The sequence below is a fragment of the Bacillus sp. FJAT-29937 genome (assembly GCF_001509555.1).
Taxonomy (GTDB): Bacteria; Bacillota; Bacilli; order Bacillales; family Cytobacillaceae; genus Cytobacillus.
On sequence record NZ_LMAS01000007.1, the window covers coordinates 115344 to 225995 of the forward strand.

The following is a 110652-nucleotide window of genomic DNA, read 5'->3' on the forward strand; positions in this document are numbered from 1 at the left end:
TGTATTCTTTTTTTGCAAAAATTCTTTTCAATAAATTTCCACTGTTAGTACGTATGTATTGATTAAATCGTAAATAAGGTGTTTGTTTCCGATCCAAATCATCTGCCAATGGATTTTCCGATATAGGTGGGCGTGTACCATATACTTCCGATACTGAAGAAAAACTATATAAGTTACAAAAACAATCCAATAACGGTTTAGCATTTTCACCTGCTTTTTTTCCCGAAAAACAAAAATTAACAAAATGGTCTAGAAAAAATTCCGAATTTACTTGATATACACCTTCATATTTTTTTACTATTGCAGCCATTATTTTATCCCTTGTATGATCTCCCCAGTTATTAATATTATAATTTGCTTTTTCAAATACACCTAATTTGCTTAATTCAATTTCTTCATACTTATCCCAAATGTCTTTTGGAATATAAACAAAATGACCGTCAACTACACAGTATCCCATTTGGCCCTCCACCTTATAATTAAGCTATATTAATATCTTTGTTAATTTTATCATGTGAATTCAATTATTAGACCAGTCAGTTTTTCCACAATATGGCCCAACAATGCCTGTTTGCTAAACAAACTAAAGGCATCAACTATCTCTGTGTTTTTTTATCTCCAACATATTTCCACAAATGATAAATACCCCAAAACAAAATTGCATTTAAGAGTAAAAATATGGGGACCATTAAAGGTTTCTCTATAAAATAATTAGACGCAAAGACAGAAAAACCAACCAAGATAATTATGAATGGGAACAGAAGAATCCAATATCGCTTATCTTTAAATGTTTGAAAACTAAACATACAATCACCTCTATTCCATAGGGGATGTAAATGCAGTTAATAAGGGGAAGGTGGTAAGAGGATAGTTATACGAATTGTAGGAAAATCAACAAGTAAGCTATTAAGGAAATTATTTAAATAAAAAAACCAACAAACGGATATATTCTGAAAATGTTCTGTTTGTTGGCTAATAATGTTACTTTTCACATGCAATTTTATCTTTATCTCGATCCAGTTTCTTGTTAGCATCATACAATTCCTTTGAAACATATGGCTTATGCTTAGTTTTACCTCCTTTATTCTTTGTGTCCTTAGTTTCAGCTACTCCACCTTTATAATCCTTATTTAACTCCGTACAATTTTTGTATGATTTAACTGCTGCTTTAACAGCTGTTGCATAAGAAATGCTGAATAATAAGCCTAAAGAAAGAATAATTGAAGCAAACTTTTTCATCTAGACACACCTTCCTACTAACATTTGTATCTAGTATAGTGAAATATTACCAAGTATTCAATGAGAAAAGTTGTTTTCTGACATAGGATCCTTCCTATAATCATAATAAAAAATTAATTTATATTACATTCCCTACATGTGGTAAAATAATCCTATATTAGCTGTTAATGTTAATATAGCAAATTACTGCTTAAGAAAAATAGCAGGAGGATAGCAAATATGCAGGAACATTTTTTTTTGGATAACGATGATATTAAAATTAGCAGCACAAGGTTAGTCCTCGAAAATAAGACAATTGCAATGAGCTCAGTTTGCTCAGTAGAACTTGATCGAGAAGAATTAAAGAAACCTTGGATTGGTATGATAATAGCTCTAATCGGACTTGTATCAGCGTTCACATATAATGATTCTTCAATAGGATGGTTAGTTTCCTTCTTCGGTTTATTACTGGTGGTAATCATGTTATTCAGAAAAAGGAAAGAAGCTGTAATAATTGAATTAACTTCTGGTGAAAAAGAGTATTTAACTAATGAAGAAATTGAAGATTTAACTTCTGTGTTTAAGGCAGTTAATGATGTGATTATCTTTAGAGGATAGATAGCTAGATTTTAGTTTGAATAAGAAAATACTTGAACAAAATTCAGCTAACTATAAGAAATTATTTACTTGAGAAGGGTAAAGGTAAATCTGTAAATCAAATTTCAGCACACACTAAGTTGAGTAAAGAGCAGATTGCTAAAACGGTGTTAGAAATGGAATTTGAAGGAAAGTTATCCTAACTACTAGCCCAAGTGGGAAAAGATTAACGATGTTTCTTTAACGGATAAAGGATTAAGGGTCCAGATTGTTTATCAGGTAACTCTTTATAAGTGTAGATTTGGTTTAAGTCTATGTTGTTATAGTTGTAAGTCATTGAAAAACACTTCAAGAGTTAATATAGCATGATTTAAGACTCAACAAAAGTTTATTTTATTTTGAAGGGGTTATTTTGTGATTAAAATTAATTTCCAATCGAAGCTTTTTAATGAAGAGTCACATCAAAAAATAGCAGACGAATTGAATAACGAGATTTTGAAGCTAAATCTAAACTTAAATTCTCTTAATCAAATCAATATTACGGAAAATTTACTTAAATCAGTTTTAAAGTTTCAAGAACATTATAGTAAAAAAGAAAAAGGTGTGACACAAGGAGAAAATGGAGACGCAATCGCAAAAGTTATGGATTTTATAGATGAAAACGATCAATTTGCACAAGAAATATTTATAACTGACTGGGTAATTTTTAACCTTTTTCAAGAAGATAAAAATATTGCAGCTCGAAGTTTTCATATTCTACATCATGAGCTGGTTCACATTCATGATAAGTATCTTAAGAAAAGAATTTATACATTGGAAGGTAGACAAGCAATTAATAGAAATAGATTAGATCATATTTTAACGATTCATGCTGATATCGTTTGGTCGGAATTTATAGCAGAAAGACTTTCGTGGCATACACTTACTTTTGAAGATATTCCTTACAAGGTTGATCACGTAAAGTCTTTGTTGCAAAACGTCAAGAGTGAAATAGAAAAGCAAATTAAGGGCGAAGAAGACCATAATTATATTTTTAGAGTACTACAGGAAGAGACATCTTTATTGCTTAAAATAGTAGCAAATTTATTTGGAATGTTAGATGGATTAATAAGTAATGCTACTGAACATGAAAACATAAATTTATTCCAAAAATTATTGATTAATACATTTGAAAATTCTTGTATGGAAGATATTTGGGAAGATTTTTATAATAATCTTGTCTCTTTATTCAAAATTTATCCAGATTGGAATGATGTTAACGAACTATCTGACCTTTGTAAAACTATTAGAGCTTTTTGGGCATCGTTAGGTGTATACACAAATAAGAGTGATGATGAAAACAATTTTTATATTTATATACGATAAAAAATTACTTTTAAAGTAGTTTTATTATGATATTGATAATAATTGAATTACTTGCAGCCATAACATTAGCTGTCATTATTTCGAGCAAGTATCATTATAGAATACTTGAAGGTAAAGAACTTATGAGTAATTTCCGAGGGATAGTCCTTTTACTTATGGTTTTGCATATATGCGTTCAAGTCGCATATATCTTCACTAACGGGTTAAAATACGAGTTTCAATTATCTAGTCATTTACTTATAACCTAGCAATGTTCCTTTCTATGGTTTTGTTTATTGGGTACATTATTCTTATTGTTTTTTTGGATAAAATCGGAAAAGAAAGATGAATATTTGTTTTATATTCCCTATCATTTAAAAAGTGAGTGAGGACTATGATTAAAGAATTAATTGATTCTCTAAAAGGTATTGGGAGCTTTGTTGCAGCGTTTTTATTCCTTGGTTTAACAATTCTATTAGTCTCTAGTCCATTCCTAATAATAGGCTATATATTTGGTGATAACAAACCCAATGAATATGATCCTGCCGATTTCAATCAAGATGGAATTGTTACATCTGAAGAAGACGAGTATTATCACAGTGACCTTTCTGAACTTTATAACGGAAAATAAAAGAGATATTTCATTATCAAAAATGAGGGAGCTACTTTCAATGGATCATGTTATGAAGCTTGGTTTCACATTAGTAATATTGGTGATAGTATCTAGTTTTACTGAAAGTTGGGGAGTATTTTTAGGCGGCTTGACTGTCATGATTGCATTAATAGCATTATATCAAAATGAGTTTAATAGAAAATAATATAATGCAATTATTTATCCTCTCTAATGGCGGCTTCTTTCAAGAGGTTCCCTCTCATGGTATAATTGATTTAAGTAGTCGAGACGAGTTCTCGACTTTTTTCATGTGAAAGGCGGGAATATTTCATAGACAATCAGATTGATGTAAATATCATTTATGATTTTATTGAGTATCCAGACAAAAATAGTGGCCGTTGCGACAAATGCGATAAAGCGCATTTTCGAAGCTCTATAAGAGAAGGCAAATTAATAAGAGAGTGTAGTAATTGTGGGATGAAGAAGAGCATTTAGCTTCTTCTTCCTTCTATTTGGAAACATCAATTTTCCTTCTCAAGATTATAACTCTTTGCCCAACAATTCTTTCTAATCCATCAAATAACAAACTCCCAGTTTAACTTCATATGGCAGGATAAAATAAAAGAACCTTAACTGTAATAGTAAGGTTCTTTTATTGAAAGTATTCTTTTACTAATTTATTTAACTTATCTCCCGAACTTAAACGAACTCGTTCGCTTTCTTCATATTCGTTAACCATGTCTTTAAACTCTTTATAACTCAATTTATTTTTTCTCTCAGCCTTTAAATGAAGTTCATATGCTATATTGGTTAAATTGCCAACAGATAAAAGGAAATATTGACCATACTCATTAATGGTTTGATAGGTAGCATTATTCATTCTATTAAATTTATTCATTAGCATTGCCCTATCTAAACATTCTTCAAAAGAGATTAGTATACCTTGAGCCTTTTCGTATTGTACTTTCATATCAATTTTTTTCATGACAAAAGGAATGGGGATTTTTGCTCTTAAAGGTGGATTAAATAAAGCATTATGAACTTCAATATGTTCAGATAATAATTCATTCATTTGAATAAGTAATTCTTTTATTGCTTGCTTTTCTTGGTATAGATAAGTCATTTGTATCAGCCCTCCTTCATTGAATTATTCAATATAAAGAGGAAAAAAACCTTTATTCAAGAGCAAAACGCATTATTTTTTCATCCTAACCGAAATAGGAAGGCTTCTGATTTGCTCTCTCTTACCTGCTGTTCCAATTGAATGAAATGATAAAACATTGATCTATCATGATCTTTTGTTCTTCCACTTGATTTTTCAGCAATTAGAACCTTTCGCATTTTCAACTTGGTGAAGACTGTACTCGTAAAAAGCTAAGAATCTACCTTTTTAGTCTAAAAAAGTTTTAAAAATAAAAAATTAGGAAACCCATTTATTAAATGAAGGTATACGAAGCAGGCCCTTTTTAGTTAAATTACGGTACTTTACATCTAATTTAATTGCCTGCTTTAAATAAATCCATTGATCAGTTTCTTCTATAATATATTCCTTATAAATTGAACGAAGGTACTTTTTCTCTGCTGGCTGCATAAACTCCATAACTCCAGCATATTTCCCATCTAAAAAGGAAAGTGCTAACCCAAATTCCCCTTTTTTTATGCCCGTTAAATAGCACTGTTGGTACTGGTAATTGATAACCTTTAACCAATTATCGGAACGCTTATTTATATGGTATTTTGAATTAGCTTTCTTAGCGAGTATCTACATAAAATAAACGTACATAACTATTTAAATATTATCCAAATGGCTATAAACCAATGGTATCTTCCATAATAATCTGTTGTACAAAAAANAGTATCTACATAAAATAAACGTACATAACTATTTAAATATTATCCAAATGGCTATAAACCAATGGTATCTTCCATAATAATCTGTTGTACAAAAAAAGTTTATGAACATAATTGGCTAATATTTTGTACAGTCTATCCAGTTATTTTCTTTTTTAGTGTAGAAATGATGTTTAACAGTGAGGTGTTTTCTTGCGCAAAAAAGTCACTCATAGGACAATTCTTATTTGAAAGTCGATCTAAAACAAATGGAACATTATATTTTTCTACCTTTAATTTTTCATTAACTTCTTCCCAATAAAGTGGAGCCGCAACAGTTGCTTGTTCCTTCCCTCTTGTAGAATAGGGACATATAATCGTTTTTCCTTCTGCATGTTGGATATAGTCAATGTAAAGTCTACCTCCTCGATTTTTTTTCATCCTTTCAATTGTAAAATCATTTGGAAATTTTTCCACTAAATAATTTGCTATGAAAGACGTAAATATTCTTGTATCGTCGTAGCTTAAAGAACCTCTATTTATTGGTATATGGATCTGGAGACCTTTACTGCCTGAAAGTTTCGGGTAACTGATAATATCAAAGTTATCGAAAATTTTTTTCATTTCTTTTGCAGCTTTAATTGCTTGAGAAAAACTAGAACTATTTGGTGGATCTAAGTCGAAGACAATTTCAAGTGGTCTATCGGTCTCGATAGTTTGAAATGGAACATGATATTCAATTGCTAATTGATTGCCAAGCCAAAGTAAAGTTGATAAATCATTACAAACTATATAATTAATCCCATCTTTTTCTTTTGTCCTAATAAAACTTGGGGCGTAATCAGGACAATTCTTTTGGTAAAAGGATTCTCCGGGAATTCCATGAGGATAGCGAATAGTTGTTAATATCCTTTTTTCTAAAAAAGGAAGGATAAACGGTGAAATCTGTATTAAGTATGCAACAAACCTTTCTTTACTAATAAAAGGTTTTTCCCATATTATTTTATCTGGGTGTGTTATTTTTACTTCATATTGGACAAAGGCATTGTCCAAAACTAGCCTATCCCAAGTACATTGCTCCCAAGTCAGTTCCAGTTGAAAAGATTTAAAGTAAGGATTAATTAATTGATCATTATTTATGGATTGAAAGGATAATTCAATACATATTCCTGGTTTGACAAAGACTGTATTTTCTTTCATTTTCTTTTGATTACTCATTATTGCCTGAATTAAGGATTGTTTTTCATTTTGCTTTAGTCCTTCGGTAAATGAACCAATTTGAACAATATCGTTTTCTCTTTTAATACCAACTAAAAAATTTTCATTTTGGATATTCAATCCTAAGATAAAAAAGACACCTTTATATTTTGTTCCTCGTATAGAAAAAAAACTTTCCATATCCTTATACAATTTCATATGTATCTTCCTTTAATCTTCAAATTTACATTTTTGTGGATCATGGACTACAAACGCTTGAATACTTGGCTGTCTAAGTGAATGACCTTCAGGCCATTCAATATATTGAACTTTAACTGTTAATACTGGTCTAAGCCATTGAACTTTGTTCAATCTTTCTGGATGGTTAATAAATGGTTTATCAATAATTTTTAATGGTTCGATAGCCTTGGTTAATTCTTTCCATTCAGATCCTGTAAGTCTCCCAGTTCCAACATTTCCAATGTACCAAAACTGATCCTCATTATCATAAAGACCGATTAAAATAGAGTTTACTACTTCCGATCGATAAGTAACTCCACCTACTACTGCTATTAGATCCTTATAATTTTTTATTTTTTTCCAATCGGAATTTTTTCCGTTTATGATGTATTGACTATTGAGATTTTTGCAAATTATTCCTTCTAGATCATGTTCTTTAGTGACATCAAACAAAATATGTCCATCATTTTGTGTTGGAACGATTTGAATTTGCTCATTTGGTATTATAATTTCTGAGAGGAGGTTGAGTCTATCCATTAGAGAATAATTATTGACAAACTCACCGTTTAATAAAACTACATCAAAAATCATGTAATAAATAGGTACCAAATTTATTACATCTTTTACTCTATCCGTGCGCCTTATCCCATCACGCCTCATTACTTCATGAAAAGATGGTTTTCCATCTTTATCGAGGGCAATAACTTCACCATCCAAAATTACTGATTTGGCAGAGGTATAGGATTTTACATTCGTAAGCTCAGGAAAAATATTAGTTCGCTCATTTAGTTTTCTGTTAAATAGCCTTACCTCTTGTCCATCAAAATATGTTAGGACTCTAACTCCGTCCCATTTTATTTGTGATATCCATTCTGAACCCTTTGGTATTTCTTCTGAAGAAACGGGCTCAAAAGGTATAATAGGATTTAATTTCATTAATAGAACTCCTCTTTTTTCCTTAGCTTTTCACAAATTCAATAATTAAAGTCAAAAGTCAGATAAACTTAATTAAAATCTTTGACCTATACCTTAGTACATGGTTTATTTAGAAATGACGGACTATTGAAACATTAATTGAAAATTAGTAGTTAATCCAACACCTTCTCTTCTAAATACTAATTATCAATTATTACAAAATTATAAGTATTAAATATATTATTGGAAATAAATAAAGTGTTTTAAAGACAAAAATACGTTATGGAGATAATCATGAGAAATAAAGGTAAGCCAACAAGGGAAAATAGTTTAGCTAATTTAAATCCTACATTATCGAAAGAGTGGCATCCCACTATGAATGGGAAGTTGACTCCATTTGCTGTAGCTTCAAAAACACATCGAAAAGCGTGGTGGATTTGCGTTAAAGGGCACGAATGGGAGGCGAGTATTAGCAGTCGTTCAGGAGGCAATGGCTGTCCCTACTGTAGTAATAGAAGAGTAACAATAGAAAATTGTCTTGCAACCTTATATCCTGATTTAGCAAAAGAATGGCATTCTACTAAGAATGGCGATTTAACCCCTAATGATGTATTGTCCAAAACACATCGTAAGGCGTGGTGGATTTGCAATAAAGGACATGAATGGGAGGCAAAAATTAGCAACCGTTCAGCATTAGGTAGAGGCTGCCCATATTGTAGCAATACTATAGTTACAATAGAAAACTGTTTAGCAACTTTAAACGCTGAGTTGGCAAAGGAGTGGCACCCTTCTAAGAATGGCGATTTAACTCCATTTGAAGTAAATGTAAAAACAGGTCGTAAAGTTTGGTGGCAATGCAAAAATGGGCACGAGTGGGAAGCTAAAATTAGCAACAGAAGCAATGGGAATGACTGCCCCTACTGTAAAGGGAGGAAGGTTTGTGATGACAACTCCCTTAGAACACTTAACCCATTATTGGCTAAAGAATGGCATCCTATAAAAAACAGAGACCTGAAAGCTGATCAAGTCACTATTTCATCGAATAAGAAGGTCTGGTGGCAATGCAAAAATGGGCACGAATGGGCTGCGTCTATTAATAGTAGAAATTCTGGGAATGGTTGCCCAAACTGCAATATATCATCATCTTATCCCGAATCTTTTCTTTTATTTTGTCTACGACAAGTTTTCCCCGATGTAAAACATCGATATAAGATTCATAATATATACGAAATAGACATTTATTTACCTTCTATGAGTCTAGCGATTGAATATGATGGTGTATATTGGCACACAAAGAAAAAGAAAAGAGATATAGAAAAAAATAAGTATCTTTATGAAAATAATGTAAAATTGATTAGAATTCGGGAGAAAGGGCTTGATTTTATAACTGATTATGATGCCTATAATATACAAATAAGTGATACGCCATCTAATGAACAGTTGTCAAGTGTCTTTACTAAGATCATATCAATTATAAAAGAGATAGATAGTGAAAATTATAGTGGAAATAGTATAGATTACATAAATTTTGATATCGAAACAAAGGTTAGGGAATCTATATCTTTACGCCAAATTGAAAATTCATTAGTAAAAAAATTTCCCCATGTAGCAGGGGAATGGCACCCGAGTAAAAATGGAATTTTGAAACCAGAAAATTTTCAACCGCAATCTAGTATTAGAGTATGGTGGAAATGTGAAAAAGGACATGATTGGAATGCAGTAATATCTGCAAGAACAAGAAATGATGGATTAGAAGGAACAAACTGTCCTTATTGCTACGGGAGGTATGCGACACCTGAAAACTCATTGGCAGTGCTGCGACCTGATGTTGCAAAACAATGGCACGCATCAAAAAATGGAGAATTAACACCTAATGATGTAAAGTTAAAAAGCGAAAAATTAGTATGGTGGATGTGTAAGGAAGGACATGAATGGAAGGAACTAGTTAGGCAAAGAGTAGTCAGGAAAGGCTGTCCGTATTGTACAGGGAGGTATGTTACGAAAGACAATTGCTTGGCTACACTTTACCCTGATCTCGCAAGGGAGTGGCATTCTATTAAAAATGGTAACTTAACTCCGTACGATGTAAAACCAGGATCCAATAAAAAGATCTGGTGGCAATGTGGAAGTGGCCATGAATGGGAAACTATGGTTTCAACTCGAACAAGAGGAAATGGTTGTCGTGTCTGTGGAGCCAAAAGGAGATATTCTAACTTATTTAAGAACAAAGATAAGAATAAAATTCCTGAGAATGATAGATGATTGTTTATAGAATGTTTTTTACAAAAGAATGGTATAAAGTCGGATAAGAAATTAAAAAAATATTAAAATATTCTAAAAAGGACAGCTTTGAACCTATAGTCACCAGTGAAAAGAATTTTTTGAATAAAGACCTATTAAAACACTTTAGATTATCAAATCCTATATCAAAAAAAGTCATAAAAAATCAGGAGTGATACATAGTTGTAATGACCAATATGTATCACTTCTTTACTTCTTGTTCAACAATCGCGCCCGATTGTTGAAGAGCTTTATTGAACTAAAGCACCCGTTCGTAATATAAGGTTAGCCAAATTTTTCTGGTTGACCTTTTTTCATATGGTCTTATGATTACGGTAGTCGGGGTAGAACGTCGCACCCGTGGGATTCAATCCCGTTAGCTGAACTGTTCACCCCCTACTTGTATAAACATGTTTCAGGCTGGTTGGGACATAGATCCCGTTTACTTTAAGTACATCTCTTTAAACTCTTTTTCCTCCTATATAGCTTGTTTTCATTCCTATCAGCGATAGCATAGTAATTTTACTCAAACTTAAAAGTCTCAGATGAAATTCCATTTGCTTCTAAGTCACTATAAAGGTACCTAACGATAACTTCCTTAACTATTTCTTCCTTGCTATTTGTCCACTCATTCGGAAGAGAAGTAGGTGCATCCACATTCCAAGATACTATATATCCAGGAACTGATGAATCATCCCAAGACACAGTAATATCTACGGTCGCATTTGCAAGCTCAACATCATCATCACCATCTCCAAACCGGTTTACAACAATCTCATAATTATATGAAAAACGATAAGTATCATTTTTTTTTAATGAACGGACATAATCGTCTTCATTTTCATAGCCATTATACATAAATTTTCCCTCCCAAAATATATTTCGAATTATAAAAAAGCCTTCCATGTAATTGTAACATTTTGTAATTTTATGAGTATATATTTTTTTACTATCCTGCTCTGTTTGTTTAAGTACATTTATTCGCAATCTCACTTAAATATCCAGTTTTGTTTAAAGTCCTATTCCATAAAATGGCCCGATTGTAGAACCAAGAAAAATATGCATATCAACTCAGAATCTTTAATCAAACTTTTATTATTTGTTTTAAATGATCAATATTTTGTATAAAACTGCAGCTAGTGTAGATAATAAATGGGGATGCTAGTCAGCGTTCAAGATGTAATAATAAATATCATAATTAATTTATCCTAATTAGTATGGGGTCTACATATATACAAAGAGCAATTCATAATTATGGAATTGCTCTCTTCTGTACTAGTTTTCCAAAAGGTCATTATAAATTTTTATAATTGGAAGTCCTTCGTAATATTTTTTTATGTATGGTTCGAATTTAGAAAAATAGATTTCGGCTTCTATTTTACTCTGTAAAAGTACACTAATACAGAACTGCACTTCATAATTAGTAATATGTACTGCTCGAAGTTGTAAAAGAGTTGCATAGTCCTCTTGAGTCAGTTTTCCTAACTTTCGTATACGTGCCTGCATCACATTGATTGTGACAATTTGTTGATAATTAGGTATTTTAGATGAATCATATTTTTCGTAAATATATTCTACAAGACTTAACAATTCATAATTTCCACATAAATCAAAAGCAGATAAGCATTTTAGACAGAACTGATTGGTAAATTGACTTACTACTTCATTCTCAAAAGGTTTAATTTTATCGAAAGATTCTTTTATGATGTCAATGTTTAAATTAGCTGAATGTGCCAATGCTGATTTTGTTAAAAGAATATAAATCGAGTGTGGGTATCTGGTTGCCCCTTCGTCACTAGCGATGGCTATATCTTTCATAGCTACTTCTTCAGAAAATGCATTAAGAAGCTTGTTATCCACCTTTGGAACATACAACAATAATATATCTAATTCGCCAATACCGTAATTAACGAAACCCACTCCGTTAAGTTTTTCTAGACCAATTCCATCGTAATTATGGTAATAAAACACATCCACAAATTTGCATGCTTTTTTCATAACTTCTTCATAACCACTTTCAGTCTGTTCTGGCTGTAAAGGCCTATCTAGGCTTATTTTCATTTGTTCAAATATTCCTTTAAGTTTTTGAAGGTTTATATAGTTTTCTTTTAACCCTTCTATAAATCCTTGGAACTTTACCCAATCCTCTCCTAATTCCATCTCCCAGTCAATAGTACTAATTCCCTTAGCTGTTACAAAGTCTATAAAAAAAGGGATAACTTTCAGTTGAGCAGCTAATGAATGGAACCTCTTAAACTTAAAATCTAATTTATTCTTTTTAAGATGTATTCCAAAGTAAAGGGAATTTTCAATAATTAATTCATTTTTTATGACTCCTTCGGTTACTTTAGTGTTTAAAATGTATTTATTATTATTGATATTATAAGTTTCTTCAATTTGTGCAGAAAGTGCACTGATTCGAATGGTATCAAGTGGAATTTTAAGTTTGTCTTTAACACCATAAATATTAAATTCGTGCTCAAAGATGTTTCCTGTTTCTTCTTTTAACGGATTATAAGTTAAACTAGATACTTCGAGAGCATCGAAATCACTTGGTGTGAATGCTTTAATACTTTCAAGGATTTTAATTCTTTCATCATGAAAATCTTTACAAATTTTATATAAAGTTGACTCACTAAGGGGTCTAACTATAACAATTCTACTTTTTTGTTTTTTTTCTTTACATAATTTTATTATTTTTCTTAGCTCGTTTGGAAGCAACTGTTTATAGTATAATTGGGTTTCTCCGGATTCTAGGACTTCTCCAACTAATAGTAAAACACCACTATTACTATAATAATTTTCATAATGCTTTAATTCCAATGAATAAGACCATGGTCTGTTTGTAAACTTATTGACTCCCGTTCCCTTTACTTGAACAGGTACTTTACCAATCAAGGATTCTACAGTTGCAGTGTTGCTCTGTAGTACTTGTATTTCTCCATCAAACGAGATAGCCTTATCGCCTTCAGGAATATCTGCCAGAAGGTTGGAAAATGGTTTTAAAGCTTCCTTTTTTACTTCATTAACTGCCAATCTTTCCAATTGCCAATTTTGATACATATAATCAATCCCTCCTAATAAATAGGAATACATAAACTGCAGTAAAACGCAGCGAAAACAAACTTTTATGTAGTGTGTTCTATGAATGATACTAATTTTAAGAAGTAAATTAGAATCCCTGTACAATATACATCCACAGCAAATATTAATCGAGAAGATTGCCACAGTGGGCTTGGCAAAACCTATTCCTCCAAAGATTAGTGAGTTGAAACAAATTTGAGGATTGTTAAGATGAAGAATTTGTATAAAAAGTAAGGGTATGGTAATTCAAGGAGGAACTAAGGGGTATGTTTCAAGTCTATTTGGAGAAAGAGATTATAAAAAGAATCAAGTTGTTGATCTGATTGGAACCATAAAGAGAAGACTAGATTCGACCATATTTAATTAAGACAAACATATCTTTGGATCCTTGAGTTACAAAGCCTAAATAGCTACTTTATTTAATGGCTATCTAGGCTATACTAGCGTTTGTTTGCTTCATAAAGAAGTGGATGCAATTGTACTCCTACTCTCTATAAACTTTTGTATTAAAAACCATATATCTTTTTTATTTGCTTTCCTTATCATAGTCGTAAGTTTCAAAAATTTCTTTTGTTATTTTATAAACAAGTCTAGAATCATTTATGTTTCTTTCATTTAATAAATCCACTATTGAGTCAATGATTTGCTTTTTACTATAATAATCATCTGCAATTAAATTCTGAACACTAAATAATGCTTTTACATCTACTTCTAATCCATTTAATATTTTTTCTAAAGTTTCTAAGGTAATATTTCTTTCTCCCCTTTCTACCCCTGCCAAGAATGAGGTTTGAAAATCAGCCTTTTCAGATAATCCCTCTAATGTTAGTTCTTTCATTTTCCTTAGTTCACGAATATTTTTTCCAACCAATTTTGCTAAGTTTTCCATTTTATCACCTCTACTTAAGAGTAGGTGAGGCACTTAGCTAGAAACAGATACATATGAGTACATTTTCCATTGATTATTGTACTTATAAGTACTATTTTAGAATAGCCAACAAAAAATATGGAGAGGTGTATAATATGAGTGATTTTTTACCATCAAATATTGTAATTGAAAATGTACTCCAATTTAAAATGAGAGGTAGAGTAGCATACCAAGGGTATGTATCTTCTCAAATTGCCATTAATTTGTCATATTCAAAACCCTATAATCATCCATCTGGAAAAGGATATCAAAGGCCAATAAATAAAGTTCGGAGTAAAGATTTTGCCAACTATCTAACACAAGGAGAAGATTCCTTATATACACCTATTCTACTTAATGCTGCTGGAAATTGGGAATTTCAGGCTTATTCTAAAGACCGTCCACTGTTTGGTAGATTAGTTTCCAAGAAAAAAGCTTCCTTAATGGATGGTCAACATAGACTAGCTGGAATTGAAGAATATGTTAAGAAAACCGATACCACTCTAAATATTCCCTTCCTTGCATTTCATTATCTTGATGAAGATGAAGAAATTAAGCTATTTGATGTAATCAATACAAAAGCAAAAGGGATAGGAACTTCCCTAAGTCGATATCTAAACAGAAACAATGACGATATAAGCTGGGTCTCTACAAATCTAATTCTCAGACCTGAAAGTCCTTTTCATACTAAAGGAACACTTATTGGTAAAAGAACAAAAGAAAAACATATTACACTTCAAAATCTCTATAATATGGTTACTTTATTGATTAAAAAATCTGACTTAGAAGACCTTTCAAAAGAAAAAATATTGGGGCTCTCATTGTTTTACTTTAATGCAATAAAAGAAATACTTCCGGAGGAATGGGAAGATTTTAAATCTTATAGATTAACACATATCATCGCTTTAAATTCTTTAGCAATGGCCGGAAACGAAATTATCTCAAATAATTTCTTGCATAAGAGCCAACAACCTAATTCTAGTAAAATTTTATCGATGTTATGGAATCTGAAACAAATTGATTGGTCAATAAATGGAGATTTACAGTATCTAAAAGGAGTAAGTGGTTCAAGAATTTTATCCCAAGATATACTAAATTGCATAAGATAGGATAAACATATCAAGTTTGCTTAAATATAATATCTCCCACATATCTAATTTTGTGGGGAGATATTGGATCTCTTACTACCAAAATATGGGAAGAAAAAGGAATTAAGACTTTAAACTAAAATTTTTCGTAGAATCAAATATTTTGTAGGAAAATTTAAGGCTTTAAAAATGTTGTTTTAAAACTAGGTTGATTACAGCCATCCAAATGTACCACGTTTGACATAGTTTTTACCATCAAATGACATGAAACGTACCGAGGAATGATAGGACGTTTATCAGAACAATCCTAAAATAATATAAGGGTTATAAAGTCTAGTTTGGAGTATCAAAAATGTGAAAAATTGTTTGAATTTTAATAAGCCCAGCCTTACTCAAACTATGCTGATTAAGAGTAACCCTTTTATTACGTAGTAGACGTATACTGCGCAGTAAAAATCAGTTCTTTTGTGAAAGAATGTACTTAAAGTACAGAAGTTTATTTTTATGTGTTGATTTCCACAATCTGGCCAGATTGTGGAAAGTGGCTGGACACAACTAAATTATCCATTTCTAAAATCGAATAATAAACATAACTCAACATATGAAAAATAATAAAAACCGAACTATTCCGAAGCTCTATAGTAGAGTTTCAAATAATAGTTCGGTTTTTTCAATGGCTGAAAACCTTTTGTCCCAGCCTCATAAAATCTAAAACTGTCTTCTTTCCAGCACCATATCCTTCATATATACATAATACATAGATTACTATTTACGTTTCAAATTAATTGTTATATAGTTAGATTATGCCATTAGGTGGTGAACGGAAGCCATATAATTCGGATTCTAATTCGAAAATGGAGAACAAAGCTCACTCAAGCTAAGTTCTAAGTGAGAACTTATTTTTAATTATGGTTTGCGTGGAAAGTCTTATCTTTTAAAGGTAAGACTTTTTGTTTAGGAGGGGAAATGTTATGTTACTCGAAGAAATAGAATTTCATATTGAACAGATAGCAGAAAGAAAATCAAAAGAATTTCAAAAATACCACAATAACATTGAATTAATAAACCAAAGAGAACGCAGAAGAATTAAAAATCCAATTTTAAAAGAAGTAAGAACACCTGAAGAATGGGATGTTGATAAAAAATTCAATCCATTCTATGTTTTGAAGCATAAAAACCAAATTGCTAAATCAATTTTTAAAAAGTTAATCAACGGGACTTATCAACCTTTCACACCATATGTGAAGCAAATCCCTAAGAAAAATAGTACTAAAACGAGGCCTGTCCATGTTTATCAGATCCCTGACGAAGCTGTTTCTAACTATTTATACAATAGACTACTTAGCAAAAATAAACATAGGTTTAGCTCCTTTGCCTATGCTTATAGAAATGACAGAAATGTACATTATGCCATTCAGGATATTGCATTAGATATTAAAGGAAATCCTAGAATGTTTGTTGCTGAGTTTGATTTTAGAGATTTCTTTGGTTCAATTAACCATGAATATTTGTTATCACAATTTAATAAGAATGGATTTTTAATTAGTGATTTTGAATCAGATATAATTAAAAAGTTTCTTATTCATTTTCCAAAAGGTATTGCTCAAGGAACGTCAATCTCACTTTTTTTAGCAAATTTGGCATGCTGGTCATTAGATAAAAAACTAGAATTAGAGGGGCTTAGATTTGCAAGATACGCAGATGATACTGTTATATGGTCAGAAAGTTACCAAAAAATTTGCAAATCATTTGATATAATACAAGATTTCTCAAGAGAAACAGGGGTTGAAATAAATTTTGATAAATCTCATGGTATAAGTCTTTTGTCCAAGAAAGGTATGCCTTCAGAATTTCAATCTGATAAGAAATCTATTGAATTTCTAGGATATAAGCTTTCCGGTGATAACATTAGTATCAAGCCTAGTTCTGTAAATAAAATTAAAGAACACATAAGTTACTTACTATTTAAAAATCTTATTCAACCATTAAATACAAAACCACTTCAATCTGTAAAAATTCCTAGTAATAACAACGATAGTGACTTTGTTACCGCTATTATGCAAATACGAAGATATCTATACGGAAATTTGAATGAAAACATGTTAAAAAACTATTTGAATGGTTCATATAAACGTCTTAACTTTAAAGGTGTAATGAGCTTTTACCCTCTTATAGATGACGAAAAACAGATGAAGGAACTTGATAGGTGGTTACTATCAACAATTCTTAACACATTAAGAAAGAGAAACAAATTGTTGATTTGTCACGGGCATAAACGCTCAAATCAGTTTCCATTCAACCTAGATAAGAATAATTTGCTTAAAGAATGCAAGCGAAAAAGAATACATGGAAAAAAGGGACTAATTGAAATACCAAGTTTTACAAGAATATACCAGGCGATAAAAGAATCAGTTACGGTAAAGGGTATAGAAGCAACTATGCATCCAAAATCCAATGAGTATAGTTACTAAAGTTCATATAAATCCTTAAATATCACTTGAGTGGTCTTTTTTAAAATTATCACATTAGCAATTAATTTTAGTTGTAATACCAATTCAATAGTGCTATTACATCCATTCATGTTCTAAATTCTGAATGAGACCAACTACATTCCATATTAATGGACTAGCCAGAAAACAAACAGCAGTAGTATCACCTTCTATACGATTTTGTTCCACAATCGCGTACTTGAATAATGGCAAAAATAAAGTCATTTCCTCCATAGTACAACGATAAAGTTGAAAACTTTAGGAGACGATTACATTTATTAGGTAATCGTCTTTTTGCATTTGACTAAATACTGCGCAACAAAGAGCTAACATTCAGATGGCTTTGTGAAAGAATAAGCTAACGAAGCACTTTAGTTAAACAACAAATAGAAAAATTATCGGCCTTAAACACTTCCTTAACAGAAGTGTTTTTTTATATTAGGAGATAAACTTTTGGTATTACTGAATAGATTCCGTTTTCACATAACAGTTTCTTCTATCGTACAAGAAATGTTTGTTATTTTGAATGACCTAAGTGGTATGTTTAGGAAATATTAAAATAATTACGGAGGTATTCAGTCTAAACATGTCGAATTAAAGTGATTGTAAAAACAAGAGTATCAAAAAATCACTCAAGCAAAAATATCAAGAATATGTATGTAGAAACATAGAGGTATTTAAAAATTTTTAATTAAAGGAGAATAATATGAAAATTCCACAAAAATACAAAGGGAGATATTTTTACCATTTTACACATATTGATAATATCGAATCAATAGTGAAACATGGCCTATTATCCACCAACGAAAAAGAAAGAATAAGTGTTGAACATGTTGACTTGGCAAATGAAGATATTCAACTAAGGAGAAGTCAAATGGATGTTCCATGTGAACCTTACGGGAAAATTCATGATTATGTTCCTTTTTATTTTGCGACCGTAAATCCTATGTTATTAGGTGTACTTAATAGGAAAAATATTGATCAACCATTAGTAGTATTTATTGCTATATCAATAGAGAAATTATTGAATGGTAATGTGGTATTTACTGATGCATCTGCAAATACTTTGGTACATCCTAATTTTTACAGTAATCCTGAAGATTTAGACAATCTGAAATGGGATTTAATTGATAGTAATAAATGGAATCGTGGTACTGATAACGAGTTGCATTCTCGAATGGCCGAAGTTCTTATACACAAAAAAGTCCCGATTGAATGGATAGACAGCTATGTTGTTTTTAATAATATTTGCAAAAAAGAAATTAAGAAGGTTTATGAAGATTATGGACTACAAACACCCACTATTTCACACCAACCTTTTAATGATAGGTATTTCTTTTTTACAAAATTTTTTATGAAAGATAGGGAAAGAGAAACTTTAGTAACCGGTCCGATTTTTCTTAGAAACGAGTTTAAAGAGGTAATTAAAAATATTAAAGAAAAAAGGAAAAATGAAGAATCAAAACAAAGTGCTTTTCAGGACATAAATGATGCATTATTGAAAATTAAAAAGGATTTTTGTATTTTAAAAGAATTAGAAGATATTTTTGAATTAGAGACTGATAATAAAGTACATTCTGATAATGTTAGCGACCATACACTCCAGGTTGTCAGTAACTTAGAAGATAACAAGTATTATAGAAGTCTCTCTGAAAGTGATAAAAAGCTGGTTAAATTATCTGCTTATTTACATGACATTGGTAAAGGCCCTAAGTCAAAATGGAAAAAGGGTATTCAAGCTGCATATCCAGATCATCCAGCAGATTCAATTCCAATGTTAGAAAGAATTCTAGTTGAGGAATTTAAAACAATGTCAAAATATGAAATTCGGAAAATTTGCCTATTAGTCATCTACCATGACATAATTGGAGATATTCTTGCAAATGGCAGAAGTGAGAAAGAATTATTAAGCCTAAAAATTGATGAAAATGAATTAAATATGTTAATTGCCATCTCTATAGCAGATATTTCTGCAATTACCCCTTTTTGGACTCGTAATATCGAAGTAAAGCTACCGAGTTTCATTAAAAAAATAAGTAAGGAGATTTTAAATGATAAAATTCGTATCAGGTGATTTTTTTGATTATGATGCTGATATCCGAATAAATACTGTAAATTGTGTAGGCGTTATGGGTAAAGGGGTTGCTTTAATTTTTAAAAATAAGTTTCCAGATATGTTTATTGATTATTATAATGCATGCAAAAGAAATGAACTTAAACCAGGTAAACCCCATGTGTGGAAGGAAGAAAATTTGTTTTCTTCATGTACCATCATTAACTTTCCCACAAAAGTTCACTGGAGAAACCCCTCAAAATATGAGTATATAGAAGAAGGATTAATTTGGTTAAGGCAATTTCTCTTAGAAAAAGAGAATTCTACTGTAACTTTACCTGCTCTAGGTTGTGGACATGGCGGACTTGATTGGAATAAAGTAAAAATTATGATCAATAAATACTTAAGTGGTCTAAGTACACAAATCCTAGTATTCGAACCCAATAGTTCAACAAGAACATCTAATAATAAATCAGACGAAATACAATTAAGGGAGCAAAATATTCAGAGGTTTTTACCGGGGGATAAGCATTATCCACCTAAATTAATAGAACATTCTACACGCGAAATATATTGTAAGGGGAATACTGAATTATTACATAAAAAGAATATAGCTATTGTAGCAAATTATAAATCAAGTGATAGAGAAAAGAATGCTTTATTAAAGATTATAAATGAACTTCCAGTAGGTGAATTTGTCTTTACCCTTGGATGGGGAAGTAGCTATGAAAAAGATTTAGCAAAAGAAATACTTTCTAAAGGTTTTGATGTTATATTTGTTATTCCATTTGGAATATTACAATTAAAAGTTCGTAAAGATTTAGAGTCATTATGGAACTATGAAAAAATTGCTGTATTGTCAACGACAAGGCCAAATGAAGCATGGAAGAACTACGAAAATGTTAATTCACTTAAATTACGTATGAAACTTGGAAATTTAATTGTGTTTAACAGCCTTAATTTAGAATATATAGTGCAATATGCAAAAGAGATTGATGAATTTGATGGTGAATTTTTCTATATAAATTACTGGGATAGCGAAATTGATTTTTTTAAAAATATAGCAGCACAAAAAATTGGGATAAGCCCTGTAACAAAAAAACCCAATGTTCTACCACTGTTAAATTCATTAAAAGAAATATAAATATATATAATAGGACTAGATAATGTTATTTTGCTATCGTGTGCCTATATTAAAGAACATAATAAGAAACAAGTAAGTTGCTGCGTAGTACAACGATACTATGCAATAGAAGATGATAGCCTACAATCCCACGCGATTGAGAGAACCATAAGCCTAATTCCTCGGTAAAATTGGAGGATTAGGCTTTTTCAATTCAATAACTCTAAAGTTTTTCTATTGGTAAATACGTTGACTGCTAGTGGTAAATTCAGTGGTAATTGTTGGTGCAATCATTGACATAATATACCCTTTCTTTTCGTGAGGTAAATGAGCAAAATCAGTTTTATGATTTGAAAACTCCAAAACTGTTTCCTCATCCAGACCACTAATTAAACCAAATGTGTAAGGAGTTATTTTATAATCCTCAAGAACGATTTTTAAATAATCTCTCGGGTCTCCACTTTTTATATCCATTTTATTAAATACTTCCGAAAATATATGTTTATACTTCAATAGTTCAATACCAATTGTTTAAATTCCTTTTTTGGAGTAACCCTGCTCCTATAGTTTGAGTACAAGCCTTTTCAAATTTAAATATGTTATTCCAGAATCTGGCCTTTAATGGTATAAAGAAGGAAAAATTGTTTCCATCTGATGGCCTTCTAGAGACAAATTTGTAATATCACAAATTTGATTTACAGTCATAATTCATAAATGCTATCGGAATTGCAAAATCTTAATTTAATCCTCTTTAAATAAATCAGGAAACATCGTAGAAAGATCTTGAATAGAACTTTCGGTTGTTTCCTGGTTTACAGAAAACATTTTATTAAATTCTTTCTCTTCTAATGCCGTATCGTGGGAAGGATTGCTATTGAATTGTACTAAATTAACTTTAATTCCTTTTTCCTCACGAATATGTGAGAAGCTACTAGTAATGACTAAGGTTTTATATAACATTTCATAATGGCTAGCCTTTTGTTCAACGAATTTAATCTCTTCTTTCTGTTTTTCAACAATGTCAGTTAGCTCTTCTAAGGAAATCATTTTTTCCTTTAATGAGGATAATTCTTGATAATTTTGACGAAACATTTGTTCAAATAGGTATAATTCGTAGATGATTTTTGTCTTGTCATTATTATGGCGTTCAAAAATTTCTTCGATATTTGGAAAGTAAACATCATCCAGTGTAGCATTATTGGGAAGAATAATAGGCTTGTTCAGTTCATTAATATATTTCTCAATTCTGCGTTTCCAAGTTTGTCTTCCAATACCCGTTTCGTCTTGTAGAAATTGAAAGGTAATTTTTCTTCCACGGTTTTTTTGTTTAATTGCAAGAGCCATTTCTTTTAATTTTTCATCACTAATCTTTTTAGGACGCCCTGGTGTATTATTATTACTCATTCTTATACCTCCTAATCCATGCTTCAACGGTCGATCTCTGATCCATAAATCTTGTTAGTTGGGATGAAGCTGAATTTAACTTAGATTGTCCGGATTCCTGGTGCCTAAGATTCTGAAAATCATAAAACATATTTTTACTGAGAGAAAACATCATGTCGGTAACTTCCTGTATATTTCTTTGGATTGATTGGGAACAATCAGTTAACCACTTTAGCCCTTTCTCTAAATCATTAATAGCTGGTTTAAAAATATAGAATGGTTGACATACTCTACACTCTCCAGCACAATTATCTGGAAAATCAGGATTACTACAAAAACCAAAATCGACTTTTCTATATTTTTCAAGGTCTGTGTCTTCATAGATTAATCCCTTATCATATGTATATCTTGAGGTGCTTGTCATGTTTTTACCAATGTTAGTCTCAAGGTTTAGTTCAAGTTTTTTTTGGGCAAGTAAATATACTTGTGATTGTACAAAGTGGTCAACATGAGAATAATAGTTGAATTGCATTTCTAAATCTTCATGACCAGCCATTCGGGCAATCGAAAGCATATTGAAACCTTGCAAAAACATATTCATTACAGCAAAGTGTCTGGTGTCTCCTGAAGTAACTTTTTCTAAGAATTCATTTTGAATTACTTGGGTATAAAAATCATCGATTATGCGTTGTAAATATTTATCAATCAACCTATTCTTTTTTCCTTTTCTTTGACGAAGGCTCCCTTTTGGATTAGGTAAAAATCTGACGTATAAGTCATAAGGCAGTAAATAATCTGTTTCAATCCTATTGTCATCAATAATCTGAATGTACATTGAAATGATTTCGTAGATCTCCTGATTAATTTGAACTGTATCCGTAACATCAATTTTAAAAGGAGAGTCTGCTTTTTTCTTCTCTCTTGGAAGGGTGATCCAGTAGGTTCCATCATTTTTCTTTTCGATACAATTTTTCTTAAGTTTTAGAAATTCTATTACTCTCATTGGTAATACGTTTGTTAGTTTCCACCAAATTAAGATTGGATAAAACCGAATATGATCCTCTGAATTTATAGAATTAAAAAACGCTTCTAGAGATTCATTGAAAGCTATTACATCAGGAAAAAAGGGAAGTTCTCGATTATTTCTTTCTGGAGCCTTTATTTGGTTGCAAATATCAATAATTTCTAAGTTCAAAGGGTGTTCATAGAACGATAGAAATAATTTAATCGTTCCTGCCATATCGTAACCAACTAATGGAGTTTGCGAAGTTAAAAGAGCCTCTAGTCCCTTTAAATCTTCAAATCTATTTGTTTTTAAGATTACTTTTTTCAAGGTCGTAAGTATTCTATGACAAGAACCTATAGATGTTCCTGTCATTTTTTTAAGGAGAATATACCCTTTTAAAGCTTTATTTAATTCTTTGTACATCTCTATATCAAAGTTAAAGATAATATCCCGGTCTTTATTTTCGTCATACATAAACCAAACTGGATCATCAAAATATTCAGCATTAATTAAATTGTGTTCTTTCAAAAAAGAAAAGTACTTCCTTAACTCGTCTTCAGCAATTTTAGTATGAGTAACGGTCTCAACTGATTTTAATGTGATATTTTCTGAAAGTTTGCCAATGTCGATTTTCACTTCCATATTACTTGTCACGCCCTTTGGATTTATACTAATAATGGACTTAACTGCAGAATTCGTTTTCTAATACCAATTAGGTCAATAAAAGTTTCAATATATTTCTCTCCATAGACAGAAATTGCTTCATTAAGAAGTAATAAGTATATTTTTAGGAAGTAAGAATCTCTCTCTATAATCGTTGCATGTCTATTTGTCTCAATAGATGTCATTAGATGTTCAATCTCTTGCTTAATGTGAATGATTGTGTAGACTTGGGGAATAAAGTATTCACATGAATAGCATGACCGTAGATTGGGTTTTTTGCAGTCTGGGTATGTCAAACATGAACCGTGTTCATCACGAGAAGGCATTTTCCCACTAAAAATGGATCTTATCAGATCTTTAATTTGTTGATGATTTAATTCACTTAGTTTTTTTAATATAGGTTCCCGTTTTTTATCAAGTTTTTGGAGGAAAATTGCCCAATTCTCCAATTGCATAGGGCTAATTTCTTTTCTTAATTCCATTATGTAATGGGTTCTGACATCAATAGGTAAATGAATATTTTCATCTTCAAACATAAGCTTAATTAACGTATTATAAAGCCAACCAAAATGACCTCTATTGAACAAGTTTAAGGAAACATTACCTAGGGAACCATCAAAATTTGTTGCTTTAACGTAAACAGCTGTAGAATTTTCCCTTTCATGAGAACGCGTCTGCTGTGTATATGTTAAAGCTAATTCAGGATCGGGAGCATCATCAACGATACTATTAAAAAGATAAGTCATGGTTGAACGATTCATTACCAAACTCTTAAAGTCTTTTAAATTTGAATTAAATTTAAAGAAATTTAGGTGCTGATTATTTGGTGTACGAGCTTTTAGATCAATTGAAATTAGTGATTGAAGTAAGTATTCATCCTCAGCTTGACGCCGATGTAACTCACAAATTATAAATGCATTTCCGGCAGGTAAGATAAAATCCATGGGCACGAGAAAGGTGAGGAGTGAATTTGTCTTGGATGTGGTTAAGCCTCGCGTTTTATAATAGATTTGATTTATTACAATTTGGGCCTGTTCTGTTGTAACCTTGTTTGTCAAAAACCATTCAAAATCATGAATATTTACGGCTTCTAATTCAAGATCTAAAAGGCTATTTACAATATCTGTAGCTCTCCAGGTATCCATTAAATGCATAATAGTAAATAGCCACATGTTGGCATAATGCTGACTTCTTAAAGCTTCGGAAATATGTCTCTCAACATTTTTAGTGTAGGAGAGGTATTCTAGATAGATTTCAGGAGAATATATTTCTTTTCCATCATCTTTAGTGGATCGCGAAGGCGAAATAATAAAGTTCTTATTTTTTTCGATGCCCAAGACGCCAAACACATACTTAAAAAACCAATTTGCTAATGTCCTATGAGAAAGTGTATATGACTCATCTAAAAGGATGGACTGGATCTTTTCTTCACTTAATACAAAACATTCCTTTGGCAAATTTACGATAATTTTTTCAAAGCAATTTTTAGCCCGAGAACACTCTGACTTAATATAGCTTACATGACCATTTAATGACGAAATTCTAACGGATATATAATCAAGATAGTATTTTTTTGTTTTCTCAATATGCTTTGGAATTGGGAAGTTTTTGATATTATTAATCAAATTTCTCAGTAAATCAACTTTATTAAGTGTTTTATCTATTTTATTTTTTTCACTTTTTTTCTTTGGTGGTTTTGGTAAAGTTCCAAATTTCTTATATTCATCTAAAACGGTGAGAGGAATAAAGTAATCTCCCTTTTCCTTAAAAGCCTTGGGAAAATATCCTTCTTTTATATAACGGCTTACCGTGCTTGGGTGCAAATTTAAATAACGGGCTGCCTCATATGTTTTTAAACATTGTTTTAATTCTTCAGATTTTGAAATGTATAATGACAATGCATCTTGGGTGATTGAATTTACTCTATTTCCATTTTCAAAACATTTTAAAGGTACCCCTAATTCACCGTTCCTGATAAGTAAATCAGCTGACTTATAAGTAATCTTTAGTTTTTCTGCAACTTCCTTAGTGGTTAAATTCCCCTGGGGTTTTTGAACTTGAATTGTGCTGATATGGTTATTTGATCTCAATTGTTCAAAAAAATCGTCAGGAAGTGTTTTCAATTGTTCAGGGTCTAAATAAATCTTATCGTTTATTATTTTCACATTAAATAGTTTTAGATCTATACATTTTTGTATTGTATTGGGGGAGACACCTAATAATTCTGATGCTTTAGAACGTGAAATCAAATTTTTTTGAGATAAAAGTTCTTCAATTTTATTTATAGGGAGATACCAAGTATCTAGCCACCGAATTCCGCCTGAGATCTTTTGGCTATTTATCCAATTTACAATGGTGGAATGACTCACACTGAGTATATCCATTGCTTGATACGTCGTTATATAATTCTCATTTAGTTTACTAATGAATTCTTCATAATTTAGTACGGAGTATTCTGGGATAAGAAAGAAATTTGATGGACCTGAAGTTGATTTTCCCATTCTTTTAACATCTTTGAATCGGCCTTGATTAATCCACCGAACAATCTCTATCGGGTCAACTTTAAAGTGTTGGGCTAACATATTTGTACTATAGTATCCCTTTGGGATAGTTCCATCTTTATAATAAGCAAGCAGTGTACCATATTCTTTCAGGAAACCATCTAGAATATCTCTAGGTAATAAAAGCCTATTATCTTTAAAAGATTTTTGTAAGTTGTGTTTAAATAAATCACGGACTTTTTCTATTGAAATACCGAGCCTATCCGACATTTCCTTTACACTTAACATTTGTTCTTCTTGGTCCAACTTTTTCTTTATAGACATTACAGATGATTTAGATATGAATAAATCGCCTTTCCACTCTATGGTGTCGCTAAAGTAACCCCTGATTTTCCAGTTATACAGAGCACTTGTTGAAATGTTTAATATATTCGTTACATCTGTAGATTTTATATAATGCTCCTCTAGATTATCAAGTTGCTTCTCATACTCTAATACCGAAGTCTCAGGGATCAAATAATAATCAGGAGCTCCTAGAGGTACTCCTGATTTTTCAACATCTTTGAAAAGGTTTTGTCGTATCCATAAAGTAATAGTAGCTCTTTTAACTTTAAATCTTTGAGCTAACATATCTACGGTGTAATAACCTTTAGGAACACCATTTTTTAGAAATGAAAGCTCTTTTGAATTTGAGAGCTTGAAATCTTCTAAAATTGATTTGGCAATCATAATAGTCTTAAATTTGGAAGAGGGACAAGTCTCTAATCGTTTTGATTTTGTCCAAAAATAAACTTTCTCTTCAGAAACACCGAGGTACTTAGCAGCTTCTTTGATTGTGAACTTTTCCATTATTACACCTATTTATTAATACCTTTACTGTTTTCAATAAGTCGAGGAATATAACTACCGTGCATATGATTAAGTCGCTCCTCTAGTTTTTTCCTAAATCTAGTTGTTCCCTTTAGATACCTTAATGAAGAAAGAAGGGAGCTATCTCCGCGTGGCACTGCAATTTCATAAGGATTCTTAGCATATTCAGCCAACATATTACTGAAGATTCCTCTGCCGATATGAGTGGACCACTTTGACATATTAAGATGGTGAGCAAGTAACTTATCGTTAATGTTATTGCTGTTTTTTAAGCAGTATATAAAATATTTCTTTACCTTATCAAAGTATTGCCGATAACTTTTAGCTGACATCGCCTTTCCATCACGATTAACAAATAATGCGCTTGTTCCATCGCTACAAGTAAAAAGTTCCTGATGATCGTTATATAGTTGGTTAAACCAGTTTTGTAGAATAAGTACTGATTGTTTTCTTGGTTTCTTAACGTAATTTGCACCATCGGTGTCCTTTAGATCAGTACGGAGCATATTTTCCTTCAAATTTATAAGGACAGATTCTCCATTTAGCGTATGTTTAATAGAACTTCGCTTAACATTCACAACTTCGCCAACTCTTAATCCACCAAAAATCTGAAGGTATAACCCTAGGACGATAGGTTTTGCAATCAAGCAAGCAATTTCAAATAGTAAAGGTAAGTGTTCAATCGGAAAAGTGTGTTCGGTCTCTTTACTTGAGTAGCTTGGAAAAATAACGTTTTTAAATGGCGAGATATGGACTTTTTTACCGTTTGTATTAAAGTAACTCTCAAATGTTTTGGAGGGGACTTGGGGTAGGCATTCCTTTTTTGAGAGGTAATAATAAAATAAAGTTAAAGTTCTTTCTTGATCCTTAACAGTTTCTCTCGCTTTACCTTCTTCTGTTAAGGAATTAAGATATTTTTCCCCATGAGTTATGTCTAAATCATTTAGGGATTTTACTTTCAGCCTATGTTTTTTATCAATTATGTAATTTAAAAAGGATGATACATTTAATGCGTGTTTCCGTTGGGTGTTGTAAGAAGAAAACTTCCAGTTCGTAAAGATAAAATCAGTTATTGGATGAACTATTTCAGTTTGATCATCTTTGTTCTGAAGACATATAAATGCAATTTGCTTTTTTTCGAAACCACCACTGTTTGTTATCTTCCAGTCAATCCAAATCGTATCAGTTTTAAATTTATGTCTTGAACTATACAACTCAGATAAATTTGAACTCATTCAACCATCCACCTTCTGTTAAATAATCTATATATAATTAATGCATATTTCAGAATTTTTGTACAGAAGGATAATAAAATAATTTAGTTAGTTATGTAAGAATGCTATAATTTTACTGAAAATATTATGTACAGTGGATTACCTTTTAATTATTTGTTAATCCCTCTGACGTAAACAGTATACATCATGCATTATGTACATTTTATATTTTGTACATTTATATGTAGATACTNGATTACCTTTTAATTATTTGTTAATCCCTCTGACGTAAACAGTATACATCATGCATTATGTACATTTTATATTTTGTACATTTATATGTAGATACTCATAACGATACCTTCTAACTCATTTTGTTTAACTAGTTCGAAATATTGATCAGCTTTACCTATTAGCCATTGAGTAGGTAGAATATGTGGATGCTTAGGCAGAATGGAGGCAAGCAATTCCTTACGTTCTAAAAGCGGAAGATGCGTTACTTTCTCCCCCTTATAATAAATAATATCGAAAACACAATATTGAATGAAGTGAGGAGATTTTTTACTCATGAATCTTTCCATCATTGCTTCAAAGTCTGGCTTTCCACCTTCCCCTGGCACAATAATTTCTCCATCGAGTACGATGCCATTTGGAATATCGAGATTTAGAAGTTCTTTAAAAAGGCTAGTGACTTCATTATTATGGCGTGAATATAGCTTTATCTTGTTATCAAACTTAGATAGAAGGAGCCTAATTCCATCAAGTTTCAGCTCTGTTATATAACTATCATCATCATTAAAAGGGGTTGCTGATTTACCTAATAACATAGGGCTGACAAACATCTTCTTCACCTCTATCATTATTGTAGAGGATTTGTAAGTTTATTTCCTTGGATGTTAATGTTAATCAAGGATTATATTACAAATGAGTTAATTATTCAGGTTTTTACATTTACTAAACTAGTGAAAATTAATAAGACCTAGTGAATTCACTAGGTCAAAATGGCTTAATATCCATACGATTTAAAATCGAACTCTTTATAATTGCTATTTACATGCTCTCTTAAAAATTGATCTTTTCCTTCATCATCCCAATAGACTATATAATACATACCATCAAAAGGAGCTAAAATAAATATATTCATATAATCTCTATTCATCCATTCAACAATAAAAGCAAAATCCGGTCCGTATCTTTGTTCTAATTTTTTCCGAAGTGAATCATTTAGGGTGTCATGTGGTATTTCCTCAATAAGCAAACCATTAGCATCTCCTGCTTTTCTAATCCTTTCAGCTAACAGATTAAACACAGTATAAACGTCAAGACCAACATTGATATCTTCTTTCGTTAGCGTTTTAAAAGTCTCATAGTCATCCACCTGGGCTAATCGATATGCCTCATAGAGAGTATTTCTCCCATATTGTCTTATATAATTGTCTATCGTTGTACCTGATTTTTCTGTTACCGGCCCTTCAAAGAACGTAAATTTGTTACCTTGATCCATTACAGTATCCCGGCGAATAACTTTGTTTTCATTTTTTTGTTTATGGATTATCCATCCAACAGGTTCAATATCATTATTGAAAGACCACTCGGCTACGACTGCATAATTAATACCATATGATCCAAATTCATCCTCTAGTACTTTAAGATAAAATGGAGTTAATTCTTCCTTTTCTACCTCTTGAAGATTTGCTCTTACCTCTTCTAAGCCGCCTTTATATTCCAGCATTTCAGCTAGGTTGGATAAGAGTTCATCCGTTGTGAAATCCTTATCAAAATTTCCAGCAACTTTTTGAAATTCCTCAATATTATTGTTGCTAGCAGCAGTATACATCGAAATGACAGTATCCGTTAAACCAGTAATTGATGGTGCTACATCTGTCTCCGTTCCTATCTGTTGTACAGGCACTTTTTCAATTTTAGTTTCCGTTTCAACCACTTGTTCCGAAGCTTTTTCAACATTTGAATCGCTGCAACCAAATAATATGGATGATGCTAGTATAGGTAAACAAATAAATTTCTTCATATTAACTCTCCTAGAAGTATGATTAAAAGTTTTGGTATTAACACATAAATTATAAAGCTCTTTAGAATAATTACTTTTATATCGTTGAATAATCAGTGTAATTCTATTTTACTGAGCTCATCGTCAATCATTTTAAAGGTTTCGAGTATTGCTTCAGCAGAGCTGGCTATATAATCTGTATCATTCTTAATTTCGGTATGGTTTACATTTAAAACATCATTTAAACTAAAATAATTCGTACTAAGAATTCCATGCCATGCATTGATATCCGGGTGTATCGGCCCTTGGTTAGCAAAGTTCTTCACCCAGGAATATAAATATTCAACTTGTCCTCCAGAATATTTAATAGTTTGCCAGTCATTTTTACTAGCAGCTGTTATTACCTCTTCTAAAATTGGTACAGCTTCAGCTTTATGTTCCTCAAAGAATTTCTCATAAAGCCACTTTTGTTCATTTAATAAACCTCGCGCATAATTGAGATCATCAATCTCTTCCTGCTCTATTTCCTCTTGTGTCGGTTTTCTATGGGCCTGTCCTGAACTATCAAAATAGTAGGGGAAATCTTCAGTGTTTGTATTATTGACATTTTCATTATTCTCTTTAGTAGAGAGCATGTTTTCATATAATAAGATTTTCCCCGGTGGCAAAACGTAAGTACCATTAGTATCTATTAATCCTGTTCTATCCCCGACCTGAACCATCGCAAGTCCATGTTCAAATTGTCCTACAAACCCAAATTGTGGCTCAATGACCATTTCTCCCTTTGTATTGACATATCCCCAAAATTCTCCGATTTTTACTGCAGCTAAGCCTTCTGAATACCTTCCAACGTATTCAAAAGACGGCTTCGATAACCAATTTCCTTCTCTATTTATTACTCCCCATCGACCATTATCCATTGCAAATGTTACCTCCCCATCAAATGGCAAGGCGTCCGAGAAACGTGGTTCTATCACTATTTCCCCTTGTGAATTGATATAACCATAAAGATCTTCTCCATATGTATCCGAGTGAGGAGCGAATGGGGCTAAACCATTTTTCAGTTCACCTATATAGCTATATTCACCTTCTGAAATTAGCTGTCCTTCTCTATTTATCATATAAGCACTAGGAACGATCCTGCTTGGGAATATGACAGATACACCCTCTGAAAACTCGTGAAATTCCGTCACATTAGATGCTGGAATATCTGGAAGTTTTGTAACTGTTCCATCGTTATTTAGCAGTTCAATTTCCCATTTACCTTCTTGTTCATTATCCTTTAACCCTATTGCTTTTTCTTCAGAAAAATTAGTGGTATAGAAATAGGTTGGATTTATGATAATATCTCCATTTTTATTAATAAATCCATACCGTGGATATCCTTCGTTCCCCTTTGCATGGAGCATGATTCTAGCTAAACCATTATGAAAATCTCCCACTTCATCATAATCAACTTCTAATATCTTCTTTCCTTCTATATCAATAAAAAAAGAGGCACCCATTTGTTCTACAAAAGCTAATCCATCTGAGAATGGTTTAGCTATATCGTAAGGACCAGGGAGAAGAACATTACCATCAGGTGTGATGTATTGATAAGAGCCCTCCTTGTTTTGAATTAATATTGGATACTGTTCTTCTTTCTTTTCATGAATTCTCCTTTCTTCCTTTTTTAAATTTTGTGAAACACCTTGTGTGTTTTTGGAATTGGAGCAACCCATCAATAGGCCTAACGAAAATAATACAAGCATTACTTTTTTCATAATCTTCCAACCTTTCTATTAAAGTGAAAAATATAATAAACATGTATTTAAAGAGAAAACATGGTAAAATAGTCCTGTATAAATAATAACTTAGGAATGATAAAAGTGCATTACCCAACAATAAAAATACCTAGAAATCTTTATGTTCATGCAGTTGAAGATGACTGCTCCTGTGCCTGTGGATTTAATTATAGTTGGTATTACAATACTCCAAAGAAAGTATATAAAAATATAAAATTTAGAAATGTCATAGCGATTACCTGCCCACAGTGTATAGAGAAAATTCAAAACAAAATTAAAGAGACTGAAGCGGTTTATGCTTAAAAAACGACCCTACAAATTACTTTGAGTTTGTAGGGCTTTATAGTTTCATAGGTAGTATTAAGATAAAACTATTTCTTTTATTCGTTTTGCTTCCATCAGAAGCTTATCTATGTACCATTGAGCTCGATTATAGTGCCTATATATACTAAGTTGTAAAATCTCTATAATGAAACTACTTTGTTTTTTCCTCCATTTTTTGCTTGATACATAAATAAATCTGCATCCTTTATTATTTTCTCAGCATCCCCTTTACCTGAAGATACTCCCACTGATACAGTTACTCCTATTTCCCTTTCTACTTTCTCCCTAAATTTTTCTGCCTTCTCCACGGCATTACCATGGGTAACAATCCCAACTAATTCTTCACCGCCGAAACGACAAGGGTAACCTTGCTTATGAACAACTGCCTTCAAGCATCTAGCTACTTCCTTTAAAACTCGATCACCTTCTTCGTGCCCTTTCGAATCATTTAACTTCTTAAAATCATCAATATCAGCAAATATTATAGAAATCTCTTGGTTAGCAGCTAATTGTTTCGCTTTATTTATCAGAAATCTTTTATTGTAGATTTTTGTTAACGGATCCGTTACTGAGTTATAAGAAGCAACCCTCATCATGGATACGACTCGATCAAAGAAAAATAGTGAAGCCAGGATAACTTGTGTTAAATTAAACAATGATACTAAGAAAAATAAAGGATCATGCCTATAAAATACGCCAATAATTGCTACCAAGCCCAACAGAACAAAAATTACAGCATGAATGTTATATAGAGTAACATTCCCATTCCATTCTCCCTTAAGCAGTATATAAATACCGTAACTCAGCATACCTAAGCCTAGTAATAGACAATTAACTGGAAACGGTAGGAATATAGATAAAACGGATATAATTGTTAAAAAGAGGGTAGGTAACCAAATCTTCATAATCTTTGGACCTTGTATAATAAAAGTGGCTAAGATAGAACATAACATTCCTGTAGTTGCCATGATGTGATTAGTATCAAAATATTGCAATCTATTTGTAAAAAATGGAGCACAAGCAAGAAGTGTAGATACTAAATAAGCCGCAGATAGTCCAATATAATTGTATTTCTTAGTTTGCACAAAGAAGTGAATAGATAATATACACAACAACAAGATAAATGAAAATGATATAAATAATGGCCATGCATAATACTCTACCGTTACCACTTTTCACATTCCTCCTCTAAGATTCTTGTAATTTTCTTATAAAAAAAAGCCTCAATATCAAAGAATATTGAGGCCAAATCTTTAATAACACTAGTGGGAAACCCCCGCTCTGAAATCATCATTCGAGGATTGATCCCCGTGATAGAATAATACGTCACCATCTTTTAACTGGAATGTATAACCATATGGATCTATAAAACTATATTTAAAACCTTCGCGCTTCCATTGGTTGGATAACTCCCCAAATATATATTGAAGGTGAGGCTGATTAACATTGCCATTTTGAAGGCTTTCAATATTAAAGTTTACAATTAGATATCCATCTCTTATGAAAATCGGATGGCTTTTATTTAATCGATGTTGTAAACCATAACCAGCAATGTCTTTCCCTTCTTCTACTATATAAATGTCAGCTGGGAGACTATATTCCCCGTACCACATCTGTTCACTTGCAATGGCGTCTTTTTGCGGTTTCATTGCATTTGTAGGGACAGTAGTAGCAAGCGGGCCAATAAATGTTCGTAAATTCCAGTTTAAGATTTGCCAGCCATACGGACCTGTTTCTTTAGGACGCTTTGCATAATCCCTTTCAAAGTATCGAATGAAACCATGATCGAATGTAGCATCAGCTTTTGACCGGAATCCGTATCTGTCTGGATGACGATAATAATATTCTGCGGTATTCCATAATTGACTTTCGGGAACATTTCGAAGCGGCTCATTTAAAGTCACTTCTCGGTGTTCTTTATCATGAGAAGAACCGATTTTTACGAAATAATTCGAGTCATTATGATAATATACATCTACTTTTCTCCGATTCTGACCATTTTTATCAACGAAGTAAAAGCTCGGCGTAATACGAATTGCATCATTTTCTCTCCACATATCGCCTTTTGATTTCATATCAAACTTGAATTGATAGCCTGTTTTAACCGCTACGTTTTTATAACCAGCAGGATGGCTGCCATGTCGAATAGGCAAAACAAAAGGCTCTTGGTTTCCTCGTAATGCTCCATCAATCCCTCGATCTCCAACCCAAAAGTGATTGCCTGTATGCTCAATCATACCTTCTGTGGTACGGAATACAGGTCCCCAATTGAAGTCTAGGATATCGGTTACGCGGAAATCAAATAATCGCCCTACTACGTCAACCTCAATTGTGTCATAGGCTACATGATTTGACATGTTACCATTTGGAGTACGATAGGACATATTTAAGTTCGCATGATGTTCTTCAGGCAATTCCCCAGGTGCATTGATCGCAATGGAACGATACTTTACTGTATAAGGCCCTTCTGGAACCCATACTGGTAAAAAGAATGTGACGTTTTCCATATTGATTGGAACATTAATCCATGTTTCTTTTGGATAAAATGCTGCTTTGGTTTCTGAGTATACATCAAACGGAAATTTTACTTGCTTTTGACGAGTATATTTTGCATAATCGCGGTTTCCATAGCCAGGTGCCATTCCTACATCTAAATGCTGCCCATTTGTTGGCAAAGATACGGTAAATGGTCTGTCTAAGATAAAGGCATGACGGTCAGTATCAGGATTCGCTGGTGTTGAACGATTAGGCGGATCTGTCCTTTGATCATGTGCTTTATCATCTGATGCTTTAGCATACATAACGACTGGCGTATGAACTGTAACAGTATTTATTTTGCTCGGTGAGTATCCTGTAAATTCCCTTGAACCTCCACCAGTATTGACAGTGTGAATGCTTTGATATAACGCAGTTATTGAACTTGGCGTTTGCCATTTATTCACTTTCAATGGGTCAATCTGTAAAGATGACCTTTCTACCCTTACCTGTTGAGCAACTGGAATTGGAGATGGAGTTGGAGCATTTTGCGTTGCCATTCCATCTGACATTGATGTAGAACCATCCACATTCACATAATCATTCTTTACTTGTGGTGGTCTGCTACCCGTACCAGCTGAACCCGATAAATTAGGGTAAGGTGCTGAAGGTTTAGATTGTCCTCCCTCTATTGTTTGTAAGCCTAAATAGACACTTTGACAGTTTTGAGGGAAAACATGAGCATCCACACTTGCATTATGATTTGATGAAGCGGATACCCTTTGTGTATTTGGAATAATCACCATTTCGTTTGGTAAAGCATAATTGCGGAAAATAGCATCTTGGAATGAATAAATAGCTAAGTGACCTATCTGCCAATACGAAACGCTGTATGTATCAGGAACATATTCATCCCTACGTACATGTTCATATTTGATTTCATTACCCTCTTGCCATCTAAGCATATAATCTTGTGTGACTCTCACCCGATACGTTACTGTCCCGCTCATTCCTTGATACCTATAATCTGATAGGTATTTCTCGGAAGCCCCTTCTACCTTGAGAAACTCTGATGAAGGAATACCATAACGTAATACATTAAATTGACTACTTTCTGTAGATTCAATTATCTTTCCATTAGGATCAGCTGTCATGTTGCTGCTCCCCATTGAACCACTACCGGAAACACTAATATCTCTTGGACAGGATTCAGTAGGAGGCGGGGAAACAGGTGGAGGACCCGGATCATTAGGAGGTCCCTCACCGCCACCGCCATCTTCACCACCAGAACCTCCACAACCAGGGCCATTAGGATTCGTTTGACATGGATCTGTTGGACCATCTGGCACAATTTTAAAATCATATTTTAACCAAGGTGTTCCGCCAGCTCCGTTGTCGTCTCCTTGTTTTCTTATTTGTGCTGTACGCCATTGATAATAAAGCATGTCTCTTCCTAGACCTGGATTATATCTATTCATATTACCGTAATATACCCAGTGACCAGCAGAAAGAATATTAGGCGGTTTTGCCCATCTATTATCCTCTCCGGCATCACCAGCGAAGTAAAAGGGATTACATCGACTATCACTAGGTAATCCTCCATTACAACCCGAATTATCTCGCTGCACAAGATAAGTTCTCATTCGATAAACTGCATATGAGGCTATCGAATGAATTTTATAACCAGGAGGTGGAGTATAAGCTGTAGGCGAATCCAAAGCAGTTCCACCTAACATTACCCCTGGTGCTAAAGTTTGATGCCAATTCGCTCGAAGTTGGTTAACATCAGAGCGAATAAAGTAACCACCTAATTGAAGGTAATTTCCATTACCTTGTGTAGCCCATCCAGTGGGATCATCTTCAAAGTGATTAAATGAAATTGTTTGCATCCCTAAATGTGTTTGTGTTGCCGCCTCAACTTTTTGATAAAGAGTGAAGAAGGGCAACGTCAATTCCATTAACAGTATTGCGACAAACGTTAGTAATAATCGTTTGCCCTTCATAGCACCCCTCCTTACTCTTTATACAAAATCTCAGCTAATCGAAGGCGGGCTTTAGATGGGGTTTCATAGAGTGCTTTATCGGCATCTTTATTTACATAATAACCTCCGCCCATTTCATACTGTCCTCCATGTTCAGAACGGTAACCGTAAATTCGATATTGCTCACCAGCATTTAAAGTACGGGCAGGTGATAGCTTTCCATCAATATCTTTCCATAGAGTTATAGGTGATTTTATGGTAAGACGACCAATTTGCCCGGGTTTAACCTCTGTTTTTCCCCACATCACTTTTCCTACAAGAGGAAATAGTTTTCCTACTTGTAAAAATAAAGCATCTTCTAAATCTACATCTTCATAGAAATATGCTTTAATATCCCAATAACCATTTGTCATTCCGGAATGTTGCAAGTAGTAACGACCACTATTTAATGATTTTGGTAGATATACAGCTAAAGCGATATAATTTTTTCCGTTTGGTGCAGTTCCAGCGTTTGTAAAACCGGCTTCATATTTGCTGATTAATTTCTTTCCAGTTTGATTCCATAAACTATAAACATCAAAACCATATAACCCTTGCGTGTTGTCTTGAATAGCACTTGGCCCATCCATCAAAAGGTAATTACCTGCAAGGTTATTTTTTGCAGCTAACCAAATATTTGTTGCCCATATTCCTTTTTCCTTATTGGGATACATCTTAAAAACTAATGTTCCCTTTTTATTACCTACATCAACAAAAGGCTGAACTGCCTCAGATTGATAGGCTTGACTAAATCCTTTTTCAAAATTAACCTTCACTTCAACAGGATATATAGGTGCAGCTTCCGCTCTGATAGTTTCAGAGGCCAATCCACCTATTAAACTAAGTGATAATGCACCGGCTACCGCTAATCTTCCAACTTTTTTCAACATATACATTCCTCCAATTGTATTATTTTTTCTAAGAAACTCCATATTAAGAAGGCTTTTCCTTAGAACAAATATACCAGTAATTTCCCCCTTTCGACAAAAAAAGAAAGGACCAACTAAACCATGTAAAAAGGTCTAGCGGTCCTTCCGCTTTTTAATAAACTATTAAATTTCTTCATATTATCAATGAGTTATTAATAACCAACATCTAAATATAGGACTTTATTAGAGTCTTTTATAGAAAAATAACTACATAATTGTAGATTCTAAATTATAGTTGATATTGGTTATTTTCCCCTGCTTAGGTGAAATATTGATAAGATGAATATTGAAATTATTACTATAATACCATAAATAAAAGATTGTTGTATATAGTTGGAATACAATTGTTAACTGTTTTCCACGGGATAATTTGCATGGAGCTATTAAACTGAATTTTTCTAAGAAAATATACTCTGCTACTTTAGGTTAAAAGTGAAAAGCGCCCTCCTTTATACTAAATACTCTAATAAAAAAGGAGGAGGAAAAGTTCCCCCTCTCAATTAATTCTTCAAAAATTCATATTTGCTGTTATTACGCTTAATAGTAAATCCTCCACCTAAATGAAGAACTTCTCCATCCGCACGATATACACGGTATTTTTCCCCCGCTTTTAACGTACGTTCCGCAGTTCCATCAGGCTTATAAAGGGTTATAGGCTCTTTAACGGTTATCCATCCAAATACATAGGTAACTCCGTCTTGGACTTCAATGTACTCTCCCCCGCCAATGGCATAGCGTTTATTGTCGTAACTGTACACTTTATATTGCTGGCCTTTTTTGATTGTTCGGATAAAACGACCGTTTTTATCGTAAACATTCACTTCATCCTTTCGCACTTCACCTTTACCAATATGAACAGTTACAGCATGACCAGATTGTGCATATAAGCCGTCAGCTAACTTGTAGAAGCCTTTTTCTGTATCATAAACAAGATGAAGGGTTCCAGCCTTCGCTCCACCTGCTTGCACAAAATTCCCATCCTTATCTTTCTTGAAGAGCGGAATATCTTGGTTAGCTTTTAATGTTGCAACTGGCAAACCATGCGGATTAGGAAGGACTGTATTTGGAATAAGCAGTTCCTTAAATACAGATACTTTCACTGTATTTGTTTCTAAATTCGTTCCATTTGCTATGAAAATTCCCTTTAATAGATACTCTCCATTTTCGTCAAACACGAGATCCCGATCCACTTCAAGCGTCCCCCTATCTAACTTCCCAAAATCAATTTCAATTAAAGGCTTTTTGTTTGCAGCTACTAGTTTCATAAATAGCGGATTGTTACTAGCAACAGCTGTCCCTTCTAATTGACGAAGAGAAGCGGAGTCAGCGTATAAGTAAAGCTTTGAACCTTCTAAAATATCATTAGCAGATACCTTAATTTTCACTTTCAGTGAGTCCGTTTCAGCTACCTCTATCTTAGGAATGGACATAACAATTGCCGCATGTTTATTTGATGAAACCATTACTGTATCAGAAGGCTTCGGTAATTGTTCCGGCTTGATAACAGGTGGTTTTACTGGCTCAGGTTGCTTATCCGGTATCGGTGTTGGTGCAGGGTCTGGCTTCGGAACTGGTTTCGGTTGAATGGACTTCCAAAGCTCGTCCATCTCCGCTAACCAGCTTAATTTTAACTGGCTATCAACAACCTTATTTATTGCATCTTTGGCGATTTGAATCGTTTGGTTTGTTGGATTCTTTTTCGCAGTTTCGATGGCATTAATAGCATTGATGATATTTTGAATTTGTTCCTTAGTTAGCTGGCCCTTTTCACTAGTGATGGCATCCACAGCCCCTTTATAAATAGGGAAAGTTTCGTCCATTACATTATCAAAGCCCGCATTAATCCAATCTTGAATGTTTGTGCTACCAGGTGATGTGATCACATGCTCAAGATATGCTCCGCCAACTCTCGATTGCATACGCTCTTTTAAATCCCCATTATCTAGCTTTAATAATTCTTGTTGAGCAGCAGCTATGGCTTCGTCAGATGGTTCCCCAAGAGCCGTTCTTACAAAGGATAGAGAATTAGCCATTTGCATTAAATAAGATTTCTCTCTTGTATTAACGAGTGCTACTTTATTAAATGCGTCACGGATATTGTCATTGTTCATGAATTGTTCCGAATCTAAGAGTGCTTTTAAAGCATCCTTCACAAGCACTAAATTCTCTTTGGTATCTGAAGCTGCTAATTCATCCACCATTTTGCCGAGTTTGTTTACATCATCTTGCGTCAAATCTAAACGGGTTTTCTTAACTTGGTTTACTACATCAATAAGCTGTTGTACCGCTTCTGCAGTAAGTGGTTGTTCATAACCACCTATGGCATCCTTATATTCTTCCTCTAAGGTATGATCAACTTCTGTAAAACCACCGTTTTCCAGATGCTCGGTCGTGATATTTTCGGGATTTTCAATAATCTCTTTGATAACTTCTTCTTGTAACTTATCAGTTAAGTAATCTTTTAAAGAACCATCTGGTAGCTCTTTAATTTCTTCAAATGCATTTATGATATCTTGGTTATTACCAGTTTCAAGGGCTTTTTCAACCGCATTCACCGAATCTACCGCATTTTGAACATCTTCAAAAGTGAGTGTACCGCCTAAGTCATCTTTAAGCTTTGTAAGAGCATCTTGATATAGTTCTTCAAAGTCTGGATTTACATTTTCTATTCCAAGATTAATCAGATCATCTGCAGTAACTGTACCAGGGTTTAAATTGATATCACCAATAACTTGTCCATTCAGTGCAGCATTAAGGTCAGTTTTTAATTTTCCACTTTGAAGGTTACGAACTTCTAATAAAGCTTGTTGCACATTAGCTGTTTTAGAGTCTATTAAAGCTGTTTCCACTTTGTCTGTTACGGTAATAACTTGTTGAACTTCAGTGAACGAGAATTTATCTGAACCTATATCCGTAATGTACTTTGCCATGTTGCTATTGTAAGAAGGGATATTCTCATCCTTAATGGTCATGCCCAAACGAGCATAATCATCCGCTTCCTGAGTGGCTGGGCTTGCGATTAGGTAAGCCAGAGCTACATCATCAATCAAACCTATCATTTTTGTTTTAAATACACCATCAACAAGGGAATTAACTAAAGTTTCATAGGCAAGCACTTTTGCCTCAGACGGGTTGTTAATAGCCTCATAGTATGCAGCCCAAACTTCATTTACCTTGTCGATAAGCTCTTGTAGCTTTTCCTTTGTGATTTCTTCAGTAAGTCCAGGAAGAACATCTTGTAAATAATCTTTATAAGAATCAAGCAAGTCTGGGTCCGTTTCTAAATTTGCATAATCAAGAAGGTCTTGAGTGATTTTATCAGGATTATTAGCAATGAAATCGACAGCGATATCTTCTAATTCTTGTAAAATTCTATCCTTTAATGGACCATCATCTAATTGATTTACCGCTTCATACCCTTCACGTATAGATTCCTCAGAAGGATTTGCCTTAGCATCCTCTACGCCATTCACTGCATCGATAACTTTTTGAATATCGTCTCGAGTAAGGTCTGTAGGATCCTTCTCCTTTGCATAATCGTTCAGTGCTTCTTGATACTCTGGCAAGCGAGAACTATCTATATTATCAGTGCCAATATTCTCTAATTGTTTTTCGGTAACATTTGAGAAATCCTCATTTATCTTATCTAAGATGGAGCCTCCTACTTCATCGAGAATGTCATCAATTATTGAAGCATCAGGATTTAATCCTCCGATTAGGTCTAGCAAGTCTTGGATATTTTCATCAGTAGGATTTTCTTTTACCTTCTCAATTGCATCCACTACATCAATAATCCGCTGAAGAACTTCTTTTGTTACTTCCTCTTTTGAAACATCCACTAAATAGTCTCTTAAGAAGTCTTGGTAAAGCGGAAGATGTGAAATGTCATGAGTAACACCGATTGTATTTAAAGCAATTTCCGTCATTGTTGAAGGATCGTTTACGACCATTTCTAAATTGAAACTTGGTAATAAACCCTCATTTTTTGATTGGAATAAACCATCTGTTAATGCATCTACTTTATTTTCAAATGAAGTTAGATGTTCTTGTGTTGGTTGTTTCTTAAACGAATCAATTAAGTCATAGATATTATCAACAGCTTTGATAATGTTTTCTAAGCGTTCCTTAGTTAGAACTGGATCGACTGTTAGTTCGTCTTTTAAATACATTTGATAGTCTACTTCCCGTTCAGGGTGAGCTATTATACTCAATTCTTGGCCGAGTAGTTCGGATGTTAATTTATCAGGATTGACTTCAATCGCTTTAACAAATCCATCCTCAACTACTTGCAGGTAATCATCTTTAAGAGCGCCATCTTCTAGTTTTTCAATTTCAGATTTCGCCGTTTTCCAATCTTCTACAAGATTAGAGGAAGAAGCTTTATCTACTGCATTTACAATATCAATGATCAATTGAATGTCCTGTTCTGTTAAATCTTTTCTTTCAGCGAGATAATCCGAATTCTTTTCATTGTAGGTTGGGACAAGATTTTCTTGTACATCAGTAAATCCGGCAGTTTCATAATCTGATTTCGTTGCTGTATCAAGGTTGTCAATTAAATAATCTAGAGCATTTCCGGAAATTTTTTTATAGAATGCTGTTTTGACAGTACCATCGGCCAACATATCCACCTTTGGTTTTATTGTCAGCCATGCATCTGGATTATTGGTTGTTTTAAGACTCTCCACTGCAACAAAGGCATCTAATAAAACGGTATGTTCGGATTCTGAAAAGTCTTGGCGGTCCTTATTAATATCCACTTCATATCCGCTTAAAATTGGTTCATACTCAGCTAACGGAACAGGTATCTTTACGATAAATTTGTTGCTGGCCACATCTGCAGAAGATTCAAATGGATCCTTTGCCTGTACGGAAACGGTATGAACACCTGTCCCAATATCAGCTCCATCAAATTCAATGGACCATACATCATCTTCCCCTGTTGTTAGAACGGTCACAGATTTCTCTACTCCATTGACTGTTGCTGTAACTACAACCTGTTCCTTGTCTGCATCTTTCACAATTCCTTCAATGATCAGTTTTTCTCCATCCGCAATGACCCATGTTTGGTCATTCGTAAGGGAAACTGTTGGTGCAACTGAATTGACTTCTACTTTAAAAGAAACTGGCTCCGATTCACTGTATCCATCATGGGCAACAATTGTTATAGTCGCAGAACCTTGCATTAATGCCTTTATATGAAGTGAACCATCTTTCTCGATTACTGAAATGATATTTTCATCAGATGAAGTAACCGTATACGTTAAGTTATCTTCCTTATCAGTAAAAATGGTACTTAAATCAATGCTCTCTTCTTCGAACTTTTTCCATGTTTTATCTGGAATAGTCCCAACGATTTTAGGAGTATGATTTACATGAAAAGCAACTGTTTTTGTTGATTCATTTCCTGCAGCATCTTTTGTTTTAACAGTTAAGATATAAGAACCGCTCTCTGTAATGGTTTCGCCAGCATAAGCTTCACCATTTAAAAGGATTGTTGTTTCAACTGTATTAAAATCTTCTACTGTAACAATAGGAGTGATTTCATTTACATACGTATTTCCGTTCGTTACACCCGTGATCGTAATAACTGGTGCAATCTTATCGATATTTGAAATAACTAATGAAGACTCCTCTGACCAGTTACCTGCAGCATCTTGTCCCCTTGCGTAAACCGTATCGTTGCTAGTTACCGATATTGGGCCTTCGTAAGCAAACCATGCCCCTGTGCCAATCTTGTATTCTTTTACAACTGCATCATCGGGATAAGTAATAGTTACTTCTACATTTTGATTAGTTGGAACGGTTGTACTTGCCTCCAATAAAGCAACATCTGGTGCATCCATGTCAATATTGCTAATTTCAATAGTTTGCAAGGATTCGTTTCCAGCACTATCCTTCGCATAAACCGTATAGGTGCCATTCTCCGAAACGATGAATTTATCGTTAATGATTGCCGTACCGCCTGTTTGAAAATAGGCTAAATCTTGGTTACCTGCTGCCCATTTCTTTTCAACGATAGGGTTGTGATCAACTATTTCCACATCCACATCAACCTCAGTATTGATAGGATCGAGTATCGAAGGAGTTAAAGTGATAACTGGTGCTTCAACATCTATATTGGATATAGTGATAGTCTGAATGGATTCATTACCAGCACTATCCTTTGCATATACGGTATAAACATCATTATCATTAACTACGAACTTTCCATTTATAATGTCAGTTCCATTTGACTGGAAATAGGCTAAATTTTGGTTCCCTTTTGCCCATTTTTGAGTAACGATTGCAGTATAGTCCGTTACTTCAACAGCCACATCGATTTCTGCATTTACAGGGTCAATTTTGGATGGAGTCAACGTAATAATCGGTGCATCCATATCAATATTGCTAATTTCGATAGTTTGCAAGGATTCATTTCCAGCACTATCCTTCGCATAAACCGTGTAGGTGCCATTCTCATTTACTATGAAACTATCACCTTCTATTGATGTTCCACCTGTTGCGAAAAAAGAAATACTTTGAGTGCCCTTAGCCCATTTTCTTTCAACAACGGTTGTATAATCAGTAACTTCTACATTTACATCGATTTCTGTATTAACAGGGTCGATTTTAGATGGAGTTAGGACAATAACCGGTGCATCCATATCAATATTTGAGATATTAATAGTCTTTAAAGAAATATTTCCAGCACTATCTTTGGCGAAAACGGTATAAGTGCCATTTTCACTTACAATAAAGGAATCTCCCGTAATATCCGTACCACTAGTTGCAAAGTAGGCTTCATTTTGATTTCCCTTTGCCCATTTTTTCTCGATAATCGAGTTATTATCAACTACCTGTACATTTACATCAATTTCTGTATTAGTTGGGTCTAATTTAGAAGATGTTAACGTAATAACAGGTGCATCTTTATCTATATTTGCTACGATTACACTTGTTTCGTTTGACCAGTTTCCAGCTATATCTTGAGAACGGGCAAAGAGTGTATCATTGGAAGTCAGTGTAATTGGGCCCGTATAATCTGTCCAAGTTCCAGCCGCTCCAATTTTATATTGCTTAACTGCTGCATCATCCGGGAAAGTGATGGTCAAGCTGACATCTTGATTAGTCGGATTTGATTCATCTACTGTAAAACTCGCATCAGCTGGTGGTGTTTTATCGACCACAATTTGTTTAGTATAGGTTTCTGTACTAAAAGCTCCTTTTTCATCCTTTGCGGTAACAACAATGTTTTGATAAGTACCCTCATTAATGTTAAGAGCATCCCACTCTAATGAATAATTTCCGCTTCCGTTCACAACTTGACTTTTTTCTACGCCGTCAATCGTTGCGCTGACTGTAATATTATCACCATCAATATCATTTACTGTACCTGTAATAATAATCTTTTTATCACCATTCAATACACGATTTTCGTCATTAGAAATTGTAATAGTTGGTGCTTGGTTTTGAACAGTAAATGTAAATGATTGACTAACCGTACCGCCTTTCCCATCGTTCCCTGTTACAGTAATGGTAGAATTTCCTAAACCTTTTGGTGTAATAGTTAAAATACTTCCACTAATGGAGGTAGTTCCAACTCCTGTTTGAGATGATGTTGCGGTAAATGTTAATGCGTCACTATCTGGATCACTAAAATATCCTGCTAAATTAACTGTTTTATTTTGTCCTTGAATGGTAGATTGTTCAGGAATCTGAGTAAAATTAGGCTTCTGATTATCTACATTAAATGTAAATGATTGATTAACTGTACCGCCTTTTCCGTCATTCGCTGTAACTGTAATGGTAGAACTTCCTATACCAGTTGGGCTAAGAGTTAATGTGCTGCCACTTACAGATACATTTCCTACCCCTGTATTTGAAGAGGTTGCTGAAAAGGTTAAAGAATCTCCATCAGGATCGCTAAAGTAGCTTGCTAGACTAACTGTTTTATTTTGACCACGAACGGTTGATTGAGTTGGAATTTGGGTAAAGCCTGGATTTCTATTTGTTACTGAAAAAGTGAATGTTTGACTAACGGTACCGCCTTTTCCATCATTTGCAGTCACTGTAATAGTTGAACTGCCCAAACCTGTAGGACTTAAAGTAAGTGTATTCCCACTAACTGAAGCATTACCAACTCCTGTGTTAGATGAAGAAGCAGAAAATGTTAAAGTATCTCCATCGGGATCACTAAAATAGCTTGCTAGACTTACAGTTTTATTTTGACCACGAACGGTTGATTGAGCTGGTATTTGCGAGAATATAGGATTAGCGTTAGGATATACAGCTCCCACCACAGTTGTTGGATATAAATACATTACTGGAACTACATCCATTTGTTGATTAGCATAAGTACTATTCCAATACCCAGGTCCAGGCATATTTGTAAAAGCCCAAAAAACACTAGTTGGTCCCCAACCACTATTTGGAGTTCTAGTCCAAAAACTATATACTGGGAGGTAATTAACAACATCAAAATATGCATCAAATTCATCATGTGATATCAAGCTTATTTTTGCTGAAACAGTTCTACTATTTTCCGAACCATCCCTACCAATACCCCAATTAACTGTTTGAATTTTTGCTTGGTCTGCAGCTGGAATTTGATTGTAATAATAATTATTTAACCACCAACCTACGTTTGCATACATTTTATTAGTATCGAAAACGGGTGAATTGTTATCATCAAATGTGTGTCTGCCATAAGACCAAGTAGCGATTATATAACCTGTACTTGGATTTAAAACTTTATATTCTTTTCCAGCAAATATAATCGTGTCACCGCGTTTTAATTGATTAATAGGCTTATTTACAACTGCTGCTTGAGCAGTATGGATATCATTTGAAAAAATATGTTTCATTAATGGTATTTCTTCAATTGGTGCTACTGTGGCAACCGCTGCAATACTCGTAATGGCCGTTGCTTGAGTAAATCGCTTTTTACTAAATCCACCCTTTTTCACATAAATCACTCCATTTTTCTTTTAGAGATATGAATAGACTTAAAGGAGAAGGGAGCATAGCTCCCTTCAATTAATATCATCTTAGAATTTAGTTTTTTTGAAATTCATACTTACTATTAACCCGCTTTACCGTATATCCACCACCTAAATGAAGAACCTCTCCATCCGCTCGATATACGCGGTACCTTTCTCCAGCTTTTAAAGTACGTTCTGCTGTACCATCTGGCTTATAGAGGGTCATAGGCTCTTTAACCGTAATCCAGCCAAATACAAAGGTTACACCTTCTTGAACCTCGATGTATTCTCCCCCTCCGATGGAATATCGCTTATTGTCAAAGCTGTACACTTTATACTGTTGCCCTTTCTTTAGTGTGCGGACAAAACGCCCATTCTTATCGTATACGTTGACTTCATCTTTACGAATTTCACCTTTACCTATATGAACGGTAACTGCATTTGGTTGTGCGTATAAGCCATCAGCTAACTTGTAGTAGCCTTTTTCAGTGTCGTAAACCAGATGAAGAGTTCCTGCCTTCGCTCCACCTACTTGAACGAAATTCCCATCCTTATCTTTCTTAAAGAGCGGAATATCTTGTTTAGCTTTTAATGTAGCTACAGGTAAGCCATGCTGATTTGGAAGTACCGTATTAGGGATAAGTAATTCTTTATAAACAGACACTTTTACTGTATTTGTTTCTATGTTCGTACCATTTGCAATGAATATTCCTTTTAGTAAGTAGTCTCCATTTTCGTCAAACACGAGTTCTCGAGCCACTTCAATCGTCCCCTTGCCTAACTTCCCAAAGTCAATCTCAATCATAGGCTTTTGGTTAGCTAATAATTTCATAAATAATGGGTTATTGCGTGCAACTGCTGTGCCTTCTAATTGATGAAGAGAAGCTGAGTTTGCATATAAATATAGTTTCGAACCTTCCAAAATATCATTAGCTGAAACTTTAATCTTCACTTTTAATGAATCTGTTTGAGCAACCTCAATCTTTGGAATCGACATGACGACTGCTGCATATTCATTGGATGAAACCATAACCATTTCAGAAGGTTTTGGCAGTTCTTCCAGCTCAAAGACTGGAGGTTTTTCAGACTCAGGTGCTGGTTTAGGTGTTGGGTCCGTTATTGGCACCGGCACAGGCGTTGGTAGCGGATCTGGCTTCGGTTGAATGGATTTCCATAAGTCCTCCATTTCCGCTAACCAATCCGATTTAAGCTGGCTGTCTATAACCTTATTAATTGCCTCTTTAGCATCTTGAATCGTTTGATTTGTCGGATTCTTTTTAGCCTTTTCCATTGCATTTATCGCATTTACAACATCCTGAATTTGTTCCTTGGTTAGTTGTCCGATTTCAGTCGTAATGGCATCCACAGCCCCTTTGTAAATCGGGAAGTTTTCTTCCATTACGTTTTCAAAACCTGCGTTTATCCAATCTTGAATGGTTGTGCTTCCTGGTGATGTAATGACATGCTCTAGGTAAGCCCCACCTACTCTTGATTGCATACGTTCTTTTAATCCACCATTTTCTAACTTCAATAGCTCTTGTTGAGCGGCTGCTATTGCTTCATCTGACGGATCACCAAGAGCGGTTCGTACATGAGAAAGCGAATTGGCCATTTGCTCTAAATAGGATTTTTCACTTGTTTTGACTAATGCTACCTTGTCGAAGGCATCTCGAACATTATCATAGTTCATGAAATGTTCCGCATCCAAGAGTGCTTTTAAAGCGTCTTTCACAAGTGTAAGATTGTCCTTTGTTTCAGAAACCGCTAATTCATCCACCAATTTTCCAAGCTTATTTACATCCTCTTGAGTTAAATCAAGAAGAGTTTTCTTTACTTGATTCACCACATTAATTAACTTTTGAACAGCTTCTTTGGTAAGTGGTTGCTCATATCCTTTTAAGGCATCGCGGTATTCCTTTTCTAATTGACTATCTACGGAATCAAACCCACCAATCACTAAAAGGTCAATTGTTACACCTGATGGATTTTCAATAACCTCTTTTAAAGACTCTTCTTGAAGCTTAGCTAACAAGGCATCCTTCAATGAGCCATCTGGCAACTTACTAATAGCGTCAAAAGCATCCAATATATCTTGGTAACTTCCAGTTTCAAGGGCCTTCTCTACCGCATTGACAGCATCTACAGCATTCTGAATATCCTCAAACGTCAACGTTCCTCCTAAATCCTCTTTCAATTTAGTAAGAGCATCTTGATACAGTTCCTTAAAATCTGGATTTACATTAACTACCCCGATATTTTCTAAATCTTCAGGAGTGATAGTTCCAGGATTCAAGTTAATGTCACCGATAACTTGTCCATTAAGTGCTGCATTGAGAGTATTCTTTAATGAGCCGTTTTGAAGGTTTTGGACTTCTAATAATGCTTGCTGAACATTAGCTGTTTTTGAGTCAGACAGTGCTGTTTCTACCTTGTCTGTTACAGTAATTACTTGTTGGACTTCATTAAAAGTGAAATTATCTGAACCAATATCTTTAATATATTTCTCCATATTTGCGTTATAAGAAGAAATAATGTCTTCATTGATCGTGATACCTAGTCGAGCATAGTCATCCGCTTCTTGATTTGATGGACTAGCAATAAGATAAGCTAGTGCAACATCATCCACTAACCCCACCATTTTAGTTTTGAACGTGCCCTCTTCTAAACCATTTGCTAATGATTCAAAGGCTATAACATTCGCTTTAGATGGGTGAGACAGTGCTTCATGGTAGGCAGCCCATACATCATTCACTGCATCTATTAATTCCTGTAGCTTTTCCTTTGTGACTTCCTCCGTAAGATTTGGAAGAACATCTTTAAAATACTCTTGATAAGATGGAAGCAAATTCGGATCCGTGGTTAAATTTGCTTGGTCTAATAATGCTTGTGTAATGTCATTCGGATTATTTGCCATAAACTCAACCGTAATATCCTCTAATTCTTGTAACAGCTTATCTTTTAAAGGGCCATCTTCAAGCTGATTTACCGCATCATATCCCGCTTGAATCGTACTTCCGGAAGGATTTTTACTTGCTTCATTTACACCATTAATGGCATCCACAACTTTTTGAATATCATCACGAGTTAAATCACTAGGTTTTTTCTCATTTGCATATTCATTTAGCGCTTCTTGATATTCCGGTAATAGTGTAGTGTTTAAATCTTTTATGCCGATATTTTCTAATTGCTTTTCAGTTACTTGTGTAAAATCCTCATTGATACTGTCTAAAATCGAGCCACCTATTTCGTTGAATAACTCATCAATCACTGAAGCGTCAGGGTTTAAACCACCAATGAGATCAAGTAATTTTTGAATATTTTCATCTGTTGGGTTAGCTTTTACTGCTTCACGTGCCTCAACTACATCAATGATGAGCTGTAAAACATCCTTAGTAACTTCCTCTTTCGCTACATCCTTTAGGTAATCCGTTAAGAAATCTTGATAAAGAGGGATATTAGTTTCATTATGTGTTACACCGATTGTGTTTAAAGCTTCATCTGTCATGGAAGATGGATCATAAATCACCATCTGAAGATTCATACCAGGTAATAGAGAAATATTTTGCTCTTTAAAATCGCCATCCGTTAAAGCTTGTACCGCATTTTCAAAAGCAGTTAGATTTTCTTGTGTTGGTTGAGCTTCAAACGCACTATGAAGATCATAAATGCTGTCTACCACAGAAATAATGTTTTCCAACCGCTCTTTTGTCAGAATGGGATCAATCGCTAATTCATCTCGTAAGTACTTTTGATAATCTGCTTCCCTATCCGCTCGAGCATCAATACCAAGCTCTGTTCCGATAAGGTCTGCTGTTAATTCGGATGGATTAACCTCAATAGCTTTAACAATTCCATCTTTTACAACCTGCAGGTACTCATCTTTTAAAGCACCATCCAATAGTTTTTCTATTTCAGCTTTAGCAGATTTCCAATCCTCTACCGAATTAGAGTTCGTTGCTTTATCGACCAAATTAACAATGTCGATTATTAGCTGAACATCTTCATTTGTTAGTTCACCTTTTTCAGCCTTATATTCAGCATTCTTTTCATTGTAGGTAGGAACAAGATTCTCTTGTACATTGGTGAAGCCTGCTGTCTCATAATCTGATTTGGTTGCCGTATCAAGGTTATCTGTTAAATAATCTAGTGCATTACCTGAAATTTCTTTATAGAACTGAGATTTAATGGCGCCATCCGCTAACAGGTCAACCTTTGGTTTAACCGATAACCATGCATCAGGATTATTGTTTGATTTCAAGCTTTCTACTGCTAAAAATGCGTCTAAGAGTACATTATGTTCAGCCTCAGTAAAATCTTGTCGGTCCTTCTGTATATCCGCTTCATATCCGCTTAAAATCGGTTCATATTCAACTAGCGGAACTGGTACTTTTACTATAAATTTGTTACTGGCCACATCTACAGAAGCTGCAAATGGATCTTTAGCATTAACCGATACTGAATGCACACCAGTACCGATATCCACTCCATCAAATTCTATGGACCATGCATCGTCCTCGCCTGTTGTTAGGATGGTAACGGATTTTTCTACCCCGTTTATTGTCGCTGTAATGACAACCTCTTCTTTGTCGGGATCTTTAACTGTTCCTTCAAGAACTAGTTTTTCTCCGTCTGCAACTATCCATGTTTGGTCATTCGTTAGAGATACAGTTGGAGCTACTGAATTGACCTCGATATTAAACGAAACTGGATCTGCTTCACTAAATCCATCATGTGCAATAATGGTTAAGGTTGCTGAACCTTGTTTTACAGCTTGGATATGAAGAAAACCGTCCTTAACAATGGTCGAAACTACATTCTCTCCAGTAGATGTAATACTATAAGTCAAGTTATCTTCTTTATCTTTAAAGATTTCACTTAAATCAATTGATTCTTCTTCAAACTTTTTAAATGTTTTATCAGGAATATTACCTATTACAGTTGGAGAATGATTCACATAGAAAGCAACAGTATCTCTTGATTCATTCCCTGCTTCATCTACTGTTACAATCGTTAAGATATATGAACCGCTCTCTGTAATAGCACCACCCGTAAAGGTTTCCCCGTTTAAAAGAATAGTAGTATTCACTTTATTTAAATCTTCTACCGATACTATAGGAGTAACTTCGTTCACAAAAGTTTCTCCATTCGATACGCCTGTTATTGCAATAACCGGAGCAATCTTATCTATATTTGAGATAACTAAGGATGATTCTTCTGACCAGTTACCGGCCGCATCCTTTCCTCTTGCATAAACAGTGTCATTACTTGATACAGAGATTGGTCCTGAGTAAGTTTGCCAAGCTCCTGTCCCAATCTTATATTCTCGGACAATTACATCATTTGAATAAGTAATCGTCACTTCCACATCCTGGTTAGTAGGAGCGGTTGTGCTTGCTTCTATTAAAGCAGCATCCGGAGCATCCATATCAATATTGCTTATTTCAATAGTCTGCAAGGACTCGTTGCCTGCACTATCCTTAGCGAACACAGTATAAATACCATTCACCGAAACTATGAATTTATCATTTATAACTTCCGTACCGCCAGTTTGGAAATATGAAATATCCTGAATTCCAATAGCCCATTTCTTTTCAATAATAGGATTGTTGTCTACTACTTCTACACTTACATCAATCTCTGTATTTACAGGGTCAATTTTAGAAGGAGTTAATACAATAACCGGAGCATCCATATCAATATTAGTGATTTCAATGGTCTCTAAGGATTCATTACCAGCACTGTCCTTGGCATAAACTGTATAAATACCATTCTGAGAAACAATAAACTTACCATCTTTTACTTCATTACCGCCTGTTTGGAAATAAGCAAAATCTTGATTTCCTGAAGCCCACTTGTTGACAAAAATCTGATTATTGTCAACCACATCAACACTTACATCAATTTCAGTATTTACAGGATCAACTTTAGATGAAGTTAACGTAATAACAGGTGCTTCTATATCGATATTTGAAATAGTGATTGTCTTAATAGATTCATTGCCAGCACTATCTTTGGCATACACAGTATAAATATCATTTTCACTTACTATAAACTTACTATTTATAATTTCGGTGCCGCTTGATTGAAAATATCCTAAGTCGTGGTTACCCTTGGCCCATTTCTGAGAAACAATGGCTGAATAATCAGTAACCTCAACATCTACATTAATCTCAGTATTAACAGGATCAAGTTTCGATGGAGATAAACTTATGACAGGTGCTTCCATATCAATATTGATAATTTCAATAGTTTGGACGGATTCATTGCCAGCACTATCCTTGGCATAAACGGTGAAAGTTCCATTCTCGCTTACTACAAAACTATTCCCCTCTAAACTATTCCCTCCTGTTGCAAAATGAGAAAGTGATTGGTTCCCCGCAGCCCATTTTCTTTCAACCACTGTTGTATAATCAGTGACTTCAACATTTACATCAATCTCTGTATTTGCCGGGTCAACCTTAGAAGGTGTTAAGACAATAACCGGTGCTTCCATATCAATATTGGCAATATCAATTGATTTTATTGATATATTACCTGCACTATCTTTTGCGAAAACTGTATACGTTCCATTTTCGCTAACATTAAAGGATTCTCCCGAAATATCCGTACCATTACTCAAGAAATGACTTTCACTTTGATTACCTTTCGCCCATTTTTTCTCAACAATCGGATTATTATCAATAACCCCAACGTTAACGTTGATCTCTGTGTTTACAGGATCTATTCGTGAAGGAGTTAAAGTGATTACGGGTTTTTCTTTATCAATATTATTAATTTCTAAAGAGCTAACTTCTGAAATATTTCCTGCAGTATCTATTGAACGGGCTTCAACTTTACTATTCTGAGAAATTAATAAAGGAGCCGTATAAGGTGTCCAGGCACCACCATTTAATCGATATTCTGTATTTTTCGCATCACTAGGATAAGAGATAGTAACTTGAACATCCGTATTTGTTTCATTAGAATTGTCCACAGCAATTGTTGGCTTTTCAGGGGCCTCTTTATCTATATTGTTTATCACCACATTTGTCTCAGCTGACCAGTTTCCTGCTGCATCTTGAGAACGTGCAAATAGTGTTTCATTAGCTGTCATGACGACTGGACTTGTATAATCTGTCCAAACTCCACTAGGTCCGATTTTATATTGTTTAGCTACCGAATCATTTGGATAATTAATAGTGACAGTCACATCTTGATTAGTCTGTTCAGTAGTCGAGACACTGAAATTTGCATCCGCTGGTGGTTCCCTATCAATATTAGAAACTTCTAAAGATGATTCTTCTGACCAGTTACCCGCTGCGTCTTTTCCTCTGGCAAAGACTGTTTCATTCACTGAAATTACAACTGGACTAACATATGCTTGCCAAGCTCCGGAACCGATTTTAAATTCTTTTACAATAACATCATTAGGATATGTAATTGTCACTGTTACATCTTTATTGGTAGGAACAGTAGAATTCGCTTCCAAAATAGGAGTTTCCGGTGCTTCCATATCAATGTTAGTAATATCAATTGTTTTCAGAGATATGTTACCTGCGCTATCTTTCGCAAAAACAGTATAGGTGCCGTTTCCACTGACAACAAATGAATTACCAGTAATATTTGTACCACCACTCACGAAATAACTTTCATTTTGATTTCCTTTTGCCCATTTTTTCTCAACAATCGGATTATTATCAATAACTTCAACATCAACGTCAATTTCAGTGTTTACNTGCCCATTTTTTCTCAACAATCGGATTATTATCAATAACTTCAACATCAACGTCAATTTCAGTGTTTACAGGATCTAATCGAGAAGGAGTTAAAGTAATTTCTGGCTTTTCTTTATCAATATTGGTGACCTCAATTGAACCAATTTCTGAAATATTCCCTGCTTCATCAATACTACGAGCTTCTACCAAACTATTTTCTGAAACAGTTATAGGCTCAGTATATTGAAGCCATGTGCCACCGTTTGATCTATACTCCTTTACATTTGAATCATTTGGATAAGTAATAGAAACTTTTACATTCATATTTGTCACAGTTGAATTGTCAACAGCTAGAGTCGGCTTTACTGGTGCGACCTTATCTATATTATTAATAGCTATATTTGTTTCTGCAGACCAGTTACCCGCTGAGTCTTGTGAACGGGCGAAGACTGTATTGTTCTCTGACAAAATGACTGGAGCTGTATAATCTGTCCAAACTCCACTTGCTCCTACTTTATATTGATTAACTACCGAATCATTTGGATAATTAATAGTGACAGTCACATCTTGATTAGTCTGAACAGTTGTTGAGACATTAAAATCTGCATCCGCTGGTGGTTCTCTATCGATATTAGAAACAACTAAGGATGTTTCTTCTGACCAGTTACCTGCTGCGTCTTTACCTCTGGCAAAGACTGTTTCATTCGTTGAAATTTCAACTGGACTAACATATGATTGCCAAGCTCCGGAACCAATTTTAAATTCTTTTACATCTGCATCATTTGGAAAAGTAATTGTCACTGTTACATCTTTATTGGTAGGAACAGTAGAATTAGCTTCTAAAATTGGAGCTTCTGGTGCATCCATATCAATATTAGTAATATCAATGGTTTGAATCGTTTCATTGCCCGCACTATCTTTCGCATAGACTGTATATATACCATTAGTAGAAACGATAAATTTATCATTTAAAACATCTGTTCCATCAGTGGAAAAGAATGAAGTATTTTGATTCCCTTTAGCCCATTTTTTTACCACAATTGGATGATTATCTACTACTTTTACATCCACATTAATTTCAGTATTAATAGGGCTAATCGTTGATGGAGTTAACGTGATAACGGGTGCTTCTTTATCAATATTTGAGATATTAATAGTTTGAATCGTTTCATTGCCCGCAGAATCCTTCGCATAGACTGTATAGATTCCATTCTCATTAACGACAAATGAATTTCCTGCCAAAGTTGTTCCGCCCGAAGCAAAATATGAAATGTCTTGATTTCCGGTTGCCCACTTCTTTTCAATGATCACATTATTATCTGTAGCCTCTACATTTACACTAATTTCAGTATTAGTTGGATCAATCTTTGAAGGAGTTAATTTAATAACCGGTGCTTCCATATCAATGTTAGTAATATCAATTGTTTTCAGAGATATGTTACCTGCACTATCTTTCGCAAAAACAGTATAGGTGCCGTTTCCACTGACAACAAATGAATTACCAATAATATTTGTACCACCACTCATGAAATAACTTTCATTTTGATTTCCTTTTGCCCATTTTTTCTCAACAATCGGATTATTATCAATAACTTCAACATCAACGTCAATTTCAGTGTTTACNTGCCCATTTTTTCTCAACAATCGGATTATTATCAATAACTTCAACATCAACGTCAATTTCAGTGTTTACAGGATCTAATCGAGAAGGAGTTAAAGTGATTTCCGGCTTTTCTTTATCAATATTGTTGATCTCGGTTGAACCAATTTCCGATGTATTTCCTGCTTCATCAATACCGCGAGCTTCTACTAAACTATTTTCAGAAACAGTTATAGGGTCAGTATAAGGAAGCCATGCCCCGCCGTTTAATCTATATTCCTTTACACTTGAATCATTTGAATAAGTAATAGAAACCTTTACATTTGAATTTGTGACAGTAGAATTGTCAACAGCTAGAATCGGTTGATCTGGAGCTACCTTATCGATATTATTAATGGCTATATTTGTTTCTGCAGACCAGTTACCCGCTGCGTCTTGAGAACGTGCAAAGACCGTACTGTTTTCGGACAAAATGACTGGAGCAGTATAGCTTTCCCATATTCCGTCCTCTCCGATTTTATATTGTTTAACCGTTGCATCCCCAGGAAAGCCTATGGAAACACTAACATTTTGGTTAGTAGGCAGAGTATTGGATAATGTAAAAGTTGCGTTTGCAGGTGGACTTTTGTCGATATTGTTTATACTTAAATTTGTTTCGTCAGAATAGTTGCCTGCTGCGTCTTTCGAACGGGCAAAGACCGTTGTATTTTCAGAGATTGCAATTGCAGACTGATAAGTAGACCATGCCCCTGTTCCGATTTTATATTCCCGTAACACTGCATCGTCTGGGTACGTAATAGTCACTAATACTTCTTTATTTGTTGGTTCGGTAGTATTTACTATAATGGTCGCATTGGCCGGTTTATCCATATCAATGTTGGAAACAGTTATAATTTCGATTGTTTCGTTCCCAGCCGAATCCTTTGCATAAACTGTATAATCTCCGTTGTCCGATACAATAAATTGATTGTTATCTACCTGTGTGCCACTAGTTACAAAGAATGTTTTATCTTTTGTCCCTTTCGCCCATTTTTGTGAAACAATTGAGTTTTTATCATCTACATCAACATTCACATGAATGGCCGTGTTTATTGGAACAATTGTTTCAGGCGTTAAAGTAATAACCGGCGCTTCCATATCAATATTGCTAATTTGAATGGTATTAATTGTTTCATTCCCAGCCGAATCCTTCGCATACACAGTATAGACGGCATTTTCACTGACATTGAACGAATTTCCTACAATGTCCATTCCATTTGTAGCAAAATAACCGACCGATTGATTACCTTTCGCCCATTTTTTTGAAACAATTGGATTATTATCGTTAATCTCAACATTAATCAAGATCTCTTGATTGATTGGCTCTGTTTTATTCGGTGAAAGGGTAATCACAGGTGCAATACTATCAATATTATTAACTGTAAAACTTGTTTCCTTGGATAAATTTCCTGCTTCATCTTTCGAACGAGCAAAGACGGTATTGTTGGATGATAAGATTAGCGGACTTGTATAGGCGGTCCAAGTTCCCCCAGCACCAATTTTGTATTCTTTTACTACAGCCTCGCCAGGATAATTAATCGTTAATGTTACATCGTCTTTCGTAGCATCAGTTGTTGAAGCATTAAAAGTCGCATCTGCAGGTGGTTCTGTATCAATGTTTGTTACATTTAAAGTACCTTCTGTTGAAATATTGCCTGCTTCATCGATCGCGCGAGCTTTAATAATTCCGTTATCAGTCATAATAATAGGAGCAGAATAAGTCTCCCAAGCCGCACCGTTTACGCTATATTGCTTAATAGATCCATCTTGCGGATATGTAATGGTAACTTCTACATTCCCATTGGTTATAGCAGTCGTTGATGCTGAGAGCGTTGGTTCATTTGGGGCAACTCGATCAATATTTGCGATAGATATTGAACTTTCGGCAGACATATTATTTGCAGCATCCGTACTTCTAGCTTTTACTGTTACATTATCAGTAATCGTTAAAGGAGATGAATAGGATGTCCACGCGCCGCCGTTTATACTGTATTGTTTTGTCGTGGCGTCTCCAGGATAATTGATTGTTAATGTTATATTTTCTTTTGTAGGTGAAGTTATGCTTGGTGAAAAGGTTGCTGCAACCGGCGCAACTTTATCAATATTATTAATCGTAATCGTTTTAACCGTTGCATTTCCCGCCGCATCTTTCGCATATACAGTATATGTACCGTTCGAAGTAACAACAAAGGAAGTATCTAGGACTGTTCCATTTGAAGCGAAGTAAGCGACATTTTGATTTCCCACTGCCCACTTCTTTTCAGAAACCGCAGATGCTGAATCAGTAATATTTGCTGTCACTGTTACATTTTGGTTCGTTATTCCTGTTATATTTGGGGTTAAACTAATCGATGGCGGTGTTACATCTAAGATCTTTCCATTAAACTTGTGTCCATTTACAAGAGCGTATGTTTTAGCTGGTGATGGATCAGCACCATTAATGTTTAAATTAGTAGATACTGCTTGGTTGTACTCAAAAGCTCCTTCTCCTACAGTTGTAGTAGCACTTGGAATATTTACTGTTGTTATCATATTTGAACCAAACGCACCATCTTGAATTGATTGCACGGTACTCGGAATGGAGACCGTAGTTAAGTCATTATAATTAAACGCGTAAAGTCCAATATCTGTAATTCCGCTTGAAAGCGTTAATGTTTTCATTTCGTTACCATAAAATGCAAACATTTCGATAACTTTAAGTGTTCCAGGAACAGTCAGGTTTTGAATGTTATTATTAGCAAAAGCAAACATACCAATAGTCTTGAGATTACCTGGGATAGTTAAGCTATTCAATAGATTCCCATGAAATGCATAATCACCTATCTTTGTAACACTAGTAGGTATCGTAATTTTATCTAATGCTGAGCTATAAAACGCCCTATTTTCAATGGTCGTAACGGAGTTAGGTATCGTTACTTGTCCTAAATATTTCTCTTCAAAGGCACTTTCACCTATTACTCTTACTGGATATCCCGCTATAGAGCTTGGTATAACCGGATGAAGATAACTGACCCCCCTATACCCCGTTATTGTAACGGCGCCATTGCTTACAATATATTCAAAATCACCATGAACTGCTGCTTCAGCTTTTTGTTCTTCTTTGCTGGGTAAAATGATTTCAAGTGCACCTGTTACCCCAAGGCTTCCTACTAATGAACTCGCTACAACGACCTTTGCAGCAGGATTTCTTAATACATTGGTAGTAGGATTTTTTTTCTTTTTTACCTGTCTTACTTTTTCTTCTGGTTGCATATTTAGCTCCTCCTAGTTATCTCAAACAAAAATAGATATGCAGGACACGATTCCTTATCGAACATTTAGACAAGACTTTTCTGTATACCCCGCTCTTGCTGCTTCTTTCTTATTTGGATAAATTTCTTCAACTACATATGGGAAACCACATGACTTGTTAAAAAATATCTTCTGACCATCCACTATTGCGGCATGAATCACGTCAGCCTTAAACAATCGGCTCCCTGCAAGTGCATACTGGTTAAATGTGCCTTCTCCGCGCTCATACGGGTAACCCTGGAAAAACGTAAAAATGCTAATATCATCTATGGTGTTGTACCAATCCTCTTGCGGAATAAGAGGTAAGGTGAATTTATAAGTAATGCCTAATTGCTTCGTATAAACGTTGTGTTCGTTGATGTAGTAGGCCAATTCATTCTGAAAGGTATTGACGATGGTATCTCTCCTAATTTGGTTGAATTGAACTGGATCGTGAAGGAGCGGGATGGTTACATCATTTTTAATCCATTCCCTTTTCCCCTTCACCCACTCTTTAATATCAGCGTCATAGACCATGACATAATCATCTAAAGTAAAACTGATCACATTTCCTTCATTGTCATGATAGGAAAATGGAATTTTAGGCAGCCAAACTCTTTTTAACTCCTTATGTCCTTCTCCATTGATGATTTCTTGATATACATTTAGAAGGGCTCCATCATAGTCAAGAATGGCAAATACCGGAACATAGCGAGCCATAAGGTCTTTTGTAACCTCATCCTTAACGTCAAAGTTGAGTGCTAAACTATGTATAAATGTGTCAAAGGCAGGCTCAGGATTCACACGATTAAATTTCATAGAATCATAGCCTGCCTCTTGGTTTGGTTTAACATTTAATCTGAGCTGATCAATGGCATCATGGCTGGCTATGGTCATTGCTCCCTCATATTGATGATTGAGTTTGGCAAAAGCATTGGTATCTTCAGAACGCCATTGAGAAAACACTAATAAAGGCAGCACGATAATAATAAAGATGATGGCAAAATCAGTAGTCTTCATTTAAAACCATCCCCCCATATGGAATGGAGATCACAACATCATTTCCTCCGAGACCACCAGTTAGGAAGTCAAACAACATAGTAGCTTTGGTTTTCGTCATGTTTTCTACATGAACCGAAAAGAAGTCCCCTGCTGTTAGTTTGTACATTCGCTGTTCTTTAGGTGTTGGCGAGGATTCATCAAATAAGAAGGGGTGAATCTGCTCCCAATAATACTCGTCAAAATCCACTACATATTGATTGGTAAAAGAAGCGGGATTGGTAGGATCCGTATAAACAGGTGTGTAAATCTTCTTTTCATGAACAATTTCTGTTCGATACAAAATCGAACCCGAACCCACCGTTAAATCCCTTTGAAAATCTTCATACATTTGTGGGGTTATATACCCTTTTGTTCTAACATTATCAACAAATTTTGTTACGGCCTGATAAGCTACTTGATAGGCTAAATCATCTTGTTTTTGATAGCTTTGATAGGTAGGCACATAGTAGAGAAGTAAAACAGCTAATATAACCGTAACGACCTTAGAAATAGGATTCGGCACAATAGACGCTCCTTTTCGTTTATTGCTGTGTAAAGACTATTTTTGAGACTCGCCCTGTATGTGTAAACACAAAGCTTTTGGCGTAACGGGCATTTAGTGAAACAGCGTTTTGGTGTTGTATCACATCTGCTTCACTCTGAAACAAGCGACCATTGACTTCAATGGGAATGTTTTCGTTGCTTAGCCGATACAGTTTAGCCACGACTTGATCGCCTGACCATGTAACCTCTTCAGGTATCTGAGTATCCTCTATAAATACAGTGGCAGCAGATGGAACAAGCTCAAAAGTATCTGGCCAATCGGTCATAGACCAAAATGTATAGGCTAAGGCTGTGGTAGTAATTAATACGGCGAATACAAAGTCCATATAAGATTCAACGAATTTTGACATATAGAAATGCGGGGACGCGGTTTAAGCGCCCCCTCTCCCTTCTCACATTTAATGAAAAAGATTAGTTTTGAATAAATTCGATTGCACGAATAACACTGTTGCTATCACGGACAATATTAGCTTTGAACATACCGCTTGGATTGATATATTCAGTTTTTGTAGAAATATTTATATTTTCGGGTTTACCGGCTGTTGTAATAGAGTTTCCGTTACTTGAAACAGTATTGTAGTACCAGTTATCAGAACCGCGACCAGTCACAACATGAATACCGATGTTTCCAGCTTCCGCTTCTGCTTGGAATTTACGGATAGCATTGACAACTTGAGATCCGGAAATAGTCGTGTTATCAAAGATTAAATACTTTTGATCTTTTAATTCAGTAGTAGTTGCGCTGAAATCCGTTGTTGCTGACTTTGCTGCTTCTGTTGCAGGGCTGAATACGTTTACGGCAATCATAATCAGTGCCAAAATTAGAAATAGTGAAGCTCCAAACCCTAGTGCTTTGACTGTACTTTGTTCCATTACTTAAATCTCTCCTTTGATTTTGAAAGTTATTTTTTTATATAGGCATAAACAAGTCGTTCGACTTGGTGATGCTAAAGCTTTTTTCTCAAATTCTTATTGAATACGTAGCAGCATATCCTGCGAATTTTCGACACTTAAATATATGAGGGGGACAACTAAGTAAAGGAATGTTAAGGCATAAACAGGAGCCATCCCTAACCTATTTGCCCATACACTCTTTGAGTTAAGGGAACGTTGGTTGGCTTCTTGACGCTGTTCTAGGTAGAATTGCCTCTCCATATCGATGTCGTCAAAAGATTCTTTTATGGAAATGCGAACGATCGCTAATTTTAATCGTTCAATGATTTGTTGGAATGGCTCAAAACTAATCCGCTCCCCTAATTTATCTAGTGCTTCTTCTGGACCTGCATCGTAAACTTGGAGGGCTTCCGAGATAGGTTCTTTGAACACCACACCGAAACGCTCTAACCACGTCAAAAGAATGTACACACTCATACGGTCAAATTCTCTTAAAATACTAATAAGAACTAGATATTGGTGTACCTCATTTTCCATATCCTTATACCGTAAGAGCTTTTGGAACCGTAGAACCCAAACAGGTACACACCAGGCAATGAAGGCAAGACCAAATGCTACTAATACTTCCCACCATTTAATAAAGGAATCTTTTACAATTAGCCATTTGCCGATGATACGTTCTGAAGCCAACTTCACCTGTCTGTCGCTAACATCTTGGATCCCCATCTGTTCAGCTACATAGGCATGTACCCTTTCTGGAGTAAGCCCCTCCATTTTTTGAATATCCTCGATCACTTTTCTATCAAAAACTGTCATTTCTTCAAATGCCTTTTGGTCATCTTCTGTTACCTTTCCGGCAAACAATGATTGAGGAACAACATTATAAAGTATGGATTGCTTTTCCCGAGCATGAGCATAGATGAATCCACTTACTAGGAGAACAACTACTCCTATTCCTAACACCATTCTTTGTAAAGTCAGCCATTCCATTTTGAGCTGTGAGTTGGCGTCTTTTATTAGTTGGGATAACTTAAAGTGTTCTTTTGTAAATGGGTCGGGTGTAAAAGCAATGGTCAATTTCTTCAAAAATGGTACTTTCTCTAATAACCACTTTTCCCATTGAAATCGCTTGATCGTTGTATTGTGCTTTGCTTCATTCACTTCACGCATCTTTCGAATTAATAGGTAAGATAGCAACGCAATGCTATACACCAATACTTCTGCAAGAAATCCAATACGAGATTTGTAGAATGTCTGCATAACCGGGAAAGTAGTATTAGCCCAATTCTGAATAGGTAAAGCAAAGAATATCGGTACTAATGCTAAGGCACTAAGCCCACGCATCTGATAAGAAAGCTTGGAACGGTATAACATTTCAGCGTTCAATTCTTGGTTAACGCTTGTAAGACCACGGATAAAGGCACTTCCCCTTTTTTCGTCAAAGACATCACCTTGGTCTTTTACTAAAACCGCTAGACCAGCTATAACACGTAGGAATCGACTTGGTGCTACTTCTTCGTATTTGGCTAGTTCCCCTTCAGGATCTATGCCTGTAAGAATCGAGTAAATACGGTTAGCCTGTACTTTCATTTCGGGACCAACAAACTGAATAGATTCAAAAACAGCCTCATCCACCATTTTGGTTTGCTGATAGTAATAACGAACCCGATTATTAAACTCTTTGAGTTGATTAAGAAGTCTCGCCTCTACTCGGTATACGAAAAAGTCAATAAGTACACCTGATAGGAATAAAACCCCTAAGAACACCCAAAAAACAACGAGCCATCCTGGTCTAAAGGCTAGTAAGCCTAAGATGATAACGGTAAATAAACCTAAAATCGCAAAAATAATTCTCATGACTTCTCCGCGTAAAGCGTACTCGTCATAAACTGCTAACGTTTCAATCCTTGTCCGAATACGTAAAACAAAATTTTTCAGGAGCGGGATCCGTAGTGCCCGATTATATGCACGCTGAGAAAATAGATTGTATTTCGTTTTCCAACTAGAGACTGCCGCTCCGTACTCCACTGAAATAGCTGTATTGGTTTTCTTTTTGGCTTGATATCGCATAAAGAGGTAAGCAGCAAACATAATGCCAAATCCTGCAAGGGCGATATACATTAAAATATCCATCATGCCGCTGTCCCCCATACTAGCTCCACGAATTGACGGAACTCTTGTCTCTCTGTTTCAGATAAAACACTCTCAATCTGTTGCTGACGAGCTTCACTCATTGAATGAACAGCTACATATTCGCCATTTTGGAATTCAACTAAGTTTCGTTCGATAAATTGTCTGCGTTGAGTTTGTTGGGCGAAATAGTTCGTAGCAACAGTGATAAGAGCATCTATTTTATCTTCTTTGGTATTCCTGTTTTTCAGTAAATCCTCACTGATTTCATAATTATTTTCTACTGGAATACATTCTGTAATTCTCTCGATATAGCGTTTACCATCATAGTCTTGACGTAGATGAATATTAAATTCTAGTACAGTCACAACCTGATATTCAGCAATCGTTTCATTGTTAAACATCCCCACTTTTAATAAAGAGTTTCGTAGAGAATACACAAGATCTTGCATTGTTTTTGCATGGTGCGTAAAGACTGTGAATAAACTTGCTACCTGAGCGGTTTGAATCATCCATGCGGCAACAGGGTCAGTGGCGACTTCTCCGAGGATGTTAACATGACCATCTGTTTTCTTTTGAAAATCTAAACCATCTTGACCGCTAATCGTTTCTGTTTCTTGAAAAGAAAGAATGTTTCTATCTGGATAAATGTTTCTTAAATTCAGTTCAAAGCTAGTTTCCTGTATCCGTATATTAAGTGCTTTATGGATGTAACGGATTAGTGCCATCAATAAAGTAGTTTTACCGGAACCTTGGGCCCCTGTAACAGCTGTAACTCGGTTCCCTTTCATTAAATATTTCATGATTTGAATTGGCAGCTCTGCATTAGGGTGTGTAATAAGTGACTCAACTTCCAGCTTTTTAGGGTCGTATTTTTTCCTAATAAAGAAAGTCCATGACTCTGCAAATTTAGGTCGAGCAACAGTAACACGAGAACCATCATGCATTTCATTAATGATGTAAGGTCGAGTTTCAGATAATTGGCCAGGATAATTAAATTTATAAACGTTTTGTACTACCCTTCTTAACTCAGCTTCATGTTCAAATTCTAGGAAAGAGAAATGAATGGATTTCCCTTTGTACATAACCCAAATACTATTTAAACCGCCTTTACCTTTCACCATCTGATCGAAGACTAGCTCTTCATCATCTAGATTATCCATTCTTGCAGGTAAGCCAGATACTCCTCCAGAAACTCCATCAATAGATTGGTCCCTGATGTCGTCTATGCAGCCGAATCCTTTAAAATGGCTATAAACACGTTGAGTAATAATTCTTAGCTTGTCCTCAAATCGGATGTGTTTGACTTTCCTTTTGTATATGGCTCTAATTTCTTGATCTGTGATTTTATAACCACCATCCGCTTTCGGTTCAGCTAAATGAAACTCTTCGATTAAATGCTCAAGGGCACGTTTTCCATGCTCCTTTTGGTATTGGAACAATAAGACATCAAACATATCTCGAGCAGATAGTTGATTGGGTGTTTTAAAAGGGATTGCCCAATTGATGTTTTCCTCTTCAAATCCATACGTTTTTAATAAAATGTCATACATGATTTCACGAACATATATCTTCGAAGATAAATCCCCTGTGTTACAGTTTTTTAGAGCTTCCTTTAACTCTTGTCTTCTTCGGGTTTGACGATTATATTCATCCTCAGTCAAACCTAAGCTTAATAAGTTCATAGTCGTAATCTCAGTAATTTTGTCTTGAAGGTAGGTTTCAATAGAAGAAAGTTGAAACTTATCTCTATCCGTTTCCTTTGTTAAGGCCCCAGATTTCTTACTTAAACTTAATCGCCATGCTACAAAGAAGAGCGCCCCTCCAATTAATAAGAGAATAATAGAGATATTTAACCAAAACGTCATAAATCATCATCCTCCGCTGCTGTGTATCCAAGCTGTTTCAAAATGACTTGATTCACATCACGCAAAGAACGAATAAACGGATATGAGGCATCCCCCTTCTTCACCTGTACGGATCGACCGAAAAATTCAGTAACCATACTTTGATTTGCAGCGTCCCTAAAGCCTGTGGCATAAGGAATGGAATACATCGGAATTTTCACTTTGTTACTACGTCTAATATTTCGTAATGAATAGGCTGCCTTCTCGTCATACATGCTAATCAACGCCAGATAATTCTTTTCCTTTAATTCCTCTGGGAAATCCTCACCGGAGAAAAATCGTTCAATCACATATCGATTTTGTGGAAGATTTACAAGAACAAGGTCGGCATCTTTCAATAAAGTACGTGTGGTTGGATTGTAAATGCCTGAGTGAGCATCTACCCATAGCACATCATAGAAAATCTTTGCTTTATGTAAGATAGACCGGAACATATCTTCATTTTCCTGTGATTCTTCTTGTTCTTTTTGATTTCCGAACAGGAGATCCAATCGGTTTTTATAAATTGTGTCTGTATAATCAGATACTGCTTCAGGTTTTAACAGATTACTTTTTACTAACCGCTCCAGCGCATCCATCCCTGCATCATCAAAACCTGTCGCTCTATTACCTTTTGCGTACAAGGATTCAAGAGTGGAAAAGGTTAACTGAGTATGCGTAAGCAGGGAGCGGTAAGGTTGGTCAAGCGAGAACATAGAAGCAAGAGCAACTGTATTCGCGGTTGTTCCACTCTGACCATGCACTGGTGACCAACTGACCACTAATTTTCCCATTGTCTTTCCCCTTTCATGTAGATTGGATTAAATATTGCTATCAGCAAATTGAGTGGCTTCTTTTTTCTTTCGACCAAAGCGGAAAAAACTCGTTTTAACAGCACTTTGTACTTCTTCCACATGTACTTCGAATAAAGCGGAAACCATTTCTGTTAAAGTCTCACGATATTGCTTTGTTAACTTTTTGAAAGGAATACTTTGCTCATGTTGCATCTGTGTCCGTAATGGACCCTCCATTTCATCTAATTCAATGGAATATGGAATGGATACCCATTTAGCACGGTTACTCATTAAGGTGTCAAAATAACTGCCTTCCAGTTTATATCTGCCTTCAAAGGTAATCCTTTTGATTTCTGTACTTTCGGTTTCATCGAATAAACGATGGAGCAGCTCAACATCACGAACTTGATTTAATCTTTCTTCATCCCCTACATAAAACCGGTCATCAAAGTGTGGCCATTCGGCTGTAATCGCTTCAATTGAATCCATATCTATGATGACAACATCATAATTCGTAGTGGTTTCATTAATTTCACGCAAATGTTCTTCTACTTGGAGCCAATTGCTGGCCCCTCCCATAATGTCAATTCCCTGAAAATCGAAAACATGTTCATTTTTTCCTAAGCGGGTATAACCATGTCTGTAAATTTGATCAGCTGTCGCGTCTACCAATAAAACTCGATTTTCTAAGTTGGTTAGCACATGACTAAAATAAAGAGCAAAGTCTGCTTTATTACGAGAACCTACAAGTTGTATCATTTTCATTATGACTCACCATCCCCTTCTGTCTGCCCTCCAACTAGATTTTGTTGTTCTTGACTCATTTGGTTAAGGGCGTTTAATTTTTCCTCTTGGTTAAATTGCTCGACTTCACTTTTGTTGCTGGCCTCTCCATCACGAAGCTTTCTACGTGCGTCCTCTTCCATAAGCTCAAGACCTGCATCCAATCGTTGACGATTTTGTTTTTCTAAGTTCAATTTCGCGATATTGACGATATTTGGAGATTCTTTAATGATTTCCATGACATTCGCTTTAACTGGATATGTTATTTCAGAACCTAGTTGCACATAACCATCTACATAAGGAAGTGAATAAATCTTAGCCCCTTCGATATAGGCATCTACTATGGCTGAACTCATAGAAAGTAATTCCCCTTCATCTAAATTCATCCATAAGGTTAACCCTTTTACTTCTTTAACTTTCTTTTTAGAAAGCAGGATGTAGTCATCCCCATTCGGGAACTGAATACGGATATCCACGAACTGCTCATCGGATAATTTAGAAGGTAATTCGATAAAGCTGTATTCTACTTCCCTTACATCTTTTTCAATCATTTCTTCTTTATAAAGTAGTGCATCCACTAAAACGGTATTTGCTTTTAAATCGATTCTTGCAAAGTTTCCACCTGTTAGATTAATTGGGTGCACAAGATTCTCTGCTGTAGCAAGTGGTGCTAATACGACTTGCTGAACCATCTCTTCTGTAATTTCAGTTCCAGCCTTCACATCTTCTTTTAGGGCGTACCCAGTTTCATTCTGTCCTGCCCATTTTCGGTATTCCTCAACTTCTTTCTCGTATTTCTGACGGAGTTTAATCTCCTTATCTTGGGAATGGGAATAAAAAAAGTATCCTGATACCAGGGATATAACCAACATTCCCGCTGCTCCACATAACCCAGCTATTAGTAATTTCTTGGTTCTTAATCGAATGGCCACTATCTTTCCTCCTTAATGTAGTAGAGCTATAGAATTACCAATGTTCCAAAGATTGCTGCAGTAAGAACAACACTAATTAAACAAGCAAATACAACCGTAGATTTGGTTACTACTTTTTTGTCCGAGCTTTTTAAAAAGCCATCCATTATTGTCCTTACAGTGTTTTTTGCTTCTGTGCTACATTCATATGGAACTTTATTTGCAGGCATTGAGACGACCTTATAATTGCCAACAATCTTCTCAATGTCAGATACAACATCATCAGTAGCAAATGGAACAACAAAGTTTAAATCATCTTGATATGGTAAGTTCTCCAAGAAACTTTCAATCCAATGATGTTTCCATTCGAGCGCGGAACATACAACGACCTTTACATGAGCTCTAAAGAATTCTTCATAAAAGGGAGTTGAATCTAAATCGCCAATATCCAAAATGACAAATTCATAACCTGTAAATATTTCTCCCAATGTCATAGAATCTCTAAATTTATAATGATCGATCTCATGTAAATCGAAGGTTGATTTTTGCCATATATGATGCTTTTCACCTTCATATAAAGCATGTATTCTATCAAAGTCCTCAGTATAATTTGCCTCCACCAAGGCAATTGAATGTCCTTGCTCCTTCAGGTATGTAGCGATAGTTATTGATGTATGAGTTGCACCAATATGAGCGGCGACTCCTGCGACAGCTATAACCACTGTTCCCACTATTTTTTCTTGTATAATGACTTCTCTTTCAATAGGAATATCTAATAGTTCAACATCTAATAGTTCGTGATCCTGGGACTTCTCTTGGCGAACTCTTTTGTTCTGAAGCTTTGGAAGTTTTATGTTCGGGACTTTTAATTTTCTATCGTTAGATTCCTCTGCTTCCTTTGAGTTTTCTTCTTCTCCGTTACTTTTTATTTCGATAGATTGAGGGCTATAACTAAGCCTTCTCCAAGGAATCAAAGAGTCTACGTTTCTAAGATGACTAATCTCAGAAAAGGATTTAGGTTTATCCAATACGCCTAAGATTGAATTGATTGTTAAATCTTCATTTTGCAAGAAAATATTGTAGATACCCATTTGAACAATTTCATATAAAAATGGGTGCCCTGTCTTTTCCTTGGATAATAAACAAATAACTAAGTCTGGGTATCGTTCCCGTATCGTAACAAGTAAATCAGAAAGGTATTCCAACCTAATTTGATTGTTCTTTTTAGCAATATCACTTGTAATAATTAATCCCTTAAAGGCAATTCTCTTATTTTGCTTTTCAAGTGATTCAATGAGATCCTCATCGGTAACAATCACATCTTCTACCCTATTCGACTTGTCTATTGTCTCTATTTGTTTTTTTAGTTCCGTTGCAAATACGGTGTTAGGAGTTGCAATGATAATTGATTTGACAGTCGATTCATCTGTATTTTCCATAGCCTCAACCCTTCCTTGACATAAAAAAAAAGCACGCACAACCCGTAAAGGTTGTGCGTGCTTCGCACTTTGAACCGAATCAATATTATTTAAATTTATGCTAAATTTACCATTTGTATAGAATCATGTCAACACTTATTTCCCTTTTCAATATTAACCTCAACAATTTCAGAGAGTGCCTTTTTCTCCCCTAATGCCATGTCTAACCAAATGCCATCTGTTTTGGAATGTTTGGTCCATCTCTCTATAATCTCAGGTAAAAAAAACTCTTCATTTTCTGCAACTCTCCAATCAAAGTCTGGAGAATCATAATTCAGATATAATTGATGTCTTATATTAAGTTCAGGTATAGGAAACATGGTTTCAGTACTTAAAATAATGGACAATGTAATTTCATCTGGTAAAGATGAAACATATGTGATGAGCTGCTTTATTATTTCTTTAATTGACTGATCAGCATCAATGTCTGTCAACTTTTTAGGAATGTCTAATACTAATAACATTTGTTGAGGCTCCTCCAAAGTTGAAGTTAATGCCCAAAACGACCATATACCCATTAATAAATCGAGTGACATTTCCTCTGCTGGTTTACTTTCATCTACATAATAGGTATAACCGTTTTTATATATCCATTCAATTTTTTCAAGGGATTGAAATTGTGCTAAAACCCAATCTTTAGTTTCCCCTTCTTCCATCTTTTCTGCAGCTCTCAAATACCCAATCAAGGGACCTTCTATACTTTTTTGATAAGAAGCAAGTGGCAGAAAATCGGTTCGAGGCATTTTCAATAATAAGGAGTATAACTTTAGTAAAATTTGAACAAAATCCATTCTTCTTGATTCAAATTCTCTTGCTATAAAAGATTCTGTTGTTGGCCCATTTTCAAACTCTACTAAATTATAGTAGTCACGATGATCACTTGTTTTCAGGTTCACTTTATCATAAAGAAAATTTCCAATTCTAAAAACAGCTTTTGGATCTACCTTATTAATCTGACCAGTAATATTATCTAAAAGCTGTTGTTTATTTGAAAGTTTATTTGACCCCATAATCGCTAATTTACAATTATACAAATCCTTCCAATTCCATTCATGCTCTTCCCTTCCGATATACAGCAAATCTTTTAATTCAGTTGACATATTTTCTCCTTTCAATAAAAAAAGAACGCAATTATCCCAATCGATAATTTGCGTTCTTCGACTTTTATCGTTATTCAAAATATTTATCTATTAATAGATATATAACAACTCTTGAAAACGTGCAATATATTTAGAATCACTTACCAAACAACTTAGTAAAGAATCCTTTCTTTGGTTCTTCCCTTATTTCAATTACTTCTTCTCTATATTTCGAAACCATCTGAGAAAACTTCTCTTCACGCTCTTTTAATTCGTTGTTTAAAGAACTAATAGTTTCTGCTTGTTTTCTAAGTAATTCATTCGTTTCAGAGGCCTGAAATTCCTGCTGCAAACTCTTTTGAAGCTCTTTAATGTTAGCTAATTCTTTTTGTAAGGAATCAACACTATCTTCTTTAGGAGCCTCCAATAACATTTGCATTCTATTATCAAGCTGTCCTATTTTAAGCTGCATTTCATTTATCGTATTCGCAAATGACTGAAATTGACTTCCTATAGCTTGTACTATACTCTCTTGAAAGCTTTGTAAATCTTCCTTGGTTACGTTATTTACAGCCGGAACACCTTGATTAAACATTGCTTTTAATGAATTAATATCCTCTTTAGAGACCCCTGAAGTTCCAGTATTAGGACTTTCGTGTTTAATTGTCTTGAAGATCTTTTTTATTTGAGCTATTCCAAATCCTTCTTCTCTAAGGTGCAAAATAGCCCTGAAATTCTCTATGTCCTCTTGAATATAGTATCTATTATTATTGCTATCTCTTTGAATGTTTAAGATGTCTCCAAACTCTTTTTCCCAGTTTCTTATAGTATTATCACTGACACCAAACTCCTCAGCAACTTGTTTAATCGTATACATTACAAAAGAACCTTCGCTCATATTATCACCGCCTTGAAATTGATTTTCAGCCTAGTTCGCAATATCTTTTCAGCCTCTTAATTTTATAAATTCATATACTTTTTAACAAATAATATCCTCACTAAATCTATCATACCTTAACTTTCTTGCTATGAAAATGTTATTGACTGCTCTTTAGATATGAAATTTTATTTTCAATAATCCAACTCTATTAATTCATCTTTTCGAACCTATAAATTCACTACATTGATTTTTAGTATTAATTCTCTTTCACACTAAAGTTCAGACTTATATAATTACATTTTCATAATAATGAAATCTGCTTTTCACACCTCCTGAAAATGAAATTCAGACCACTCGCAAGTGTTTCAGAGGGTGTGAAATTCAATTTCATACATATATTATATATATACCATCTGTATATTTATCAATACAATATATATATAGTGTATTGATACTATGTTGATACTAGACACCTATATATAAATATGTTAGATTAATAGTAAATTAATCCAATAGGAGGTAATACTATGAAAGTTGCAAAATTAAACTACGAAATGGCCAATGACAATGGAAACTCCAAACAAAAGGCAATTATCAACGATGAATATTTCTTACAGCCCAATGTACACACTAAAATACTTCAGCCAAATATACCTGGTGTAAAACCATTAGATTTAGCAGTTGAACAAATATTAGATAATTTAGTTATAAACGTAATGTCTAATAGCCTTAAGCAAGCAAATCATGGAAACTATTTAATTGGTACTGCCTCTTTAGCTGATAATAAAAAGCAGCCAAAAGCAATGAGAGCAGGAAAAGATTTAAAATCTGATAGTGACCTGCCATTAATAAATACATTAGGACTAATTGCTGGTAAAGCTGTAAAAGATGTATATCAATCCAAAGGCGAGTTACCAAACCGTATTGAAGTAAAGGTTGATATGGTTACTGCTTTGCCAGTTTCAGAGATTGCTCATGATTTTAAAAACAGAGAGAAATTTAGAAATAAATTTACTGAACATGAACATCAAGTTGTTGTATACATAACTCAAACTGTTGCAGTAAAGGTGGACATAAAGTTCGATTTTGTTTTCGTTATAGAAGAAGGGGTTACAGCATTATTTTCAATTATGGGGAACAAGGGGCGAACTACTAAACTAATTGAAGCCTTAAAAGAGCAGAACGATTCAAGCCTTGTCGCAGATATAGACTTAAAAAAGCTTATGGATATGACTATTCTGCATGTAGAGCCTGGAGACGGTACAACAGAATTGTGTATAACAAAAGGGTACAATTATCTTGAACAATACGCACTGGGACTATCAGTTGGTGCTGCTTATGCTATGGACGAGGCACGGGAAGTGTTTCAGAAAGAAGAAAACATGAATATTGCAAGACAAAAGTTCTCTGAATTTGTAGAGCAGCCAGAAAAGCATCCTGAATACCATCAGATTGCTAAAGGTTATGTAGATCAGACAGTAGGTACTTTAGTTGAACAGCTCATGGATGCTATTAAAGGGCAGTTTGAAAGAACCTACAATGAAATTGACCTAGTGCTTGCTTACGGTGGAGGCTCGATATTAATTAAAGAAGTAATGCTGCCGGAAATTAAAGAACATCTGTCCCACATCAAAAGACCGGTTCTTGTCTTATGGGTACCAAAAGATTACGCTGTTACTATGAACGTAGATGGAATGAATCAAATCTTTAAAAACGGTATGTTCAAAAAATTAAAAGAACAAGCTTCAGCAACTCAAAAATAAAATGAAAGGTGAGGGAAACTTCACCTTTTATTAATGAAAATATAAGTTGAAAAGGAGGGGAGAGTCATTGAGTAAAAAGAGAGCAACAGAACCCAAAAAAGCAGGGGATAAACAAATGCTTTATCTGAATGATAATCAGGCAGTATTAGACTTTATTAACAAACAAAGTAATGTTTCGGATGGAGTAAGACTTGCTATTCTCTTTTTCTTAGAACACGTAGGGAATGTCGACTCCCAAATGTATTTTCCTCCGTATTTTCATAATGGTGGAAATGTTACTTCTTTTGTACGTAGTTTAATAGATAATGGTTCGATTAAACCGCCTGAAACATCGTTACTAAGCAGCAGTCCCATAATGACTAAGACAACTAGTTCTATATCCAATGAAGAACATCTGATAAACGAAATAAAACAGATTAAAAGTACACTTAGTCAACTTCAGGTAGAAAATACACCACAAATTCATGAAACTATTGAAAAACCTACAATAAATACAATCGAAAATAAGGCCAGAAAAGACCAAGAAATTGTTGAAATACCAAAAGAAGAGTATAGAGAGCCATCTATTGCTAAAGAAAGTAAAGTGGATTTGAATGAAAGTATTAAACAACCTATGGTTACAATAAATGATGATTCAGAAGATGAACCTCCGGTACCTGATTTTTTATTAGATCGGTTAAAATAAAAGGCAGCTAAGCTGCTTTTTTATTTTGTTGTAGTTTTATAAAAATGTTTGATCATTAAAACAAAGTTCGTTTTTTTAAAATAAAGACTGATAATTTCGTAATAAAGTTTGATTAAAAATCCTGATTAAACAGGATTTTTTTGTTCCGCAAACGGGTCATTTAATGGAGGAAGAATATATAGCTTGGAAATATATGGGGTGGTAAAATGTGGAGTGGGGGGGATGGTAAAGTGATTCATATACTTCAATGGATTGTTTTTTTTGCTATCATAATCATAATTTACAAGCTTTATGAGTATTTTCAAGATAAAAAATACCAAAAACAACGTTTGGAAGAAGACGTCCGAAGACAAAGCCTAGAAATCGCAAGATTAAAGGGCACAATTAATGGACAATGCCCTAGTTGTGGAAAAGAGAAAACAGAGGTATTCATTTGTTCATGTGGGTTCGCCTACGTTGATGGAAATTATTGTTTTTCTTGCGGTAAATATTACCCCTATTCACAACTTAAAAAGGGTTTGACTATGCAGTATCTCCAGGATCCCACGATTTATGAATGTAAAGGATGCGAAGGAAAAGTTTTTAAACCCGTGGATAGGTCAATTTAACTTGAAGTAAGAAGCCTCTTTATTTTTATGGAGTTTTTTTTCTGGAAATATCAGTTTTTCTAATTTTCGTTATTCCATTAAAGGGCGCTATTCTGAAATATGAATAGCGTCTTTCTTCATGAAAAGGGCCATTTAATGGAACTACACATCTAAACCAAATTGAATCTTTTTGATAAATGGGAGGAAAAATTTGGACATTTATAGTAAAGTTATAGCGTGGTAATAAAATACCAGATAAATAGGAGGGGTAAAGAATGAAAAATAAAAAATTATTGGTTAGTATTTTTACAGTGTTTTTGTTGATCTTTTCTTCAAGTATGGCTTCAGCAAAAGTTATGTGGGGTAAAACCGAACTAAAACAAGGACAAATTGGTAAAGTAACGATCCTAACTAACGTCAACGCAACTAAGATAAATGAAAATACATTAACACAGGATAAGAGACTTAAAAAGGGAGAGGAATACCGAATATATAGTTATAGAGTAGTAACAGGTATAGGATATTATGGTTTAGGAGGAGGACTTTTTGTTCAAAAATCAGATTTCGTTAAATATGAAACTCCATCAAAAGCGAAGTTAGCATTGCTTGAACAGGAAGGTTCAATAAATGATGATGGTCTTGATCCAAATGCACCAACATCATTCAAAAATTGTACTGAATTAAGAAAATACTATCCTAATGGTGTCGCTTCTGACCATCCAGCATATGCACCAAAACATGATCGAGACAATGATGGATGGGCTTGTGAAAGATAAAGATAATAAATAAAACTAAACTTATAAGAAGGAGAGTCAACAACTAGTGTTGGGTCTTTTTCTTTTGTGCCTAGAAAGCTTCTGCATAGTCTAAGACATTAAATTTGCAAGTGGAGGACAAATTTAAAATCTTTATCGAAAACATACTATGAATTCATATATCGTTTTAATGAAATTATGAAGCGTGTATACTTCTATGTAATGCAGTTGTCTGTTGGGAACATTATTAATGCTTGTAAATGGATCCGCTTCATTACAAAAAAATTCCTCTGGGAAAGCCACTATGATAGCAGCGTCAATTTCAAAGATGGATATAAATCTTACATTGTTACCCCCCTAAACAAAACAAGGGGAATCTATCTGAAGGAATTGAGCGGTAACAACCTTGTCAGTATGATTATTCGAAAATCGGGCGCTTCTCTGAAAAAAGGAAAGCGTCTTTCTTCATGAAAAGGGCCAGATTGTGGAATAACGATCTCTATAATAATTGGGTATTAATGTTAAAATATAGATAAGGTCGTGAAAAAGTAAACTTCAACTAACAGGGAGGTTAATTGAAGTAGGAATAATTAAATTATTGTTTAACTGACGGAACATTGAAAAACTTTATTGTAATAAACCTTGCAACTTAAACTGGAATGATGATAGCCATTCATAGAATAAAAAAAGTTAATTAAATATTTTAATGATAGAAAATAGAATTTTATTACAAAAAATTTTTATGAAGGAATGATAACTTACAATGGAATATGAATTTGAAATGGATTTCTACAGTGATTGGATATCTCATCTTAGAAACTTCTTAAATCAATTTGGATATATCCCTGCTACAGAAGAAAAAGATGTTAGTTTACAATACTTTAATCTTGTTAGAAGACTTGTCCGTCCTATACCACGAAAAATACTTATTGCAAAAGAGTTTAAATGTCCTGCTAGTCTGCAATTAGGTCTTGAAATAGTCAAAGAGAAAATTGAAAAAGGTATAGATTTACGTCCTCACTTAAGCAGAAGAATATCTGATTTAAACTATGATGATGATCTCCTTAACGACTGGGATATTTACCATTTACACTTAAGCACTGCTTTGGATACGGATGGATTTATGAAAAGAACTGGACCGGTGTTGTTTGTTCGGTTCGATGAAGATAATGCTTACTTTATTAATGTTTTGGGACACGGAAATTGGACTAATCAAGAAATGATTCGTATTATTCATCGTAACTGGCCTAAATCAATAGAGCGCTTTAGAATTCAAGGTCTGGTTGGTCTTGAAAAGCCAGTAACGGATGAAGACATAAAATCATTTCGTTCAGCTCATGTTAATTCATTTATTGAACCGGAACCTGGCGTAATCTATGGACCACCTGGGATGGGCCTTACAACAGGTGGAATTGGCTTTGAAGTAGTTAGGGCCAGTGAGGTTTATGCAATGATTATGAGAGATTACGAAACTATTATAAAAGAAAATATTGATGAGATTGAGAAAAAAGCAAAAGATGAAGGTAGAGAATTAGGAAAAAGGCTTTCCTTTATTTTAAAAGTAGAAGAAACTAATGTCTTTGCGTATGAAGAAAACCATAGTATTAGAGTTGATCTTGGTGAGATACCATAGATTGATATACAGGTTATTAAAATACCGGAGGGGCGTTAGTAAAAGAAGAACTTAGGGATTTTAGGACAGAGGCCATATTTAGTGATTCAATTAAAGGGCGCTTTAACGGCATAAGGATCACAGAAATGAACAAACTTTTTTATAAAAGAATAAATTAAGATGGTGTATCTAAAATTTAGACAAGACAATAGTGGAGTTCGTAATTGTGATATGTCCCATACGTGTTTGACGAATGGTAAAGTCTAGAGCTTTGCCTTCATCATCTAACGAGACGTGTTTGTAGTCTTTCCGCAAGTTCTTTTGCTACTTCTTTTTACCTACACCTCTTGGACCAATTAGAATAACCCGCATGTGAATAATCTCCCTTTACTGATAAAATTTTACATATTCACCAACTGTAGTATATAACCCAAACATGTCCAAGGATATGTATGTTGTTTCTCTAAATAACGCCTGCACATTTAAAGTAAGTGTAACTTCCACTTAGCAGCACATGGTCACTAACAATCTATCCTTTTTCTTTCCTTAAAGTTTCCACATTTTTTTTGACGCCTCTTTTCCAAGTCAGAATCCTCTATACTTAATTATTTATAAATATAATATATAGATATTGTATAGATATAGATATTGAAAATATATTAATAAGATTAAAAAGGAACAGATCTTTATTGCAATCATTTCGTTCCTCCAGTATGCCTCCTCTATCCCGTTATTTTATTGTAAATATCCTATTTAACCCTGGGTCACATATCCACTTTTCCATAAAAAACTCTACATTGGCAGGGGAGAAGGGCGTAGTGGGTTGCAACAAAAAACTATCTGTTTGCCAAAATATGAGAACTGTATTATAACAACCTCAAAATATACTAAGAAGCTATACTAAATTAAAATACTAAATAATAGTACTAAGCTTAGTATTTTAATTTAGTACATCATTTTAGTACGCAAATTTAGTATAAAATCCATTCATTTTTTTAGCATTTGCAAGGGTTTTGGACAAGATGACTCTTTCTACATTTTTCAACTAGTCGAGACCGCAACTCTATTACTTCCTACAGAAGTATTTCCGTAAAAATTATATTGTTGTAAATCTATGTATCTTATGCCTAAAATTGTGTTATAAAATGGACGGATTAAAAAACTGTTACATATGAAAGGAGAATAGAGTATGCCAGATATTTTTGGTTATTCCCTTACTAAAGCCGAGATTAGAATAATGAATTATTTATATAGAGTAAGGGGTGCTAAAGTCGAACAAATTGTAAGAGGAGTAAATTTATTTCCAACACTAACATCTAGTCAAAACACTCACAAATTCTTGCGAGCTCTTAGAATAAAGAAACTCGTAACGAATACCGACTTACCTTCTAGTCACGAAAAATTATATTATTTAAGCGGCGATGGCTATTACCTAGCAAAACTTCTTAAACTTAATACAACTAAGATTAAAATTAAAGGTACTGGTTTTCATAATGATGTTGGTCATTTTGCTTACAATCAGTATGTACCTCCAAAAGTTTACACATCACATTTTTTAATGCATGTTGATTTTGATCTAATCATTCGTGATTTGGATAAGCGTAATAGATGGAATTTCAAGCTGAAGAAGGGAAAAGCGTCTATTAAAAGGATGACGAACATATGTGCCCTTATTAATAAAAAAAGAAAATTGAAAGCTAATACATTTAGAATAGCGAACATACGTGCGTTTGTGAGTAAAACAAAGCTTAGAGAGTTATCAAGGAAATTATTGAAAACTGAAAATGTCATCAAGTATAGGGACAATATGCACTCCGAGAGAAAATTAGAAGTTAATGTAAAAGGCAATAAACATGCTTTTTATTTACGCCCCGATGGGGAAGTGTTCATAAACAACCGACAATATTTTATTGAGTATGACCTTTCAACTGAAAGAAGGAAGGCTCTGATTGAGAAATTCAAAGGATATAAAAGATATTTTGATTCACTTAAAAAGGAAAATAAGCCACTTCCACAAACAATCCTTTTTATTACAAATGAATTCACCCTAAGATATGGAATGCAAATAAGATGGGGTACAATAAGTTCTGCATTTTATGAAGTATTAAAGGATTATGCAACGGAAGTAAATTTGACATATAAGTCATTGGTTGATGTAAAAGCATATATGCAGCATGAAATTTCCTATCCACCTGAGTACCATTTCCCGATAATTAAGAAAGTATATGATAGGTGCATTGCCAATAAACAAACAATCCTAGGGAATAGCACTGGAACACTTGGCCATCTTTTATATTCTTTTACTAGGGCAGAAGATTCCCAAATCCCAGATTATAAGCATCCTCTTTATTTACATGTAAAGGTAGAAGGATGTGAAACAAGGGGATGGATGATTGCACACCAAATTAAAAAACAATACGAGGATGAAAAGACCTTAAAAAAAGGCACGCTTTATAAATTTAAAGAGATTATTCCTGTTTTCTCATTTTTAAGTGCCATCCCCGAACAAGTAGGAGTTCCTATTTTGGAACCTTTCAAAGATTATTTTGAGTCTGGCTATATATTTAATTTAACTAAGCAAACTATCCAAGAGGAACAGATCACATTACCAGATAAAAGGTTAGTTGACATATATTAGATTTACCTTCTATACTTTTATTAAATTTGCTTTGTTAAATAATATCGAAACAAACATAAAAAGACGTAGTATGGTTTGCGTTCTACCTACCGTCCGGCTCTTTCGTGATAGGGACCTTATCCTCTCATGAGGAGTCCTTAAATGTGGAGGGGAACTCGGTTCTACGTCTACCTTCATTACGTCATCTAAAGAGTATCTGCATCGAAAGAGAAAATATACATATTCTTCACAAAGCAATATATAAAATTTTTTAAAACAATATCGGAAGGACCGGTTCTGTTTATTCAGGACCGGTCTTTTATTTTTAAGGAGGAGGAGAATTAGTTGCAACTGACAAGAAAAGTTAAAACATTTTGGCTGAAAAATAGTGACAAAATCGAGGAATACATCCGTTTAAAATTCCACACCTATTTTGTTACTGCCCTAACAAGCCTGAACGTCATTATTGGTTTAGGTGGATTAGGAACTTGGTTAAAACTTGGATTTGGTATACCGCTCTTTGCAATATTTGAGAAGGTATCATGGACAACCTTTCAAATTTTTTTACTCATCCCGCTTATCACCTGGTTTTATTCAACGATAACTAAACCTATTAAAAAAGGGTTTAAAATTGTTCTTGATTGGAGTTTTACGGAGCGGGGGAGGTTGCTTTCTCTGTTCATTAATGTATCGTCCCTGACAATTATGTTATGGGCTGCAGCTGCTCGATATATTGCTGAACATTATGATCCGTTTATATCCAAGATAGAGGTAGACCCAAAGCAATATAATAATCTACTTGTCACTAATTTAGATGCATTTTTAACCTTGATTTATTTTTCACCAGTCATATTAACAGGTATTCTTTTAGTTATTACCTATCGTCATTACAAGATAAATGAGGATATAACAAAAGAGCAATTTTTCAAATGGGAGTTTGGGCCAATTGCTCGATTCTCACATGACTTACTTTACGACAAGTTCGATGTCATTGTAGGTTGGGATAAAAAAACAAAGAAACCTCTTGTGCTGAAAGAAAAAGCAAGATATCTTCACGAACTTGTAGATGGTGCCACAGGTTCAGGTAAAACCTCTACAGCTCTATTTTTACGAATTGCACAAGACTTAACAAAGATTGCAAGAGGTATACCTGGCGGATTGGTTTTATTAGAGCCTAAGGGAGATGCTGTTGATGATGTATTAAAATTAGCAAAAGAACTTGGTGTTCCAGATGAAAAAATAATGGTTGTGGATCCAACGAAAGCCCAAACAACTAAATTCAATCCGTTTTTTGGTCAACTAGAAGCAGCAGCCGAATCCTTTCGTGGAACGCTTAATTCCCTAACAGGAGATCAAGATGAATTCTTTAAAGGGCAGCAAGAGGAGACAGCCGCTCTCTATACAATGCTTGCAAAGTTAGCGTATAAGGATTTCACAAATATTACTCATATCCAAAAGATGTATACAGATCCAAGGTTCCTAGCAACAGTAACAGAAAGGGTCCGGGCAAGTATAGAAACCGCTAGAGGAAATCCAGATATTGAACAAAGATTAATTGAACGTTGGGAACGTATCGTCAGTTATTTTGAAGATGAAGTGTTAGATTACAAAACATATAGAGACAAGGACCAAATCAACCCCGTCCTTTATCCAGATGGGCATCGTTATGCTGGTCAACAAGTAGTAGAAAGCAAAAAAGACAAATATGTATCAGGAGCTAAAAAATACTTAAATGATATTGCTATGAACAGTATGCTTAGTGATCTGATGATTTCAAAAGATGGAGATAAAGTATTAAATCTAGATGAATTCCTTGAAAACGGCGGGGTTCTCTTGATCAATACCGCGCTCGGTGAACTTGAGGAACTCTCTCTATTATTGGGCCAATTCTTCATTAGACAGTTTCAAAGTGCAGTATTCCGCAGACCAAAAGATGGTGAAGAAATCGGAGAAGGGGAAAATAAAAGGATTTACAAGAGAATCCCCATATTTTTCAATATTGATGAATTCCCATTATACATTAACGAAGCTTTTGAACGAATGTTAACGCTTGGGAGAAGTTATAATGTGGGATCATTAATCGCTATCCAATCTTTAGGGCAATTAGATTCCGTTGTAAAAGGGTATCGTGAAACCATTATGACAAACGCCTCAAACAAAACAGTTTTTGGACGGGGAGCGGTGGAGGACAATCAAATATTTTCTGAAACTTTCCTTGAAGAAATAATTATAGAAGAATCATTAAATGAATCTACCACACCAGTAACCGTAGAAAATCAATCCTGGGGATATAGACATAATACACAAAAGATAACTCAGCCAAAATTTTCTCCAACCGACATTGCTAAATTGCCCTTCAAACATATGATTGTTCAATTAGTTAAAGAGGATGGTTCCATCGATGAAGCAAGATTAGCCACGGGGAGTTTTGTAACAGAGGCACGCTTTCTTAAAAAGTATTTTAAACAACTAGAATTAAAGTCTGAACAAACGGATGACCTTATCGTTATTGACAATTATTTAGAACAAATGGAAGTAACCGCTCCTAATATGGGAGATGACGCGTTGTCAGATGAACCGAATATACTTAACACTAATGAACCTTCAACACTAAATCAGGAAAATCCTGATGGTACAAGTAAAAGTAGCAATCTATGGGAGATTCTTAACAATGATGGAGCTGATGATTGGAATATAGACGCCTTTAATCAATTAGAACTTGATTTACCTGGATACGAGGAAGATTCTACAAATGAAGAAACCAACGATAAGCCAGCAAAACCGAAGAAAGCCAAGAAAACAGAAGATGCGGAACCGCCTTTAGAACAATTGAGTATTGACTCTAGTGAAATTTATATTGAGAATGAACCATCTTCTTTACTAGAACAAGAACCTGCGGAACAACCTAACCCGCTCCTTCCTGATCCAATTATTGAGGACAATGAAGAAAAAGGAGAGGAACAAGGTAACGTAGACAACGTTGATATTGTTACAGAGAATGATTCATCTGCTAGTCCTTTTTCTACACATAGTATCCACGACAAAGAACAAGAAAAAGCAGTTGAACAACTTTTACAGGAGATTAAGGATCAACAAGAAGATTTAAGCGGATTTCAAAAGGAGAATGAAGAGCCACCAAAGGAAGATGAACAACCATCAATAAGAGAAAATCCTAGAGGAGTAAATTTAAATTTAGATCATGTTGAAGATGACCTGTAAGGAATTAATTTTCCAACATTATGAAAAGTAGTTGAGTTTTTCTATTTATTTGTTTATATTATTAAATAAGTGTTAAAAATTTAATATTCTCTAAAAAACGGAAGCACCGTTAAGCCATTTATTGGTTTAATGGTGCTTTTTTGTTTTTTAAGAGAAATTATCAAAGGAGATGTTAACATGAACGAAAACAGTTTTGAAATGGAAAGAGCCGCAGCATGGGCTGACATTAAAAATTCACATCGAACGCAATCTGTATTGAAAGCTCAAGTAATTGGAATTGAAATCTTTGAAGCAGGGGAAGTAAAGGAGGAATGTCTAAAATTAAATTACCGTGGAATTTATGGTTTCTTACCAAAGTCATTTATTGATAACTATGAATTCAAAGGTTTGCAGAACTTTGTTGGGAAGACATTTGATTTTGTAGTTTCTTATGTAGACTTAGACAATCAGACTTTTGCTGCTAACCGAATTAAGGCATTAGAAATTTCGGCCAAGCGTTTTTGGAATCGTGCAAAAGAGGGAGATGTATACCCAGCGTTTGTTCGTGGGGTTGACCGCTTCAATGTTTATCTTCTCGTTAATGGTGTACCAACTAAGATGTTTAGAAATGAATTTTCTTATGAATTTCATGAAGATTTACGAGAAGTAGTATTCATCGGGGAAACTATTGATGTGAAATTGCTGGAAATCGTTAAACCTCAAGCCTTAACTGAGGATACAAATAAACCAACTGAAGAGTTAACCGAAGAAATTGAAGCAGAAAATGAAGCAGAAAATAAAAAACGAATTGAAGGGTACATATCGGTTAGTAGTAGAGCGTTAGAAACCGACCCTATGATTTATTTAAATGAGTATAAAGAAAAGTCAACCTACCTAGGCTATATTACTAAAATCTCGATTGACACTGGATCATTGTTCGTCAAGCTGGAACCAAGAGGAATTCAAACTCGTACAGGTATTCCACCATCAACCAATTTAAACCGGCTAAAAGTAGGAGACATGGTTAACTTTAAAATTCAGGAAATCATTGCTCATGAACGAAGAGTAAAAGGGATTATCATTGACCCAAGGCAAAATTCTCGTAGGCAAGAAAATTCTCGGGGCTCTAGCTATGTCCGATAATCTTTTACAGATTGATGTAAATTCTTTACCTTCAAACTCTCCGTTGTCTTCCATTAGGAAGATGACGGATTTGCCTATGGCAACAAGTAATCCCTATGATCCAGTAACAAGTCCTACAGATATTTTAAAGTTTTTACCTCCTGATGGTTCAATGTTCGGTTTATTTTCTGACCCTTATGCAACTATGGTTTATTACCAACCAAAGCAGGGGAATCACATTGGAAAGTATTGGTTAGATAACCGTTTAGAGACTCATTCCTTTACAGACAATGAAATAGCATTGATTGACTTTCTATCCTTACACCGAATCGCCACCCGAAATCAAATCCATAAAGTAATTTTTGACGCTGAGGATAGAACAGATAAAGTGCGCGACTTTATACAAAAGTGTAGAAAAAGAGGAATCATTACAGCTTTTTCTTGGGTGACTCCTTGTGTGGATGGAAAGAAGAAGCCATTAATATATGGATTAACTAGAGTTGGTTGTGAAGCAGCTAGTCTTTTGTTTAGAAGAGATCTTCCAAAAGAATTTATATTTCAGCCCGTTGAATTTACACGAACCCGTGGACCGGGCATGACAGGTTTTTTTCATGATCTCGTTAGTAACGAATTGTATGCTGAGTTAAAAAGACTTGATCGGGTTATCTCATGGGAAAGAAAAACATCCATTCGCCTGTTAGATGGAACTTATCACCGGCCAGATGTAGCTGTTGAACTTATTAAGGATACAGGTGACTTTTTGACTTTTTGGATAGAAACCATCCGCTTAACAAATGATTGGAATGATTATGCAGTTAAATGCTTTACGAAAACGAAGTTAGCAATTGATAAGCTCCCGCTCAATACAAGACCAAGAAGAATCATTGTTATAGTGGATAGTGATTCTCGTATTCCCTATGTAGCGACATTAGCCGAAGAATACATGCCTGGCGTTGAAGTACGATACACCACTGACGAACGCCTTCTTATGGGTCTAGGTAAAGATACGTTCCTAATCTATGAATCTCACAGCAAAATGTTGAAGATGTCATCTATTTCTTTCTTAACGGAAGAACATACTGGTATGACAGCTACTCAATATTTTGCGACTCAAACATTAGAGATAGAGGATGAAGACGATTTTGAGGATTAATAAAGTGAAACAAAATTCAATTGTAGAACTAGGAAAAGAATTTTGGGGGCTTTTAAATTTTGAAACTGACTTAAAAAGTCTGCATGCCTTTTTGGGATTAGATGATATAAGTGTATCCTTTGCCACCTTTATGAATTGGGCGGTTTTCCCTGAGCTTATCCCTGCTGATATTCGGCAATCCATACAAAAAAGACTAAATTATCGTGTTGAAGAGTACCTGGATATTGAAGCTATTAATATGTCTGAAGAAGAAAGACAGTTGCATGAACGAACTGTTGAATTAATTCATTTTAAATACAGCAATCGAATTTCATCTCCTCAACGGTATTATTTCTTATATCAGTTACCTATTTCGTCCTTTAAAAAGGTATTAGAACAATTTGTTAAATACGGGTATTCAGATTCAGAAACAATCTTTAGATATTATCTTTATTACAAATCATTTAAAGAAATGGAGGATACATAATGGGGCAGGAAATAGAAATGGTTTTACATGATGAAAGATCAAATCTAACAGTAGATGACGTTTCTTTAAAGCAAGTGGTTGAAGTAAATGGAAAACGTTATGCCGTCCTCCAGGTTTCTGATGAAATTTCATTCGCTTATATTGTGATCGATGAAGACGGAAATACTGGATTTAAAGATATTGAAGATGAAAACGAGTTTAACTTGGTTAAAAATGTTTATTCAAACCGGAATTAAATAAGTGGTATTCGGTTTATATTTGCCGAATACCACTTATTTTTAGAAAGGGGTAAGATATGGAGTATCTAAAGTTAAAAGAATATTTACTTGAAAATATTAAAGGACAAGAATACTATTTTCACAGCATGCAAGTAGAAGTAATTATTAATGCAGAAGTACTTCTTCGTGAACAATCATCTACTACCTCAACTGAATTTGCTTCTATTTTGAGAGAGCGAATTACTTTAAATGATAGGTCTCATTTTCTATTAGGATTATTAAACCTAATTGAATCATATGAAAATAACACTCCATTTACGCAACCAGAAAATCAATATTTATTGCTACTTAGGAAAGAACAGCAGCTTAGAAAGGAATCTAGAGAATTAAGAAATGAGTTAGATTTAGTTTCCACCGTTTGCAATAACAGAGATAGGATCAATAAGTATTTAAGAGAAGGGGAATCAATCTCAACAATTACTTCCTTATCAAACCCAAGATATCAAGAACTAATAATAAAAGAAAAAGCCACTTCTAATAGTTGGTGGGAACTCAGACAAAAATTGAATCCGGGTAATTTACGATTTGTTGTGGCTGCTTTAATCTATGGAGAAGGTCTAACCATAAAAGAATTTGGAATGAAAATTGGTTATTCAGAAGAGGTTATTAGGAAATTGATTCAGGAAGGACAAACTTCGATGGAACTTCTTGATACCATTTGTTCATACTTTAAAATTGAAAAGACCGAAGAGTTTTTACTTTATGTAGATTAAACCCAAATCTCTTTTTATTAACCAAGACTAGATCTTGGTTTTTTATATTTGCAAGTGATAGAAGTAGATAGCAACCGTTTGCTTTAAGGCTGTTTTCGAAAGTAAAAAAGGGGAATACGTTAATCCCCCAATTTATTAATCTTTTATTTCATACATAACTTTAAATGCCTTTTCAGCATCCTCTTGACCAAGTATATTGACATTAATTCCGTAAATATACACACCTTCAACATGAAATCTTCCCGGTGGAGAAATTGAAAAATGATAATCTATACCATTATTATTAAATCCATAACCACTAGATAACCCAGCCCTACCTGTTCCGTTATTTATAGCATTTACGAACGGTTTTGTCTCAATTAAAAAAGTATCAATATGACCCGTGACCTCTTCTACTGTCAATTCCTTACCTATTCCCTTTGAAACGTTTATCAGTAATTTTTTCATAAAATCTCCATCAAAAGGGAAATCACTGCTGCTAGCAATAATATTTATTTGCTCTAATTTACCGTCTATTTCACTAAACTCGACATCTTTATCATTAGAAAATAAATAATTTTTTTCTTTACTGTAAGTCCAAATTTGAATACCTACCGACACCGTATTTCCATTTTCGTGTACTCCTGTTATTATTTCATATTCTTCAATCTTAGAAGGATTAGAGTATCCATAGACAGTAGAATTAACCAACTCTATATTTGGATATTCTTCCTTTAATAAATTTACTAGATTTTCTCTAGGAATTAGTTTGGTATTAAATTCTTCTTCGTTAAATTCTTTTTTGATTTCATTGTATTCTTTGTTTGATACTATATAGCCTTTTATAATATTACATCCATTTACTATACCAATAACTATAATTATTGTTATTAGTAAAAGAACATTTCCTCCAAAACTGCTACTCTTGTTTTTAGCTCTATATCTACTCATGAAATCCTCCAACTTATTAGTTTCTACATAATACTTATCGGAGAGGCTTCTATAATCATTAATAAAAGGCTGAGTTTTACAATTTTTAAATCTGATAAATAGTGAAAAATATTGTATAATTGGATAATTATAGGTATTTAGTCAATATTCTGAAAGGAGATGCTTTCTTATGTTCAATTTTGGTAAAGGGATTTTTGATGCTATTAAAACTCCTCCAAATACTTCCGATCCAACTCGTGATTTACCTAATGTTTATGTTTCATCAGAAGATATGAGGAAACAAAATAAAAAAGCAGAAAAATTTGTGGAAGGAATAAATCCAGATTGGGGTGAAAAGCTTAGTAAATATAATGAAAAGGTAGAAAATTTGGCGCAGACAGCAGAAAATTTTGAGGATGCCAATAACCCATCTTCCATTTTTAATCGCGCTTTAAGTTCAAAAGAAAATCACTTTAATCTAGGGGATCATTTGTATGTCCAACGTTTTGGATATACCCATCATGGACTGTATGTTGGTGATGATTGCGTCATACATTATCTTATGGATGAAGGAATCATCAAGTATTCATTAGAGGAATTTGCACGAGGAGCAAAAATACATATAAAAGGGAGCTACACTGAACGTTCCAATGGAGAGATTGTTGCTAGGGCTTACAGCCGGTTAGGTGAGGGTACATATAATCTTTTCCAAAATAATTGCGAGCATTTTGTTACTTGGTGTAGGTCTGGAAGGTAACTGGAACGTTTAAAAGGTCGGAGATTTTCCGACCTTTTAAAATTGGCCAATTCACCAAGATTATATAATAGTTATTTTTATTTACTTATTTTCTCCATTCATGTTAATATTAAGTATATATATTTTGTTATTTATTCTTATCTCACCTCTGCAGGAGAGATTTATTTACCTAAGAAACACTCATTGTAGTGAACGAATGTATTCCTTTGAATACACATGAATTCGTTTCTAGAATGGGTGTTTTTTTGTGCACTCATACACTTTTTAAGGAGGAATTTTTAATGAACACAGTAGTAATGCAATCTAGTTGGGTTGGATTAGTAGGAAAGGAACCAGAGATTGAGGGATTGATTGTTAGAAAGAATCATTCGTTTATCGGTCAATACTTAATTGGAGGGCGAGTAGAGATTCACCAATTATCTCAAACTCTTAAGGCAATTGAACGTGACTTTAAAGGTACTCTACTTAATGCAGTGTGTCGCTTCACAACAACTAAAGGTGAGGCACCTACTAACATTTTAAAGAGTTTAGGATTTGTCAAAAAGGAAGATAGTTACGAATTTAGGAAAAATGATTTTGTTATACGATTGAGTCAAATCGATGATGACCTGTTCTCTATCTGGAAAGTAGAACTAGATATGTCAATGGGTTTTATGATTTCCGCATCCGCTGGCCATATTCTAACTCGTGTTATTTCTTTACTGAAATATGAGTTGGATATTAAAACACAGCATGGATTACAGGCGGTGATCTAAATGAAGTTGCTGCGTATGCTAACAATTTGGGATCAAGCAGCAAAAAGTTTCGATATTACTTTACTTAAAACAGGTAAAGGAGTTTCAACTGCTAGGGAGTCACGTGGAGGTTTCGGTAACATCATTACCGTTATCACACAACATCTCTCTATTGACGATGTACAAACACGCTTTGTTGAGATTAAACGAGCGGGTAATTTACGTTGTCGCAGTTTGAAACTCTTTTTTGATGGAAAAATCCCTGAATCCGTTTTATTGGAAAAAGGATTAAAACAAAAAGGGCCTACTTTTCAGTTGCCGCATGAAGGTATTTACATGTGTGCTGTACCATTTGGGCCAAATGAATGGTGTTTCATGATTGAAAAAAGAACAGGGCACGGAGTCCCGCTCCGAGCTTTAAGTTTTATTCCATTAATGGACCACCAATTACAATTGGAGGTAGATGTATCATGACCAAGATTGCCATTCTTGTTGATGAAATGAATGCAATGAAGCAGCTCCATAACTTAGGTATTGAGGGGATTCGCCCATGGAGCCAATTTTATGAAGTGATTGAAGAATATTTTACTAATTCAGATACTCCTGCAGAGCGACATTTTTATTGTGCTAATGTTCCAGAAAAAATAGATGCACATCGACACCAGCGTCGTGAAGGTTTCTTTAATGCACTTATTCGTAACGGGATTACCGTTCATAAAGGGTTTGCTGTATTGGACCGGAATAAGAAGTTAGTCGAAAAAGGCGTTGATATGTTGCTAGGCTTAGATCTTGTTGACCTAAGTTTAGAAGGATTTGATGAAATCATTGTGTTCTCTGCTGACGGTGACATTGTTCCCGCTATACAAAGAGCACAAGCGAATGGAGCCATTGTCAAGGCAGTCTTAAACTTTAATATGCCTGCTGGCAATATAGCCGGAGCTGTTGACGAAGTTATACGCTTAAAGGATGTCCTGCAATATATTCCGTCTGAGCATTTGCCAAGACGTGATGTAAAAATTCAAAATTTTAAGGAGAGTGTCGTAGCATGAGCAAAAGACTCTATGATTTTCTTAAGAATAAAGCAAGAGCGGAAGTTCAAACTGCAGCTAAGGAATTTGAACAAGCAAAAACTCGAATTGATCCTAAATATCGTGATTTTCTAGTTTTGCTTGAACAACATGTAAATTTATCAAAAGATTACTTTGAGTTAGATCAAGATGACAAAAAACTAGGTATATGGTCAGCCAAAGAACGGGGAACTTTTGTAACGATTAATAAACCCTATATTACTGTTGATGGCCGGATTAAAATGGCAAGAGACGAACACAAGGAAGCAAACAAGCGATTGGATATTCATCAACCTCAAATTTTTGAAGCAGGTGGCAAGACCCTTATGTCTGTTTCAGTTGAATCAGAAATGTTCGGTAAAGCTACTGGTACAATTGAGATAGGATTAGAGAATAATAGAGGCGTAGATGCATATAATCCTTTTGCTAATGCTCAAACATCTGCAATTGGAAGGGCTTTAGGATTCTTAGGGTATGGTTTAATTGGCACTGGTACTGTTGCAACGGCTGATGAAATGAAACCTATTACCGAGCAAGAAGGGGTTCCAGAACAGTCAGAAACAGGTAACAATGAGCCAGGTAGCAACCAACCTAAACTCTATAGAGTACAGGTGAAGGAATTACCGAAATTCAACACTGATGGTAGTTCATACTTTAAAGTCCTAACGGAAAAGAAAGAAACGCTTAACCTATTTATGCCAAAGGTACACAAAGCCTACATGGAGAATCTAGGAGTCAATCAAATCTTAATAGTAAGCGGCTGGTTAAATAATAACGGAACCCTTAGAGTCAATGCGAAGGTAAATCCTAAAATCGAAATGCCAGCGGCTTAATAAAAAAAATGAGAGTCAGTTCATACTGGCTCTCTTTGTATTTACTAAAAACTTTTTTGAGGAGTGTTTTATATTATGTCAAAAGCGAAGTATAGTCGTGTAAATATGCCTGAAACTACATTGAATATTTTTTCAGGAAAGATTCCTGATGAAGTGGATTCCGTTGAAGAATCAGTTACTTCTTCTCATAAAATTTATCGCATTAAATTTAAGGATTTAGACCCCTATGCCTATTTAATCATTGGTACAGACGGAGATATTAAACTTCTTCATTATTGTGAAGCAAATGAGAAAAAGTCACAATGTAAGCATTTAGGTCTAGCAGGTGCAATCGCTCAAAAACTTGGGTTTAAATTGGAAAAGGTTAGCATGGGTTTAACTATTTCCGAATTAGAAGCTATGGCTGTGCCGAAGGACCAAAAAAGTTATACTTCATTAAACAGCTTATTTGAACTCTTAGAGCCTGTTGAAGATGATGAACCTTCAATCAGTCCCGCTCCAGCAGCAAGTACTTCAACCATTCCTTCTCCCCCTTCTAAAGTAACAACTAAGCGGGTGTGGAAAGATGGGTGGAATACAATTCAGGACTATTTAAAATCTCAAGGAATTAATACGAGATTAATAGCTAAAGTTCAGCAAAAGCGAGCACTAGTTCATGATACTGTCGGTTTAAGACCAATGACTATTACACCTAAGGAACCAGACTTTCCTTACCATGGAGAAATATTAGGTCGAGCCATCCGTCATATTTTAAATGGAAAAGACTTACTCCTTCTTGGTAATAAGGGAAGCGGGAAAGATACTTTAATCAGTACTTTATCCTGGATATTCGGTCTGCCTATGACCATTTATGTAGGGAATCGTGATGAAACAAAGGAGAGCTTAGTTGGAGAACCAGGGTTTAGGAATGGTGAAAGCACCTTTGATCCATCCGAGTTAGCCAAAGCAATTGAACATGGGGGTATTGCCAACATGGCAGAAATCAATATGCTTGTTGGGGATGTTACCTCTATCCTTCACTCCGTAGCAGACGAAAACCGGGTATTAGCTTCTCCGATTGGTGCCATTCAGCGTCATGATCATTCTCTTATTATTGGGAGTATGAACGTTGGAGAAGGGTATGTGGGAACAAAACGGCTTAGTGAAGCCCTTAAAGATCGATTTGCTATTCTTCGTTTACCTTATACAACGGATTTTAAAAAGCTTATTGAGGGGAAAACAGGTTTAAGCGATACATACGCTTTAACCTTTTTAGAGAAAATAAAAAAAGCTATCGACAAATTAATGGCTGAAGAATCTCAAGGGCATGCAGCTGATACCATAAGAGGTTATATAGACGCTGCCAAATACTTTAATGAAAATGGAGTCACTTATGATACAAAAATCGAAGTGATTGAGGACTATATCATAAACAAGCTAGAGGATTTGGATGAGTACATGGCTGCACGCCAAATGATTCGCCTCCATGCTTGGAAAGACTTCCCTACTTCTTCAGAAGAAGAGGAATACCTAAAGGGAGGTCTATAATATGGCGAAAGCACTTACCTTGCGTCAAGAAAAGATAAAACAAAGAGAAGGCGACCAATTAAAACGGTCCCTTCGCTCTTTGTTTGGAGGATTAGACTTTGGGTTTCTTTGGGTGGATGATCATACATCTTATACTGATGGGGAGACCATATTTATTAAATATGATATTCAAACTCCACAACACCGTGATTTTTCACCTGAAGAATGTCGGATCCTTAGGAAATCTCACGGCCTTCACGAGCGCGGTCATATTGAATATGACGTAATCGAGGATTACATTACCTGGCAGGAAGAAAGAGGATCTGGGGAGTTAGCGGATTGGAAGGATTTCTTAAAACAGAAATATCCCGCTCGCTGGTTACAATTCTTTGGGAATATGTCAATGGATGGTAGGATGGAAAACTTTGTAGCTCTTAAACTTCCATCCTATAAAGAGTACATTGATTTTTGTAATTATGAATGGCGGTTTGGCATTCGTGGGGAAGGGATCGGAGAGAATCCAGTCAACGACTTTCAAGACTGTTACTCAAGTAGAGTATTAGGCATGACAGACCTAGAAAGTTGGTTACCCGAATCATTAGCATTAGTCGAATCTATTCAAGACAAAATTGATGAATTACGGTTAGCACCATCTACTAGAGAGTGTTTAGAAATCGTATCGGATATCATGGTCGAAGTTTGGCCAACTTTGGTTGAATGGATGGATTTAAATGAAATGGATATGGATGAACCCCCATCTCCTCAACATGCTGATGATCACGAGCATACTAAGCAATGGGGAGATTCCAGAGAAACTTCTGAAAACGCTCAGAAAATTCTTATTAAAGTAAGAGCTGCAGAAGAAGAGGAATCATCTGAAGCAGAAAAAGAAGGTCACGAGGATAATGAGGAAGCAGAGACATCAACCAAACCTGACTTTACTCATATTATTTCCATAGAAGCCAAACAACTGAAGAAAGAGGAAAAAGCGATTGAGGCAGAAATTCAAGACTTTGCGGAACGGGTTGATATGGTAGAAATTGAGATACCTGATAAGGTGGACAACAATAAAGAGGACATTCATGTTAAACCTTATAGGAATCAAAGTGTTAGCCGCTATCAATCCACTTACACAGAAGTTAAACGCTATATTAAGCCCATTGCCAAAGCATTGAAAGACTTACTTAAAGAGGAAAAGGAAAGCGTTAGAAAAAATGTGCGGAGCGGCCGGATCATGTCTAATCGAGTCTGGAAGGCAGTACATTGTGATGATACCAATATCTTTAGCAAAAAACAGACTGGGACTCCAAAAGGGAGTGCATTTGTTTCTTTTCTATCTGATATTAGTGGATCCACTTATAGCACTTTACCAAATGGTGTATCTGTAATTGAAGAAATTAAGAAATCGATGCTACTCCTTTTAGAATCATGTATGGAAGCCAATGTACCTTCAACTGCTTACGCATTTACTGAATATGATGGTGATACGATTATTTATCCGATCAAGCCAAATCCTAATCGCTATGGTGACGAAGAAAAAGGGTATTTAGGAGCTATTACTCCTGAGTATGGGAATCGGGACCCGCTTGCCTTGCAATGGTCAATTAATCAATTGGCAAAGCAGGATGAAGATATTCGTTTGTTAATTATCTTATCGGATGGGCTTCCTATTTTTAGTCATGAAGAAGGTCCTGAAACCATTCGACATATGGTTGAGAAAGCCGAGAAAAATGGGATTGATGTTCTTTGTCTTTTTGTAGGGGAGCCTGAGAAACGTGTGCTTGATTTAGTTAAGCTTATGTATCCAGGGCGTGCGATCTTTGCCAATAAAGACATTGCACGGGAACTGCAGAAGCATATTAAAAGAATTATACGTCAAAGACGGAATTAGTCCAAAGCTGATCGTTCACTTAGAGCGGTCAGCTTTTTTATTTCATTTTGGAGAGTGACTATTATGTATGCTGTAGCGGATATTGTAGATGTTCCTGATACTCACATCATTCAGATGAACTATCAGCAAGGGAGCTGTAAACCAAAAGTAATTATTGATCGTGAACATAATATCCTTGGTTATTTATTTTTTGAAATAAAGAGCAAGGTAATGTTCCTTGAAATGATTGAAATCATTGAAAAAGAACACGGAATTGGAACTCAAACTATTCAATTCTTGTTTGAAAAGTTCGAATTAGAGGAAATAAGAGGTACCGTCCTTATTGAGGAAGGATTCAGACCCTATTATTTTTGGGAGAGTCTAGGAGCGGAATTTGATTTTGACGATTATGTTGAAAGCATTGAAGAAGCCTATGCAGAAGGACTAAATATCAATTTTGAATTGAAGGTTACTTAACTTTTTTAAGGAGTGTTTCTAATAATGAAAAATAACCATGTCGTGTTTTTTTCCGGGGGAGTCTCAAGCTTTGCAGTGGCTGATTTTGTGAAGCAGCAGTATCCTAACGATAACATCCTACTTTATTTTACGGATGTCCTTATAGAATCAGAGGATCTCTATTTGTATACTCTATTTAGGGAGTAAATATATCTAAGAGTATAATCTATCAAATAAATACAAATATACCAACAATTAAAGACTATTATTTTTTTACCCNTTGTATACTCTATTTAGGGAGTAAATATATCTAAGAGTATAATCTATCAAATAAATACAAATATACCAACAATTAAAGACTATTATTTTTTTACCCACAATAAACTAAATTGGTTCTAATATAAGGAAATAATTGATATGATGATATTACAACACACAGAACATTAGTTCGAGATATTTACCGTCTACAGTTACGCAAGCTATCTACTAAAGTAACAAGGGAATTGATAGGTACTTTCCAATATACTTTACACAATGTGTTATAGAAATTAGGAGGAACTACTTTGAACCAAAATATATTTGTTGTTAGTGAATATGAATCACTTCATATATATGATGACCGTGAGTTTATTGTACAATCCATTGGAATTGGAGTTAAAAGTTTCTCAACAAATAATATTATCCCTTCTCCCCTAACTAACTTTATTAAGAGAAGATATAGAGATAAAGGCAAGGGAATTAGTAGTCAAAGGAATTGTGCTTACGCTATTACTAGATTCCTAAATTATGTTTATGGACAAGTTATTCTTAATGATGAGGATTTTATACATTTGAAAGAGGAAGGAATCTGCGGTTTAAATCTAACACATTCAGCTCGTTATATCACTTACTTATCCCTAAGAGCAAAAGCAAATGAAATAACACCAAATTATGTACACGATCAAATGAAGTATTTAGTCTACTTTTATTATTGGCTTGCAGAGGACAAAATAATTCATGATTTATTCGAACTATCTTATTACACCACAGGCAAGGGAAAAAATATAAAGAAAGTTCCTAGAAACCCATTTTTAGATAATGAACTGGACATCATATTAGTTGGTAGAGATGAAAGAGTGCCAAACCTTTTAGTTGACTTTGGTAGTAGACGTTATACCCTTGTAGAACAAATTATTAAGCTTGCTCAAATATATGAACCAGACATAGTGCTAGGTATATGTTTTCAATTTTTTGGGGGATTACGAAGGTCAGAAGTAGTCAACCTTACAAAACAAAGTGTTGATTTAAAAGGTAATGGAACAGATGGTTTTATACTTAAAGTGAGAGATAATCAAGATAAATTGTTTCCTCATATTAAAAACAGTTCACATTTACAAGTTAAGAGACCAAGAGATCAGGCTCTACTTGTAAACAATTTATTGCTAACAGTCTATGATGAACATATAAAAAGGCTTAAAACGTTGGAACAAAACGGAATAATTAAAAACAATTATGCATTATTCGTATCAAAACATAATGGAATGCCCATAAGTGGCAAACAGTATCATGCTAAATTCATGAAAATAAAAAGTTTATTATTGAAAAAAATAAGTGATCAACAGGATGTTGAGACTTATACTTTATTAACCGATAACAGCTGGTCTACTCATATTGGTCGAGGTGTATTTACGAATTTCTTGTTAGATTTAGGGATGAATGTAACGCAAGTTGCAATCGCAAGGGGCGATCGTAGTATAGATTCTGTTTTGTCCTATGTCGATGAAAAAACAGCAGTGGAAAATATGAAACTAGCAGTAGAAGAAATTAGGTCTGCTTATAACAAAGGAAGCGCCCAAATTGATTCCAAGTTTTTGAACAATTGGAGTGTATCAAGAAAATGAAAAAATATATAGCAAATTCGATTTCCAAAAAGGTACTTCAAAAAAAATTAAGGCTAACTATTAATAACCTACATCACACTTTAGAATTATACTCAATTAAACCTATACTAAATAAAAACAAGATAAACAATGCGATATTATATCCCCAAGAGGATTTAGATTTCTTACTTAAAAAACAAAAAGAACTGTATCAATATTATCTTGAAAATTATTATACTCATTACGAAGTTTTGGAATTAGGATTATATTGGAGTTATGAAAGTTACAAAAAACTTACTACACAAGAAGTACCCCATCTTATTCGTATAGATAAATTTAATTTAAAATCTAAAGTCTTTCTTAAAAAAGAAGTAGATAAGTTTACTGAAAAAAACGAAAAGGTAAATGATATATACACTTATACTAAAGGTAAACTAGCTGAAATTCTTCAGTTTAGTAATAACACAGTAGGAAACATTATTGATGAATATAATATCCCATCAATCCCCTTTAGAGGTGGAGTTAGGTTTAAAGAAAGTGACGTATTATTTCTTTTAGAAAAACAACAGAAACTATATAAAACTATTACATCCAATTACTATGCAGGAGAAGATTTAAAGAAAAAGTTTAAAGTAACACCAAGTAAATTTCAATCATACCCAATTCCTCTATTAGCAAGAATAAAAGAACTTAAAACTCTAACAGTCTACTATAAAAAAGACGAAGTAGTCAATATTTTGAATCAATCAAATAATTTCGTTTCTTTAACTGAATTAAAGAAATTATTAAGTCTCCGTCAAGAAAACGTAACTAAGGCATTAGTAGAAAATCATATTAATGTTATAGGACATCCTTTCAGAAAACATCTTAAGGGAGTAACCTTATCTGATAGTGATAAATTATTAAAAATACAAACAGAGCAATATTCTTCCTACCAAGAAATGTATTATCCGGCAAGTAAGAAAAAAGAATTAGGGCTATCTAATAATGATCTAACAAAAATGGGCATTCCTATTCCTGCTTTAATTAAAATAAAAATATTTATAGGTGAAGCATTTGTATATCCAAAGAAGGAAGTTGATGATTTAGTACAAGAAAGAATACAGGAACTAGTACAACAATTGCCTAATCTCGGCAAAATGCGGGATAAACATCAAAAACAATCATTATTTGAACTAAAAAATATTCGAGATAACCTACGAGATAAAATCAAAACAATTTTCAAACATACTAATGACCCTTATCAAGCATTCTTGAACCTATTAGATATACAAAGAATTAAATTTACTTCAAATGGACAATTGACAGGAAAATATTGGAATAAGTTTGTGAAGGAGAAATTATTAACAACAAAAGCTAGCAACCAAACAGTAAATAACAGGATCATTTCTTATATTTCAATAACAGAGTTGTTAGTAGAATTTACAAATGCTAAAGAACTATTTTCATATACAGCAAAGGAACTGAATCTGGGTATATTCAACCAAAATATCTATCAAACTTATCAAGAAACAATTTATGGTTTTATTAATAAAGTCAACAATAGTTTACCCTACAGTTATATAAAGATCGAAAATATAAACAATCCACATGAAAGGGCAAGAAATAAAAGAAATAACAAAGAACAAAAAATATATTCTCCAAGTCAATACATCGAATTACTAAACTATGTTACAGATATTCCTTTACATAAGGAGCTAGCCATTAAAGATGTTGAAGCCAATATAAATAGTGCCGGGACTCACAAATGTTATGATTCTGCATGGTTATATGTTTTGCTTCATATGAACAACGGATGGAGAAGTACTGACGTAAAAGTTTTTCCAAGAATACCTTTATATGATTTATCGATTAACAACATTGATGACTTTAAAAACAAAGAATTAAGTAATGAAGAAGCTAAGAGGATAATCCAAATGGTGAAGGTAAAATCTACTACCTTTATTCATTCAAAAAATAAGAAAAGACGACATTTCTTTTGTTCCGAAGAACTAACTCTACCACTTGCAAACGCAATCGTAATTTGTGAGCTAAGGGTTAGGCAGACCAATCCTATTTCGGATACACTAATTGACTTTAATAATGAAAGAAATACCATGAAACCAGTTACACACAAAGCGTTTTTCGCACAATACAATACAGATTTTAAGTTTGGTTCATTAGTGATGAACAGGACATTCATAACGCTTATGGAAGATGTCGTTAAAAAGAAATTCAACAGAAATTCATTAGAAATATTAAAACATATTCGAAATCATTCAGATATAGCTACAACAAATATATATGTGGATATTCCTAAGGAACATTTCGACTTTATTTCAAAACAATTATTTGACCTTGGATATTTTGGATATACCTATGATGCAATGGCAACTATTCTTTTGGAAGGAAATGTTGATAACCAAGAAGAACGGACCCGTAATTCACTTCATGTCAAGGAGGTATTTGGTGATATTTATAAACTTGAAACCTTGGCAGGTTATATTAACTTAATAGAAAAAGAAAGATATTCAATAAAGCAATACCTAGAAAATTTGAACGAAATGGAATTACGAGAAAAATTTGATTTAGTAAACCTAGGACTTCTTCCTTCTAAAGAAGAAAATTATCAATGCATCTATGGTAAGTGTATCTTTGAAGAAAGAGATTGTAATAAATGCCCGCTCTCAATCCCTCACTTTTATGCTATCAGCCAAATATGTAAAAGAGTTAGTAAAACAATAAAATCATTTGAAATACTCTTTACTAACACATCTTATGAGGGAGAGAAAACAAGGTTAGCTAACTTGTTATATTCTGACTTATTATTACTAAAATCAGCGAAAGATCGATTTGGAGAACAAGTAATTGATGATTTTATTGTTGATGAATTTAATGATTATCAAACTTTGATTTCTGCAATACGTTCCCTTCCTAATCCTAGTGACTATATAACAATTAAAAGGAAGTGATTAACATAAACATATTTAATGTTGATTATAGCGATTTTGAAATATTAGAACCGTTAAGTGATACAACTTACGACATGGAATACTCAATCGAGAGAGCCAACCAAATACTGGATGATTATACACAGCGCCATCAATTAAATGATTGTCGTTTCACAGAAAACACTTGGATACTACGTAACAATAACTCAATTAAAACACACTTGAGCTTTGAAGAAATCCATCATCTATCCGTTTTTATTTCGAATACTAATTTAGTATCTATCGTAAAATGTTGGGTATCAACTTTTTTAGAACAAGATTATGCACCTGGTACCATAGGTGACTATTTGAATAATTTTAAAAAAGTTCTTCTGATTTCAAAAGGATTTGATGCTAACGTTTTAGATGAAATTAAGGACTATTTCAAATACGAATTAACACCACGAACTAGAATTTATCATTGTTTAGCTGCGTTAAATTTTTTAGATTATTTTCCATTGGTTGATCATAATGGTCAATACGCGGAATACTTATGGGAAGCAAAGCAAAATACTAATGTTGAGAATAATATTCGTATTCTACCAAACTCGCATGATGTATTAAAATTTTCTATGATTATTGAAAATTATTTTAATTCTACCTTAACAGATGAGGAATACTTACGGTATTTTCCGATACTTTTATGGTGGAATTTAACAAACATTATTCCTATTAGAATATCGGAGTTTTGCGGAATAGAAAGAAATTGCCTAATTGAAAAAGAACAAAATGTTTACATTAGACTTCCTAGAAGTAAGCAACAATTATCGAGAACGAAGGTAATAGACGAGATTTTGATTCCAAAATATCTTTCGGACGAAATAAAACAATACATTAGTAAATCAGAGTTTTTTGGTAAAACAAATACACTAATTTCGTATATTTCCATTCCAAAGTATAGTGAAGGATATAAATATTTAAAAAATGAATTTGATGTTTTTAACTATACAAATATGAGAAACCTTTTAGATTCATTCTACAATGACGTTGTTTTTAATAAATATAAATTTGTATTTTTCGAAAGTGATACATTAACAACTAAACAAGATTCGCTAAATAGCAAAATAATTTATAGAAAGATACGGTTAAACGATACAAGGCATTTCGCTTTTTTAAATTTACTCATACTTGGATATCATCCTGTAGAAATTGCGAGATTAGGTGGTCATATCTCAATACAATCCCAATATCATTACCATTCACATTTGGAATATTGGGTAGATTCCGAAGTAATGAAATTAGCGTTGAAATTTAATACAACATCCTCTGGAGTAAACTCCATGAAAGAATATATCAACGATGATGACAACAATTTTAAAGAAAAGTTTATATTAAAACCTCCTACTACTGACACAAAAATAGATTTAGAGATTGGCTATTGTACTGACCCATACCAACGGTGCTATGTTGATGAACATATTTTTTGTGATTACTGGCGAATTTCATTTGATGAATATAAAGAAAAAGCTGAGTATATCCAATCTATCGTAAAAGAGAAGCAGAATGAAACCTCTGTTCTACTTAATTCTTTAAGAAAATTGCATATCTTAGGAATTAAGGAATCAAAAAACGTATCATATTCAGAAAATAGTACTTTATATAACAAACAACTTTCAGAAACTTCCAAGCAACTAAGAAAGGCCTTAAGGGATCTTGCAAGGGTGAAGGAAAGGGTGAAGGATTTTGAGCAACAAACGAGGCAGGAAAGCTAAAATATACCCACAAGAAGAAATTGATAATATCATTTATATGTACACACAAGAAAATAAGGGTAATGGATTGATAAAATATTTAGATGTTTATAGATATTCAGAACAATTATATGAACAGAAAGTAATTCCATACAAATTTAGTGAGGACTTTTGGAGAAAATCAGGTCGCCAAGGTCGAGAGGCGATTGATAGAGCAAATGAAATTTACGAGTATTCCCCTCTTCCAAATAATGAATCGAATACAGAAAAGATTATTGACACTATGGATGCCATGGATAAATTTTTTGAAGGTAGTAAATCTAATAAAGATAAGCTACAAGGTGCAATGTTAATAAATGAAAATAAACTAAAAAAGTACATACAAAAGAATCAATCACTTTTAGAACGATTAAACAACCGGGAACATACCATTAATGATTTAAAACGAAAGAATATAGAACTACATAAACGCCTTGATGAATATGAAGAAATATTTTTCATGTGGTTAGATGCTAGTAGCAATAAAAATGTCCCTCTAATTAACTTGGTCACAACAGGTAAAACTCGAAATATTGTTGTTGATAAGCTTTTTCAATCTATGTTTTCAGACGATCCATTAAAAGGATATGAACAGTTTGAAAAATATAGAAATGCTTCCCCACAACAGGCTACACATAAGCATAACATTTACCAGTTAAACCATTCGAATAAATCCATCAATAAAAACTCACTTGTTGATGACCTAGAATTGTAATTACAAATAAAAATGTTTTTGGCAATTTAAAAAATGTAGGAAACATCAGTATATTTTATTTATAAATAAAAGCCAGAATATGATTACAAGAAATAAAATAATCATATTTTGGCTTCTCTATAATCTTTAGTTATTCCATTAACGCAACCCTTTCGTCGAACAAGCCTATTTAACATGCAAAATTGAATTTAGAAAAAGCCACATTATGGCTGATTCCTATTTATTTTAAGTATGTCTGATAACAATAATCTCGGCAAAGCTTTCTTCTTTAATTGCTGTGATATAAACTACTTTAGAATGGCAAAGATGAAAGCAACTTTTTAAACAAGGAAATTTTATAATGTCTGAACTTATTCAACTTCAACTTCTTCTTGGTGGTCTTCAACTAATATTTCACTTATGTTCTTAAGGACTTTTATTAATTCTTTAAATAATGCAATTCTTAAAGAAAGGTCTTTATCTTTAATATGTTCCAGAATTTTTCCACTTAGTAATTCGAATGTTTTTAATTCTGTGCTTAGCTGCTGTGTACTCGATCCTAGGTACCTTTTTTTAAGGATATTAGCAAAATTAATAATTTGACCATTTTCTAAGCCGACCACTTTGTCATAAAGGGAATCAACATCACAATGAGCGAAAATCGGAATATAAAAATACTTCTCTTGGAGCAAATAATAAAATTTATTTATTTCATCTGGGATCAACTCAATTAAATCTACCATTTCTTTCTGAGTTTTCTTTTCGAAAAACCCTTTATTTAGGCTTTTTATTTTATCTTTTATTTCCTTAATATCCTGATTATCAGCTTCTTCCTGCGGTAATAGTGTTACATCTAAATGTCTGTAATATTGTTGTTTTTCAAAGGCTAGGTCTAACCCCTTCAAAATATGCTCCTTAATTGTTGTGGTGTCTTCTTCTAATAATCCTATTTCTGAAAGTCTACTAAATACACGGAAAGCATCCAAATAAAATGGTAAGTGCAATTCTCCACCATGGATTAACGTGTAGCACTCTTGTAACGCTTCTGCATATTCCTCGTCTGTCAGCTCCCAGTACCCATGTCTGAGTAATCTAATATGTAAAGGGATTTTTTTCGTTAGGTTATTAATAACTTCATCCAATTCCCTATCAAAAATCTCTCTATCTAAAATACCTTTTCTTATCAATACTTCAATGAACTTAAAGAAAATATAATCAAGATCACTAAAAGCTGAGAAGTATTTCTTTTTAAATAATTCAAGGTAATGACTCTTATCTTTATTTAACATTTTAAAACTGATTAGAGTTGCTTGATAATCGGAAAATAGATTTAATTTTTCCAGTTCATCGTTACCAGAAACATCTGTTTTAATTTCAAACGATGCTGCCAAGGTGAAAATCAACATAAGCTTAAGAATAGGCTTTGGGAAATCAGGGTACTTCTCCAGGACAATTTTATATACTGTTTCAAAATCATCAAGTCCCTGTTTAAGTATCCTAATATTTTTTGTTTCACTTTTTGTAAATGTTGAAATGACGAATTCTAATTGCTCATATAAGTAGTTTTTATACTCTTCGTTCGTGATTTCATCAACAAGTGCAGAAATTAATTCGGTATCATTCATACTATAAGTTAATGTTTTCCCAATCAGCTTCTCTTTGATCCTTTTATAATCATCACTTTTGTTGAAGATTACTCCAAGATTACTGTCTAACGCTCTTTTTATCTCATCGATGTCTTTTACCTTTGAATCTGCAACTAAGTTTCCTACCTTTTGTGATGCAAATATTGTTGTTAATGTTTTTAATTCAAGATTTCGGTTGTTGAGCTTCTCTGAAATTTCTTTTTCATTGCTAATTATGATTACCTTTATGTTATCCTGTTCAACAAAATTATTAATGTAACCCAGAACGTCTGTGATATCTATGTTTGCTCGCTCCAAGTCATCAAAACAAATCACACAATTTTTTAGATTTGTAAGATTCCCAAAATCAATTTGGATGTTCGTCTCCAACAATTTGTCCACAATTGGAATATCAAAATTTTTAGCAATGCTAATTGCTGCTTTACCAAATTGAGTTATCCTTTTCCCAACATGACTCTCTGCAATTTCTTTAACCTTTTTATTTTTCAATACATACGATTCAAAAAATATTTGTTTAGCAATTTCATCCAGATTTTTAATACCATACAGTGAAACATATATTGTACTTATTTTTTTATCTTCCTCAGTTTCAAGATTTTCTATTTTTTCGCTAAGGACATGGTTCCAAAAATATGTTTTTCCACTTCCCCAGCTCCCATTCAACATAACAGCATAATTTGTATTAGGTTTCTTTACATAATTCAATATACTTTCAATTATATAATCCATATCAGCGCTCCTAAATTCAAAATTTATTGTTTTTTCTTTTTGGCAATTATCTTTGATAATTTAACAGCTATTATCCTCTTCTTCCAAAAGAACAATTTAGCAAAAGGGCAGATTAAAAGTAATTACCTATCCCATTCCCCAACAAAACTCGTATCAACATTTTCACTAAAAAGAAAAGAATTAAGTACCAGCAACGAGTAGCTGACAAACATGTTAATAAAGCCGATTTTTAAATTTCTAGCATAAATTTTCACCTCATTATTATACGGAAACTCTTAGAAAAAGTTCCCATTCCTATTCTACAAACCTGAACCTTTAGCCATAAATGAAGCGAAAAAATAAGTCTTTTACCATAGAGATTGAAAATGACTTAAAGAAACTCCATCTAAAGTTTTCATGAACTGATCGGTTACAAACTTGAACGATGCGACACCCTAGAATTATATTTAATGGTAAAATTAACTAAAAAGGAGGTTTATTATGAATATAGATTTTCTTGAAACACTTTTATCACAAAACGAAAGTGACCATTTAGATTTTAAAGCGACGCTTTACAAAAAAGAACAATACGAAAGTTTATTAAAAGATGTATTAGCAATGGCTAATTCAAAAACAGCTGGTTCACGATATATCATAATGGGTATTAAGGAGAAAGAAGGAGGGCAAAGAAATATAATAGGTATTACAGAAACAGTTGATCCTTCTAACTACCAACAATTTATCTTCGAGAATATTGAACCTATTTTAAGTTGTGAATTAAATTATATTACTTATAAAGATACTTTGTTGGCAATTTTAGAAATAGTAACACCAAAAGAACAACCCTATATATTAAGAAGACAATACAGAAGTCTACATAAAGGATTTTGCTATGTAAGACGTGGTGCAACAAATGACTTTGCTACTCGTGCTGATTTCGATTACTACTATAAACAGGGTAGATTCGAAATGCGAATTTTAGACTCAATGTTACGAGCTGTAAATCCAGATAGTGGCTGTGCAGCGTTAGAATGTTCTTTCCGAAATCTAACCGATTTCCCAATTACCATACAATATGGAATTCTAGAAGTATGGGATAAGAATTCTGTGCGTTCGAAACATCGTCTATTCGGTCAAAATCATGAAATAGTTGGTGCAGAATTTCATATATCTCTCCCTCCAAAAAGTGAAACAGTGGCAGATTTTCTCTTTAATTTTGAATCAAGTGACTGTCTTCGCTTAGGACTAAATGAATATGGATTTACCGATGAATCTTTTCAATTCAAGTTAAAACTAGTAGATACTACCTCAATCGAATATTCCATTACTGTTGATAATTGTAATGTATTCGCAAAAGGTGATTTTCTATGGAAAGTAAAATTTAAGAAATAAAAAGCCAATAGTATAATAAATTGCATTCGTTCAGACAAATCGTAATTTCAATAAAGGATTCTTTTTCTGGCATTTAATTTTTGTATGTTTTGGCAGTATGTTTATAAAGAATTATGAATTATAACACGTAAAGATATTGTATAGGTACTAATTTTTGTGCAAGTTTGGTAAGAGTTACTTATTCCACTAAAGGGCCAGATTGTCGAATAATTCTATAAAAAAAACTCAAATTTATGTTAGAGTTAAAATTGGACATTTTGGAATAATTATCATATTTTTATTGAAAGGAAAAATATATATGATAGGTAATGAATTTATAGAAGATTTGTTTTTTTTATTTAGAATTAAACAGAGTGAGGATGCATTAAAATATATAAAGTTGTCACATGCACAAAGAATAGAAGTAATAGAAGTTGATAGGGTTTTACAGTTATTTAATGAAATTGAAAACATAGCAGAAAATAAATTTACAATTTATTATAAAAACACCGAAGATAAGGAAGTAGCAGAAGTAGCAGTATCAATTGATTACTATCAACTTCGTAGATTTGATGATGAAGGAATTTATAGAAAGATTGAAGATACTGATAATCAAATTAAATATGAGATGAGTGAAGAAGTCACAGACTACTATATAGTTTGGCTTTATAAAAAAATGTTTGAGAAGTTTCCTATTAAGCTAAGAACAGAAATGACACAAAGGATACAAAGGGTATTAAACAACAGAAGTAATATGAGGTACAGAAGAAATGAGAATGATGATGGTAAGGAAATCTCATTATTAAATATTATGCGTAGAGCAGCAGATTGTATTTCTTTAAAAGTAACTAAGCAGAAGGGGTCAAAAATTAATTTAGACGATGCAATAGACTCATTTAGTTATACGTATATGTGCAATATGGATAGTCCAATAAAAATGTATAGTATCGAAGAGATCATAGGTATTCTAAATAGACGGCAAAAGGCACAAAATATTGATTTTGAAGCTCCGAAAAGAAAGTACAATTCTAATTTAATTGACTATTATAATTTAGCAGTTTCTTCTGAAGACCCTTTTATTTCATTTATCTCCTTTTACCATATAATTGAATACTATTTTGATGACGTATATAGAGAACAACAGATAAATACTTTAAGAAACAGTATTACATCTCCAAGATTTAGTTATAAAGATGATAAACAATTATTTAATATAATTGAAAAAATAATAAAAGATAATAGATTAGTTAGGGAAAATGGAAGCGGAAACGAACAACAATCACTAAATTACGTATTAAATAAATATATTTATGACTTGGATGACTTCAAACAAAGACTAAGTAATGAAGAACTTAATTTTTATCAAAATAATAATGTTTCATTTTCAACAGGTGATGTAATTATTTGGGATAAGGAAAAAGATAAAATTTTGAAGGCTATTTCAAATAGAATATATAAAACAAGGAACGCGTTAATTCATAGTAAAAGCTCCAAAAAGGATGTTACATATCACCCTTATTTACACAAAACTGAATTAGAAAAAGAAATCAGTTTAATTAAAACAGTAGCAGAATACATTATAGAAAATGACTCTGTACATTTGATGTAGATCTTTAGTTAAGTATATTCAACAAACGGGTGCTATTATGAAGTAACTAAAGCCTAATTCCTCCTTACAACACCGAGGAATTAGGTTTTTTATATTTGTTTTTAAAAACATTGTAAATGCGATTCCCATCTACTACCTAACGTTACAAAATAGTTAATTAGTGGATTATTTCAGTGTTAGCAATTGGAAATGTGGCTAAATATTTGCGCAAAAGTTAGCAGATATTGTAAATTTAATTCACTATCCATTAGTTTAAAAGTAAGCGTAAAATAGCTCCCACCTTCATTAAGATGGGAGCCCATAGTACTATTTAGATAACTTATTAAAGATTATGCAATTTACAGGCATTGATNAGTAAGCGTAAAATAGCTCCCACCTTCATTAAGATGGGAGCCCATAGTACTATTTAGATAACTTATTAAAGATTATGCAATTTACAGGCATTGATGATGACCAAGGAAGTAATTGATCCAAGGCCTTTTCATCTGTCAAATCTATATTGGGAAGCTGCTCAAACAGATAGCGAAGGTAGTAATATGGATTCAATCCATTTGCTTTGGCTGTCTCCACAATGCTGTAAATAATAGCACTTGCTCGTGCACCTTGCGGTGTATTTGCGAATAACCAATTTTTCCTTCCAATAATTACTGGTTTAATCGAGCGCTCGCTTCGATTATTATCTATCTCTAATCGTCCATCCTCTAAAAAGGCCACTAACTTATCCCATTGATTTAAACAGTATGCAATGGCTTTTCCAAGTGCACTCTTTGGTAAAACGTTTTGTTCTTGTATTTTAAGCCATGACAAATAAGCGTCTAGTACTGGTTTACTTTGCTTTAGACGTTCATCATAACGATCTTTTGGATCAAGTTCCTTTAATTTGCGTTCAATCGCAAAAAGTTGATTACAGAAATTTAGACCTTCTGTTGCCGAAACTGGTTTTGTGCTATTTGCAGGCATGGATTTTAGTGCATCAGTGAACATCCTGCGGGCATGAGCCCAACATCCTACCAGTGTTACATTTGGTACCTTATGGTACCCGGCATATCCATCAACTTGTAAATAACCTTTAAAACCGTCCAGGAAGTTCTTCGGATTTTCTCCTGCCCTAGTTTCTTGGTAATCGTAAAGAATGATGGATGGTCCTCCTTTCCCTGTGCGATACAACCATAAATAAGATTTGGATGTAGCTGGTCTGCCAGGTTCATGTAGAACTTGGAGAGTAGTTTCATCAGCCATCAATAAATCCAGTTTTAAAAGAAGGGAATGCATCCGGTTATATAGTGCACTTAACCAACGATCCGCACCAATAATCATCCAGTTGGCAAAAGTTTGACGAGATAGATTGATACCCATTCTATTAAATTGTTTCTCTTGACGATATAAAGGAAGACCATCTACATATTTTTGAGTCATAATATGTGACAAGATGGAAGGCGACGCAAGGCTTCCCGGTATAGCTGGTTTTGCCATAGGTGCTGTTTTAATAGGTGTATGAATCTCCTCATGTTCACAATGGCGACAAGAATAAACATACTGAACATGTTTTTTCACTTTCAATTCCGCAGGAATATAAACTAGCTCTTGTCGAATGTCTGTACTCATTTCATGTAAAGCTCCACCGCAACACGAACAGACCTGTTCCTCAGTTGGTAAACGATATTCAATCGTTTCCACAGGCAGGTTTTCTAACATCGCTTCACGATGACCACGTTTTTTACGGCGACGCTGATAGGTAATAGATTCTAAAACAGGTTCTGGTAACTCAGGATTTGATTCCTTTTCAACCTCATTAAAAAGTTCTAATTGACCAGGGAGAGTTTTTTCGCTTGATGCGCCGAATCTTTTATGTTGCAGAAGGCGAAGCTGTTCTTCAAGCCATTTTAATTTGGCTTCTAATTCGTTTTTTTCTTTGAGCTTCGCCTCTAATTCTGCATTTTGCTTTTCCAGCATTTCTAAGCGTTTTAGAAGTTCTTCAGTTGTAGGAGTTTTGGTAGGTGATTTCGCCATCTTTTTCATGAATTTATTATACAACAAGATAGACAAACTTTTCGATTTTTCATTATTTAAATAACGGTTCTTGCGGTTACTACAGGATGGGCTTGTTTTTGTTCCAAGGATAACCCATCGAGCAACCACGAAAGTTGGCGGCGAGTAATCTTCAAAGGGGCCGTATTGTCATCCGATGGCCATTGAAATTTCCCACGTTCTAGCCTGCGGTAATACAACCAAAAACCAGCTTCATCCCAATGGAGAATTTTCAACTTGTCTCGTTGTCTATTACAGAAAACAAATAGATTAGAAGAAAAAGGATCCAGTTCAAACTCTTCTTTAACTAGAATAGCTAAACCATCGATAGATTTTCTCAGATCCGTATTGCCTCGCGCAAGGTAGACATGATTAATAGCTGCCTCTTTTAACATAGAGTTTTCAGAGTCCTAATAACTTCCGCCAGAAACGATGGATTAAAACCAGTTTTTACTTCTATCACTGCTTCACCAATTTTAATATTTAATGAATCACTTGGTTCTTGATCGATTTCTTCCATTGAGACCGCTATCCATTTTGGCGAGGGTTCTTGAGAAGAGCTTGAACTGTTATTATCCAGCTTGTTTAACCAGTAACGTAATTTATGGAGACTTAAATCATTTTCTCTACACCATTTTGATTGGGTCTGTCCGCTAGCCTTAAATTCAACTATACGATGTTCCCATTCAATTTGTAATTCTGTTTTTTCCAAAGAGATCCTCCTCCGAATCATTTATGAGGAGATTATCTCATAATATATTTTCCGTTAAAATGTGGGTATAGTTTGACGCTTAC

At 34.1% G+C, this 110652-nt stretch carries 74 protein-coding genes and 2 pseudogenes (1 of these 76 cut by a window edge); 35 read left to right on the forward strand and 41 right to left on the reverse strand.

Annotated elements, in window-relative coordinates:
* Both AR328_RS16215 and AR328_RS16225 read right to left on the reverse strand, forming a co-directional pair.
* Positions 1–460: the 5' portion of a hypothetical protein gene (locus AR328_RS16215; protein ID WP_066297859.1), read on the reverse strand. Its footprint begins 146 nt before the window's first position; the window shows 460 of its 606 coding nt (coding positions 1–460); the start codon lies at positions 458–460; the stop codon falls past the left edge of the window.
* A gap of 521 nt (positions 461–981) precedes the next feature.
* Complete coding sequence (locus AR328_RS16225; RefSeq protein ID WP_066297869.1) at positions 982–1239, reverse strand: excalibur calcium-binding domain-containing protein; 258 nt, start codon at positions 1237–1239, stop codon at positions 982–984.
* 219 nt (positions 1240–1458) lie between these two features.
* Between AR328_RS16225 and AR328_RS16230 the strand changes: the two genes are divergently transcribed.
* The 4 genes from AR328_RS16230 to AR328_RS22630 all read left to right on the forward strand — a co-directional run bounded on the left by AR328_RS16230 (position 1459) and on the right by AR328_RS22630 (position 3977).
* The gene (locus AR328_RS16230; protein WP_066297872.1) at positions 1459–1836 is read left to right on the forward strand and encodes a DUF6232 family protein; all 378 of its coding nucleotides are present in this window, start codon (positions 1459–1461) and stop codon (positions 1834–1836) included.
* A gap of 393 nt (positions 1837–2229) precedes the next feature.
* Positions 2230–3180 (forward strand): hypothetical protein, encoded by a 951-nt coding sequence (locus tag AR328_RS16235; RefSeq protein WP_066297880.1) that lies wholly within the window; start codon positions 2230–2232, stop codon positions 3178–3180.
* A 373-nt stretch (positions 3181–3553) separates the two neighbouring features.
* Entirely contained in the window at positions 3554–3790 is a 237-nt protein-coding gene (locus tag AR328_RS16240; protein WP_066297896.1) for a hypothetical protein, read from the forward strand.
* A gap of 40 nt (positions 3791–3830) precedes the next feature.
* Positions 3831–3977: a hypothetical protein gene (locus tag AR328_RS22630; protein WP_156422716.1), complete on the forward strand. Its 147-nt coding sequence runs from the start codon at positions 3831–3833 to the stop codon at positions 3975–3977.
* Positions 3978–4424: 447 nt separating this feature from the next.
* Here AR328_RS22630 and AR328_RS16245 read toward each other — a convergent pair whose 3' ends face one another.
* The 4 genes from AR328_RS16245 to AR328_RS16255 all read right to left on the reverse strand — a co-directional run bounded on the left by AR328_RS16245 (position 4425) and on the right by AR328_RS16255 (position 7975).
* Positions 4425–4895: a hypothetical protein gene (locus tag AR328_RS16245; RefSeq protein ID WP_066297897.1), complete on the reverse strand. Its 471-nt coding sequence runs from the start codon at positions 4893–4895 to the stop codon at positions 4425–4427.
* Positions 4896–5192: 297 nt separating this feature from the next.
* Positions 5193–5363, reverse strand: coding sequence for a hypothetical protein (locus AR328_RS22635; RefSeq protein ID WP_156422717.1), 171 nt, complete (start codon positions 5361–5363; stop codon positions 5193–5195).
* Between the two features lie 395 nt (positions 5364–5758).
* Positions 5759–7018: a DNA ligase D gene (gene ligD / locus AR328_RS16250; RefSeq protein ID WP_066297899.1), complete on the reverse strand. Its 1260-nt coding sequence runs from the start codon at positions 7016–7018 to the stop codon at positions 5759–5761.
* A gap of 12 nt (positions 7019–7030) precedes the next feature.
* Complete coding sequence (locus AR328_RS16255) at positions 7031–7975, reverse strand: ATP-dependent DNA ligase (protein WP_066297908.1); 945 nt, start codon at positions 7973–7975, stop codon at positions 7031–7033.
* A 273-nt stretch (positions 7976–8248) separates the two neighbouring features.
* Here AR328_RS16255 and AR328_RS23135 point away from each other — a divergent pair, with 273 nt between their 5' ends.
* Positions 8249–10216, forward strand: a complete 1968-nt coding sequence (locus tag AR328_RS23135) for a zinc-ribbon domain-containing protein (RefSeq protein ID WP_066297912.1) — start codon at positions 8249–8251, stop codon at positions 10214–10216.
* 540 nt (positions 10217–10756) lie between these two features.
* Here AR328_RS23135 and AR328_RS16265 read toward each other — a convergent pair.
* The 3 genes from AR328_RS16265 to AR328_RS16275 all read right to left on the reverse strand — a co-directional run bounded on the left by AR328_RS16265 (position 10757) and on the right by AR328_RS16275 (position 14207).
* The gene (locus AR328_RS16265) at positions 10757–11092 is read right to left on the reverse strand and encodes a hypothetical protein (RefSeq protein ID WP_066297918.1); all 336 of its coding nucleotides are present in this window, start codon (positions 11090–11092) and stop codon (positions 10757–10759) included.
* Between the two features lie 417 nt (positions 11093–11509).
* Positions 11510–13297, reverse strand: a complete 1788-nt coding sequence (locus AR328_RS16270; RefSeq protein WP_066297922.1) for a DUF4365 domain-containing protein — start codon at positions 13295–13297, stop codon at positions 11510–11512.
* Between the two features lie 547 nt (positions 13298–13844).
* Entirely contained in the window at positions 13845–14207 is a 363-nt protein-coding gene (locus AR328_RS16275; RefSeq protein ID WP_066297924.1) for a helix-turn-helix domain-containing protein, read from the reverse strand.
* A 134-nt stretch (positions 14208–14341) separates the two neighbouring features.
* Here AR328_RS16275 and AR328_RS16280 point away from each other — a divergent pair, with 134 nt between their 5' ends.
* Both AR328_RS16280 and AR328_RS16285 read left to right on the forward strand, forming a co-directional pair.
* A complete protein-coding gene (locus AR328_RS16280; protein ID WP_066297931.1) occupies positions 14342–15334 on the forward strand; it encodes a DGQHR domain-containing protein in 993 nt (330 codons plus the stop codon).
* Between the two features lie 950 nt (positions 15335–16284).
* A complete protein-coding gene (locus AR328_RS16285; RefSeq protein WP_066297934.1) occupies positions 16285–17784 on the forward strand; it encodes a reverse transcriptase domain-containing protein in 1500 nt (499 codons plus the stop codon).
* 96 nt (positions 17785–17880) lie between these two features.
* On the opposite strand, the gene AR328_RS22640 is transcribed toward AR328_RS16285, so the two are convergent.
* A complete protein-coding gene (locus AR328_RS22640) occupies positions 17881–18027 on the reverse strand; it encodes a hypothetical protein (RefSeq protein WP_156422719.1) in 147 nt (48 codons plus the stop codon).
* Positions 18028–18508: 481 nt separating this feature from the next.
* Here AR328_RS22640 and darT point away from each other — a divergent pair, with 481 nt between their 5' ends.
* Both darT and AR328_RS16295 read left to right on the forward strand, forming a co-directional pair.
* Positions 18509–19876, forward strand: coding sequence for a type II toxin-antitoxin system toxin DNA ADP-ribosyl transferase DarT (gene darT / locus AR328_RS16290; RefSeq protein ID WP_066297937.1), 1368 nt, complete (start codon positions 18509–18511; stop codon positions 19874–19876).
* Positions 19854–20999 (forward strand): macro domain-containing protein, encoded by a 1146-nt coding sequence (locus AR328_RS16295; RefSeq protein WP_066297946.1) that lies wholly within the window; start codon positions 19854–19856, stop codon positions 20997–20999. Before darT ends, AR328_RS16295 begins: the two co-directional genes overlap by 23 nt.
* Before the next feature lie 213 nt (positions 21000–21212).
* Here the strand turns inward: AR328_RS16295 and AR328_RS16300 are convergent, their stop codons facing one another.
* The 26 genes and pseudogenes from AR328_RS16300 to AR328_RS16430 all read right to left on the reverse strand — a co-directional run bounded on the left by AR328_RS16300 (position 21213) and on the right by AR328_RS16430 (position 72180).
* Complete coding sequence (locus AR328_RS16300; protein WP_066297951.1) at positions 21213–21452, reverse strand: HTH domain-containing protein; 240 nt, start codon at positions 21450–21452, stop codon at positions 21213–21215.
* Between the two features lie 267 nt (positions 21453–21719).
* Positions 21720–22382, reverse strand: a complete 663-nt coding sequence (locus AR328_RS16305) for a hypothetical protein (protein WP_066297955.1) — start codon at positions 22380–22382, stop codon at positions 21720–21722.
* Complete coding sequence (locus AR328_RS16310; RefSeq protein ID WP_066297959.1) at positions 22375–24009, reverse strand: tyrosine-type recombinase/integrase; 1635 nt, start codon at positions 24007–24009, stop codon at positions 22375–22377. Before AR328_RS16310 ends, AR328_RS16305 begins: the two co-directional genes overlap by 8 nt.
* A 23-nt stretch (positions 24010–24032) precedes the next feature.
* The gene (locus tag AR328_RS16315) at positions 24033–27380 is read right to left on the reverse strand and encodes a helix-turn-helix domain-containing protein (protein WP_066297962.1); all 3348 of its coding nucleotides are present in this window, start codon (positions 27378–27380) and stop codon (positions 24033–24035) included.
* Between the two features lie 8 nt (positions 27381–27388).
* Complete coding sequence (locus AR328_RS16320; protein ID WP_066297965.1) at positions 27389–28636, reverse strand: hypothetical protein; 1248 nt, start codon at positions 28634–28636, stop codon at positions 27389–27391.
* 329 nt (positions 28637–28965) lie between these two features.
* Positions 28966–29457 (reverse strand): annotated as a pseudogene (locus AR328_RS16325) (ATP-dependent DNA ligase); the annotation flags it as partial.
* A gap of 164 nt (positions 29458–29621) precedes the next feature.
* Positions 29622–30644: a hypothetical protein gene (locus AR328_RS16330; RefSeq protein WP_066297970.1), complete on the reverse strand. Its 1023-nt coding sequence runs from the start codon at positions 30642–30644 to the stop codon at positions 29622–29624.
* Positions 30645–30736: 92 nt separating this feature from the next.
* Positions 30737–32386, reverse strand: a complete 1650-nt coding sequence (locus tag AR328_RS16335; protein ID WP_066297983.1) for a WG repeat-containing protein — start codon at positions 32384–32386, stop codon at positions 30737–30739.
* Positions 32387–32871: 485 nt separating this feature from the next.
* Positions 32872–33903 carry a GGDEF domain-containing protein gene (locus AR328_RS16340; RefSeq protein ID WP_066297986.1) on the reverse strand — a complete coding sequence of 344 codons (1032 nt, stop codon included), beginning with the start codon at positions 33901–33903 and terminating at the stop codon, positions 32872–32874.
* Between the two features lie 90 nt (positions 33904–33993).
* On the reverse strand, positions 33994–37209 hold the full coding sequence (locus tag AR328_RS16345; RefSeq protein ID WP_066297989.1) for a DUF5704 domain-containing protein: 3216 nt from the start codon (positions 37207–37209) through the stop codon (positions 33994–33996).
* Positions 37210–37220: 11 nt separating this feature from the next.
* On the reverse strand, positions 37221–38117 hold the full coding sequence (locus AR328_RS16350) for a hypothetical protein (protein ID WP_066297991.1): 897 nt from the start codon (positions 38115–38117) through the stop codon (positions 37221–37223).
* A gap of 539 nt (positions 38118–38656) precedes the next feature.
* Positions 38657–47104: an Ig-like domain-containing protein gene (locus tag AR328_RS16355; RefSeq protein ID WP_066297997.1), complete on the reverse strand. Its 8448-nt coding sequence runs from the start codon at positions 47102–47104 to the stop codon at positions 38657–38659.
* Positions 47105–47192: 88 nt separating this feature from the next.
* Entirely contained in the window at positions 47193–54737 is a 7545-nt protein-coding gene (locus AR328_RS16360) for a hypothetical protein (RefSeq protein WP_231734930.1), read from the reverse strand.
* Between the two features lie 1700 nt (positions 54738–56437).
* Positions 56438–59704 (reverse strand): annotated as a pseudogene (locus tag AR328_RS23530) (leucine-rich repeat protein); the annotation flags it as partial.
* A 54-nt stretch (positions 59705–59758) separates the two neighbouring features.
* A complete protein-coding gene (locus AR328_RS16375) occupies positions 59759–60742 on the reverse strand; it encodes a hypothetical protein (protein ID WP_066298021.1) in 984 nt (327 codons plus the stop codon).
* Positions 60729–61286: a hypothetical protein gene (locus AR328_RS16380; protein ID WP_066298028.1), complete on the reverse strand. Its 558-nt coding sequence runs from the start codon at positions 61284–61286 to the stop codon at positions 60729–60731. The genes AR328_RS16375 and AR328_RS16380 overlap by 14 nt, the downstream gene beginning before the upstream one ends.
* A gap of 19 nt (positions 61287–61305) precedes the next feature.
* Positions 61306–61593: a hypothetical protein gene (locus AR328_RS16385; protein WP_156422722.1), complete on the reverse strand. Its 288-nt coding sequence runs from the start codon at positions 61591–61593 to the stop codon at positions 61306–61308.
* A gap of 145 nt (positions 61594–61738) precedes the next feature.
* Positions 61739–62200, reverse strand: a complete 462-nt coding sequence (locus tag AR328_RS16390) for a hypothetical protein (RefSeq protein ID WP_066298044.1) — start codon at positions 62198–62200, stop codon at positions 61739–61741.
* A 96-nt stretch (positions 62201–62296) separates the two neighbouring features.
* On the reverse strand, positions 62297–64357 hold the full coding sequence (locus AR328_RS16395; RefSeq protein ID WP_066298047.1) for a hypothetical protein: 2061 nt from the start codon (positions 64355–64357) through the stop codon (positions 62297–62299).
* Complete coding sequence (locus AR328_RS16400; protein ID WP_066298052.1) at positions 64354–66219, reverse strand: ATPase, T2SS/T4P/T4SS family; 1866 nt, start codon at positions 66217–66219, stop codon at positions 64354–64356. The genes AR328_RS16395 and AR328_RS16400 overlap by 4 nt, the downstream gene beginning before the upstream one ends.
* The gene (locus tag AR328_RS16405) at positions 66216–67031 is read right to left on the reverse strand and encodes a hypothetical protein (protein WP_066298055.1); all 816 of its coding nucleotides are present in this window, start codon (positions 67029–67031) and stop codon (positions 66216–66218) included. The genes AR328_RS16400 and AR328_RS16405 overlap by 4 nt, the downstream gene beginning before the upstream one ends.
* Positions 67032–67058: 27 nt before the next feature.
* On the reverse strand, positions 67059–67796 hold the full coding sequence (locus AR328_RS16410) for a hypothetical protein (protein ID WP_066298060.1): 738 nt from the start codon (positions 67794–67796) through the stop codon (positions 67059–67061).
* Positions 67796–68746 (reverse strand): hypothetical protein, encoded by a 951-nt coding sequence (locus AR328_RS16415; protein WP_066298063.1) that lies wholly within the window; start codon positions 68744–68746, stop codon positions 67796–67798. The genes AR328_RS16410 and AR328_RS16415 overlap by 1 nt, the downstream gene beginning before the upstream one ends.
* A gap of 26 nt (positions 68747–68772) precedes the next feature.
* A complete protein-coding gene (locus AR328_RS16420; RefSeq protein WP_066298068.1) occupies positions 68773–70164 on the reverse strand; it encodes a hypothetical protein in 1392 nt (463 codons plus the stop codon).
* 128 nt (positions 70165–70292) lie between these two features.
* Complete coding sequence (locus tag AR328_RS16425) at positions 70293–71303, reverse strand: hypothetical protein (RefSeq protein WP_066298073.1); 1011 nt, start codon at positions 71301–71303, stop codon at positions 70293–70295.
* Positions 71304–71439: 136 nt separating this feature from the next.
* Positions 71440–72180, reverse strand: a complete 741-nt coding sequence (locus AR328_RS16430) for a helix-turn-helix domain-containing protein (protein WP_066298075.1) — start codon at positions 72178–72180, stop codon at positions 71440–71442.
* A 509-nt stretch (positions 72181–72689) separates the two neighbouring features.
* Here AR328_RS16430 and AR328_RS16435 point away from each other — a divergent pair.
* The 11 genes from AR328_RS16435 (at position 72690) to AR328_RS16490 (ending at position 87111) form a co-directional block, all read left to right on the forward strand.
* On the forward strand, positions 72690–73925 hold the full coding sequence (locus tag AR328_RS16435; protein ID WP_066298082.1) for a ParM/StbA family protein: 1236 nt from the start codon (positions 72690–72692) through the stop codon (positions 73923–73925).
* A 67-nt stretch (positions 73926–73992) separates the two neighbouring features.
* Positions 73993–74610, forward strand: coding sequence for a hypothetical protein (locus AR328_RS16440; protein WP_066298083.1), 618 nt, complete (start codon positions 73993–73995; stop codon positions 74608–74610).
* Between the two features lie 862 nt (positions 74611–75472).
* On the forward strand, positions 75473–75973 hold the full coding sequence (locus tag AR328_RS16450; protein WP_066298085.1) for an excalibur calcium-binding domain-containing protein: 501 nt from the start codon (positions 75473–75475) through the stop codon (positions 75971–75973).
* Between the two features lie 742 nt (positions 75974–76715).
* A complete protein-coding gene (locus AR328_RS16455; protein WP_197414478.1) occupies positions 76716–77585 on the forward strand; it encodes a hypothetical protein in 870 nt (289 codons plus the stop codon).
* A gap of 1168 nt (positions 77586–78753) precedes the next feature.
* On the forward strand, positions 78754–80202 hold the full coding sequence (locus tag AR328_RS16460; RefSeq protein WP_066298087.1) for a replication-relaxation family protein: 1449 nt from the start codon (positions 78754–78756) through the stop codon (positions 80200–80202).
* Between the two features lie 324 nt (positions 80203–80526).
* Positions 80527–83400: a type IV secretory system conjugative DNA transfer family protein gene (locus AR328_RS16465; protein ID WP_066298089.1), complete on the forward strand. Its 2874-nt coding sequence runs from the start codon at positions 80527–80529 to the stop codon at positions 83398–83400.
* 177 nt (positions 83401–83577) lie between these two features.
* Positions 83578–84522 carry a hypothetical protein gene (locus AR328_RS16470; protein ID WP_066298094.1) on the forward strand — a complete coding sequence of 315 codons (945 nt, stop codon included), beginning with the start codon at positions 83578–83580 and terminating at the stop codon, positions 84520–84522.
* Positions 84512–85654, forward strand: coding sequence for a replication-relaxation family protein (locus tag AR328_RS16475; RefSeq protein ID WP_066298096.1), 1143 nt, complete (start codon positions 84512–84514; stop codon positions 85652–85654). Before AR328_RS16470 ends, AR328_RS16475 begins: the two co-directional genes overlap by 11 nt.
* Positions 85655–85658: 4 nt before the next feature.
* Positions 85659–86120 carry a hypothetical protein gene (locus AR328_RS16480; RefSeq protein WP_231734933.1) on the forward strand — a complete coding sequence of 154 codons (462 nt, stop codon included), beginning with the start codon at positions 85659–85661 and terminating at the stop codon, positions 86118–86120.
* Positions 86120–86356 (forward strand): DUF1292 domain-containing protein, encoded by a 237-nt coding sequence (locus tag AR328_RS16485; protein ID WP_066298102.1) that lies wholly within the window; start codon positions 86120–86122, stop codon positions 86354–86356. Before AR328_RS16480 ends, AR328_RS16485 begins: the two co-directional genes overlap by 1 nt.
* A gap of 59 nt (positions 86357–86415) precedes the next feature.
* Positions 86416–87111 carry a hypothetical protein gene (locus AR328_RS16490; protein WP_066298105.1) on the forward strand — a complete coding sequence of 232 codons (696 nt, stop codon included), beginning with the start codon at positions 86416–86418 and terminating at the stop codon, positions 87109–87111.
* Positions 87112–87246: 135 nt separating this feature from the next.
* On the opposite strand, the gene AR328_RS16495 is transcribed toward AR328_RS16490, so the two are convergent.
* Complete coding sequence (locus AR328_RS16495) at positions 87247–88041, reverse strand: hypothetical protein (protein WP_066298109.1); 795 nt, start codon at positions 88039–88041, stop codon at positions 87247–87249.
* Between the two features lie 169 nt (positions 88042–88210).
* Between AR328_RS16495 and AR328_RS16500 the strand changes: the two genes are divergently transcribed.
* The 13 genes from AR328_RS16500 to AR328_RS16555 all read left to right on the forward strand — a co-directional run bounded on the left by AR328_RS16500 (position 88211) and on the right by AR328_RS16555 (position 102516).
* Positions 88211–88777 carry a lecithin retinol acyltransferase family protein gene (locus AR328_RS16500; RefSeq protein WP_082677279.1) on the forward strand — a complete coding sequence of 189 codons (567 nt, stop codon included), beginning with the start codon at positions 88211–88213 and terminating at the stop codon, positions 88775–88777.
* Positions 88778–89058: 281 nt separating this feature from the next.
* Positions 89059–89532 (forward strand): hypothetical protein, encoded by a 474-nt coding sequence (locus AR328_RS16505; RefSeq protein ID WP_066298113.1) that lies wholly within the window; start codon positions 89059–89061, stop codon positions 89530–89532.
* Positions 89533–89547: 15 nt separating this feature from the next.
* Positions 89548–89985 (forward strand): hypothetical protein, encoded by a 438-nt coding sequence (locus tag AR328_RS16510; protein WP_231734936.1) that lies wholly within the window; start codon positions 89548–89550, stop codon positions 89983–89985.
* The gene (locus tag AR328_RS16515) at positions 89982–90560 is read left to right on the forward strand and encodes an NYN domain-containing protein (protein ID WP_066298119.1); all 579 of its coding nucleotides are present in this window, start codon (positions 89982–89984) and stop codon (positions 90558–90560) included. The genes AR328_RS16510 and AR328_RS16515 overlap by 4 nt, the downstream gene beginning before the upstream one ends.
* Positions 90557–91411: a hypothetical protein gene (locus tag AR328_RS16520; RefSeq protein WP_066298121.1), complete on the forward strand. Its 855-nt coding sequence runs from the start codon at positions 90557–90559 to the stop codon at positions 91409–91411. Before AR328_RS16515 ends, AR328_RS16520 begins: the two co-directional genes overlap by 4 nt.
* Positions 91412–91486: 75 nt before the next feature.
* A complete protein-coding gene (locus AR328_RS16525) occupies positions 91487–92938 on the forward strand; it encodes an AAA family ATPase (RefSeq protein WP_066298123.1) in 1452 nt (483 codons plus the stop codon).
* A 1-nt stretch (position 92939) separates the two neighbouring features.
* A complete protein-coding gene (locus AR328_RS16530) occupies positions 92940–94808 on the forward strand; it encodes a hypothetical protein (protein ID WP_066298130.1) in 1869 nt (622 codons plus the stop codon).
* Positions 94809–94871: 63 nt separating this feature from the next.
* On the forward strand, positions 94872–95264 hold the full coding sequence (locus tag AR328_RS16535; protein ID WP_066298132.1) for a hypothetical protein: 393 nt from the start codon (positions 94872–94874) through the stop codon (positions 95262–95264).
* A gap of 24 nt (positions 95265–95288) precedes the next feature.
* The gene (locus AR328_RS22645; RefSeq protein ID WP_156422723.1) at positions 95289–95450 is read left to right on the forward strand and encodes a hypothetical protein; all 162 of its coding nucleotides are present in this window, start codon (positions 95289–95291) and stop codon (positions 95448–95450) included.
* A 356-nt stretch (positions 95451–95806) separates the two neighbouring features.
* The gene (locus AR328_RS16540) at positions 95807–97123 is read left to right on the forward strand and encodes a hypothetical protein (RefSeq protein ID WP_066298137.1); all 1317 of its coding nucleotides are present in this window, start codon (positions 95807–95809) and stop codon (positions 97121–97123) included.
* Positions 97120–100053: a hypothetical protein gene (locus tag AR328_RS16545; protein WP_066298144.1), complete on the forward strand. Its 2934-nt coding sequence runs from the start codon at positions 97120–97122 to the stop codon at positions 100051–100053. Before AR328_RS16540 ends, AR328_RS16545 begins: the two co-directional genes overlap by 4 nt.
* The gene (locus tag AR328_RS16550) at positions 100050–101783 is read left to right on the forward strand and encodes a site-specific integrase (RefSeq protein ID WP_156422724.1); all 1734 of its coding nucleotides are present in this window, start codon (positions 100050–100052) and stop codon (positions 101781–101783) included. The genes AR328_RS16545 and AR328_RS16550 overlap by 4 nt, the downstream gene beginning before the upstream one ends.
* Positions 101755–102516: a hypothetical protein gene (locus AR328_RS16555; protein ID WP_066298154.1), complete on the forward strand. Its 762-nt coding sequence runs from the start codon at positions 101755–101757 to the stop codon at positions 102514–102516. The genes AR328_RS16550 and AR328_RS16555 overlap by 29 nt, the downstream gene beginning before the upstream one ends.
* Positions 102517–102866: 350 nt before the next feature.
* Here AR328_RS16555 and AR328_RS16560 read toward each other — a convergent pair whose 3' ends face one another.
* A complete protein-coding gene (locus AR328_RS16560) occupies positions 102867–104870 on the reverse strand; it encodes a P-loop NTPase fold protein (protein WP_066298158.1) in 2004 nt (667 codons plus the stop codon).
* A gap of 480 nt (positions 104871–105350) precedes the next feature.
* Between AR328_RS16560 and AR328_RS16565 the strand changes: the two genes are divergently transcribed.
* Together AR328_RS16565 and mauJ are read left to right on the forward strand one after the other, a co-directional pair.
* Positions 105351–106241: an AlbA family DNA-binding domain-containing protein gene (locus AR328_RS16565; protein ID WP_066298168.1), complete on the forward strand. Its 891-nt coding sequence runs from the start codon at positions 105351–105353 to the stop codon at positions 106239–106241.
* Positions 106242–106440: 199 nt separating this feature from the next.
* Positions 106441–107829: a methylamine utilization protein MauJ gene (gene mauJ / locus AR328_RS16570; RefSeq protein WP_231734939.1), complete on the forward strand. Its 1389-nt coding sequence runs from the start codon at positions 106441–106443 to the stop codon at positions 107827–107829.
* A gap of 402 nt (positions 107830–108231) precedes the next feature.
* Here mauJ and tnpC read toward each other — a convergent pair whose 3' ends face one another.
* Genes tnpC through tnpA form a run of 3 tightly spaced genes read right to left on the reverse strand, consistent with a single transcriptional unit; the run spans position 108232 to position 110569 of the window.
* Positions 108232–109839 (reverse strand): IS66 family transposase, encoded by a 1608-nt coding sequence (gene tnpC, locus AR328_RS16575; protein ID WP_156422728.1) that lies wholly within the window; start codon positions 109837–109839, stop codon positions 108232–108234.
* A gap of 56 nt (positions 109840–109895) precedes the next feature.
* Positions 109896–110252 carry an IS66 family insertion sequence element accessory protein TnpB gene (tnpB, locus tag AR328_RS16580; RefSeq protein WP_066298182.1) on the reverse strand — a complete coding sequence of 119 codons (357 nt, stop codon included), beginning with the start codon at positions 110250–110252 and terminating at the stop codon, positions 109896–109898.
* On the reverse strand, positions 110246–110569 hold the full coding sequence (gene tnpA / locus AR328_RS16585; RefSeq protein ID WP_066298186.1) for an IS66 family insertion sequence element accessory protein TnpA: 324 nt from the start codon (positions 110567–110569) through the stop codon (positions 110246–110248). Before tnpA ends, tnpB begins: the two co-directional genes overlap by 7 nt.
* Positions 110570–110652 lie beyond the last annotated feature (83 nt).

Coding starts and splice junctions, on each gene's coding strand:
- ligD (WP_066297899.1), bottom strand. CDS start 7,018: ATGAAATTGTATAAGGATATGGAAAGTTTTTTTTCTATACGAGGAACA.
- AR328_RS16270 (WP_066297922.1), bottom strand. CDS start 13,297: ATGTATCAAAATTGGCAATTGGAAAGATTGGCAGTTAATGAAGTAAAA.
- AR328_RS16255 (WP_066297908.1), bottom strand. CDS start 7,975: ATGAAATTAAATCCTATTATACCTTTTGAGCCCGTTTCTTCAGAAGAA.
- AR328_RS16505 (WP_066298113.1), top strand. CDS start 89,059: ATGAACACAGTAGTAATGCAATCTAGTTGGGTTGGATTAGTAGGAAAG.
- AR328_RS16425 (WP_066298073.1), bottom strand. CDS start 71,303: ATGTCAACTGAATTAAAAGATTTGCTGTATATCGGAAGGGAAGAGCAT.
- AR328_RS22645 (WP_156422723.1), top strand. CDS start 95,289: ATGAAAAATAACCATGTCGTGTTTTTTTCCGGGGGAGTCTCAAGCTTT.
- AR328_RS16485 (WP_066298102.1), top strand. CDS start 86,120: ATGGGGCAGGAAATAGAAATGGTTTTACATGATGAAAGATCAAATCTA.
- AR328_RS16435 (WP_066298082.1), top strand. CDS start 72,690: ATGAAAGTTGCAAAATTAAACTACGAAATGGCCAATGACAATGGAAAC.
- AR328_RS16345 (WP_066297989.1), bottom strand. CDS start 37,209: ATGAAGGGCAAACGATTATTACTAACGTTTGTCGCAATACTGTTAATG.
- AR328_RS16430 (WP_066298075.1), bottom strand. CDS start 72,180: ATGAGCGAAGGTTCTTTTGTAATGTATACGATTAAACAAGTTGCTGAG.
- AR328_RS16375 (WP_066298021.1), bottom strand. CDS start 60,742: ATGAAGACTACTGATTTTGCCATCATCTTTATTATTATCGTGCTGCCT.
- AR328_RS16515 (WP_066298119.1), top strand. CDS start 89,982: ATGACCAAGATTGCCATTCTTGTTGATGAAATGAATGCAATGAAGCAG.
- AR328_RS16525 (WP_066298123.1), top strand. CDS start 91,487: ATGTCAAAAGCGAAGTATAGTCGTGTAAATATGCCTGAAACTACATTG.
- AR328_RS22635 (WP_156422717.1), bottom strand. CDS start 5,363: ATGCAGCCAGCAGAGAAAAAGTACCTTCGTTCAATTTATAAGGAATAT.
- AR328_RS16405 (WP_066298055.1), bottom strand. CDS start 67,031: ATGGGAAAATTAGTGGTCAGTTGGTCACCAGTGCATGGTCAGAGTGGA.
- AR328_RS16335 (WP_066297983.1), bottom strand. CDS start 32,386: ATGAAAAAAGTAATGCTTGTATTATTTTCGTTAGGCCTATTGATGGGT.
- AR328_RS16230 (WP_066297872.1), top strand. CDS start 1,459: ATGCAGGAACATTTTTTTTTGGATAACGATGATATTAAAATTAGCAGC.
- AR328_RS16565 (WP_066298168.1), top strand. CDS start 105,351: ATGAATATAGATTTTCTTGAAACACTTTTATCACAAAACGAAAGTGAC.
- AR328_RS16410 (WP_066298060.1), bottom strand. CDS start 67,796: ATGAAAATGATACAACTTGTAGGTTCTCGTAATAAAGCAGACTTTGCT.
- AR328_RS16300 (WP_066297951.1), bottom strand. CDS start 21,452: ATGGATATAAAAAGTGGAGACCCGAGAGATTATTTAAAAATCGTTCTT.
- AR328_RS23135 (WP_066297912.1), top strand. CDS start 8,249: ATGAGAAATAAAGGTAAGCCAACAAGGGAAAATAGTTTAGCTAATTTA.
- AR328_RS16510 (WP_231734936.1), top strand. CDS start 89,548: ATGCTAACAATTTGGGATCAAGCAGCAAAAAGTTTCGATATTACTTTA.
- AR328_RS16225 (WP_066297869.1), bottom strand. CDS start 1,239: ATGAAAAAGTTTGCTTCAATTATTCTTTCTTTAGGCTTATTATTCAGC.
- AR328_RS16385 (WP_156422722.1), bottom strand. CDS start 61,593: ATGACCGATTGGCCAGATACTTTTGAGCTTGTTCCATCTGCTGCCACT.
- AR328_RS16460 (WP_066298087.1), top strand. CDS start 78,754: ATGCCAGATATTTTTGGTTATTCCCTTACTAAAGCCGAGATTAGAATA.
- AR328_RS16490 (WP_066298105.1), top strand. CDS start 86,416: ATGGAGTATCTAAAGTTAAAAGAATATTTACTTGAAAATATTAAAGGA.
- AR328_RS16285 (WP_066297934.1), top strand. CDS start 16,285: ATGTTACTCGAAGAAATAGAATTTCATATTGAACAGATAGCAGAAAGA.
- AR328_RS16520 (WP_066298121.1), top strand. CDS start 90,557: ATGAGCAAAAGACTCTATGATTTTCTTAAGAATAAAGCAAGAGCGGAA.
- AR328_RS16390 (WP_066298044.1), bottom strand. CDS start 62,200: ATGGAACAAAGTACAGTCAAAGCACTAGGGTTTGGAGCTTCACTATTT.
- AR328_RS16495 (WP_066298109.1), bottom strand. CDS start 88,041: ATGAGTAGATATAGAGCTAAAAACAAGAGTAGCAGTTTTGGAGGAAAT.
- AR328_RS16280 (WP_066297931.1), top strand. CDS start 14,342: ATGAGTGATTTTTTACCATCAAATATTGTAATTGAAAATGTACTCCAA.
- AR328_RS16500 (WP_082677279.1), top strand. CDS start 88,211: ATGTTCAATTTTGGTAAAGGGATTTTTGATGCTATTAAAACTCCTCCA.
- AR328_RS16530 (WP_066298130.1), top strand. CDS start 92,940: ATGGCGAAAGCACTTACCTTGCGTCAAGAAAAGATAAAACAAAGAGAA.
- AR328_RS16400 (WP_066298052.1), bottom strand. CDS start 66,219: ATGACGTTTTGGTTAAATATCTCTATTATTCTCTTATTAATTGGAGGG.
- AR328_RS16330 (WP_066297970.1), bottom strand. CDS start 30,644: ATGAAGAAATTTATTTGTTTACCTATACTAGCATCATCCATATTATTT.
- darT (WP_066297937.1), top strand. CDS start 18,509: ATGAAAATTCCACAAAAATACAAAGGGAGATATTTTTACCATTTTACA.
- AR328_RS22630 (WP_156422716.1), top strand. CDS start 3,831: ATGGATCATGTTATGAAGCTTGGTTTCACATTAGTAATATTGGTGATA.
- AR328_RS16455 (WP_197414478.1), top strand. CDS start 76,716: ATGGAATATGAATTTGAAATGGATTTCTACAGTGATTGGATATCTCAT.
- AR328_RS16320 (WP_066297965.1), bottom strand. CDS start 28,636: ATGAGTTCAAATTTATCTGAGTTGTATAGTTCAAGACATAAATTTAAA.
- AR328_RS16395 (WP_066298047.1), bottom strand. CDS start 64,357: ATGATGGATATTTTAATGTATATCGCCCTTGCAGGATTTGGCATTATG.
- AR328_RS16450 (WP_066298085.1), top strand. CDS start 75,473: ATGAAAAATAAAAAATTATTGGTTAGTATTTTTACAGTGTTTTTGTTG.
- AR328_RS16535 (WP_066298132.1), top strand. CDS start 94,872: ATGTATGCTGTAGCGGATATTGTAGATGTTCCTGATACTCACATCATT.
- AR328_RS16265 (WP_066297918.1), bottom strand. CDS start 11,092: ATGTATAATGGCTATGAAAATGAAGACGATTATGTCCGTTCATTAAAA.
- tnpC (WP_156422728.1), bottom strand. CDS start 109,839: ATGGCGAAATCACCTACCAAAACTCCTACAACTGAAGAACTTCTAAAA.
- AR328_RS16310 (WP_066297959.1), bottom strand. CDS start 24,009: ATGGAAGTGAAAATCGACATTGGCAAACTTTCAGAAAATATCACATTA.
- AR328_RS16420 (WP_066298068.1), bottom strand. CDS start 70,164: ATGGAAAATACAGATGAATCGACTGTCAAATCAATTATCATTGCAACT.
- AR328_RS16350 (WP_066297991.1), bottom strand. CDS start 38,117: ATGTTGAAAAAAGTTGGAAGATTAGCGGTAGCCGGTGCATTATCACTT.
- AR328_RS16560 (WP_066298158.1), bottom strand. CDS start 104,870: ATGGATTATATAATTGAAAGTATATTGAATTATGTAAAGAAACCTAAT.
- AR328_RS16245 (WP_066297897.1), bottom strand. CDS start 4,895: ATGACTTATCTATACCAAGAAAAGCAAGCAATAAAAGAATTACTTATT.
- AR328_RS16295 (WP_066297946.1), top strand. CDS start 19,854: ATGATAAAATTCGTATCAGGTGATTTTTTTGATTATGATGCTGATATC.
- AR328_RS16240 (WP_066297896.1), top strand. CDS start 3,554: ATGATTAAAGAATTAATTGATTCTCTAAAAGGTATTGGGAGCTTTGTT.
- AR328_RS22640 (WP_156422719.1), bottom strand. CDS start 18,027: ATGACTTTATTTTTGCCATTATTCAAGTACGCGATTGTGGAACAAAAT.
- AR328_RS16275 (WP_066297924.1), bottom strand. CDS start 14,207: ATGGAAAACTTAGCAAAATTGGTTGGAAAAAATATTCGTGAACTAAGG.
- AR328_RS16305 (WP_066297955.1), bottom strand. CDS start 22,382: ATGAGTAATAATAATACACCAGGGCGTCCTAAAAAGATTAGTGATGAA.
- AR328_RS16475 (WP_066298096.1), top strand. CDS start 84,512: ATGTCCGATAATCTTTTACAGATTGATGTAAATTCTTTACCTTCAAAC.
- AR328_RS16315 (WP_066297962.1), bottom strand. CDS start 27,380: ATGGAAAAGTTCACAATCAAAGAAGCTGCTAAGTACCTCGGTGTTTCT.
- AR328_RS16545 (WP_066298144.1), top strand. CDS start 97,120: ATGAAAAAATATATAGCAAATTCGATTTCCAAAAAGGTACTTCAAAAA.
- AR328_RS16470 (WP_066298094.1), top strand. CDS start 83,578: ATGAACGAAAACAGTTTTGAAATGGAAAGAGCCGCAGCATGGGCTGAC.
- tnpB (WP_066298182.1), bottom strand. CDS start 110,252: ATGTTAAAAGAGGCAGCTATTAATCATGTCTACCTTGCGCGAGGCAAT.